The organism is Virgibacillus dakarensis, from assembly GCF_900155625.1.
GTDB classification, from domain to species: domain Bacteria; phylum Bacillota; class Bacilli; order Bacillales; family Amphibacillaceae; genus Lentibacillus_C; species Lentibacillus_C populi.
Genome location: NZ_LT732553.1, coordinates 1,497,355 through 1,612,697, shown reverse-complemented (window position 1 = coordinate 1,612,697; position 115,343 = coordinate 1,497,355). Strand labels below are relative to the sequence as shown.

Genomic DNA, 115,343 nt, shown 5'->3' with positions numbered 1-115,343 from the left:
TGTTATAGTTGATCATAACGTAATATTTAGACTGGAAGCAGGTGTTACATGTGCAGCGCTATTTTATTCCTGCAGAAAATTGGGCAGCGGATACAGTATCTATTTCTGGTGATGATGTTCATCATATGACGAGAGTGATGCGCTTCAAAGAGGGAGACAAAGTAATATGTAATCGTCCCGATGGCAAGGCCGCCATTTGTGTGATTCGTACACTTGATCCTGACCATATCACAGCAGCTATTGTGGAATGGCTTAACGAGACAGTTGAGCTTCCTGTTAACGTTACGATTGCCCAGGGGCTGCCAAAAGGTGATAAAATTGATTTCGTTTTGCAAAAAGGGACCGAGTTAGGTGCGGCAGGTTTTATTCCTTTTCAATCGGAGCGTTCCATTGTTGTCTGGGATAAAAAGAAGACGGAAAAGAAGCTGAATCGTTTTGCTAAGCTTGTTAAAGAGGCAAGCGAACAAAGTCACCGAAATAAAATTCCTGTGATCCATCCACTAGTGAATATGGATGGACTGATTCGCGAGAGCAATAATTACAATATGCTGCTCTTTGCCTATGAGGAAGAAGCGAAAGTAACAGCTTATCAGTCCTTTGCGAAGGCAGTAAAAAGTCTAGGAAGGAATCAGAATGTACTCGTCTGTATTGGTCCGGAAGGCGGTTTTTCAGCGAATGAGGCGGAAACATTAAAAGCAAATGGTTTTTCTCCGGTTCGCTTAGGTCCGCGCATCTTACGGACAGAAACAGCTTCGTTATATGTTTTAGCAAGTATTTCCTATCATTTAGAAGAATTGGGGTGTGAATAATGCCAACAGTAGCTTTTCATACTTTAGGCTGTAAAGTGAACCATTATGAAACAGAAGGCATTTGGAATATGTTTAAGGAAAATGGCTACGAACGGGTTGATTTTGACCATCAATCTGATGTGTATGTCATTAATACGTGTACAGTTACCAACACAGGGGACAAAAAAAGCAGACAAGTGATCCGGCGTGCAGTCCGAAAGAACCCTGATGCTGTCGTTTGTGTAACAGGATGCTATGCCCAAACATCTCCCGGGGAAATTATGGAAATTCCTGGTGTTGATGTCATTGTAGGCACACAAAACCGTAAAAAAATGATCGGGTACATTGAAGAACACCAGAAATCCCGGGAACCGATAAACGGTGTGACTAATATTATGAAAAATCGTGTGTTTGAAGAAATGGACGTTCCGCAATTCACTGACAGGACACGTGCATCATTAAAAATTCAGGAAGGATGCAATAATTTCTGTACATTTTGTATTATTCCCTGGTCACGTGGTTTGTTGCGCTCAAGAAAACCGGAGGATGTACTCGTGCAGGCACAGCGCTTGGTTGATGCTGGATATAAAGAAATTGTTTTAACTGGTATTCATACAGCAGGATATGGGGAAGACATGAGTGATTACAACTTTGCAAAACTTCTTCAGGAATTGGAAACAAAGGTTGCTGGGTTAAAACGAATCCGGATTTCATCCATTGAGGCTAGTCAAATTACGGATGAGGTTATTGATGTACTGGATAAATCAGCGAAAATTGTCCGTCATCTGCACATTCCATTGCAATCCGGTTCCGATACCGTTTTAAAACGGATGCGCAGGAAGTATTCCAGTTCGTATTACAAGGAAAAAGTCGATAAGATACGAAAAGCATTGCCTGGCCTGGCGATCACATCTGATGTAATTGTTGGCTTTCCAGGGGAAACAGAGGAAGAGTTTATGGAAACGTACAACTTTATAAAAGAGGTTGGGTATTCAGAGCTGCACGTTTTTCCTTTTTCAAGAAGAACTGGAACCCCAGCCGCCCGAATGCAGGATCAAGTAGATGACGATGTTAAAAACGATCGTGTCCACCGCATGATTGAGTTGTCCGACCAATTGGCAAAACAATATGCATCCGACTATGAAGATGAAGTGCTTGAAGTTATTCCGGAGGAGCGTATGCCCGATCAAGACAACCCGGATTTACTTGTCGGCTACACAGATAATTATTTAAAAGTTGTTTTTTCCGGCAGTCATGATATGATCGGCAAGATTGTCCGGGTGAAAATAACGAAATCAGGCTATCCATATAATGAAGGCACCTTTGTCAGGATTATGGACAATGCAACAAATCACCCGGTTAAAGCATCTTCCTAAAACCGGTACATACCGGGTTTTATTTATCCTATAGCTAAAACTAGTTTCAGTTAGATTTTTTTTACGGACCATGCTATGATACTAAAGAGGTACGTACAACGTAAGCAGAGAGGAAGTTTTTAAGTGGGTAAAGAACTAGCCAAATATATTGACCATACACAATTAAAACCGGAGACTACGAAGGATAAGGTTAAGCAAATAGTTCAAGAAGCACGTGAAAATCACTTTGCATCTGTCTGTGTCAACCCGTACTGGGTATCATATTGTTATGATCAGTTAAAAAACACGGATGTAAAGGTATGTACAGTTATCGGGTTCCCGTTAGGTGCAACCACAACAGAAACGAAAGTCTTTGAAACGAAACAAGCAATTCGGGATGGTGCCACAGAAGTTGATATGGTGATTAATGTTGGAGAACTAAAATCGAACGATGATACTGCTGTAAAACGCGATATAGAGGCAGTTGTTTCCGCTGCTAAGGGCCAAGCACTTGTAAAAGTAATTATTGAAACATCGTTATTAACCGATGAGGAAAAAGTTCGTGCTTGTAAACTTGCTAAAGAAGCGGGGGCTGACTTTGTGAAGACTTCGACCGGATTTTCAGGTGGAGGTGCCAGCGTCGAGGATATCAAATTAATGCGGAAAACGGTTGGTAATGATATGGGAGTAAAAGCTTCCGGCGGGGTACGTGATTTAACAGCAACAAAGGAAATGATAGCTGCCGGTGCAACACGGATTGGCGCAAGCGCAGGGGTTGATATCATCGCAGGTAATGAAGGTTCTTCTGATTACTAAATGGATCATTTTCCTTTTAGAGAATGTTCAAAAAGTCACCAAATGATAAGCGGGAATCGAGTCGCCCGCTTGTTTCTCATTCGGCGACTTTTTGAACACGCACTTTTAGTTAGTACAGAAAGGATTCTTCAGGAATTTTTAGTTCGGGTGGGAAAATGAGTTGACCTTGGTGTTTCGTTATATTATAATTACAAAAGGCATGTTAAAGGGATATATGCCTGTACAAACTGTTTTATGCTTCGGAGGGAGGGGAAATTAGCATGTCAAATACAACTCGCGTTCGTAAAAACGAGTCTCTTGAGGATGCTCTTCGTCGCTTTAAACGTAGTGTGTCAAAAAGTGGTACACTATCAGAATATCGCAAGCGTGAATTCTATGAAAAACCGAGTGTTAAGCGCAAAAAGAAATCTGAAGCCGCTAGAAAGCGTAAATTCTAAAGAGGGTGCCAAGCATGTCATTATTAGAACAGCTGAATCAAGATATGAAGCAAGCCATGAAGCAAAAGGATAAAGAGAAGCTAAGTGTTATCCGAATGGTAAAAGCTTCATTGCAAAATGAAACAATAAAACTCGGTAAAGATCAACTTTCAGAAGATGAAGAGTTAACCATTTTGTCGAGAGAGTTAAAACAAAGAAATGATTCCCTCCAAGAATTTAAATCAGCTGGACGCGATGATCTTGTTGAAAAAAATCAAACTGAAATCAATATTTTACAGGAATATATGCCAACACAGCTTTCCGATGACGAGCTTGAGGCAATCGTTCAGTCAACAATTCAAGAAGTAAATGCCACATCAAAGAGTGAGATGGGCAAGGTAATGAGCGCAATTATGCCTAAGGTAAAAGGAAAGGCAGACGGCTCTAAAGTGAATAAGCTTGTGCAAAAACATTTAAACTGATGGCCCATCAAATATGGAATGTAACAGAAGGTCTTTGTCCACTTCGGCAAGGGCCTTTTTTGCTAATTAAATCTAGTGAATGTATCAACTGTCCATTATTTTGAGTATTTTTCCTCTGCTTGCGCCAAATATGGTACAATTTAGATAATATTTTCTGTTAAATGGGATAACGTAAAACTTCATTCAGTGCGGGTTTCCGACGCACAGGACGTGACGGTTTTAGCCTGCCCTTCCGCCCCACTGCATGTTAGCCTGAGACCCCGGTGTAGGTCACAAAGATGAAGGCAAAGGATGTGACGTGTCTTAGTCTTTGTTCCGATAATCGGACCTTTACTGGCTTTTTGTCCCCCACCTTCTGAGTTTTGATTTACTCACGCACAGAGGTGGGGGACGACAGCCCGTTAATGCGTAATAAAATTATGAAACCAATTTGTAAACTATTTCGTATTACAATGTACAGAAAGTTAAGGGGGGTGATGACAGTGATACTAAGAAAATTCATGTCATACATAGCATTAGGCCTGATAGTAGTGTTATTTTCCATACCACGATTTGATATGGTTCATGCTGAAGAAGGAAATGATAATGGAAAGCTTGTCTATGTAATCCCAATTGAAAAAGAGGTAGAGAAGGGATTGGAATCATTTTTAAAACGGGCTACCAAGGAAGCGGAGGAAGCAGGTGCCGATCAAATCATTTTCGAAATTGATACGCCGGGAGGGAGGGTTGATGCTGCTGGAAAAATTGCTACAATACTGCAGGATCTGAAAACACCAACAACGGCCTTTGTTGTAAATCAGGCGTTATCTGCCGGCTCGTATATTGCCTTAAATATGGATGCCATTTATATGAAACCGCACGCAACCATGGGGGCGAGCGGCGTGATTAATCAGGATGGTACTGCAGCAGATAAAAAAGCCCAGTCTGCCTGGTTATCGGCGATGAAAAGTGCAGCTGAATCGAAAGGGCGTGATCCAATCTATGCAGCAGCAATGGCAGATCCTAGCATAGATCTACCTGATTATGGGGCGCCTAAAGGTAAATTTCTAACTTTGGATCCAACTACAGCCCTTGATGTTGGCTATGCACAGGGAGTTGTAAAAGACAGGGCTGAATTGTTGAATAAGCTTGGTTTAAATAAGGCGACAATAGTAGAAATGGAGCCAACATTTTCCGAAGAACTGGCAAGATTTTTGACGAATCCTGTCGTCGTGCCGATATTATTATCGCTTGCTAGTCTGGGACTTATTGTAGAGCTTTATTCCCCAGGATTTGGTGTTCCAGGAATAATGGGGTTGTTATCGCTTATACTGTTTTTTTACGGTCATATCGTAGCAGGTTTAGCAGGATATGAAGCGATTATTTTGCTTGTACTGGGTATTATTTTAATCATTACAGAGTTCTTTGTGCCTGGGGGAATTGTAGGGCTCTTGGGGATCGGTTCTATCCTTGGATCATTATTTTTATCAGGACAGGATATCGGACATATGGCTATGAGTGTTAGTATCGCGTTTATCATTGCCATCGTTGCTTCTGTTATTCTGTTTAAAACAATTGGGCTGGAGAAAGGGTTCTTCCGGCATATCATTTTACGGGATCAGACCTCAACTGAATTGGGGTATGTATCATCGGTAAACAGGCTTGAATTAATTGGGTTGGAAGGAAAAGCAGTGACTCCGCTAAGGCCATCGGGAACAGCCATATTTGATGATGAACGAATCGATGTCATCTCAGAAGGGAGTTATATCGAAAAGGATAAGGCCGTCAAAATTGTTAAGGTTGAAGGAGTTCGTATTGTTGTGAAAGAAATATAAAATATATTGCTAGAGAAACGAATGGAGGAATTAGGAATGGAATTTCAGCAACTAATGCCGATTATCATTATCGGAATCATTTTGATTGTTCTTGCAGTTCTTTTTACATTTATTCCGGTTATGCTCTGGATAAGTGCGCTGGCTGCAGGTGTAAAGGTAGGTATTTTTACGTTAGTTGGTATGCGCCTTAGAAGAGTTGTGCCATCGAGAGTCATCAATCCACTCATCAAGGCATATAAAGCAGGCATAAATGTGAATACCAATCAGCTTGAAAGTCACTATTTGGCTGGTGGTAATGTAGACAGGGTTGTAAATGCACTGATTGCAGCACATCGGGCAAATATTGAGTTAAGCTTTGAAAGATGTGCGGCAATTGACCTGGCAGGACGTGATGTACTTGAGGCTGTACAAATGAGCGTAAATCCAAAAGTAATTGAAACACCATTTATTGCTGGTATTGCAATGGACGGGATTGAAGTAAAAGCAAAAGCGCGAATTACCGTTCGTGCAAATATTGATCGCCTTGTCGGTGGTGCTGGCGAGGAAACGGTTATCGCCCGTGTCGGGGAAGGTGTTGTTAGTACAATTGGTAGTTCAGAGGCTCATACAAAAGTGCTGGAAAACCCAGATTCTATTTCCCATAATGTGTTAAGCAAAGGGCTTGATGCAGGTACTGCTTTTGAAATTTTGTCGATTGATATTGCTGATGTTGATGTCGGCAAAAATATCGGAGCCATTTTACAAACTGACCAGGCAGAGGCAGATAAAAATATTGCCCAGGCGAAAGCAGAAGAAAGACGTGCGATGGCTGTTGCCCAAGAACAGGAAATGGTTGCGAAAGTGGAAGAAATGCGTGCGAAAGTTGTGGAAGCAGAAGCCGATGTACCACGTGCACTTGCAGAAGCATTGCGTTCCGGTAATTTAGGGGTAATGGATTATATGAATTACAAAAATATTGATGCCGATACAGATATGCGTGATTCCATTGGCAAACTCTCCAAAGATGACAGTGAAGATAATAATGAACAATAATGGTTTCGTCATTCACAGTAGAGGAGGGAAATCATGGAAGGACTTCTCGTCATTCTAGCCATCATTGGTGGCGTTATCGGTTTGTTCAAGGATAAATCAACTGATAAAACAAACAAGAAGCCTTATCAGGTTCCAAAGCCAACCGCAACACCTTCTGGCAGAAATTATCAAGCAGAACGTTCTGAACCGGCCGTTCATGATAACGCAAGAACAAGCACTGTTATCGAAGAGCAGCGTGACAATCAAATAGAACAATTGGCAGAGCAAATAAATACGAGTACAAGAGAAATGCAAAAAAAGCTCTCCCATGATGCGATTATTGGAAATACACTAAGACAACCAAAGAATATCGATTACCAAAAAGCAGCAATGAAAAAACAGGTCAGAAAAAATTTGACCCGTAAAGGATTGGTTGACGGTATTATTATGGCGGAGGTGCTGGGGCCACCCAGATCGCGTAAACCTTATCGCAGTGTGATATCCGAACGGACAAAATAAGAACAAAGGCGGAAGCGCCCGGTTAGCGGTGTATGGACTGGACTGAGCCGTAGGAGATAAAGGAAACACGGTGAGCTGGAAGCGAACCGATGTTGACTTATCGTACGAAGGTGAAGGAAGTCCACTAGCCGCTGGGCGCTGGAGCCGGACGTGGCCTTTCTTGGAAATGAATTAATATAACTATAACTTGTATACTTTTTTACTAATCATAAACCTTTAGCCTTCATGAAAAGCAAATATGCTTATCATGAAGGCTTTTTTTGTTCTTATCTACCGCTGATTTTCATAAATATGATTGTGAGAGGAGGGGCTCTGTAAGTGAAATGGCATAAACGATTTACACCGTGGTTAACAAAGCATCTTGCACTTCCTTCAGATGTCATTCTTGAACTGCCCAGAATTACCATGATTGGTCAAATACATGTATATATCGAAAACCACCAGGGGCTTGTCGTATATTCAGAAACCGAATTAAAATTAAAAACAAATAAAGGATACATCCAAATATTGGGGTCTTCTTTTGTTTTAAAAATGATGCTTCCGGAAGAAATTTTAGTGGAAGGAACAATTGATGAAGTGAAATTTATTCCAGCATAATTTTAAGGACCATGCTGCTATAAAGGAGGAAGACATGAAACAAGTTCAAGGATCATTTCTAACCGGATACGTAACCATTTTGGTGAAAGGACAAATGCCGGAGCTTTTTTTTCAAAAATGTGTTAAACGCGGCATTCTTGTCTGGAATGTAAAGAAAGAGTCACAAACAGCTTGCCGAGGGAATGTAAAACTGCAGGATATCAAATTAATCAAAGAAATAAAGCGAGGAACGGATTATAAATTATCCTTTGTCAGCAAAAAAGGTTCTCCCTTTCTTTTAAAAAGATTTCTCCGAAAAAGAGAGCTCGTTACAGGTCTTTTATTAAGTATCCTGTTAATTTTCTGCTTATCAAACATCATCTGGGACGTGAAGATAACCGGTGTGCCAAAGGATATTGAAAAGAAAATTGTAAAACAGCTTGACGCGTATGGTATTCATCCTGGATCCTGGAGTTTAACACTGGAACCGCCAAGTGTTATCCAGCAAAAATTGGTGAATGACATTCCGGAATTGTTGTGGGTTGGTGTAAACAAAAAAGGGACAACCTTTTTTCTCGAGGGTGTAGAAAAAGCTATCGTCAAAGAAAAAGAAGTGAAAGGACCACGTAACCTCATCGCAACAAAAAAAGGTGTTATCCAAAATATGTTTGTTTCAAAGGGGCTTTCAAAGGTACAGGTGAACGACTACGTTGAGCCAGGTGATATCCTTGTTTCAGGGAAGCTGAATTTTGCCGAAAACGAAAATGAAGAAGATAGCAAAAAAGAAAAGGCAAAGTTGGTGGCAGCGGAAGGAGAAGTTATCGCGAAAACGTGGTATGAAGTTAAGGTCACTGTCCCACTTAAGGCAAATTTTGAAATGCTGACCGGAAACAAAGAGAAGAAATATTATTTGCGATTTGGCGATTTTAAGCTGCCAATATGGGGATTTGGCGAACCAGACTATAAGCGAATTCAGCAAGAAGAAAATGACAACGCGATCCATTTTTTAAAATGGAAGCTGCCAGTTCATTTTGTTGAATCAATATTAAGTGAAAAGCAGTATGAAAAGCTTGAACGTACGAAGGAGGAAGCAATCCAAATCGGTCTTAAACAGGCAGAAAAAGAATTACAGCTAAGGCTGGGTCCTGAGGCAAAAATTATCTCACAAAAAGTTTTGCATGAAACTACGGAGAGTGGTAAAGTTAAGTTAATCTTATATAATACGGTAGAAGAGAATATTGCCAAAGCAGAACCTATAAATCAAGGAGATTGAATATGTCAGAGAACCTTAGCACAATTGATCTACAAATAACAAGTCCAAATGAAGCCATGGCTTTGTTCGGTACTAATGATAAATTTTTAAAACAGATGGAAGAGCTATTGTCTGTATCGATTGTTACAAGAGGTGAGAAGATCCAGGTTTCTGGAACAAGCGAAGCTATTGGATTAGCGGAGGAAATACTGTTAACGTTTTTATCGATTATCCGAAAAGGTTTAACCATTTCTGAACGAGATGTTGTTTATGCCGTCGAGTTAGCGAAAAGTGGTAAGATAAACCAGCTTGAAACACTATTTGAAGATGAAATAACCAAAAATGTTAAAGGTAAGTCAATCCGTGTTAAAACATTAGGGCAAAAAAGTTATATTTCGGCAATTAAAGCAAATGATCTGGTTTTTGGTATTGGCCCTGCTGGGACGGGAAAAACGTATTTAGCTGTTGTTATGGCTGTTCATGCGTTAAAAAATGGAATGGTAAAACGGATTATCTTGACCAGGCCAGCAGTTGAGGCGGGAGAAAGCTTGGGATTTTTGCCTGGTGATTTAAAGGAGAAGGTGGATCCATATTTACGTCCTTTATACGATGCCTTGCACGATGTATTAGGTGCAGAACATACAGCAAGGCTAATCGAGCGGGAAACAATCGAAATTGCCCCGCTTGCTTACATGCGGGGGAGGACACTGGATGACGCATTCGTTATCCTGGATGAGGCACAGAATACGACGCCCGAACAAATGAAGATGTTTCTGACGCGTCTCGGCTTTGGTTCCAAAATGGTTATTACTGGGGATATTACACAAATCGACTTGCCTAAAGGGGTTAAATCCGGTTTGCACGTTGCGAGCCAGTTGCTTGAAAATGTGAAAGGAATAGCGTTCGTATATTTAAATCAGACCGATGTTGTTCGACACCCATTAGTACAGCGGATTATCGATGCATATGAAAAAGTAAATTAATTTCTGTTACGTAAGGCCCGATTTAGCGGGTCTTATTTTCTATAGTAGCTATGTTCAATAATGAGGTGAAACCGTGAAGAAAAAAATAGGGGAATTTTTGACTTCATTACTAAATTTTAATTCAAGATGGATTACAATCGTTATACCTGTCATTTTACTAGGTATCTTCTTCTTCCTTGTGACCGTAAACAATGTATTTACGGAAACATTTAATATCGAGCGGTTTAGCAATGCGAGAGAAACAATTCGTTCGCCAATAACGATCGAAAACGAACTGGAAACGGAGCGAAAGACACGGGAAACCGTTCAATCGGTTGAGGATCGCTATGATATATCCAAGGAAATTACCGATGAACAGCTTGGATATGTAAATGAAATATTTGATGCGATTACTAAATTGGAAGAGGAAAATGCAGACACCGAAAATTCTGCTGATACAGATAAAAACGACAAAGCTGTTCAGCTAACAACACCGGAAAAAGTGCAAAAGCTGGAAAATATTTTATCACCGGAAATAACCGAACATGTTGATGAACTTATTTTAGCTCAGCTTATTGAAACCGCACCTGAAAAACGTGAAAATGGGAAAAAGACCATGCTGGAAGCTTTAACAACAGTTTTAAATAACGGGGTACGCACCGAGAATGTGCAAAGTGCAACAGCAGAAGTAAAACAACAAATAAAATACACGAATCTTGATAATGATCTCAAACAGGCGTTAATGTCGTTAAGCAGTTTTGCTGTTGTAGAGAATTCATTTTTTGATGTTGAGAAAACGATGGATGCCAGGAAGGAAGCAGCAGCGAGTGTTGAACCGGTCATTATTCGCGCAGGTGAAATCATTGTCAGAGAAGGGCAAACCATTACAAATGAAATATATGAGGAATTAAAATTAGTTGGTTTATTAAATAAAGAACGAAATTTATTCCCGGTAATTGGTCTGGCTCTACTTATTATCCTGATTATCGGTGTCATCGGGTACGAAATGTATTTGTCAGGAAAACGAAAGCAGCTGGATAAGGGAAAAATCGCAGCAGTTTTGCTTATTAGTGTTATCGTTATTTCACTGATGAAGGGGGTCAGTTTTTTTACAACACAAGTCAACCAGTTGTATTTTCTTGTTCCTGTTGCTACTGGAGCACTGTTATTAAAACAATTGATTCATGAGCGATTTGCAATTGTTTTGGCAGGTTTATATGCCATTTTGGGATGTATTATATTTAATGGCGAAATACCGGGCTCATTGAATGTGGAAGCTGGCATCTATTTCTTCTTCTCACAGCTTGCTGGTATTATCTTTTTACGGAACATTAAAGATAGATTGGCGATTGTCAGAGCCGGAATTGGAATGACTGTCGTAAATGTCATTACTGTATTATTATTTTTATTTCTATCGTTTGAAAAATATTCCTTAAAGGATCTTTTTATTCAGTCAGGTTTCGGGTTTGGGGCTGCTTTTCTATCAGCAGTATTAACAATCGGACTGCTGCCGTTTTTTGAAACTGGATTGGGGATATTATCGGACATCAAATTACTTTCATTATCAAGTCCCAATCAGCCATTAATTAAAAAGATCCTGACAGAAGCACCAGGAACCTATCATCATTCCATTATGGTTGCCAATTTAAGCGAAACGGCTTGTGAGGCAATTGGTGCCAATGGCTTATTGGCAAGGGTTGGTGCCTATTATCATGATATTGGCAAAACGGTCAGACCTCAGTATTTTATTGAAAATCAGCTAGGTATCGAGAACCCGCATGATAAACTGGATCCGAAGCAAAGTGCTGAAATCATTATCAGTCATCCGTATGATGGAGTGGCAATGTTGAAGCAGCACAAGCTCCCAAAGGAAATTATTGATATTGCCATGCAGCATCATGGTACAACATTATTAAAATATTTTTATTACAAGGAGAAGGAAAACAACGACCAGGTCAAGGAAGAAGATTTCCGGTATCCAGGGCCAAAACCGCAAACAAGAGAGATTGGCATCGTCAATATATGCGACTCGGTGGAGGCGGCCGTTCGTTCGTTAAAAGAACCGACAGAGGAAAAAATTGAAGAGATCGTCTCATCCATTATTAAGGACCGGTTAATGGACGGACAATTAGATGAATGTCCGTTAACCATGAAAGAATTAAACACGGTTCATAAGACTGTTTGTGAGGCGTTAAAAGGGATTTTTCATTCAAGAATTCAATATCCTGCCAAGGAGGCGAAATAAATGCATATTGACTTTCATGATCAAACAAATTCGGTACCTAGTGATTTCATCGATATGCTTCATCGTTTACTGGACTTTGCGGCCGAGAAAGAAGGTATCACAAACGAAGCGGAAGTGTCGGTAAACTTTGTTGACAATAAGAAAATTCAGGAGTTAAATCGAAATTATCGTCAGCAGAATCGACCGACAGATGTTATTTCCTTTGCATTACAGGAAACGGTTGATGGGGAATTACAAGTTATCGGGGAGGATATACCACTCGTACTTGGTGATATTGTCATCTCCGTTGATCGCGCAAAAGAACAGGCAGCAGATTATAATCATTCGCTTGAACGGGAAATAGGCTTTCTATCCGTTCATGGCTTCCTTCATCTGCTTGGCTATGATCATGTGGAAAAGGAAGAGGAAGAGGAAATGTTTCAGCGACAAGAGGACATCTTAGATGCGTTCGGACTCAAACGATAAACGAAAAAAACGGGGAATTGGTCTTAAATTTGCATGGAATGGTTTTTGGGAAGTACTGAAGCATGAACGAAACTTTCAAATCCACCTTATCGTTGGTATCATCATCATCTGCGCTGGTTTTTTTCTTCAACTAACAGCCGGTGAGTGGGTAATGATTGTGCTCGTTATCGGGTTCGTACTAACGGCAGAGATGATAAATACGACGATTGAAAAATTAATCAACTACCTGAAACCGGAAATTCATCCGGAAGCAAAGACGATTAAAGATATTGCAGCTGCCACTGTTTTAATAGCCGCAGTGATTGCCGTGATTATTGGTTTCATTGTCTTTTTGCCAAAACTATATAGCCTGTTATAATTACAAAACCCCATCAGAACAATGATGGGGTTTGTTTTAATGAATCAGGCTTGTCCATTTTGTACTTGTCCAGGAAATTATAAACTTAATCCGCTGTAGATTACTGAATATCATGAGGGCCACGGTGAGCTTTAACACCCAGGATTGGTGCTTACTTATGTCATAAATTGAGAAAAAAGAAAAACTTTTTAAAGCTTTTGTCGATAACATGAAAGTGGACTGTTTTTGTAGTATTATAGTATTTACACAACGAAATAAATATAGAGGGCACCGGAGGATATACAATGGAAAATAACTTTAAATCGGGTTTTATTGCGATAATAGGCAGGCCAAATGTTGGGAAATCGACATTCTTAAATCGGGTGATTGGCCAGAAAATAGCCATTATGAGTGATAAAGCACAAACAACACGCAATAAAATTCAGGGTGTTCTGACACAAGATGATGCACAAATTGTATTTATTGACACCCCTGGAATTCACAAGCCTAAACATCGGCTTGGCGACTTTATGGTGCAAATTGCCGAAAATACCTTAAATGAAGTGGATGCAATATTGTTTATGATTAATGCCAAAGAGGGCTATGGCAAGGGTGATCAATATATTATTGACCGCTTGCAGCAAGTTAAAAAACCGGTTTTTCTCATTATCAACAAAATTGATTTAATCCATCCGGATGACTTATTTCCACTCATCGAATTATATAAAGGGAAATATGACTTTGAGGAGATCATTCCAATCTCGGCGTTACAAGGAAATAATGTGGACCATATGCTTGATGTTTTAAAGGCGCATTTGCCATCAGGACCCAAGTATTATCCCGACGATCAGGTAACGGACCATCCGGAGCGTTTTATTATTAGTGAATTAATTCGGGAAAAGGTTCTGCAGTTAACCAGGGAAGAAGTACCGCATTCTATCGCAGTTGTAATTGAGAATATTGAAAAACGGGACTCAAACGCTATATTTATTCAGGCAACGGTTATCACAGAAAGAAAATCACAAAAAGGAATTTTAATTGGGAAACATGGGAGTATGCTGAAGGAAATTGGTAAAAAGGCTCGTGCCGATATTGAAGCTTTACTTGGAACAAAGGTGTACTTAGAGCTTTGGATAAAGGTGCAAAAGGATTGGCGAAACAGACAGAGCCAACTGCGAGAGTTGGGTTTTCGCAGTGATGAATATTAAACATGGTAAATTTTAAAACTCATTCATTCCGGAAGTGTGGTCATTATAATAGGGAGAGGTTCAAAAAGTACCAATTCAAATGTTATATAGAAAGGCGGGGTTTCTTGTGATCGACTTTACGTGGAAATTATTTAGTCAAACGGGGAACATTGAAACCTATTTATTATTGAAAGAGTTGGAAACAGAACCAAAAGTAAATGGTCAAACTAAACACCGTGACGAAGAACTATCACAACTCGATACCAACCTGTAGCACATATTTAAAGTTTAGGATCTGGTAAAGAAAGGTGAAGCTATGTGCTCGAAAAAGTGGAAGGAATTATTATCAAAACGCAAGATTATGGTGAAACACATAAAATAGTTACGATATTTAGTAAAACGATCGGGAAATTTGCTGCCATTGCCAGAGGCGCAAAAAAACCAAAGAGCAGAATGGCTGCCGTTACGCAGCCATTCATTCATGGGGAATTTTTAGTTTATTTGAATTCGGGGTTAAGTACGATTCAGCAAGGTGAGATGCTAAATTCTTTACGATCGATTCGTGAAGATATTGTCAAAACGGCATATGCGGCTTATATTGTTGAATTGACAGATAAACTTGTGGATCAAAAAAAGCCTGATCATTATTTATATAATCAGCTTCTGTTAACTATTGACTGGATTGCTGGTCATGATAGTGCGGAGATTCCAATTATCATGTATGAAATGAAATTGTATCAAAAAGGCGGGTTCGCTCCAACTGTTAATCAATGTGTCCATTGTGGCAGTACAGAAGCGCCGTTTTCTTTTTCCATTCCAGAAGGTGGACTGTTATGCAGAAGGTGTTTACATCTTGATAATGAAGCAATCCCATTGTCAAATAAACTGGCAAGGCTTTTGTATCTGTTCAGTAGTGTAGGGCTTGAACGAATTGGCAATATATCAATGAAGGAAGAAAACATACGGCTTATCAGACAACTGCTCGATGCTTATTATGACCGGTTTGGCGGATATTACATAAAATCCAAAAAGTTTTTAAAACAGCTTGACAAGTTCAGGTAAAACACAAAAGCGGAAGCGCCCGGTTAGCGGCGTATGGACTGGACTGAGCCGTAGGAGATAAAGGAAACATGCCCCTGCAAAAGGGGTATGCCGACGTTGGGCGCAAAGCCCGTTCTTAGTCGGCCTTCCTTCTTACCCGAACCGATGTTGACTTATCGGACGGAGGCGAGGGAAGTCCACTAGCCGCTGGGTGCTGGAGCTGGACGTGGCCCATCTTGATAACCAGTGATTCCAACTGATAAATTTCTTAATCTCTTGATAAGTAAATATTGTTGACATAAACGACAAAATACAGTATGATTTGTACATAATTTTCAAGTGATATAAGATTGCTGTGATGGAGAAAAAGTACTTGTAACTGCTATTTATAGCGAGTCCAGAATGGTGGAAGCTGGATAATAGGATTACAGGGAAGGCGCTCCTGAGCAATTTCGGATAAAGTGGCTCTGATTAGGAGCAAATAGGGTGGAACCGCGGGCAAAAATCCGTCCCTATGTCTTGGAAACATGACATAGGGACGGATTTTTTCTTTTGGATTCGGTTTAATAATTGGGAGGAAATAATAACATGAACATTCAAGAAATGATTTTAACATTGCAAAAACATTGGGCAGAGCAAAATTGTCTTTTAATGCAAGCTTATGATGTAGAAAAAGGTGCAGGGACCATGTCGCCAATGACACTATTACGAAGTCTTGGCCCGGAACCGTGGAATGTAGCCTATGTAGAGCCTTCAAGGCGTCCAGCTGATGGCAGATATGGTCAAAATCCAAATCGTTTATATCAGCACCATCAGTTTCAAGTCATTATGAAGCCATCACCTGCAAACATCCAGGAGCTTTATCTCGACTCACTAAAGACACTTGGAATCGATCCATTAGAGCATGACATCCGATTTGTTGAAGACAATTGGGAAAATCCAACACTTGGTGCTGCCGGACTTGGATGGGAAGTATGGCTTGATGGGATGGAGATTACCCAGTTTACGTATTTTCAGCAAATTGGCGGCCTGGAAGCAAACCCGGTTGCTGTTGAATTAACATACGGACTGGAACGACTGGCTTCTTATATCCAGGATAAGGAAAATGTATTTGACCTGGAATGGACGGATGGCGTAACGGTAAAAGATATCTTTCTGCAGCCGGAATACGAACATTCCACCTATACCTTTGAGGAATCCGATACAGAAATGCTGTTTGAATTATTTGCGATGTACGAAAAAGAAGCAAAAACAACCATGGAAAAAGGGCTGGTATTCCCGGCATATGACTATGTATTAAAATGTTCGCATACGTTTAATTTGCTAGATGCCAAAGGAGTTATTTCCGTAACCGAACGAACCGGATATATCTCGCGTGTCCGTAATTTGGCAAAAGGAATTGCAAAGGCATATGTAGCCAAACGCGAAGAACTTGGATTTCCGATGCTGAAGGGAGAGCATAAATAATGGCGAAAGACGCGTTATTTGAAATTGGACTGGAAGAATTACCTGCACGCTTCATTGATGATGCAGCAAATCAGCTGACAGCTAAAACAAAAAAGTGGTTAGAAGAATTACGTATTTCCTACGACTCCATTTCTTCTTATTCTACTCCAAGGAGACTTGCTATACTGATTCACGGCATGGCCGAAGAACAGACTGCAGTGGAAGAGGAAGTAAAAGGTCCGGCTGTAAAAATAGCACGTAATGCGGATGGAGAATGGACAAAGGCGGCGATTGGGTTTACGAAAGGCCAAGGCAAAACAACCGATGATATTTATACAAAGGATATTAAAGGTACATCATACATTTTTGTCAAAAAATATATCGAGGGAAACCCGACTATTAAACTTTTGCCGGCATTTAGGGACATTGTTTTATCCTTGCAATTTCCTAAAAATATGCACTGGGGAACGGAAACACTCAGGTTTGCAAGACCAATTCGCTGGCTTGTTGCATTATATGGCAGTGAGGTTGTTCCGTTTACGATTGCCCATGTTCAATCAGATAACGAAACATACGGGCATCGTTTTTTAGGAGGCAGGATCACACTTACCCACCCCGCGGAATACATTGTCAAGCTTGCCGAAAACTTTGTAATCGCTGATCCTGCCAAGCGCGAAAAGCTGATTACCGATGGAATAAAAAAAATGGAAAACGAAAAAGGATTGCAAATTCCAATTGATCCCGACCTGCTTGAGGAAGTACGCAACCTGGTTGAATATCCAACTGTATTTATTGGTGAATTTGCTGATAGTTTTCTGGATTTGCCACCTGAAGTGTTAATCACGTCCATGAAAGAACACCAGCGTTATTTCCCTGTTAAATCCCCTGAAGGAAACCTATTGCCTTATTTCATTGGGGTCAGAAATGGCGATATCTATCAGCTAGAGACAGTTGCTAAAGGGAACGAAAAAGTATTGAAAGCACGGCTCGCTGATGCACAATTTTTCTATGAAGAGGATCAAAAGCATCCGATCGATTTTTATTTGCAAAAACTGAACAAAGTCGTCTTTCAGGATAAGTTAGGTACAATTCATGATAAAGTGGAACGGGTCATCCAAATTACAAAAGAAATCGCGGAGACATTGAAACTTGATGATACGAGCAAACAAAAAGCAGTCCGGGCTGCTGAAATTAGTAAATTTGATTTGATGACAAATATGGTTAATGAATTTACGGAACTTCAAGGGATAATGGGCGAGAAATACGCCATCAACTTTGGTGAAGATGAGACGGTTGCAAAAGCAATTGCCGAACATTATTTGCCACGACATGCAACAGACCAGCTGCCGGAAACAATTGAAGGGGCGATTGTAAGTGTTGCTGATAAACTGGATACGATTGTTGGCTGTATCTCGGTTGGATTAGTTCCGACAGGTTCTCAGGATCCTTATGGACTGCGGCGGCAGGCTGTTGGTATGTTGAAAATTCTGCAAAGTGGCAAATGGAAAATTTCAGTAGAACAATTGCTGAATATAGCGCTGAAATTGTATCAATCGCTTGATATTGAACAGGGCGATATAGAAAAAACAGCAATGGAGTTACATGAATTTTTAGCGTTACGTGCAACGTATTTATTAAAAGAGGCAAATATTGAAATAGATATCATTCAGGCGGTATTATCAAAAGCGATTGGCGTTGTGGACTATACCATTGCCAAAGCAGGCAACCTGTCGGAAAAACGTAACCAGGCTGACTTTAAACAAACCGAAGAGGCATTTACCCGTGTGTTGAATTTAGCAAAAAAAGCGGAAAGTACTGCTGTGGAGAGCCGGTTGTTTGAAACACCTTCCGAAACCTTTTTATATAAGAAGTTTAAGGAAGTGCAGGCTGGCTACCAGCAAGCTAAAGACAGCTTGGATGCAGAACAGGCTTTACTGCAATTAAGTGGTCTGACGGAGGAAATTCATAACTTTTTCGAACATAATATGGTGATGGCAGATAACGAAGCAGTACGAAACAATCGTCTGGCATTGCTTCATTCACTTGCGGCATTAATTTATGATTATGCCGATATGACGCAAATAAGCTGGAAACAGCATTTTTAGTCGTCTAGGAAATTATAAAATTTTGCGGCTGTAGATAACTTAATAACCGGATAAGCCACGTCCGGCTCCAGCGCCCAGCGGCTAGTGTGCAACACCCGCCTCCGTACGATAAGTCAACATCGGTTCGGGTAAGAAGGAAGGCCGACTAAGAACGGGCTTTGCGCCCAACGTCGGCATACCCCTTTTGCAGGGGCATGTTTCCTTTATCTCCTACGGTAGGAATGTTCGGTTAAAACCACCGCTCCCGGCGGCAACACCGAACCACCCTGCTTGGCAGGGCGCAGCACATACGCCGCTAAACGGGCGCTTGCGCCTTAGTTCTGATAACTCTACAACCTGATATTCTTTTTGTGGCAAATGGTATATAATATTGTGAAGATTAGTATGTCATATTGTCCGAGTAGGTGGTGAAAAGGTGGAACTATCAAAGCGACAGGAACAAATAATTGAAATAGTCAAGGAAAATGGCCCAATTACTGGTGAACACATTGCCGATCGGTTGTCTTTGACACGGGCAACATTACGTCCTGATTTAGCAATCTTAACAATGGCAGGTTTTCTTGATGCCAGACCGCGTGTTGGCTATTTTTTTACAGGAAAAACGGGTTCAGAGCTATTAACTGAAAAAATTAAAAAGTTCAAAGTCCACGAATATCAATCTGTGCCGATCGTTGTCAAGGAAAGTGTATCCGTTTATGATGCTATTTCAGCAATGTTTTTAGAGGATGTTGGGACATTATTTGTTGTTGATAACAACGCTTGTCTGACAGGAGTTCTTTCACGTAAGGATCTGCTTAGGGCAAGCATCGGCAAACAGGATTTAAACGATATACCAGTGCACATTATTATGACACGAATGCCCAATATTACGGTGTGCAGGAGAGAAGATCCACTGTTAGAAGCTGCCAAAAAATTAATTTATAAGCAAATAGATGGATTACCGGTAATCAAAGATACGGACGCTGGTTTGGAGATTGTTGGACGTATTACAAAAACAACGATAACCAAGGCTTTCGTTGAACTAATTACAGATGGACATGTATAGAGGATGTTCAAAAAGTCAGCAAATAATAAGTGACGAACGCTAGAGTTGGCAGCAAGGGATCTTCCGCTAAAACCGCCCGCGATAATAGCCAACGGAGAAGTCAGTACTTTCTGGGCAAGCCCGGTGCCAAGAGCTAAGCTGTCTCGACCTTCAAGATCCAATTCGGCAATTTTTTGAAACCTAGAGGGGGAGGAATAGTGATGGGAGAAAAACCATTAGTTTATGTATTATCTGACTCTGTTGGTGAAACAGCAGATTTGGTAATAAAAGCTGGTCTGAGCCAATTTAATAATGGCGAATATAAAATTCAACGTATACCTTATGTAGAAGATAAAGAGACAATTGATGAAGTGCTTATTTTGGCAAAAGAGCAACAGGGTATTATTGGCTTTACACTGGTTGATCCTGAACTGCGCAACTATTTGAATCTGGAAGCGAAAAAATTTAACGTGGAAGCAATTGATATAATGGGACCGATGATGGAATCCATGGAACGGTTGTTTGGTAAACCGCGGCTTGAGCCTGGCCTTGTTCATAAGCTGGATGAAGACTATTTTAAACGGGTGGAGGCTATCGAATTCGCTGTAAAGTATGATGATGGACGAGATCCACGTGGAATAGCCCGGGCAGATATTATTCTAATCGGTGTTTCACGGACATCGAAAACCCCTTTGTCGCAATATCTTGCCCATAAGCGAATAAAGGTTGCGAATGTACCAATTGTTCCAGAAGTAGATCCGCCTGAAGAATTGTTTGAAGTAAGTCCGGAAAAATGTATCGGCCTGAGGATCAATCCGGTGAAATTAAATGATATTCGCAGAGAAAGACTGAAAGCTTTGGGGTTGGGTGATCAGGCGACATATGCGCATATGGACAGGATCCATCAGGAATTACATTATTTTGATAAAATAGTCGAAAAAATTGGCTGTAGAGTTGTTGATGTATCAAACAAAGCAGTGGAAGAAACGGCAAACAGCATTTTACGGATTATTAAACAAAACTAAAAAGCGTTTTTCATATTATCGGAGAGCATTCTGCCTGAAGTAAGGTTAGAATGTTTTCTTATGAAACAGTATTTTTTAATAGCAATTTTAAAAGGCTTGTATTATAATTAGTTTTTGTGTGAAAAATGTATGGCTAAAGGGGCATAATCAGAAAAATAAAACATTGCTAATTAGGAAGGATTCTGTTTCGGCTATGTAGAACTTTATAAATATGGAAAACGAATATTGGTTCCATTAACAATAATCACCCAAGCTGACAATGATTTAAGAACAAAGGCGTAAGCGCCCGTTTAGCGGCGTATGTGCTGCGCCCTGCCAAGCAGGGTGGTTCGGTGTTGCCGCCGGGAGCGGTGGTTTTAACCGAACATTCCTACCGTAGGAGATAAAGGAAACATGCCCCTGCAAAAGGGGTATGCCGACGTTGGGCGCAAAGCCCGTTCTTAGTCGGCCTACCTTCCTACCCGAACCGATGTTGACTTATCGTACGGAGGCGGGTGTTGCATACTAGCCGCTGGGCGCTGGAGCCGGACGTGGCTTACTTTGACATGAGTGGAATAGAGCCTGGATTCTTATACTTTCTTAACTAATGAGAAAAACGTGCAAAAAATTCCTTCATACGGCATATACATGAAGAAGTCCTTCTTAGTTTCTCATAACAATAGAAGGAAATTTTTTTCAAGTAATAAAAAATATTTGTCGAATCGTGAAGGGTTTTCTTAAACAATCTCGAATATTAATATAGTATGGTGGTTTCATATGCCTAAACAAATTCCAGAAGATGTAATTGAAAGGATTCGAAAAGCAAATGACATTGTGGACGTCATTGGCGAATACGTACAGTTGAAAAAACAGGGGAGAAGCTATATGGGGTTGTGCCCTTTTCATGGGGAAAAGACTCCTTCCTTTTCCGTCACCCAGGACAAACAAATTTTTCGTTGCTTCGGCTGTGGAAAAGGTGGAAATGTTGTAACATTTTTAATGGAAATGGAGAGTTACTCCTTTTATGAAGCACTTAAATTCCTGGCTGACAGAAGCGGTGTAAAACTGCCCGAAATGGGTATGCGCGAAAACAGTTCACTATCGGAGGAAAATCAAAGTATTCTCTCTGCTCATGAATGGCTGCAAAAGCTTTACCATCACCTGCTGCGATTTACGAAGGATGGGAAAGAGGGATACCAATATCTGATTGATCGGGGCATTAAGCAAGAAACGATTGATCTTTTCCAATTAGGATTTGCCCCGAATGTGAAGGATTTTACAGCCGAATTTCTTGAAAAAAAAGGGTTTCATCAACAGGTATTAGTCAAGGCTGGTTTACTATCCTTACGGGATGACGATACTGTAGCCGACCGTTTTAGGGGCAGGGTCATTTTTCCGATTCGCAATCATTTAGGTAAGACGGTAGCGTTTGGCGGGCGGGCAATTGCCGGTCAGGAGCCGAAATATTTGAACAGCCCGGAAAGTGATCTATTCCAAAAAGGAAAGCTCTTGTATAATTTCGATCAGGCCAAAAAACATATCCGTTCCAGTGGTGAAGCAATACTGCTTGAAGGATATATGGACGTTATTGCAGCATTTCAGGCAGGTGTCAAAAATGTCATCGCTACGTTAGGTACTTCCCTAACCGAAAATCAGGCAAAGTTATTAAGAAGGTATGTTGATACAGTAGTTGTTTGTTATGATTCCGACAATGCTGGTACTGAGGCAGCTTATAAAGCTGCCAACCTTCTTAGGCAAGTAGGGTGTAAAGTTAAGGTTGCCCGAATGGAAGATGGAATGGATCCAGATGACTATATTAAGGCATACGGCGCTAATGCATTTACCGACAAAGTGATCAAAGCAAGCGACACCTATATGAGCTTTTACATGCGATATATGAAAAAAGATTATAATTTAAACCTTGAAGGAGATCGCATAAACTATCTGGAAATTGTTTTAAAACAACTGGCGGTGATTGATAATGCTGTGGAACGGGAATATTATGTAAAGGAATTAAGCAGGGAATATGGTTTAACAATGGATACGTTAAATCAGGAAATCCTCAAAATCCGGCAAAATATGGGGATTAATAAGGATAAGAGGGAAAAGAAAAGATATACTACTAATAATGCAAAAGATATTCATCAAAACAAAAAGCTCTTACCTGCATTTCATAATGCGGAACGACAACTTATTGCATATATGTTGAAAGATACAGCAATAGCTGATAAAGTGCAAGAGCAAGTTGGCGGTTCCTTTAATTTGGAAGAGCATAAAATTATTACAACACATTTGTATGCTTACTACGAAGAAGGGCATCCTGCAGATGTCAGTCTATTTGTTGACAGGCTTAATGATGAAAAAATCATTCAGATTGTCATTGAAATCGCAATGATGCCTGTAGTTGAAGATATTAGTGATAAAGAGATCAATGATTATATACGGATCATTCGTGCCGAAAATAGTGATATGGCAACCATTAAAGTGTTAAAAGAAAAACAACGATTAGCTGAACAGCAAAGTGATCCAATAAAAGCTGCGCAAATTGCTATGGAAATCATTGAAATACAAAAACAGTTAAAAAGCCCAATTTGATTTTTAAGAAGTATGAAAGGAGGGGGACTCATGGCTGAAGAAAAAAGTGCACAAACAAAAGACAATCAAAATGAGTTAACACTTGATCAAGCAAAGGATCAATTGCTGGAAATAGGAAAGAAACGCGGTGTCCTTGCGTATGAGGAAGTTGCCGACAGATTGTCCGGATTTGAAATAGAATCAGATCAAATGGACGAGTTTTATGAGTACCTGAATGAGCAAGGTGTTGAAGTAATCGGTGAGTCTGAAGAAGATCCCAAGATGCAGCAAATAGCAAAAGAAGAAGAATTTGATCTAAATGATTTAAGCGTTCCACTTGGTATCAAAATTAACGATCCGGTACGAATGTATCTGAAGGAAATTGGCCGGGTTGATTTATTATCAGCTTCAGAAGAAATTGAACTGGCAAACCGGATTGAACAAGGCGAAGAAGAGGCCAAAAGACGACTTGCTGAAGCAAATTTACGTCTGGTTGTTAGTATTGCGAAACGCTATGTAGGCAGAGGCATGCTGTTCCTGGATTTAATACAGGAAGGTAATATGGGACTAATGAAAGCTGTCGAAAAGTTTGACTATCGCAAAGGATTCAAATTTAGTACGTATGCTACATGGTGGATTCGCCAGGCAATCACAAGAGCGATCGCTGATCAGGCAAGAACAATTCGTATACCTGTTCATATGGTAGAAACAATTAATAAACTAATCCGTGTTCAACGCCAATTATTGCAGGATCTTGGCCGCGAACCAACTCCAGAGGAAATTGGCGAAGAAATGGAATTATCTCCTGATAAAGTTCGGGATATTTTAAAAATTGCCCAAGAACCCGTGTCACTTGAGACACCAATTGGTGAAGAGGATGATTCGCATTTGGGCGATTTTATTGAAGACCAGGAAGCAATATCTCCTTCAGATCATGCTGCATATGAGTTGCTGAAAGAACAATTGGAAGACGTATTGGATACGTTAACTGATAGGGAAGAAAATGTATTACGTTTGCGCTTTGGGCTTGATGACGGGCGTACGAGAACCTTGGAAGAGGTTGGTAAAGTATTTGGTGTAACAAGAGAAAGAATCCGCCAAATCGAAGCAAAAGCACTGCGCAAATTGCGCCATCCTAGTCGCAGTAAACGGTTAAAGGACTTTCTTGAATAAACTATCGTTCAGTCATTGGACACGGCTGTGGATCAATGACTGCGCATTATTTTTTTACGATCTGATTGCAGATACCATTTGGATAAAAAGGTGTATGGAAGGAGAATCGATTGCAACAATCATTAGGGACAGACAGACCGGAAAAGTCATAAGTTATCGCCTAACGTATGTTGTAATTATCTTCTTGTGCATCTTGCCAAATGGCTAAAATTAAACATAAGTTCATTTAACCAATTTATATTACAGTTGCTTTTTGGTACCGTTTTCATTCCTTGTTATCTATTTTACGAAATTTCATCTGATATTGCAACTCAATATCTTAATTTTATTTTGCGGTTTTTCGTTTTAGCTGGATAGACCTTTGAAAAAAGGGATACGCTTTTCAGATTATATTATCAGTCTGTGGGCAAAAGTCGATTGAGAAGGTCGACAGAACATCAATATAGCATGTCTCGTGTGTCACAGAGAGGTCAAAGCGGTGGAGTGAGGAACTGGAAAACTTCCCCGAATATGCATGGTACGTGCAAATAGCGTATGATGACAAAATTTGATTACTGGCTGATTTTGGCATAAAGCCATTGGAACTGCCCGGTATTACCGGCATTATTTTTAAAACGGTATATAATGTTTTGTAAGTTTTCACATCTTATTCCTTTAAACTACATGCAATTTCGAGTAAAATAAGGATAGTCTTTTTTTATAAACTGAATAAGGGGATACATAAGGAGGAAAATACGGATGAAGAAAAACCCAGTCATCCCTTATGCACTTATTGCCGTAATAGGGATAGCTTTAGTAATAGTTATATCTATTGTGGGTATTGACCAGCGTGAAGCTATTCAAAAGGCAGAAGAAGGCGGGGATACACAACAAAGTGCCGAAGATAAAGGTGAGGGCGCCTCAACAGACGATCCGGAAGCTATTTTTGAAAATACTTGTGCCAGCTGTCATGGTGCTGATTTATCTGGCGGAATGGGACCAAACCTGCAGAAGGTTGGCGGTAAACTGTCCAAAGATGAAATTAAAAACACAATCCTGAATGGTAAAGGACAAATGCCAGCGGGATTAGTACCGGATGATCAGGCAGAGGCACTGGCAAAATGGCTTTCAGAGAAAAAATAGCGGATAACAAACATAAACTACAGGGGAAAGCTTTCTGATACATACAGAAAGCTTTCTTTTATCCTGCATAAAGGAGAAGACAATGGCGCAACAATTAACACTTTCCGATCGATTAAAACAAGTTGCTTTCTTTTTACCTGAAGGAGCTGTTTTCGCTGATATCGGTTCAGATCATGCCTATTTGCCAGTTTTTGTATGTTTGCAGGATAACAAGGCAAAAGCAATTGCGGGTGAGGTGAATGATGGTCCGTATAACAGCGCGAAAGCAACTGTACACGCCTATCAATTAACTGACAGGATTGATGTACGTTTAGGTAATGGCTTAGAAGTGATTGATAGTGGTGAAGTGAAACAACTGGTCATTGCCGGAATGGGTGGCGCACTAATTCATTCTATTTTGGAGGATGGGAAGGAAAAGCTGGAACATATGGAGCGGATCATTGCCCAGCCTAATGTTAATGCAAAAGGTGTCAGGAAATGGCTGGTAATCAACAACTATCGAATTGTGGATGAAGAATTGATAGAGGAAAATGGCCATTTTTATGAGATAATCGTAGCAGATAATGGTGGTAAAGATAGTTCCTCGTTACCTAAATGGACGGAGCGTGAATTACTGTTTGGACCTGTATTATTAACAAAACAATCTCACGCATTTTTAAAGAAATGGCAGTATGAGCACCATAAGTTAACACGAATTATCAAACAAATGAAACATGCCACCATCCGAAATGAGGAAAAGATAGTTCAATTTGAACAAGAATTAACTTGGATAGAGGGGGTTTTGCATAATGTCTAATACCGTTCAGAATGCCGATGTGTTTTCAGCGATGGAACAATGGGCTCCAAAATGGCTGGCATACGATTGGGACAATGTTGGCTTACAGGTTGGTGCCTTTAACAGGCCGGTAAAAAAAGTGATGATAACGTTAGATGTGCTTGAGTCAGTCGTGGATGAGGCAATTGATAAACAGGTAAACTTAATTGTTGCCCACCACCCACTACTGTTTAAACCAGTAAAGCAGTTGAATTTGGATTCGGTTCAAGGCCGAATTGTCCAGAAATTAATCCAGCATCATATTTCCGTATATGCAGCACATACCAATCTTGACGCAGCAACTGGAGGCGTTAATGACATACTTTGTGATACAATAGGAATCAATCAGCAGGACGTTCTATTGGAATCACATACGGAGAAACTGGTGAAATTCAGTGTATTTGTTCCCCGTACGCATACGGAAGACATTATGGATGCACTTTCAGAGGCCGGTGCGGGTCACATCGGTAATTACAGCCATTGTACATTTCAAACAGAAGGCCGGGGTACATTTAAGCCGCTTGAAGGGACAAACCCTTATATCGGGTCAGAAAACGAATTGGCTATGGTGGAAGAAGTAAAAATAGAAACAATAGTACCGGAAGAGAGAATAACGAACGTCGTAAAAACGGTTACCGACAGGCATCCATATGAAGAGGTGGCATATGACATATATCCATTGGAAAATAAGGGGAAAATGTATGGGATTGGGCGAATAGGTACATTAAAACAAGGTATGAGTTTAAACGAGCTTTGTGAACATGTAAAGACTGCCCTGGACATCTCACATGTAAGAGTAACCGGGGATGTGACCAAACAGATTAAAAAGATTGCCATTCTCGGGGGGAGCGGGGAAAAATATATACATGTTGCCAAGGCTAAAGGTGCTGACGCATATATTACAGGCGATATGACATTTCATACGGCACAGGATGCTTGGCAAATGGGAATTGCTGTAATAGATCCTGGACACCATGTTGAAAAAGTAATGAAGAAGAAGGTCCAACAGTACCTGGAACAACGGTTTGACAAGCAAGACATCCAGATTATTATTTCAGAGGCAAATACCGAACCATTTCGCTTTATTTAAAAGGAAGTGAGATTAATTTTCCGTAGCGCTTTTACGGTAAATATATAATAAGGGAGCACGTTTAATGGAAATGAATAACTTCAGTGAATTTGCATTTCATCCGGTTTTAATGGAGGTAGTGGAGAACTTGCATTTTCGAAAGCCAACTGAAATACAGCGACAGGTTATTCCTGCTGTTCTAAAAGGGAAGAGTGTGATCGGAGAGTCTCATACCGGATCAGGCAAAACACATGCCTATCTATTACCCCTGTTTAATCAAATCAACGTGAGTAACCGAGAGGTACAATTTGTTATTACGGCACCGACCAGGGAACTTGCTATGCAAATTCATGAAGAAGTAAAGAAAATTATTCATTACGCTGGTAAAGACCATCAATGGAAAGCCAAATTACTCGTTGGTGGTACTGATAAACAAAAAATGATAGAGAAACTGAAAGAGCCTCCACATATCATTGTCGGAACGCCAGGAAGAATTTTGGATTTGGTTAAGGAAGAAGCAATTTCTCTCTATTCTGCTCGTTCCTTTGTAATTGACGAGGCAGATTTGATGCTTGATTTAGGTTTTATCAATGATGTAGATCAGCTGTTAGTCCGTTGCAGGAAAGATATCCAGTTGCTTGTTTTCTCGGCAACGATTCCCCAACGGCTTGAACATTTTTTCAAAAAATATTTGGATAACCCTTTACATGTTAAGCTGGATGATTCGCTTTCACCGGAAACGATCGAACACCGGTTAATCCCTTTAAAACATCGTGATCCGGCAGCTGTTATTCTGGATATTGCTGGAGCTATTAATCCTTATTTAGCCATTATTTTTACCAATGGCAAGGAGGCCGCAGATGAACTGGCAGCTGCGCTTCAGCAAAAGGGGCTGGAAACAGGTTTAATTCATGGTGGTTTATCCCCGAGGGAGCGAAAGCGGGTACTAAAGGACATCCAGAATCTAAGGTATCAGTATATTGTTGCAACCGATCTAGCAGCAAGGGGAATCGATATTAAAGGTGTCAGCCACGTGATTAATGCACAGTTACCGAAGGAAGAGGATTTTTATGTGCACCGTGTCGGCCGAACTGCCAGAGCTGGAATGGAAGGTACGGCTATCAGCCTGTATGACGATCAGGATATCAAGCTGATCGAAAAATTAGAGGGAAAAGGGCTTACCTTTACATTCTACAATGTTAAAAATGGCGAGTGGCAGGAGATTAAGGCGTGGAATGACCGAAATCTTCGGGTGAAGATGGAAACGAACGCTGAAAAAGAAGCTTGGAAACGGGTACGAAAAGCAAAAAAGGTAAAACCAGGCTATAAGAAAAAAATGAGAAAACAAAAAGACCAAATCAAACGGCAGTTGGTGAAAAATAATAAAAGAAAAAAATAAAATAGATATGTGAAAGGGAGAGGTGAACGTTTTGCTGAAAATCGGATCACATGTATCAATGAGCGGGAAAAAAATGCTATTAGGGTCAAGTGAAGAAGCTGTATCTTATGGTGCAAATGCCTTGATGATTTATACCGGAGCACCACAAAATACAAGACGAAAACCAATTGACGAGTTAAATATTGAAGCGGGAAAAGAGCATATGAAGGAAAACGGGGTCCTTGATGTCGTTGTGCATGCTCCATATATTATCAATATCGGAAATACAACGAAACCCGCAACGTTTGAACTTGGAGTTAACTTTTTACGTAACGAAATTGAGCGTACAGAAGCAATTGGAGCGAAACAAATTGTCCTTCACCCTGGTGCACATGTTGGAGCTGGTGCTGAAGCAGGAATTGAAAAAATTATTGAAGGTTTAAATGAAGTGCTTCATAAAGATCAGCATGTCCAAATAGCCCTTGAAACAATGGCAGGAAAAGGCTCGGAGATTGGCCGGACATTTGACGAGCTGGCGAAAATCTTCGATGGTGTTACATTGGATGAGAAGCTGTCTGTTTGTTTGGATACATGCCATATTCATGATGCAGGGTATGATGTCGTACATGATTTTGATGGTGTATTAAATGAATTTGATAAGATTATCGGATTGGATCGTCTGAAGGTCATTCATGTTAATGACAGTAAGAATGAACGTGGTGCACATAAAGACCGCCACGAAAATATCGGGTTTGGCCATATTGGGTTTGAAGCACTTAATTATGTCATTCATCATCCACAATTAACGGACTTACCAAAAATTTTGGAGACACCATACGTTGGGGAGGATAAGAAAAATAAAAAGCCTCCCTACAAATTTGAAATAAGTATGATTAAGGCTGAGCAATTCGATGAAGATTTAAAAGGAAAAATAATGGACCAATAATTAAGAAGAAAAGGGAATAACGTCTCAAGCGTTATTCCCTTTCTTTAAAGATAAAAAAGTGTAAAAATCTCTATTCTGCTCCTCCCAGAGTAGGCCACGTCCAGCTCCAGCACCCAGCGGCTAGTGTGCTTCCTTCACATTAATAAAATAATGATTCTAATCCATGAGATTTAACGATTTCATTAAACAGTTTTTGGGCTTTTTTGGCAGTATTCAGATCGGTTATTCTTGCTAATTCCTGCAGCATTTTTGCCCGGTTATCTGCACTGAACGGATCAATATGGTGGGTTTTTAAGTATGTTGTTATCGTTTTAGCTTGTGCATTCGTAATTGAAAAACCATATTGCTTACTGTACGTTAAAAGTTCTTCAGGGGATAGCTGGGAAATCTTTTTCGCTATTAATTCTTTGATAAACGTTGACATCTTTAGACTCCTTTACCTTCTAATGCTTCTTTATTGTATGATTTGCTCTTGAAAATGTTCCCTGCCATATAGGAGCGTTTTCCAAAAAGTAACACCATTAGATTAGAAAAGTATCCATAAACTATAGATGCACCTCAATTACAGGGAAAGAGAGGTATGTGTTTATGGATGATTTTGAGCGTTACCAGAACAGGTCTCAGAATAATCAAGGGGAACAACAAGACGACCAGGATATTGTTGGAACAAATTTAACTGGTCAAAATCCATCAGCATTCAACCCGACACGAAAAGCAAATGATGAGGAAACGGCAGCAGAATTAACTGCCGATGATCTTGACACACCATCACGAATAGAAGACGATGATGATACGAATGCAAGCAGCACATATGGCTGGGTTGCATTAGCATTGTCCATTGTATCCTTCTTCTGGCTGCCCATTATTCTTGGTGGTGCAGGGATTATTGTAGGATTTATCGCCAGGAGCAGAGGTGCAAATACGCTTGGAATGACGGCTATTATTGCTGGCGCCGTTTCCATCCTTATTTCGCTGTTTATACTGCCGTTTGTATAAGGAAAGAGGCTGACAACACATTGTCAGCCTCTTTTACGCAATGCGGAGTATCCAAAAGTCCAAATGTTGTAAGGCTACTGTGCTTGCCTCGCAGCCGATTCTGTATATAATGGAAAGTAATAATATTCCCCAATGTTTAGTTGATGTGAGCTGGTACGGTTAATTAACTTGAAATCAGCTAAAATCTGGTTCATGTCCAGTGCAGAAAGGGTACTGTTTACTTCCTCGGCAATAGACAAGACTGTATCACCAGCCTGTACTTTCACTTTTATGACTTTAAATCGTTTTGAATGAATTGTTTCCATACCGTTTGTTTGCCGAGGCTCTTCAGTTGGAGACAATGAGGTACCGCTGGTAATATCGTTATAAATACTTACGATGATTAATATAATGATGATATAAATTCCGCTTTTCTTAAAAAAATACATATTCATTTCTCCTTTTTGTGAAACAAATAGTGGATATAAAACGTATACAAATTAGAGGTAGAGGAGGGAAATAGATGGATATTTTTTCTTCTGGTTGGATTGGATTTGTCATAACCGGACTTGGAACATTATTTTTAATTGGCGAAATTTTGGTGAATATGCGCGGCTTTTTTGGACTCTTGGGAATCGGATTTATTGTTGTTTATTTTTCTGCATATCTTGAGACAAGTTCATTTATCATTATGCTTATTATTTATTTTATTGGAATATTACTGATTATCATTGATGGGAAGCTATTAAATGATGGGACACTTTCCACATTAGGGTTGGCGTGCATGCTTGCTTCTGTCGCTTTGGCTGCTCCAAATTTAAATGCTGGTTTGTACGGTGTCGCTGGGGTTCTTGTTGGCGGCGTTTCATCGTTCCTGTTTCTAAAAGTTTTTAAACACCGGAAAATGTGGTCGAAAATGACGTTGAAAGATCGATTAACAAATGAGGCTGGTTATAATTCGATGAATGCAGAATACGAAAAATTACTGGAACAACAAGGAATCACTTTAAATGATCTGCGGCCTGTAGGAACGATAAGGATTAACAATAAAGATTACAGTGCTATCTCCAATGGGCAATGGATTCCCAAGGGCAGAACGATTCGTGTAGTGCAGGTTGATGGTACACGGATACTTGTTGAGACGATAGATTAGCTAATAATTCTCATTGAATCTGCACGATTCATGAGAATTATTTTTTGCTGCACATGTTCACACTTCCAGTATCCGGCAGCTTGTGTGCAAAAAAGGTAAGTTTGGTCAAAACCTCGGGTAACAATCGCTATCCGAACAGATGTCATCCCGCAGGTTCCGGCTTACTGTGATGTCTTACACGTATGAATTGTAAATTTAATGTTAAGAATCTCCGACAAGTCTTTACAATATGTTAATAAATCCTTAATAATAAACATGTATACGACATAATTCCACATCGAAGGGACGGTTCAACCATTGGAAATCGATTTACAAACACTTCTTTTTGAGTTCTTTGGCGGTTTAGGTATATTCCTCCTGGGGATAAAATACATGGGAGATGGATTACAGAAAACGGCTGGGGAACGATTACGGGATATTCTTGATAAAACAACAAGCAATCCATTTTTAGGTGTATTGGCAGGGATGGTCGTCACCATATTGATTCAAAGTAGTTCCGGCACAACCGTTCTGACAGTAGGACTTGTAAATGCAGGCTTTATGACATTACGACAGGCAATCGGTGTGATCATGGGTGCAAATATTGGGACAACGATTACAGCATTTATTATCGGTATTGATTTGGGTGAGTATGCGTTGCCAATTATTGCGGTTGGCTGCTTCCTTATCTTCTTCTTTAATAATCAGAAAGTTACTGCCATCGGACAAGCGATTTTTGGTTTTGGGGCACTTTTTTTTGGACTTGAATTAATGTCAAGCGGTATGTCACCATTACGGGAGCTGGAATCTTTTCATCAGCTGACAGTTGACATGAGTGCAAATCCGGTTCTTGGTGTCGTGATTGGCACACTATTTACGGTTATTGTTCAAAGTTCCAGTGCGACGATTGGGATATTACAAGGATTATTTTCAGAGGGAGCAGTTGATCTACAAGCAGCTATTCCGGTATTATTTGGTGATAACATTGGTACAACCATAACCGCGATCTTGGCATCACTTGGAGCAAGCGTTGCGGCAAAACGGGCAGCATTTACCCATGTTATATTTAATATGGTTGGTGCAACGATATTTCTTATTTTTTTAGGATTTTTTACAAAATATGTTACGTTTCTCCAAGAGCAATTGAATTTGAATCCGGAAATGACGCTAGCCTTTGCTCACGGCAGTTTTAATATCGCCAATACAATCATTCAATTTCCATTTATAGCGGGACTTGCCTGGTTGGTGACGAAAATCATTCCTGGTGAGGATGTAACGATCGAGTATAAACCACAACATTTAGATCCTATATTTATCCAGCAATCATCCACACTTGCCTTGGAACAGGCCAAGGCAGAAATTATCCGAATGGGTGAATATGCTTGTATGGGGCTGGAAGAAACAAATCAGTATTTGTTCACACATCAGCAGAAACATTCAGAAATGGCGATCCAGGTGGAAGGGGCACTCAACAATTTGGATCGGAAAATTACCGACTATTTAGTTGAGATATCTGCAGGGTCGTTGTCGGAAATAGAGAGTGCCAAACATACAGTGTTAATGGATACTGTCCGGGATATTGAACGGATTGGTGACCATTTTGAGAACATTATTGAATTGATTGATTATAAAATTTCCAATAAGGTTTACCTGACAGATCAGGCAAAAGAAGATTTGAACAATATGTTTGATTTAACGATTTTGACCGTAAAACAAGCGATAAAGGCACTTGATCAAACGAATCGGGAAGAAGCTCTTGCTGTAACACAAAAGGAAGATGAAATTGACAAAATGGAACGAAAGTATCGCAAAAAGCATATTATCCGTATGAACGAAGGTCTATGTACCGGATCGGCGGGAATTGTGTTTGTTGATATTATCAGCAATTTGGAACGGATCGGTGACCATGCGGTAAATATCGCTGAAGAAGTTCTTGGGGATTAAGCGATTAATAGGTTTGCAATTGGAATTTTGCAGTCTTTTTCATAAAACGACGAAAAAAGACTGCAAAATTCTTTAGTTTAATATTGAAAACTGAAAATGAACATGCTATAGTATTTATTGTTGTTTGATTTACATAATGTCTTAAAAGGATGTTCGAAAAGTTACCAAATGATAAGCGGCGAATCTCTTCGTAATGGCGTAAGAGGAGCTTCTGCTAAAACCGCCCACGACAATCGCCAACAGCAGAAGTCAGCACTTCCTGAGCAAGCCCGGTGCCGGGAGTTACGCCGCCTCGACCTTCAAGACCAAATTTGGCAACTTTTTGAACACGAATTTTAAAAATAATGATTGACATATCTTGTCGGATATGGTAAATTATTAGTCGTCGCTAATAAATAATTAAACATACTTACTAGATTATTCCACAGTAGCTCAGTGGTAGAGCTATCGGCTGTTAACCGATCGGTCGTAGGTTCGAATCCTACCTGTGGAGCCATATGGCGGTGTAGCTCAGCTGGCGAGAGCGTACGGTTCATACCCGTGAGGTCGGGGGTTCGATCCCCTCCGCCGCTACCATATGAAATAATAACAAGCCCTGATGGCGGTCGTGGCGAAGTGGTTAACGCACCGGATTGTGGCTCCGGCATCCGTGGGTTCGATCCCCACCGGTCGCCCCATACAATTTAGATTACGGTGCGAAAATCAAACAGGACGCAACTAAAGTAAGGACCCTTAGCTCAGCTGGTTAGAGCTATCGGCTCATAACCGATCGGTCGCAGGTTCGAGTCCTGCAGGGTCCACCATTACATGTTCTATTCGGAGGTATACCCAAGTCTGGCTGAAGGGATCGGTCTTGAAAACCGACAGGCGGGTCAAACCGCGCGGGGGTTCGAATCCCTCTACCTCCTCCATACATAACGAACAGATCGGATATTGGAAGTCAGAGGTCAGAAGTTGAATAGGGCTCGGTAGCTCAGTCGGTAGAGCAAAGGACTGAAAATCCTTGTGTCGGCGGTTCGATTCCGTCCCGAGCCACCATTTTAAACAGGCTATTGATGCTTGTTTTTTTATTGTATAAAAACAGTTCAGTTGATTAGGGTTTAACAAAATCATTTTAATTTGCATAATATAAGTAGATCATTATATAGTAATATACAGATGAATTAGGAGGTGTACAGAAAAATGCTGCAAACCATAATGGATATCGAAAAGGTTGCATTAACATTAAAATTGTTAGGGGATAGAACCCGATTAACGATGGCAGGTCTACTAAAAGACAACGAATGCTGTGTCTGCGAATTTGTTGAAGTGTTTGAAATGAGTCAGCCGGCGATCAGTCAACACCTGCGTAAATTGAGAGATGCAGGTATTGTCAAGGAAAGGCGAAGAGGCCAGTGGATTTTTTATTCGTTAAATAAGAAGAGTGAGAGATATCCATTGGTTATGACGTTACTAAACCAGATACCAGATCAACAAGAAAAACTGGCTAACCTGGAAAGGGAAGGCAAACGGATTTGTTGCGACTAAGGGGGAGCGAAGTTGGATTTATCAGTCTTTTTAGCAGCAGGAATTTTTATCATTACGTTAGTATTTGTTATTTGGCAGCCGAAAGGATTAGGGATTGGCTGGAGTGCATGTGGTGGTGCGATTATCGCATTACTTGCAGGTGTGGTCACATGGGGTGATGTACTTACCGTTACAGGCATTGTTTGGAATGCAACGCTCACATTTGTTGCAGTAATTTTAATATCCCTCATTCTTGATGAAATTGGCTTTTTTGAATGGGCAGCATTACATATGGCGCGTGTAGCAAAAGGTAATGGCATCAGAATGTTTATTTTTATTATTTTATTAGGTGCAATTGTAGCGGCGTTGTTTGCAAATGATGGTGCAGCACTAATATTGACACCTATTGTATTGGCAATGGTACGGAATTTGAATTTTAAAGAGCGGATGGTTTTACCTTTTATCATGGCCAGCGGGTTTATTGCGGATACAACTTCATTGCCATTGGTCGTAAGCAACTTGGTTAACATCGTATCGGCGGATTTCTTTGATATTGGCTTTGTAGCGTATGCATCAAGAATGATTATCCCGAATTTCTTTTCTATCGGTGCAAGTATCCTTGTTTTGTTCTTGTATTTCCGCAAGTCTATTCCGAAACGATACGATTTAACCCAATTGAAAGACCCAAAGGAAGCAATCAAGGACCAATCCATGTTTAAGTTATCATGGGGAGTATTAGCTGTGCTACTGACTGGTTACTTTGTCAGTGAGTTTATCAGTATTCCAGTCTCAATTATCGCAGGCATTATTGCCGTCTTGTTTTTGTTGATGGCGCAAAAGAGTCCTGCAGTTCCAACGTTACAGGTGATAAAAGGAGCACCCTGGGCAATTGTTTTCTTTTCCGTTGGTATGTATGTCGTTGTATATGGCTTGCAAAATGCCGGGTTAACGAGTGTATTAGCAAGTTTAATCCAATTTACCGCTGATCAGGGGCTGTACGTGGCTACGGTCGGAATGGGCTTTATTGCAGCAATATTATCTTCCATTATGAACAATATGCCAACCGTTATGATTGATGCATTGGCAATTTCCGATGTGGAAACAACCAGTGCCATTAAAGAGGCTCTCGTATATGCTAATGTGATTGGTTCCGATTTAGGACCCAAAATTACTCCAATCGGTTCATTGGCGACTTTATTGTGGCTCCATGTTTTATCAACAAAAGGTGTTAAAATATCGTGGGGCTATTATTTCAGAATTGGAATTATCTTAACGATTCCAACGTTATTTATTACATTAACAGGTCTAGCCATATGGTTATGGATAATTTTATAACAGGAGTGTTAAGCCATGTCGAAGAAAACAATATATTTTTTGTGCACCGGTAATTCCTGCAGAAGTCAAATGGCAGAAGGATGGGCGAAAAAGTATTTAGGTGATGAATGGAATGTGAAAAGTGCCGGGATCGAGGCACATGGATTGAACCCAATTGCAGTAAAAGCGATGGATGAAGCAGGTATTGATATTTCGCAACAAAGTTCTGAAATAATCGACCCTGAATTTTTAAATAAGGCCGATTTTGTCGTGACATTGTGCGGGGATGCTGCTGATAAATGCCCAATGACACCTTCACGTGTGAAACGTGCCCATTGGGGATTTGCTGATCCGGCAAAGGTGGAAGGAACAGACGTGGAAAAATGGCACATATTTCAGCGGGTAAGAGATGAAATTGGTGAGCGGATAAAACGATTTGCGGAAACTCGTGAATAAAATTAAAAATGTCATCTTCGTTAGGTGGCATTTTTTAATTTGTCTATATGCCTTCTTAAAATTTTGGTAGGATGAACACAAGGCTTATTTACATTCCCGTTGAAAAATCGGACAAAGATATTAGCTCTAGCCTGATCTGCATTACAGTGTTGAGAATTCATTGCTAGTATGACTGGAAATATTCCTGAGTACCGGCATTTTTGATTAACATATTAAACCCTTCTTTCTGAAACGTATCCATGATCAGCTCTATTAGTTATAATCTGAAGCTATTGTTTTGTCAAAAAAGCTAATTCTTTTCTCTTTAAATTGGTTTTATTTTGTCCAAAAAGGGTATACACATAATGAAGTTAAATAGTTGGCATCTTTATCACTGTAACTATATGCATATAATTTGCATGTGCAGGAAAGCTCTGCTAATCTTGGGTTAAAAGGGTGAATATTCGCGCCCTTTTTAAACATAATTTGAAGGAGGACGTTCGTAATGGCAAAATTTGAATTACCAGAATTACCTTATGCATACGATGCTTTAGAACCGACAATTGATAAAGAAACAATGAATATCCATCATACAAAGCATCACAATACTTATGTTACAAAGCTGAACGGTGCGCTTGAGGGAAAAGCTGACCTTCAGGAAAAATCGCTTGAAGACCTGATTTCAAACCTTGATGCTGTACCAGAGGATATTCGTACAGCTGTACGGAATAACGGTGGTGGCCATGCAAACCATAGCTTATTCTGGAAAGTACTTTCTCCAAATGGCGGTGGCGAACCATCCGGTGAATTAGCTGATAAATTAACTGGTAAGTTTGGCAGCTTCGATAAGTTCAAAAAAGAATTCGAAGCAGCAGCAACAGGTCGCTTTGGTTCTGGCTGGGCATGGTTAGTACTCCATAATGGTGAGCTTGAAATTACTAGTACACCAAATCAAGACAACCCAGTAATGGAAGGTAAAACACCGCTTCTTGGTCTTGATGTTTGGGAGCATGCATATTATCTGAAATATCAAAACAAACGTCCTGAATATGTTTCAGCGTTCTGGAATGTTGTGAACTGGGATGAAGTTGCAAAAAATTACGAAGCAGCTAAATAAAATATACGCTTAGCAAAAACACGGGGAAGCACCCCGTGTTTTTGCTTGCTATAAAACGCAACCCTTTTGCATATCTAATGGTGATTTGTTCACACTATTAGATATACAAAAGGAGCTTAAAGACAATGCTAAAAAGTTTAGAACACCTAACAGGAAAAGTAGAAATCAATCGGGATTTGATCTTTTTATTAGTGATTGGCGGTCTCTATTCCTTAGGGATATTTCTCTCCAATACGTTTGTTAACATTTATCTTTGGAAACAATCGGGTGACTATATTACAATCGCCGTGTATAATCTGGGGATTTATTTGTTTCAGCCAATTATGTTTATTCTTGCAGGAAAAATTGCGAAAAAGATTGATCGCGTTATTGTATTACGATTAGGGGTAACATTTTTATCTCTATTTTTTTTGAGTGTTTTAATGATAGGTGAGAAGGCCTCCACCTATAATTTTTTGCTTGGGAGCGTGCTTGGCATTGGTTACGGGTTTTACTGGCTCGCCTACAACGTCTTAACCTTTGAAATAACCGAGCCGGAGACGCGGGATTTCTTTAATGGCTTTCTTGGGGTTCTGCAATCGTTCGGTGGGATGATTGGTCCGGTATTAGCAGGGGTTATTATCGCTAAAATGACCGATAATATTGGCTACACAACCATCTTTACTGTCTCCTTTATTTTATTCATTTGTGCCGTTGCATGCAGCTTTTTTTTAAATCGCCGGCAAGCAGAAGGGAATTTTTACTTTAAACGCATTTTGATTGAACGGCACCATAATAAAAGCTGGCGAAAAATTTTACATGCCCATGTTGTTCAAGGATTACGTGAAGGAATCTTTGCGTTTGTTATTGCGATTTGGGTTTTTCTCGTTACGAAAAGTGAATTGTCCCTGGGGATGTTTAATCTGGTTCTTTCCGGTTTATCTTTTGTTTTTTACTTTGTAGCAACAAAATTTATAAAACCGTCGCTACGTAAAAAGGCAATCCTGCTTGGTGGGCTTTTGCTTTATTTTTCCATCTTCATTATTTTGTTCCACATTAGTTACTTCAATCTGATCATTTATGCCATTGTAATCGGCATTGCTTATCCGATCATCAATGTTCCATATGCCTCCCTTACATATGATGTAATCGGGAAGGCGTGGAGGGCTAAGGACTTGCGGGTAGAATATATTGTCGTCCGGGAGCTGTTTGTTAATATCGGACGTGTCATTTCGATTCTGATTTTCCTGATTTCCGTTTCCCTTTTCCAGGCTGAAAAAATTATCCCGGTACTTCTGGTTGTACTAGGAATTGGACATCTGCTTATTTACTTTTTTGTCAAGGATATTTATTTAGGCAGTTCGAGAAAAAAACAAGTTTTACTAAAGGAACAGCTTACCGATGAAAAAAATCGCTAAAATGGCTTAGAATTTGCCCGGAAAAATGCTATAATAGGAAGAAATGCATAGAGAGGGCAGGGGGAGAAACATGGTAAAGAAGAAAAAAAAGAGACGGCAGCTTCCCTTTCGTTTAAATATATTGTTTTTTGTTGTATTTTTGTTATTCTCGGTCTTAATTTTGCAGCTTGGGGTTGTGCAAATATTGAACGGAGATAGCTTTCAGAAAGAAATTGACAGAACCGATCAGGATATATCAAAAACCCCTGTACCACGGGGAAAGATTTATGATCGTTATCATAATGTTGTGGTGGACAACGAGCCAATTTACTCCATTACCTATACCCCTGCTAAGGGTGTACAGGCTGAAGACAGATTGGATGTAGCGGAAAAGCTGGCCAACTATATTTCCATGTATAATGATAAAAATAAGGAAGATAAATTAGCTGCCATAACAATGCGGGATAAAAAGGAATACTGGTATTTAAAGCATGACGAAGAAGCAAAAAAGCTGTTAACTGAAAAAGAGGCAGCTGACATGAAGCCAGCAGAGCAATACAAGACTATTTTGGAGCGAATTAAAGAAGAAGAGGTTGACGATTTAACAGAAGAGCAGCAAAAGGTTATTCTCATAAAAAAAGAATTGGATAAAGCAATGACGCTAACACCGCATATCGTGAAAAATGAAGATGTTACACCGGAGGAATATGCCAAAGTTGCGGAACATTTAAATGAACTTCCCGGGATTAATGCAACGACAGACTGGAACAGAGCATATCCTTATGACGATACATTTAAAAGCTTGCTTGGTTCCATCACCTCGCAAACAGAGGGTATTCTGGCCGAAAAGGAAAACTATTACCTGACCCGCGGCTATAGTCCGAATGACCGGGTTGGCAGGAGCGGATTGGAAGAACAGTATGAGGAACTCTTAAGGGGCAGAAAAGAACAAATTGAGTATACGACAAACAAAAACGGTGAAATTGTCGATACGAATGTTGTCGTAGAAGGCCAGCGTGGGAAAGATTTGGTTTTAACGATCGACATGAAATTTCAGGAACGTGTTGATAAAATTCTTCGCGAAGAACTGAAAAAAGTGATCCAAAAACATCCCTATGATAACCGTTTTGTAGATGACGCGTTAGCCGTTGTTATGAACCCGAAAACTGGTGAATTATTAGCCGTTTCCGGCCAGCATTACGATCGTGAAAAAGGTAAGTTTAGCAATGTTGCCTACAAAACATTGTATGATCAGCACAGGCCTGGTTCTGCCGTGAAAGGTGCAACGGTTTTATCCGGATACCAATCTGGCGTCATAACACCAGGACAAACTTTTTACGATGCACCGATTAAAATTAAAGGGACACCGGAAAAGGGTTCGTATAATTCCCTTGGATCAGTTAATGATTTGGACGCATTAAAGAGATCATCGAACGTTTATATGTTTTATATCGCATTACGAATGGGCGGAGAATACAATTACCAGTATAACCAGCCTGTTACCTTTCATAAAGAAGCATTTCAGAAAATGCGTAACTATTTCGATCAATTTGGCCTTGGTGTGTCAACCGGCGTTGACTTCCCTTATGAAGGAACAGGATACAAAGGACCGGAACCAGTTGCTGGTAATCTGATGGACTTTGCGATTGGTCAGTATGATACATTTACTACAATGCAGCTGGCCCAATATGTTTCCACAATTGCCAATGATGGACTGCGCGTACGGCCACACTTTTTAAAAGAGGCTCGTGTTCCGAGTGCATCTGAAGAGCGGCTTGGAGCTGTGTTTAAAAGTGTTAACACAGACGTATTAAATCAAATTGAAATGAGTCAGAATTATATTGAACGCGTCCAGGAAGGGTTTCGCCGCGTATATCAGGAACCGCGTGGTACTGCCTATACTGAATTTAGTGGGAAAGACTATAATCCGGCCGGGAAAACAGGTACAGCTGAGAACGAAGTATATAAAAACGGTAATCAGTACAATACCGAAAATCTCTCGCTTGTCGGTTATGCGCCATTTGATGATCCGGAAATAGCTATGGCCATCATTGTACCGAATACGGGTGTTGATAAAGGGGATCATGTTAACAATAAAATTGGCGAACGAATTATGGATACCTATTTCGACTTGAAAGAAGAACACAATGAAGAAGCAGAATAAAGTGAGGCTTCATTCAATGGTGGTTTCCGATGTACAAGACGTGCCAGTGAAGGCGAAGGCATGTGGACGTGAGGTTTTAGCCTGCCCTTCCTCCCCCACCTTCTCCAGTTTTTGATTTACTCACGCTTAAGATGGGGGTGTTACAGCCCGTTAATGCGTGATAAATGATAAGTTACATTTAACCTATAACCTTTTTAAAGGTTATAGGTTTTTTTACGTTAAATTTACATCTAGTTTATACGCCCTTAACATTCATAAACTATCATCGAATTATAGGAGGAATGAACTAGTCCTTCTATAAAACAAACAATCGTTGGGGGTATTCAAATGAGAAAGAAAATGAAGCTTTTGCTTACGGCAGTACTAGTGGTCATGTCCTTAGGGGTGCTTGCGGCATGCAATTCGGAAAGCGAAGCAAATAATAGTGAAAAAGCGAACGAAAAAGAAACATCAGGTTCGTTAACCATTTCTGGTTCCAGTGCTATGCAGCCATTAATTGCTGCTGCTGCAGAAGAATTTATGAGTCAGCATCCAGAAGCCAATATTCAAGTGAATGCCGGAGGATCTGGTACAGGGTTAAGTGAAGTGTCAGAGGGAGCCGTTGACATTGGGAATTCGGATGTTTTCGCTGAGGAAAAAGAAGGAATACCGGCTGATGAGCTCGTAGATCATAAGGTTGCTGTTGTCGGTATGGCCCCCGTTGTTCACCCCGATACTGGGGTAACAGATATTACGAAAGAGGATTTAATTAAAGTATTCACTGGTGAAATAAAAAATTGGTCTGAATTAGGAGGAGCGGATCAGAAAATAATCTTGGTGAACCGACCTGATTCATCTGGAACACGGGCAACTTTTGTTGAATTTGGTTTGGACGGGGCTGTCCCTGCAGAAGGGGTCACCGAGGATTCATCCAATACAGTTAAAAAGATTGTTGCTGAGACTCCTGGTGCAATTGGCTATCTCGCTTTTTCCTATCTATCAGATGATACCGTTGCTGCACTGTCAGTAAATGGAGTAAAGGCAAATGACAAAAATGTTCAGTCAGGAGAATATCCAATTTGGGCATATCAGCATTCCTATACAAAAGGAGAGCCTAAGGGGCTGGCCAAGGAATTCTTAGACTTCTTAGCGAGTGATACGATCCAGGAAGGACTTTTAACCGATCAAGGTTATATTGCTGCTACAAAAATGGAAGTAGAGCGTGATGCAGAAGGAAACCAATCAAAGAAATAGTCATGAGTCGAGGGAGTTCAAAAATTATCAAATGGATAAACGTTTCTCGTTTGCCGGCTTTTTGAACATGAATGAATAGTTGGTGTTAGAGTAAACGGAAATATCGTTTACTCTAACACACGTTTAGGAGTGTACTGTTATGGAATCTGTAGCTTCAACAGCAAAAGATCGACTAATAAAATCAACGAAGCGAAAAAATCATGGAGAATCTAGTGGGAAGGTTATCGTCACACTCGCCGCCTTGATTATTATTGCTGCAACGTTATCGATGACCATCTTTTTATCGATAAAGGGAATGCAGGCATTTATCATAAATGGCGTAAATCCAATTGAATTCTTGACGTCAACTGAATGGAATCCGACTGGGGAGAACCCGGAATTCGGCGCATTTCCGTTCATCTTTGGTTCATTAGCGGTTACGTTAATGGCTGCTTTGATTGCTGGCCCACTTGGGATTGGCGGAGCCATTTTTATGACAGAAATAGCTCCATCGTGGGGAAGAAAAATATTGCAGCCAATTATTGAGCTCTTAGTCGGAATTCCCAGTGTTGTTTATGGATTTATCGCATTAACAATTATCGTTCCCTTTATTAGGGATTATTCATCTGGAACTGGTTACAGCTTACTTGCAGGAATAATTGTGTTAGCTGTCATGATTCTTCCAACGATCACGACCATATCAACGGATGCGATTGCCGCCATACCCAATCATTTACGAGATGGTTCTTATGCACTGGGGGCAACAAGGTGGCAAACAATCTGGAAGGTATTGCTTCCTTCGGTCATGCCCTCCTTATGGACAGCAATTATTTTGGGTATGGCCCGGGCTTTTGGAGAAGCATTGGCAGTCCAGATGGTAATTGGAAACGTCAGAGATTTACCTGGCAGTATCTTTGATCCATCTGCAACATTAACATCGATTATTACGCTAAACATGGGTCATACGACGTATGGCAGTATAGAAAATAACACGCTTTGGTCAATGGGGCTAATTCTGTTGCTTATTTCTTTACTGTTTATTTTAATCATTCGATTCTTGTCAGCTAGGAGGAAAATCTGATGCATGCAAAAGTAGCTGATAAAATAGCAACCGGTATACTTTATGTCGTTGCTTTCCTTTTCATAACCTTGTTAGTAAGTTTATTTTCATATATTTTGTTTCAAGGTGTTCCATATATATCACTGGATTTCCTTACCTCGCCTTCAAGTACAGTCCAGGCTGGTGGAGGGATAAGGGATCAGCTGTTTAATTCTTTTTATATTTTATTTATCACAATGATTATTACTGTTCCATTAGGGGTTTGCGGTGGGATCTACATGGCCGAATATGCAAAACCTGGTAAAGTGACGAACGCGATTCGTACGTGTATTGAAATGCTGGCATCGCTTCCTTCGATCGTTGTAGGAATGTTTGGTCTGCTCATTTTCGTCAATACAACCGGATGGGGATATACCATTATTGGGGGAGCATTAGCATTGACCATCTTTAACATCCCGGTAATGGTTCGGGTGAGCGAGGATGCAGTTCGCAGTGTGCCACAAGATCAGAAAGAAGCTAGCCTTGCCTTAGGGATTACAAAATGGCATACCATTAAAACAGTAATACTGCCGGCCGCTTTTCCTGGAATATTGACAGGCGCAATCCTTGCATCTGGCCGGATATTCGGAGAAGCGGCGGCATTATTATTTACTGCCGGATTATCAACACCAAATCTGGATTATGGCAATTGGAATCCATTTTCGGCGTCATCACCATTAAATATTTTCCGGCCTGCCGAGACGCTAGCTGTCCATATTTGGGCTGTTAATACGAATGGCATTATGCCGGATGTACAGGAAATTGCGGCAGGTTCGTCTGCTGTGCTCGTTTTATCTGTATTACTTTTCAATATTATCGCACGAGTAACAGGTAAAAGGATTCAAAAGAAATTAACGGCGAGTAAATAAGGAAGGCAGGTGTTTAGAGAATGGTCACCGTGCTAAACAGGGCAGAGCAGAAAACAGTAAAGCGAAAGCAAAAGATAACGAAACAAATCAAACCAATTCTTCAAACCCAAAATTTATCAATTTCCTATGGGGAAAATAAAGCCGTTCAAGATGTTTCATTACCATTTAGTAAAAATAGTATTACGGCATTAATAGGTCCTTCAGGCTGTGGCAAATCAACCTTTTTACGAACTATCAACCGGATGAACGACATTATTCCAAGTGCATCGTATGAGGGAGAAATCATCTATGAAGACGTAAATATTCTGGATAAGAATATCGATGTTATTGCATTACGAAAAGAGATTGGTATGGTTTTTCAAAAGCCAAACCCGTTTGCCAAGTCGATCTATAACAATATTGCCCATGCGTTACGATTTTACAACATTAAAAAGAAAACGGTTCTCGCTGAATTGGTAGAGGAGAGCCTTACAAACGCTGCACTTTGGGATGAAGTAAAAGATCGGCTGCACGAGTCTGCCTATCAATTATCAGGTGGACAGCAACAACGTCTATGTATTGCCAGGACACTTGCGATGAAACCGAATGTACTGCTGCTTGATGAGCCATCATCTGCCCTTGATCCTGTCTCAAATGCAAAAATCGAGGAACTTATTATGAAGCTGAAGGAAAAATATACGATTATTATTGTCACCCATAACATGCAGCAAGCAGCAAGGATCTCAGATCAAACAGCTTTTTTTCTGAACGGGAAGCTAATCGAATATGATAAGACAGATAAAATTTTTCTGAATCCGGCAAATAAGGAAACAGAAGCCTATATATCAGGAAGATTCGGATAGGGGGGAAGGCGTATGACGCTAGTAGTGCAGAAGAAAGCAGCATTTGCAATGGAAGAATTAAATCTCTGGTATGAACGATTTCACGCACTAAAGGATATTTCTTTCCAGATTAATAAAAATGAAGTGACAGCGATTATTGGGCCTTCCGGGTGTGGTAAATCAACGTTTATCAAGACACTGAATCTGATGGCACTGCGAATTCCGGGTGTAAAAATGACAGGTGGGATTCTTTTTGAAAACCAGAACCTCGTAACAGATAAAACAGATCTTGTTCATCTGCGGAAAAAGGTTGGCATGATTTTTCAAAAAGGGAATCCATTTCCGCAATCCATTTATGATAATGTTGCATATGGACCGCGGATTCATGGCATAAAAAAGCGATGTCAGCTGGATGAAATTGTAGAGGAGGCTTTAAAACGTGTTGCCCTTTGGCAAGAGGTAAAAGATCGCTTAAAAAGAAATGCATTCGATCTATCCGGCGGCCAGCAGCAGCGCTTATGTATTGCACGTGCAATTGCAACGAAACCAACCTGTCTTTTGCTGGATGAACCAACATCTGCATTGGACCCTGTTTCAACTAAAAGCATCGAAGAACTGGTTACGGAGTTAAAGGAAAATTACACGATTGTTATGGTTACGCACAACATGCAGCAGGCGGCAAGGATATCTGATAAAACCGCTTTTTTCTTAAATGGGGAAGTTGTGGAGGTTAATACAACAAATAAGCTATTTTCCAATCCCGAGCAAAAAGAAACCGAAGACTATATTACTGGACGTTTTGGATGAAGGAGGATGCTAATGGCTGCAAGAGAACAATTTCACAATGATTTACAGCGAATAAAGCAAGCTATTATCAAACTGGCATCTGCAACCGAGGAGGCTCTTTGTATGTCAGTGGATGCACTATTTAATCAGGATGTTATATTGGCAAATCGGATTATTAGCCAGGATAAGGATATCGATAAACAGGAATTTTCGATTAATGATAGAGTAATTCTGCTGATCGCTAAACAACAACCTGTGGCAGAAGATTTACGGAGATTAATCATTGCCCTAAGAATAACGAATGATTTGGAACGAATGGGCGATAATGCAAAGAATATCGCAAAAGCGGCTATTCACCTTGGTGAGGATCACAGATTAACCATTCATGAAAAAATAAAAAATATGCGGGATATTGCATTAGAAATGCTCCATACCGCGATGAATGCCTTTGAATTTGAGGATATTTCAATTGCTGGCAAGCTTTCAGAGATGGATGACAAGATGGATGAAACCTATGAACAGGTTATCAAAGAAATGCTTGAAGAAACCACAACAAATCCAGAAAAAACGCAGTACATTATGCAAATGGCATTCAGCGCAAGGTATATGGAGCGGTTCGCGGACCATATTACGAATATAGGTGAAAGCATCCTGTTTTTAGTTAAAGGTGAATCCTATAAGTTAAATTAAAAAGCTGTTTTGTGGCAGGATTTCATCTCCTGCCTGCAAAACAGCTTTTTCTTAAAAGTAAAGAAAGTATATAATTTTTAGCGATATTAATTCATGATCAAGAAAGGCCATGTCCAGCTCCAGCGCCCAGCGGCTAGTGTGCAACACCCGCCTCCGTACGATAAGTCAACATCGGTTCGGGTAGGAAGGAAGGCCGACTAAGAACGGCCTTTGCGGCCAACGTCGGCATACCCCTATGAAGGGGCATGTTTCCTTTATCTCCTCCGGTTCAGTCCAGCACATACGCCGCTAAACGGGCGCTTGCGCTTTTCTCATTTTGTAATTTCTTCTGCGATTTCTTTTTGGTTCATGGAACTTGATACCTTGAATTTACCTAGCTGGACCTTTGTATCGTATCCTTTATCTTTCAGGAATTTGCTGAATTTGCCGGCATCATCAATGATACCATTTTCTACTAAGGCATCACTAATCTCTGAAGATGCCATGCCTGATTTAATTGTTAAGGTATAGGTTTTTTCTTCTTTTTCTGTTTCATCGGCTTTGTTTTCTTTGTCTTCATCCGCTTTTTCTGCGCTGTTATTATCTTCAGCTTGTCCTTCCGCTGATGCTTGTTCCGTTTTTTCAGCCTCTTGTTTATCCTTATCATTGTTTACGGATAATGATATATATTCAGATTCGGATAAGACACGATAGCCATCCGCTTGCAATGCCGTAATCATTTCGTCATTTGGTATATTCTCTACATTTTTTTTCGAGTCATCAACAAACAAAAATAAGATTAACACGATTAATGACGCTGTAAATAGGCCTAGTGAAAATAAACGAACAGGTTGTTTCATGATATTCTCCTCATCTGCAAATTATTTATTTCTTAGAATCGCTTTTATGTCACTGCTGTTTAATTCCGTCTGTTTGGCAATGGTTTCTGTTGAATATCCTTGTTCATGCAACGCATGGACTTTTTGAATTAACAGTGGTTTAATTCCCATTCGCTGTTGTGGCTGAATATCATTTGCCATGTCTTCTGCAAGTAATTCTTCTTCCAAAATCTTAATCTTTTTCTTTAACTGATATGTATCCTGCATCGTTGAAATAGAAAACTGTTCAAATTGACTCTCCAGATCATCGAATTTGTCATTCATAAAAAATGTTAGAACAAACAAGACTACAGCAACAGCTATCAGTGTAATTAATACATAAATCATATGCATACCTCCATATTATTCTCCCATTATAGTTATAACATAGAATTGCCAACAGGAAAACTGGTATTTTTTTATAGTGCTTGATTGAGACCGTGAAATCTGCTATTATAATGAGGTCTGAAATAAATTATTTGCCTGTAAAAGTAAGATGTACAGTTTGGAGGGAAAGAATCATGCGTGTAAACATTACATTGGCTTGTACAGAAACCGGTGATCGTAACTATATTACTACTAAAAACAAGCGTACAAACCCTGAGCGAATCGAGCTTATGAAATATAGTCCAAGACTTAAAAAGCATACGCTGCATCGTGAAACAAAATAAATATATAAATAAAACTCTTATCATTGGGATAAGAGTTTTATTTATATATTCTATTCGTAATACGATATACTTGGAGAGCAGGGGGCGAATTACATTGAATAAACCTGAATTAAGGCAATCCATTATTACCTATTTAAAACAGCTGTCAACAGTAGAAAAACAAACCATTGAAAAGAAACTGGCAAGTTATCTAATTACGCTTGACACGTGGAAACAGGCCAAAACAGTCGGAATTACAATTTCACAACAATTGGAATGGGATACAAAGCCGATTATTGAAACAGCATGGGAAGAAGGAAAAACCGTTTGTGTTCCGAAATGCCTGCCAAAAGAGAAAAAGCTGATCTTTTACGAGTTTTACACTTATAACCAACTGGAGACGGTTTATTATCATTTATTGGAACCAAAACCTGACGAATCGATAGAGGTAGAGAAGGACAACATAGATTTGCTGCTTGTTCCAGGACTGCTTTTTGATAAAAAAGGCTATCGCATCGGATTTGGTGGCGGGTATTATGATCGTTTTTTAAGTGATTTCCCGAATCAAACGGTTTCTATAACAAGTGAACGTCAAGTCGTTGATCAGCTGCCGGCAGAATCATTTGATATACCTGTCAGCCGGATTTTAACTGAAAACGGACTGGCCAACCAGGGGGATTTATTATGAATCAAAAGCGTTACTCCCGGCAGTTATTATTTGCACCTATTCGGGAAACCGGGCAAAAGATGTTGGCGGAAAGCACTGTCCTTGTCGTGGGTGCAGGAGCATTAGGGACGGTCATTAGCAATCATCTTGTTCGGGCGGGTGTCGGAACTATTCGGATTGTGGATCGGGATTATGTTGAATTAAGCAATTTGCAGCGGCAAATGTTGTTTGACGAAGATGATGTAAAGGAAGCACTTCCGAAAGCAATTGCAGCAAAAAGAAAGCTGCAAAAGATAAATAGCGAGATTAGTATTGAAGCAATTATTGACAATGTGACAAGCGAAAATATCGACACGCATATGGAAGGCGTCGATGTTGTGATGGATGGAACTGACAATTTCACGACACGTTTCCTGTTGAATGATAGCTGCTTTAAGAAAAATATACCTTTTTCCTATGGTGGTGTTGTCAGTGCAAGAGGAATGACAGCATTGTTTGTTCCTGGTGAGACACCATGCCTGCGCTGTATCACCAAGGAAGGGGCAGAAAACGGACAAACATGTGATACGGTTGGTGTGATCGGACCTGCTGTTGATATGATCGCATCAATTGAGGTTATTGAGGTGCTTAAATATTTGACAGGCAATAAAAGCGCGCTGCGTAATACATTAAAAACAATTGATTTCTGGTTTAATACACAATTCGAGATAAAATTGACCAAAGTAAACCCGGAATGTTTAACGTGTCAAAAAAAGGAGTTCCCAGCATTACAGAAAAAAGTACAGGATCTGGAGACCGTGTTGTGTGGTCGAAACACAGTGCAAATACATCAAAGAGCGCAATGGGATCTGGAAAAGCTGGAAGATCGGCTGGCAAAGATCATGACAATAAAACGAACTCCGTTTTTACTCAAAGCACAAATTAGTGATGATGCAACTTTTGTCATCTTTCCAGATGGCCGTGTACTTGTACAAGGAACAGCGGACATCACCAAGGCAAGGACATTATACGATCGATACATTGGATCCTGATGCATAAAACGCCTGTTGCTGACAAATAATTAATAACACCACTACCAAACAGAAAAGGGTGTTTACATGCGGGCGATATTAATTTTTGCTGCGATTGCTGCAGCTGTATCCGTACTATATAAATGGCGTTACAGATTGATTAACACAATACTTGCAATAAGTTTTTTACGTCGAATGGTGATAGCTATCACTATGAATATGCCGGAAATAAAAGAGAAAGTCCTGTCTAGTTTCTTTAAAAAACCAGCAGGCAGCAATAATTGAAAGAAGTTGATTTTCAGCTTCTTTTTTTGTGGCCAGGAAATTATAAAATTTAAACGCTGTGGAAACTGGATAGTCGAGAAAGGCCACGTCCAGCTCCAGGGCCCAGCGGCTAGTGTGCAACACTCGCCTTCGTATTGTTCCTGGCTTAGTATAAATACATTTTGTTACGTAATTTTTTACAAGTTCTGTTATGATGGTTTTTAGGTGGTGACAACATGTATGTGAATGAACAGTATACGATGTATCGATTAGCATATCATTTAGTAAAAGATGACCGGTTTGAAGTACTCCATATCAATGACAATCAGGAGGAAATTTGGCTGGAGCGTTATGCGAATAAACAATCACAAATCATTCGTTTGCTGCATCATGGATTCGACTGGAAAAACCATTTAAAAAAAGACATTGCAATCGTATTCCAAAAAACGAAAGCAATGAGACGATTACTGCAGGGAAAAAACGTACAAGTACATAATGTATATGTATCCTCTCATGCTCCGGTAGATGATTGGGAGGAACTAAAGATGCCAATGCAATTGAATGAAAAAAATCCGGTAAAAATGAATGTTTATTATGTGGATGATGAAAGCGGGGAGGAAGAATTAAGCAGACTTTACCGGGATGTGGATGGGTCGGTACATAATAAAACCGCTACCCCGACAGATAGTGAGAAGGAAGAACAAATCAGTTATTATCAAAAACAGTTAACAAACAGTTTATACAATAAACAAAAAGAAGCGGAAACTGTTTTTTCTCACGGAAAACCATTTTTAACATACTTGCTGCTTCTAGTTAATATTTTGATGTTTTTTTTGCTGGAGATAAATGGTGGTAGTACTGCAACACAAAATCTGATTGACTATGGTGCTAAATATACCCCCGCCATTATGGACGGGGAATGGTGGCGGATTGTTTCCTCGATGTTTTTGCATATCGGTTTACTGCACTTATTTATGAATATGCTGGCATTGTATTATTTAGGACCGGGCGTCGAGCGGATTTATGGTTCGGGGCGATTTATAATCATTTATTTTCTTTCCGGAATAGGTGCTGGATTGGCCAGTTTTGCCATGTCGGCAAATGTCTCAGCTGGAGCATCCGGTGCATTGTTTGGCCTGTTCGGGGCGTTATTATTTTTCGGTCTTAACTACAAAAAAATCTTCTTTCAGACAATGGGAAAAGGGATTCTTGTATTGATCGCTGCTAATATTATTTTTGGTTTTTCCGTTCCGCAAATTGACAACAGTGCGCATATTGGCGGGTTAATTACCGGATTTATTGCCTCGGCACTCGTCGGTCTGCCAAAAAAACGGAAATTTTTAACACAGGTTTTCGGATTCGCGTTATATGTGTTCTTGATAGCAGGATTAACTATATTCGGAATCCACAATAACGAAAATAGTGCATCCTACCAATTGGTGAAGATCGAGGAATTGATGCATGAAGATAATTTTCCGGCAATTATTGATCATGCTACGAAAGGACTGGAAAACCCAGGTGATTTGCGGGCGTCACTCCTGTTCCAGCGTTCCTATGCCTACATTCAATTGGGTAAAACTGATTTAGCTGTTGGTGATCTGGAAAAAGTTGTTGAATTAACAAACGAGATGCCTGAAGCTTATTATAACCTGGCAATGCTGTATATGAATCAAGGCAAAAACGATGAGGCACAACAAATGGTGAAAAAAGCATATGACCTGAAACCGGATGATAAACAGTATCAGGATTTATATGAAAAGATAACAGGTCAGAAACCCTAGTAAATAAAATAATGAGCGTCTTGGCACGATTTACAGTAATGAGACGCTCATTGAATACCCACTTAAAATCGTTGGATGAGTTTCTCCATTTTGCCGTCCAGCTGGTATAAAACCATCAGGTGGGTACGGTCTTTGGCAAATAAAACAAGGGGGATATAGCTTGATTTTAAATTATTTGTTCCAGATGATGCAGGGATAATGTAATTTTTATACAGTCCTTCCCACAGCTGGCCAATAATCCGGTCTGTTTCCTCTTGGGTCAGATCCGGTAAACTTTCCCGATTATATTTGTGCAATGCTGTCAGCGGGATAATATCATAGGATTCATTTTCAATCTGAAAGTGCCGCATTAATTTGTTCCAATGATAAAGCAATTGTTGTTTCGTCGTGACATCCAGTAATTCTTTCCACTCCATTGCAAATCTGTTTTTGGGTGACTGAAATGATTGAACTGGCGTTGTTGGTGAATCAACCACATATAATTCATCGTAGGACATCGCTTGCATACTTTTTATTTTATCATCTGGATAATGAATTTCACCATGATGATAGGATATCGCCTGAAAATAGCTGCTGTCCTCACTAGTAAGATCCTTCTGCAAGCTTATCGAATCCGCATTTTCTCCCCACCTGCTAATAACACCTCTAAGTCTGCCGTTATCATACAATAGTGATGCATCCTGACGCAGATATACTTGTTTGCTGCTCTTTGATTGGCTTGTCCAGCTTATTTCATATTGCCTGTTATTTTTTTCCTGAATGAATTCTATTTCGGTAGCAGCCGATGTAAATGTTGTTTCCTGATCAATTGGGAAATAAATAATTGTTGGAACGGAATGCATCCGTTGCAAAAAGATATAGCCCGTTAAACAAACGAACAGGGTTAATATAGAAACGAACAGCCATTTATTCAATGTTCTCATCCTTTAGCAAACTTGTCTATATTAAGGTGTATGATAAAAGTTAAACGGTTATGCCGTAAAAAATCTGGAGTGTTATGATCAACTAAGCAAGTCTTTTTTGTTTTTTGCAAAAAGTAATGGTTGGCTTTACCATTTTCAAATTGAATTTGGTATAATATAGATTGGTGATCTAGGGTGAAAACAGTTTATGATGTACAACAGTTATTAAAAAGGTTTGGAACGATTATTTATATAGGTGATCGACTTGCTGAACTCGAGTTAATGGAAGCGGAAATAAAGGATCTATACCACTCACAATGCATTCATGCAGATGAGTACAAGCTGGCATTATTAATCCTTCGAAACGAAAGTGCACAACTCCGTAAAGAAAAAGGGAGCGATTTTCAAAGTGAATAAGATCATAATTGGTGTTGATATTGGTGGAACAACAAGTAAAATCGGATTACTTGATCAACAGGGAATAATACAGGACAAATGGGAGATTCCCACTATAAAGGCGAATAATGGCGAATCAATTGTAACCGACATCTGGGATTCGATCACGGATAAGTTGAAAACGGTTCAGTTTAAACAAATACTTGGAATTGGTATAGGTGCTCCGGGATTCATTGATGGAGCAACCGGACTGGTGTATGAAGCTGTAAATATTGGATGGAAGAAGAACTTTCAGCTGGCAAAGCTATTTTCAGAGATTACTAAACTTCCGGTATTTGTTGAAAATGATGCCAATATTGCCGTGTTAGGTGAAAATTGGAAAGGTGCAGGCAATCATTCGGAAAATTTAATTGCCATAACACTTGGAACCGGGGTTGGCGGCGGGATAATCGCGAATGGCGAAATATTAAATGGTGTCAATGGTACTGCTGGTGAGATTGGTCATATAACGGTTGACCCTGACGGCTTTTCTTGTAATTGTGGAAAAAAAGGCTGTTTAGAGACGATTGCATCGGCAACCGGGATTGTCAGGCAGGCAAAGGAGCTGGCTAAACAAGCACCTGACAGCAGACTGGCCTCATTATTGCAGGAATCCGGATCCATTACGGCGAAAGATGTATTTTCTTTAGCTGGACAAGGTGACTTGCTTTCGAAGACAGTAATCGAACGGACAGGTGATGTACTTGGATTTGCCATTGCTAATTTAGCCACGGTTATTAATCCATCGATTATACTTATTGGCGGTGGTGTATCAAGGGCGGGCGATCAATTAATAACAATCATAAAATCCGCCTTTCATAAATATGCTTTACCTAGAGTAAGCGACGTATGTGATATTAAAGTTGCCCAGCTGGGGAATGATGCAGGTATTATTGGAGCAGCATATTTGGTCCTGCAAAAATCGGGAATTAATTAAGGAGTCGTGTCAATCATTCTGGCAAATCATAAACATGGTAAAATGAAGCGCCATTCAATGGTTTAATTATTCGTTATTGTGGAATAAACATAGAATAAAAATACAAATTTTATGAAACCTTATTTCCTTTTAACACGTCCTATCACATAGGGGTAACTCGACTTTTAAAAGTATGACTGTAAGAATGTATTATGGAAAAAAACAATTTTAAGAGGATGTTCAAAAAGCCACCAAAAAGCAGCGAATCTCCAGAGTTGGTAGTAGAGGATTTTCTGCTAGAATCGGCCGCGTCAATCGCCAACAGCAGAAGTCAGCACGCCCTGTAAGCTTGGTGCCGGGAACTACACCGTCTCGACCTTCAAGGCTCAGGTTCGGTGACTTTTTGAACACGCTTTAAAGGTTTGTTTATTTGTAGGAGGATACAAAATGAACGTTAAACGAATCAAAATTCCATTATTTATCATTGCGACGCTGTTGTTTGGGGTAAAGACTTATATTGTTTACCGCTTTATGTTTACTATTGAAATAGATAACTCCATGCAGGAATTAATCCTGCTTATTAATCCATTTGTTTCGGGATTTTTAGTGTTTGCACTGAGTGTATGGTTTAAAAAACAGTCGCGGCAAATGAAATTTTTACGCTACACGGCTTTAATTGGCACATTAATCCTTTACTTTAATCTAGTATTCTATCGTTCTTTTACTGACTTCATTACGATACCGCAACTGTTTCAGGGCAGCAATATGGGAGATTTGGGATCAAGTATTCTGACACTGATTAAGGCTTATGATATTTTCCTGTTTTTGGATGTTGCACTGATTTGGTATTTAAGCAAGAAAAATGCAGGAAGCAGTGCGGTGAAATATCCAAGAAGCGGAAAAGTTTTTGCTTTGGCAATGTCTCTGGTATTACTGGCGGGCAACTTTTTCTTAGCCGAAATGGAGCGGCCGCAATTATTTACCCGGGCATTTGACAGGGAATATCTTGTGAAAAATATTGGGTTGTTTAATTACCATATTTATGATTTCGCTGTCCATTCTAAAGTAAAGACGCAGCGGGTTTTTGCTGACGGAACCGAACTGCCGGAAATAAAAGACTATGTGGATTCGTTAAGAAGTGATAAGCAATCTGATTTGTACGGGATTGCTGAAGGGAAAAATGTGATTTTTATTTCTGCTGAATCATTGCAGACCTTTGTCATTAATAACGAGGTGAATGGTGAAGAAATCACACCATTTTTAAATAGCTTGGTTGATGATAAAGATACGTACTACTTCGAAAACTTTTATCATCAAACGATGCAGGGGAAGACGTCGGATTCTGAATTTTTAACTGCTAATTCACTGTATCCGTTACCCCGGGGAGCAGTATTTTTTACCCATGGGCAAAATGATTACCATGCACTTCCAGAGATGTTGAATGAGGAAGGATACTATACGGCATCATTTCACGCAAATAATAAAAGTTTTTGGAACCGGGATCAAATGTATGACAGTTTAGGGTTTGATCATTTCTATGGTGATGAATCATATGAAGTAACAAAGGATAATTCAATTGGCTGGGGACTGAAGGATAAACCGTTTTTTGAACAATCTATAAAATATTTGCAAGCGCTGGATCAACCGTTTTATACAAAGTTTATTACCTTGACCAATCATTTCCCATTTGACCTTGACGAAGAGGACAGATCAATTGAGCCATATGATTCCAACTCGAATACGCTAAATAACTATTTCCCTACGGTGAGGTATATGGATGAGTCGATCGAGCAATTCTTCAATCAGTTGAAAGATGCCGGTCTTTATGAAGATTCTATTATTATCATCATGGGAGACCATTACGGAATCAGTGCAAATCATAATAATGCAATGAGTCAGTATTTGGAAAAAGAAGAAATCACACCATATGATCACATTCAATTGCAGCGAGTACCATTCTTTATTCATATACCAGGTTCTGGGAAGGGAAAGGTAATGTCAGAGGTTTCCGGACAAATTGATATTAAACCAACCATTTTACATTTACTTGGTATTGATACAGAAAATGATATTTACTTTGGTAACGATCTGTTTAGTGATGACCGGAAAGGATATATCGCACAACGAAACGGTGACTTTATCAGTGATAAATATATTTCAACAGAAGGTATCTGTTATAATCGGGAGACCGGTGAGCCGATAGAGGAGGACCAAACGATCACTGAAACGGATACAGAGAGTCCGTGTACTGCGATTGAGGAAAAAGTAACCAATGAACTGGGCTATTCAGATGATATTATTTATGGCGATTTATTTCGCTTTGTTGATTTTACAGGAAGTGACTAAATTAGTAAAAGCTGATTTGCCATCTGGTGAATCAGCTTTTTGTTTAAACTGCCTAAATTGGTGGTTTCAGACGAGTCTATGAGGACTGTCCAGTTAATGATATCGTGATAAAATGTTTGATATTCTAAACAAAGGCACTGGAGCCGGACGTGGCTTACTCTGCTGAGAACAGAATAGAGCCTAAATTTATATACTTTCTTATCTATGGACGAAAAAAAGCCGACTCCTTGAACAAGTCAGCTTTACGATTATCCCAATTCAGTATTCTTCAGCCAGTGATTTCTGCAATGATCGTTGCAATCGAGAAAAAGCCAAATGCTACTGCTGCGATTGCAGAAAAAACTAGTGCGAAAAGATTTTTGTATTTTAATTGACGGATTACGGATATTACGGCCAATATCGCAACGATTAATAATATACTTGCTAAAACAATTCTCATACCTGTCCTTCCTCCTTGAAAAATTCCATGTTGTTCAGTTGATATGGAAATTACGTTTATATTATTATGTAACTAAACAGTGCTATTTATTATTTTATAGTAAATAGTTATATTTGTCGAGGCTTATAGGCTTTTAAGTTTACCTTTTTTCGCCGCATAAAACGGAATTATTTCACCTTAAGAGTCCTTTAGAAGGTTTTTTTTCGTTTTTATTGAAGGAAGCAAATTTTTAACCAGCACAAATAGACATACTTATCAGTATGTTTTTTCTTACTATTCAATTAATAAATTCAGAGTTGTAATGTTAGCTGCCGTGAACTTACTGGTTTCTCTATGTATTTAAAATGCCGAATGCCATGTTTGTCTTTTATCAATATGGCTTCCATCCCCGCTGAAAAACGATATAGAAACATCTTAATTTTATCCTTTGCTTTAATCCCTTTTGCCCGTTCAATCACGTCATGGAAAAATCCATTCTGCTTTTCTACTTTCAGCGTCATAAACGTTATCATAATGGAAACGAGTAAAAACATTCTTTTCAGTCTTGGCAATGTACGAACCCGAACATTTTCTAAGTCAAATTCCTGCTTTTGAACGCGAAACATTTCTTCGATACGCCATCTAGTAATATAAGCTTTCAAAATAGACAGGACCTCTTCCTTTTTTTGAACCCGTTTATTTGTAAGCAGCACCATCGGCTCTTTTCCGTATCCATACACCACAACCATAGTGAATTTTTGACCCTTTAGCGAAGGAATTTCCACAGTAAGATGAGAGACTTTCAAATCATATACGGTTCCCTTTATTTCAGAACGAAAATTGATTTTCCCTTTCCTTCTGATCGCTAAGTTGTGTACAGGGAATTTTTTATTCTGGTACAATAAATTCCGATTTTTCTTCAAACGAATGATAAAGTTATTTTTCTGCTTGAGGATCTTTTTCATGACTTCTATATTGTCATACCCACGATCCATCACAAAGGTTGCCTTCTTTGCCTCTACAAGTTGATTCACGTAATCCAAGCCCTTGTATGTTTCTTCATTTTCGCTGACAAATCCCTTTTCGGCGGCGGAGTACAGATGGGAATAAATTGAAATCGGGTGCTTTGTTTTCGGAGCCACGGCAATCATGTTGGTTGTCCAATATCCATTGCCTATCTTTCCTGTTGAACCATCTCTCACTTGTCCAAGTGCTTCCATTTTACTGGCAGTAGATTTCACAATCTCGGAATTATCGACTAAAACCAGATTATCTTCCTCTTGTAGAAAAGGTTTTACCATTTCCTCATAGTTCTCCAACAGCTCGGATGTTTCGTGAAATTCGTCCATGCGATTGGACAGTCGCTTGACGGTTTGTATCGCTTCAATGGGTTCTTCCAGAGCGCGTGCAATTTTAGTAAGCAAAACAGATCTGCCTTTTGCTAGTCCAAATAACATGTCCAGGATAAAGTTTTTGTTGGGTTTTTGCAGCCCTTGGGTTAATTTGGACGCAAAATGAAAAATGGAACGTTTTGTGGTATAAATTGATTGGTTAAATGTGTTATGATTAGACATAAAGAGTCTCCTTTTTGTGTTCATATATTTTGTTTTAACCCAATAAAATTTTAACACATTTAGGGAGGCTTTTTATTTTTCTTTTTCAATAAATGACGTACATTTTAAGCAAAAAACGTTAAAATAGGCATCAAAAAGTTCATTTATCACTAGAACTTTTCGATGCCTATTTTTTGTTGGAAGTCAATCATTATTTTTAGGTAAACTTAAATTATAGGCTGTATTTTAGAACAATTTTCAAAGATGATAAGGAGGAGTCAGAATGAAAATAAAAGAAATGTCATTAGGTCCGCTTGGTACAAATTGTTATATTGTGTATGATGATCAGCATGCACTTGTAATAGATCCTGGGGGCGATGCAGATCAAATCATCTCCTTTTTAACAATGGAAAGCATCGAACCGAAAGCCATTTTATTAACGCATGCACATTTTGATCATATTGGTGGGGTTGAACCGTTACGGTCTTACTATGGTATCAATGTGTTACTGCACGATAATGAGGCAGCCTGGCTGGAGGATCCGGGGTTAAACGGTTCAGCATTATTTATTGGAGAAGAAATTAAAACAAAAAAAGCAGAGCAGCCACTTAAACCAGGCACTCGAACGATTTCGTCATTTACTTTTGACATTTTACATACTCCAGGACATTCTCCAGGAAGTGTCAGCTTGGTATTTTCTAATGAGAAAATCGTTTTCGGTGGGGATGCGCTGTTTCGGCATGGGATTGGACGAACTGATTTGCCAGGTGGAGATTTTGAGCAATTGATGCAAAGCATTCAGCAGAAACTTTATCTATTGGATGATTCGTATGTCGTTTACCCTGGCCATGGACCTGCTACAACGATTGCTGAAGAAAAACGGAATAATCCTTTTGTTCAAAGATAAGAAACCAACATGGCTCCGCATTCGCGCAGCCACCGTCTATGATGAAAAAGAATTTCTAGCCTGGATAGGAGGTATATCACATTCATTTATTGCCAATACAGTTTAATAACAATACAACAAGGCCGAAAATACTCTGGTGGATCCTGAAAGGGGATACCCTGTATAAGAAACGGGTTGTGACAGTATAGAAGTACCATCTATTGTGACTAGAACACGTATACAAAAGTTTTTCAATAATACTACTGTCATTTGTATTGTTATATTGGTAATGTGGTCATCCTCCATTAACTATAATATAAAGGAGACCCTAACCAAAATTGCTAAATTTGTTCAAAGAAAGGACATAGTATTTTATCTTTAGATCACAAATAAAGCCCGTAGATAATTTAACCCCTTCAAAAAATTGAATGATGAAGGGTCTAGCTTTGTATTGGCTTTTCTCGATAAGTGTTTTCATACAAAAGTATATAAATTTAGGCTCTATTCTGATCTCGGCAGGGTAAGCCACGTCCGGCTCCAGTGCCCAGCGACTAGTGGACTTCCCTCACCTCCGTACGATAAGTCAACATCGGTTCGCTTTCAGCTCACCGTGTTTCCTTTATCTCCTACGGCTCAGTCCAGTCCATACGTCGCTAAACGGGCGCTTGCGCCTTTGTTCAAGCTTAATGAAGTTGTAGTATTTATTCGAAAATAATGCAATAAAAAACCCTTCTTGTAAAAAGAAGGGTTTTTAGGGGGGATGTGCTCTGCTCTTTTGTTGGTTAGGGATAAAAGTTAAGCTACTGTTATTACTATAAAGGTAATTAAACAACATGTCAATAGGGTTTATTTTTAAGTTTACCTTTTTTCGCCGCATAAAACGGAATTATTTCACCTTAAGAGTCCTTTAGAAGGTTTTTTTTCGTTTTTATTGAAGGAAGCAAATTTTTAACCAGCACAAATAGACATACTTATCAGTATGTTTTTTCTTACTATTCAATTAATAAATTCAGAGTTGTAATGTTAGCTGCCGTGAACTTACTGGTTTCTCTATGTATTTAAAATGCCGAATGCCATGTTTGTCTTTTATCAATATGGCTTCCATCCCCGCTGAAAAACGATATAGAAACATCTTAATTTTATCCTTTGCTTTAATCCCTTTTGCCCGTTCAATCACGTCATGGAAAAATCCATTCTGCTTTTCTACTTTCAGCGTCATAAACGTTATCATAATGGAAACGAGTAAAAACATTCTTTTCAGTCTTGGCAATGTACGAACCCGAACATTTTCTAAGTCAAATTCCTGCTTTTGAACGCGAAACATTTCTTCGATACGCCATCTAGTAATATAAGCTTTCAAAATAGACAGGACCTCTTCCTTTTTTTGAACCCGTTTATTTGTAAGCAGCACCATCGGCTCTTTTCCGTATCCATACACCACAACCATAGTGAATTTTTGACCCTTTAGCGAAGGAATTTCCACAGTAAGATGAGAGACTTTCAAATCATATACGGTTCCCTTTATTTCAGAACGAAAATTGATTTTCCCTTTCCTTCTGATCGCTAAGTTGTGTACAGGGAATTTTTTATTCTGGTACAATAAATTCCGATTTTTCTTCAAACGAATGATAAAGTTATTTTTCTGCTTGAGGATCTTTTTCATGACTTCTATATTGTCATACCCACGATCCATCACAAAGGTTGCCTTCTTTGCCTCTACAAGTTGATTCACGTAATCCAAGCCCTTGTATGTTTCTTCATTTTCGCTGACAAATCCCTTTTCGGCGGCGGAGTACAGATGGGAATAAATTGAAATCGGGTGCTTTGTTTTCGGAGCCACGGCAATCATGTTGGTTGTCCAATATCCATTGCCTATCTTTCCTGTTGAACCATCTCTCACTTGTCCAAGTGCTTCCATTTTACTGGCAGTAGATTTCACAATCTCGGAATTATCGACTAAAACCAGATTATCTTCCTCTTGTAGAAAAGGTTTTACCATTTCCTCATAGTTCTCCAACAGCTCGGATGTTTCGTGAAATTCGTCCATGCGATTGGACAGTCGCTTGACGGTTTGTATCGCTTCAATGGGTTCTTCCAGAGCGCGTGCAATTTTAGTAAGCAAAACAGATCTGCCTTTTGCTAGTCCAAATAACATGTCCAGGATAAAGTTTTTGTTGGGTTTTTGCAGCCCTTGGGTTAATTTGGACGCAAAATGAAAAATGGAACGTTTTGTGGTATAAATTGATTGGTTAAATGTGTTATGATTAGACATAAAGAGTCTCCTTTTTGTGTTCATATATTTTGTTTTAACCCAATAAAATTTTAACACATTTAGGGAGGCTTTTTATTTTTCTTTTTCAATAAATGACGTACATTTTAAGCAAAAAACGTTAAAATAGGCATCAAAAAGTTCATTTATCACTAGAACTTTTCGATGCCTATTTTTTGTTGGAAGTCAATCATTATTTTTAGGTAAACTTAAAGGTTTATTAAAAAGTATGTGTCAAGTTTTTCTCGACGTTGCTTTCATACCAATATTTCAGGCGCTCCCATTTTGTACACCTTGTTCGGCTACCGCGCTGTCGCTTGCTGGCCTCATTTTTGACAGAACGGTCTTAAAAACCAAAGACCGTTCCATCAAAAACGAGGTTTATTGTAATATTTTAAATAAGTTACCTATGGCTGTTGAATGAGCCGCATATAAAGCGACAGAACCTTGTTTTACACCAATAGATGGTTGTGTTGGCTGACGTAATAATTGGGCCACTCTGACAGCTTTTTTTACATCCCGTTGTTTCCTGGTACTCCGTTCATTGCATTTCAGATAAGCGTTACGCAATGTATTATTCAACATGCCTTGTTTGATTTTCACCATTGCCTCCGCACCATCATTACTCCAATGCATTCCACGCTTTTTCATACGAAAAGACACATGCCGCTGGTTGGATTCCATAGCACCGAGTTTCCTGGCATCTCTAGGGCTGTCTGTTACAATATCCCGCCAGTCGTAAATGCGTTCCCAATTGTTGAGAATGTAACTGCGAAAGACGTTGATTTTCTCCATCTGCTTATCGTCTTCCAATGTGCTTTCGTATGTATCTAATTGAAGCTTGAATCCTTCTAAATCATGTTCCTTCAGTGCCTTTCTCCCTGCATCTTTATAGGCATTTCCTGCACTGCCAAATGCACGGTTAAATCCTTGTGAGATATGATAGTCATCCAGTTGGTTTAAAATCGGTTTATTCGATTGGGAAAAAGCAGCTTGAAACCTTTCAACTGTATAACCCGGGCCACCGTCACTGTTAGTAACAACCTGTGCGTCTTCCAGTGTATATCGGCTGGATGCCATCGCCTGCGTTTCATCCCAAAATGCATCTGTAGATTGCGTTGTCATAATTACTGTCGGTTCCTTAAGGGATACACGTTTCCCGTTTTTCTCCCATCCTTCATACATGATCGCATGGTGCACTTCCATACTCTGTTTTTTTTGGAGTCCGCGGACAAAAACACCATCTGCCTCCGCATAAAAGAAATCAACCTTTTTTCCTTCTGGCAGGGACGCTGCTTCATCCAACTCTTTCACCATCTCTTGATCCATCTCTGCCTGGGCTTTACCCACAGTCTTTACCATATTTCCTACCGTTTGGTGACTTAAGCTTACAGGTGTCCATTCCTTGAGAGTACGGGCCACTTGCCGGTAAGTACTTTCACTCGCCATTTCGGCTACTTTCAGTTCCACCAATGGACTGTATCGTTGCCTATCCCGCAGACCAATCCACTCATCCAATGGATAGACTGCCTTTCCTTTTTTATCCCTCATCAACGTATGATCAAAGGTAACCGTCCCAAACATAAATTGTACACTTCTTGAATCTGTGGTTTCCACTTTCCAGTCATCTGCACGTCTTTGTGCTACAATGACTTGATTTAATTCACTGAACATGCGCCCCATCAAAGAGGAAAAGAAGTTATACATTAAAATTTGAGCTCTTTCTTCAAACTCCACCAGATTCGTTGTATTCTTTATTAATTCATACAGCTTTGATATAATATGATCCATGAGAAGGCCTCTTTCTAAAATGTATTATGCCGTGCAAAGCATACATTTTAATGATAGAGCGCCTTCTCTTTTTTGGCTATCAAAAAGTACCGCAATTACTACCGAGTATAATTTTACACATACTATTAAAAAAAATAAAAAACCCTGCAAAAAAATGAAAGCAGGGTTTTTTATCTGGTTAGCCTGTAATAGCCTATTCAAAACCTGGTACAAGGATAAAGTTGGAATACCAAGTGAATCCGACCATAAATAGTGTACAATAAGCTCCGAATAAATACATATACATGCGTTCAGATAATTTTAAATAGCTAACTGTTAGGAAAAAAGCTGTTTGAACCAAGAATAATAATGCTGTTTTTTGCATGTCGCCTATGTAAAACATTACTGTAAAAATCCCTGTCCAAAAAGCAAGGACACGAAACATCCGATCCATGTTTTCCCCTCCTTTACATCCTTATCATTGATATTATAAACCAGGAACTACATAATGTAAATGAATCTTGTTAAACATTTAAAGTTTTGCTACATAACTGCAATTTTCACAGCCTTGAAACATATTTTCTATCTCAATTAAATCGACATCGGTGAAAAGTGTGTCGAACATTCCCTTTAAAAAAGCGTTGTGCATGTTGCAAATCATTGTATGGTTCTTGGTTGCTAATTCCTTGAAGGGACAGTTATGAATTCGGAAAGAAATGCTATTCGTTTTTGCATCGTATTTGAAATCGGGATACATACCCAACATTGTCCCAGCATCGTTTAAAATAGTTATTTTTTGTTCCATTGTCAGCGTATCGGTTAACCTTGCAGATGGATAATGTTCCATAACCTTTGTGCCGTATTTTCTGCCTGTTTCATGTAACGCCTGTCTGCCTTCCTCACCAAGGTTGATAAATGCTTCAATAAGAATGGTGGAGAGGAGTTTATAATCACGGTGAGGAAAGTTTAATTCGACCACCCCATCGGAGAGCAGATACTTCCTGCTCGGTCTACCGCCTTTTCCGGTTTTTTGGGAAAAGGAGTTGATTAATTTTACATCCTCAAGCTTGGACAAATGGAGCCTTGCCACATTTGGATGAATATCAAACGCTTCAGCAATTTCAGTTACGTTTACTTCATGATGCTCCTTCACAATATATTGATAAATATTAAATCTGGTTGGATCACTTAAAACATTGGTTATTTTTAATGTCTTTTCCATCGAATCCACCTCACTAACATTATTACCTTTATTATAGTCAATACGTAAAGTGAAATGGGTAAAAAGTAATATTTGTTGAAAAATGTCCACAAACGCTAGTATCATTCGGTGGCTTTTTGAACCATCTCTTATAGTTTGACACGTCCATTTATTCTTTATACACCTTTTCAATTGGTTCATTCAGTAGAAGTGTATTTATATTGGTATAAGTTTTTTCACCGGTTTCGACGGTGAAAAATAACCGGTATTCCGTTAGTGTCAGTCGATTATAAATTATTTTTACATTTCCTGGTGGAAATGAATAAGAAACAGTTCCTCTTTCATCAGTATGTGTTCCTGTTTCCACTTTAAATTTTTCGCGTCCCATCTGTACCAATGTTTCAATTTTCAACTGTTCCAAGTGATTATGAATAATCCGGATATCATTCTTATACGTGTTCGTATTTACGGTTAGTACAAATAAGACAATGGCGGTAATAAATAATACGTAGGGAAGAAAAAAGCCATGCTGCTTATTGATAAAAGATAATTGTTTTTTCATACGTTTCCCCTTGTAACGATGTTATAGTTGTGTGGATCCCATAAGGAAGCTTTTCAAAAGTAACCGCCTGAATATCTCTTAGGTAAATTTCATGACCGGTTCCCTTGACCTGACGGCGAATCAGATTGCCATATTGTTCAATTGTTATCGTTTCATCGTCATGATTTAAAAGCTTTACTACTGTTGGTGTAACAGCATAATCTGTCGCTTTCATAACATCATCACGAAGGAAATAAAAAAATTGCTGGATGGACATTTCCTGATGGTGGGATGAATAATTGGCTGATTTAATCAGAAAGGGTGCAAAGGGAAGGCTCATGAACAAAATCGTTATCGTTAAAAGTAATGTGATAAAGGTAAATCCTCGTTCACTCCGTAGAATAGCCGTACAGGCAAAACGTTTCTTTTTTATTTTTAACATTTTTCCATTTGACACATCCTTTGACTAAATCATTTTCCATTGTAAATCGGTAAAATAGCATTGTAGAATTTTCTACTTTTGCATATGTTGCTGGAGGGAGTGGCTTGTTCTCCCCCCAGAGGTAGGTCTGTAACTCATCATGTAATTGGTTTGCATGATGCCGCCTTTCCCTTAACACTTCTTCTTCCTTATTGATTAAAGAGGTTAATGGAATGACGGTGGTTGTAATCATGAAGATTATGCTAAAAGCTGCTAATACTTCGATGAGCGAAAATCCATTACTGTTTCTCAATGTAGCAACGCCCCTTGCCTAACGGAAAAACGATATGATAGGTTGAAGTGGTTGTAACGACCTTTATCCTTCCCGGCTGTTTAATTGTCCCCAGTTTATTAAAGGACACACCTTTTCCCAATAAACGCTCGTCTATTTTCCAATCGGATGGAAAAGCGCGTTCAATCAATGTTTTACCATTATCAATTTCAATCGTATAGTGGTTGTTGTTTTTATTTATTTTTAATTCAATTTTATGGTTTGCAGCATAAGACATGCTTTGCATCAGTAAAATGTCAGATTCAAATGTACGGAAAAACTGTTCTTCTGCTTGTTTATCCAGAATGGAAAATTGAATAGGAGCGCTAAGCAGGATAAGAAGTGACCAAATGCCAAGAACGAAGATAACCTCCAGCAGTGTGAAGCCGTTTTTTCGCATGTTACGTCCTACTTGGGTGCACTGACTTTTCCATCGGTTATCACCAGCGCTTTTCCGTTAGGGCATGTTTTTTGTTTGTGATCGATATATTCCGGTACTAAAACGTCTATGCTTGCAGGATAACTTTTCTTGTCCAGATAATAGGAATCAACCTGTGACTGAACAACAGATACTAACGCATCACAACCTTTTTTGTTTACATCCTTACTTTTTTCGCCCAGGTTAGGAATGATTAAGATGATTAATACTGAAATAATCATTAAAACAATCAGCATTTCGATTAATGTGAAACCATTTTGATTTTTGAGCATAATACACTTCTCCTTATATTGTTTTGATTAACTGAAACATCGGCCACATCAGTGTCATGTAGATAAAAACAATAAACCCTGCCAGAACCAGAAAGAATATTGGTTGTATATATGTGATACTCTTCATGATTTTGCGGTGTAATTCCTCGGTGAGTAATTCGCCATACATCGATAAATCCTTTTCCAGTGCAGTAACATCGGCATTTTTTTGGAAAATGACGGAAATTTGTTTATCTAGGAGTTTCAGCTGGGATAACAGACTGGATAGATGTTTTCCATGATTCAATTCCTCGATCATCAGGGTGGAATAATAAGCTATTATGGGTAATTTTGTTTGCTTGGACATCGTGGTTAATATTTCTTTTATTGAAATTCCTGTCTTTAACAGGGAACTGAAGTGGGTTGCGAATGAAAATGATACATTAATTTGCTTGTATTTGCGATAAACCGGAAGCATACTGTAAATCTTAATTTGCTTGTCAATCCGTATTTTCCGTTTGTTAAACTGCCATAATCCAGTAGCGATGAGCGCGATAATAAGTAACACAAAAACCAAATTACTTAAAAAGTCGATGATCATAATCGATACGAATACGATGGAGGAAGTTTCGGCATTATATTGAAATAAATCCAGGAAAGAAGGGAGTACGGATTGCTTAATGAAATATAGAAGGGTGGAAAAAACAACTAATAGAATAACCGGATATCTGGCAACCTGCTGGAATTTCTTTGTGTACTGCAGGCGCTGTTCATACATGGACAGACATTTCTGAATACTTGCCTGGATATCACCGTTTGCCCGCGCAAAATACAAGTACGAGGTGATAACTTGATTAAAGTTTGCATCTTCAAAGGCCTGGTCAAGCGTACTGCCGTTTTTTAATGCGGTCGTAATGGTTGTAGCCGGCTCTACCATTGTTTTGTCCCATTTAACAATTTCCAGTGATTCAATCAGGGTGTAGCCATTTTGCAGCAAACGGGACAAACGATTTAAAAACAACAGCTGCTGTTCCTTTTTTACATTTTTAAGCCTGATCTCTGTTAAAAATTTTTTCAGATACAAAGCCATATGCATATGCCTTCTTTCGTAAGTGATGAAAAGATTGAAAATCATCCATTGCGCGTATATCTCCCCCTTTTAGTACGTTTTCCAGCAGAGTACCATCCAGCAATTCCAGTACTGCAGCCCGTCGTGATCGTTTTTTATTTAATTCAAGTGGCAATAATTCAAGCGCCGCAACCGATATAAGGGAATGCTGCAAATCCGGCAATGTAAGCCCCAGCTCCAATAACCGGTGGATCGTACCAACCGCGTTTTTGGCATGTAATGTACTTAACACGAGATGGCCTGTTAAGGAGGCCTCAAACGCAAATTTAGCTGTATTCCGGTCCCGGATTTCACCAACCATAATGATGTCAGGGTCATGCCTGAGTGCCGCTTTTAACCCAGCCTGATAGGTTATCCCGGCTTTTTCATTAACCTGAACCTGTAAAATGTTGGTGATGTCCTTTTCAACTGGATCTTCCAATGTAATGGTCTGGTAAGAATCTTCCTTTAAGATGGTTTGCAGCAGGGAATATAAGGTAGTGGTCTTGCCGCTTCCGGTCGGCCCGGTGAAAAGGATGATCCCGGCACGATGTAATATCCATTTTTTTAACCTTTTCAGCTGATTTGGGAATAAGAAGAGTTGGTCAAGCGTAAGATTTTCTTCCTGTGGGAGCAGGCGGATTGCCAGGCTTTCCATATGATTGACCGGCAGTGTTGATAAACGGAGTGAATAATAGGATAATGCTGTTTCGAAGTTTATCGTCCCATTTTGCGGCTTTCTGATTTCACCAATATCCATCCCTGATGTGAATTTAAAATAAGTGAGCAGCAATTGGTAGTGGGATGCCAGTACAGATTGCTTGAAAATTCGCTTGCCATGAACACGGAAATAAATATCGGTACGGTCTGTGAAGGGGTAGAAGTGAATGTCAGATGCCTGCGTTTCAATGGCAGACTGGAGAAGTTTGGTTGAGAGAGTTTTGGCGGAGTTCAATAACTATCGCCTCCATTTTTTATATTGTTGTACATACCCTATTCGACAAACATCGGCAAATTCCTTCTTTTTTTTGAAAAAAAATAAAAAAATTTTATCACACATTAACGGGTTTGAACCTGAGCGGGTTTTTACATGTAGTACGGGAAGGTGCATGGAAAATACAGATATGGAAATACTAAAAATATGCAGTAGTAAATGAGGTGATAACAATTTCCGGTAATGACTATGTCAAATACATGACCGAAAAAGTGGTAACCTACATTGATTCATCAAAGGAGCAGCGAAAAGCAGCAAAAGAGAAGGAAAAGCATGAACAGGCTGTCTATTCTAATCGATGGTTCGGTGTTTTGCCATTTGCAGTTAAGATGTTAAGGAAGAAAGCACAGTAAACAGGCTCACATTTTATGTGGGGCCTGTTTCGTTTAAGATGATGTTCGAAAAATCACTAAATGATGGGCAGCGAGCGCTAGTGTTGACAGTAGGGGATCTTCTGCTAAAACCGCGTAATCACTAACAACAGAGCTTAGCATTTCTTATGCAATCCTGGTGCTCAATCCGGCAACTGTTGAATACGCACTTTAATTCATTTTATTGTTCCATCCACCAAATAAAAAATCCCGCCATTAATTACTTTATAGGATATCGTCGGCTGGTAACGATTTTTGATTTCCTGGAGTTCTTTTTCCATTTGTTTGACCAGTTCTTCATCATCCGTTCTATCGTTGTAAAAAGCTTTTAGCATGTTGCTTTCCTCTTGCAGTGTTTTTATGGATTCTTCCGCCCAGTCATTTGCTTGCTTCGCTACATGCTGATCAATTACGGATTCAATACGCAAAAACCCGCTTTTTACCTTGATTAGCGGTGATATCGTAAAACAATAATCAGCTGCTGCCAGTTGTAACGGTATTTCCTTCAACTGATCCATCATGGCAAATTTCATCATGCCATTAACTAACTGCAGTCCGATCGAGATGATCTCATCCTTTTTTTGTTTTCCGATATAACTAATTTTCATATTGACCACAAGCCATGGATAGAGAGCGGTTTTTACCGTCGTATCAAGTTGCTGAAATAATTTTGTATATTTTTCATTGTTTGTCAAATGGGAGAATATTTGATGCAGCCTTGGACTGCCAAAATGGATCCATTCGCCTTTTTCCTCCTGCTTATCAGGATTCGTAATCAGTGTTAATTGCATCGGATCCCCTTTATTACCCATTTTTTTGATATAGTGCCAGTAAAAAGGCCGATTCATTAACGCCCTGTCCATTTCTTCTGTCAATTGAACGGTTAATATACCATCCTCATTTTGAATCAATGAACAGTCATGAGCAGTAAAATAATGTTCAAGAAATTGATTCAGATTTTCAATTGCCATATTGCTGTTCCTCGCTAACTGCATCGTCATGTTTGTATTGAATGATAGAAGTAAGATTGTCCAATTTAATTTTTGCCTCCCCGGTTGAGGTAGATTCGGAAAAAATTGATTTTATTTCGTCCTCAAGATCGGTGATGTTCAGGTCGGCAAGGATCGTGTCCAAGTGGCCAATTACCGTCTCGAACAGATTTATTTTTTCATATAACAATGTCATGATATGTTCCTCAACCGTTCCGCGGACAGCGAAATTATAAATATGCACATCTTTTTCCTGTCCGTATCGGTGAATCCGGCCGATGCGCTGCTCCAGCCGCATTGGATTCCATGGTAAGTCATAATTGATCATGTAGTTGCAAAACTGCAGGTTAATCCCTTCACCGCCAGCTTCTGTCGCAATCAGCACCTGTGCATGATCCCTGAAAAGCTGCCGCATCCAGTCTTTTTTACCTCGCTTAAAGCCACCTCGAAATGGAACGGATGTGATATTGCTCTGCTGCAAATACCACTGCAAATAAAGCTGGGTCGCGCGGTATTCAGTAAAAATAATTACTTTTTCGCCTGGATTTTGCTGAATTAATTCCACTACTTTTTTCGCTTTTGCATGATGTGGAAGCTGTTCGATTTTCTCAGCAAGCTGCAGAAATACTTCACTGGCATTTTCACTATCAGCCATTTTTTTCAGTGACAGGTAGCAAGCCTCACGTGACGAGCAGATTTCCCGGAGCAACGTAAGTTTGGTGAATGAGGCGGCGAAAAGTACACTGTCAAGTTTTTGGTAAAAGTCCAGTTCAGCATCGGTAAAATCGATCCAAATCGTCTCAATGTGGCGTTTCGCATTGCTTAAATCAGTACTGTCCCTCGTATTGCGTATCATTACCTTTTGAACCAGTTGCTTTAAATATGCATCCTGCTTAATTTGATTCCGGTCTTTCCCATATTGTTCAAGGAACGATTCATAATTTCCTAAATGGCCAGGTTTTAGGATCGATACTAAGTTGAAAATTTCAACGAGACGATTTTGTACCGGTGTAGCTGTTAATAACAAACAATATTTTTTCGTTAAAGAACGGACAAATTCATAGTTTTTTGTTTTATGATTTTTTAATTTATGTGCCTCATCGATCAGTATAAAATCATAGTCAATCTCTAAAATTTGTTCCCGGTGTGGTGACCGTTTTGCCGTATCAATAGAAGAAATCAGGATGTCACACTGCTCCCACGCGTAATTCCGGCGATGGGCTATAGCTGGGATGTAGAACTTGCTATTCAGTTCCTTCTCCCATTGATTAACTAATGATGCAGGTACGAGGATCAACGCTTTTTTTACCAGTCCCCGAATCATATATTCTTTTAAAATTAACCCGGCCTCGATTGTTTTTCCCAGACCTACCTCATCAGCCAAAATGGCTCGTCCGTTCATTTCTTCAACAACCTGTTCGGCACATGTAACTTGATGCGGTAAAAAGTTAACATGCGGGAGATAATCCAGAGCGCGCAGCCCGTTGAATGATGGTGCCATCATTGTTGTTTCCGCTTCATAAGCCATGTTAAACAGATCCCATGGAGAATAACGATTTTCTTTATCCAGACTTTCCTGCAAATGATCGATAAATGTCGTATCTTTTTGTAGTTGAATGTCATTCATGTAATCTACTTCCTTTTAGAGAATGTTTAAAACGTACCAAATAATAAGCGATGGCATTTGGGGGTCCTTCTGCTTAAAACCACCAACAGCAGAAGTCACGCCCTTTGCAAGATTTCGGTGCTCGGGAGCTGTGCCGCCTTGACCTTTAAGAACCAATTCCGCAGCTTTTTGAACACTTATTTTTTTAATTCAATCGTATTTTAAAAAATATAAAAGTTTTATTACTTCTGCTATTTTTGTTTCGCAATTTATGATATACTTAAGCCAAATTGAGATTTGTTTCCTGTTTAAGGTGAAGAAAGTATTGCTATATTAGTATAACCAATTACATCTTTTTTCATAAAAGCGAATGAATACAAGGGGAGAGATTACGTAAAACAATTATTTTACGTAACGCCGAAGGAGCAAGCATATTGTGAATCTCTCAGGCAAAAAGACTCTTGTAGGACGCAACTCTGGAGAGTGTTTACGACATTTGTAGACCACCAACGAAGCAAGCCCCTAGAGTGGAATGAGAAACTTTCATTCCAAGGGTGCGCAACTTTCAGGTTGATGGACAGAGATTTCCTGGATAACAGTGAAATCTCTATTTTTTATGCAAAAACAAATTTAGAATGGAAATTTGCTAATTATCATTTTAAGAAGGAGTGGATATTGTGGCAGGACTGAAGCGAACCCCATTATTTCCCGAGTATGAAAAGCTTGGAGCAAAAACAGTCGATTTCGGTGGCTGGGACTTGCCTGTGCAATTTGCTGGTATCAAGCAGGAACACGAAACAACAAGAACGAAGGCTGGCCTTTTTGATGTATCGCACATGGGTGAAATTATCGTAAAAGGAGAAAAGAGTCTGGACTTCCTGCAAAAAATGATGACAAATGATATTTCGAAGCTTGCGCCAAACCGTGCCCAATATACGATGATGTGCTATGAAAATGGTGGAACCGTTGACGATCTAATTGTTTATATGCTTGCGGACAACCATTATTTGCTTGTTGTTAATGCAGCCAATACGGAAAAAGATTACAAGTGGCTTGAGCAAAATAATTCTGAGGGCGTTACGATCGTAAATGTTTCAGAAGATTATGTCCAGTTGGCATTGCAAGGACCATTTGCTCAGGAAATATTGCAGCCATTGACAGAGACCGATATAAGCGCTATCAAATTTTTCCGTTTTGCAAATCCGGTTTATTTTACTGGTGTCCCATCAGGTGCCATTGTTTCCCGAACAGGCTATACGGGTGAGGATGGTTTCGAAATCTATATTGCTAAGGAAAGCGGTCGTATGTTATGGCAGCTTTTATTAGAAGCTGGAAAAGAAAAAGGGGTGGAGCCAATTGGACTTGGCGCAAGGGACACATTGCGTTTCGAGGCGAATTTAGCGTTGTATGGGCAAGAGCTTTCCGAGGATATTTCCCCAATTGAGGCTGGTCTAACATTCGCTGTTAAAGTAAACAAAGAAGCCGATTTTATTGGAAAAGCTGCATTAAAAAAACAGAAAGAAGAGGGGCCGGCAAGAAAACTTGTTGGCATTGAAATGATAGATAAGGGGATCCCTCGGCATGGCTATGAAGTTTTAGCAGCCGATCAAAAAATTGGCTTTGTAACATCGGGAACGCAATCGCCAACACTACAAAAAAACGTTGGCTTGGCTTTAATACAAACTGAATATGCAAATATCGGAACAGAAGTTGTTGTACAGGTTCGCAAGCGGCAATTAAAAGCAGTTGTTGCAGAGACGCCATTTTATAAACGTGAAAAATAAGGAGGGTTTACCAGTGGAATTTCGCTATTTACCAATGACAGATACAGATAAAAAGGAGATGCTTGCAACAATCGGAGCAGAAAATACAGATGAGTTATTTTCCGACATACCCGTCAATGTTCGTTTCAATGGGGAGCTTCAGCTTAAAAAACCGGCAAATGAAGCCCAATTGAAAAAGGAGCTTACGGATTTGGCAAATAAAAATGCCAATTTAACAGCGTACAGTTCTTTCCTTGGTGCGGGTGTCTATGATCATTTTATTCCATCTGTTGTTGATCATGTTATTTCCCGCTCTGAGTTTTATACAGCATACACACCATATCAGCCGGAAATATCACAAGGAGAGTTGCAGGCTATCTTTGAATTTCAGACGATGATTTCCGAGCTAACCGGAATGCCTGTTGCCAATTCATCCATGTATGATGGCGGGACTGCTCTAGCCGAAGCAGTTAACCTCAGTGCTGCCCAAACAAAAAGAAAAAAAATCCTTGTGTCTAAAGCGGTACATCCAGAATCACGAGCAGTAATCACATCCTATGCGAAAGGACCTGGACTTGAGATTGTCGAAATTGAACAAGTGAATGGACGGACCGATTTAGTACAATTAGCTAATGAGCTTGATGAGAATACTGCAGGTGTGGTAATGCAATATCCGAACTTTTTTGGTCAGATCGAGCCGTTAAATGAAGTAAGGGAATTAATCGATCAGCAAAAGAAGACGATGTTCATCGTTTCGAGCAATCCATTAGCATTAGGTTATTTAACGCCACCTGGTGAATTTGGGGCAGACATCGTTGTTGGGGATACACAAGTATTCGGCATCCCGGCACAATTCGGAGGACCGCACTGCGGCTATTTTGCCACGACTTCTAAATTAATGCGGAAGGTTCCTGGCAGATTAGTCGGCCAAACAACCGATGAGGATGGCAGACGCGGGTTTGTACTGACATTGCAAGCCCGGGAACAGCACATCAGGCGTGATAAAGCAACGTCCAATATATGTTCGAACCAAGCGTTGAATGCACTAGCCAGTTCTGTTGCGATGAGTTCGCTTGGCAAGCATGGTATTAAGGAAATGGCAATGCTGAACATGCATAAAGCACGGTATATGAAAGATAAGCTGGAACAGGAAAATATTGACGTTGTCACAACTGGTGCTTTTTTCAATGAGTTTGTTATTAAACTTTCCGGGTCTGTTGCGGATATTAATGAAGCACTACTGGCAAAAGGTTTCATCGGTGGTTATGATTTAGCACAAGCTTATCCGGAACTGGAAGGACAGATGTTAATTGCTGTAACAGAACTTCGTACAAAAGAAGAAATTGATACTTTTGTAAAAGAATTGGGGGATATCCATGGCCGTTAAAGATTTTCCGTTACTATTTGAACGCAGCAAAGAGGGCAGGACAAGTTATAGTTTACCAGAATTGGATGTACCGGAAGCCGATTTGTCAGCTGATCTGGATGATTCATTCATTCGGACGAACGCGCCTGATTTACCGGAACTAAGTGAATTAGAAATCATTAGGCATTATACGGGATTATCGAGACGAAATTATGGGGTGGATTCCGGCTTTTATCCATTAGGTTCTTGTACAATGAAATATAATCCGAAGATTAACGAAGATGTTGCACGTTTGCCTGGATTTAGTCATATTCATCCATACCAGGATCCAAACAGTGTGCAAGGCGCAATGGAAATGATGTACGATTTGCAAACCGCGTTAAAGGAAATTACCGGTATGAATGAGGTGTCACTGCAGCCAGCTGCCGGTGCACAAGGTGAATGGACTGGTCTCATGATGATACGTGCCTTTCACGAAGCAAACGGTGATACGAGACGAACAAAGGTGATTGTTCCTGACTCTGCCCACGGAACAAACCCTGCATCAGCATCCGTTGCCGGTTTTGATGCAATTACGGTTAAATCGAATGAAAAAGGTCTAGTCGATTTGGAAGATCTAAAACGTGTAGTTGGAGATGATACAGCGGCATTAATGCTGACAAACCCGAATACACTTGGATTATTTGAAACAGAAATACTGGAGATGGCGGAAATTGTTCATGATGCAGGAGGGAAATTATATTATGATGGTGCCAATTTAAATGCAATTATGGGCTATGCGCGGCCTGGTGATATGGGCTTTGATGTTGTTCATTTGAACTTGCACAAAACATTCACTGGACCACATGGTGGCGGTGGACCTGGATCAGGTCCTGTCGGCGTGACAGAAGAGTTGACACCATTTTTGCCAAGGCCATTACTTGTGAAGCAGGATGACAAGTATGTATTTGACGATGATCGCCCGGACTCTATCGGTCGAGTAAAGCCATACTATGGCAACTTCGGGATTAACTTACGTGCCTATACGTATATTCGAACAATGGGCGGGGAAGGTCTTAAAAAGGTAAGTGAATATGCGGTGTTAAATGCAAACTATATGATGCACAGATTGGAAAAAGAATTTGTTTTACCATATCCGCAGCATTGTAAGCATGAATTTGTTTTGTCAGGTAGAAACCAGAAGAAATTAGGGGTACGGACACTTGATATCGCAAAACGGCTGCTTGATTTTGGCTACCATCCGCCAACTATTTATTTTCCGTTAAACGTGGAGGAAGCGTTGATGATTGAGCCAACAGAAACCGAATCAAAAGAAACACTGGACGGTTTTATTGATGCGATGCTAGAGATCGCAGAAGAGGCGAAACATGATCCGGAGACCGTACAAGAAGCACCACATACGACAATTGTAAAACGGATGGATGAGACAACTGCCGCTAGAAAGCCAATTTTGAGATATGATAAATAATAACAGAGACGTTCCGGTTACCATTTTAACCAGAACGTCTCTTCCTGAAAATACTCATTTAATTTTTCCTGTCCATTTTTTAAATCCGCCTTTTAGCTGACTTAAATCCTGATAGCCTTTTTTGCGGAGGAGCTGGGCTGCCCGTGCTGACCTGGAACCACTTTGACAATAAAGAAAGACAGGCTTGTCTTTTCTCAATTCTACAAGGCGATGTTTCATCTGTGTTAATGGTATATTTCTGGCGCCAAGGATATGTCCTTTTTTAAATTCCTGGGGCTCTCGTACATCGATTAATTGGGCTTTTCGATATCCTTCCCGAAATTGTTCTTCCGTTAATGTTTTTAAATAGGCACGTTGTCTAAAATAGCGGAATAAACCAAATCCGATAACAACAACAAGTGCAATGATAATAATTTCCATGATTTGTCCCCCGTTTTTTCTCTTATGTTCCATATCTATTATATGGTTGATTGTCTACTTTTTCAAAGGTTTTTATTCTTTGTTTCATCAAACGAAGTGAGTCTTTATACCTATTTTTAATTTTTTTAATTAAATGTATGATGTAGTTTGTGTGATTTAATCATCTTTTTACCAGAGGGTATATCATCTCTATTATCTTTACTGCAAATGCAAATGGCGAAAAATATGATTTTGGCAAAATAATGGCTTGTTTTCGTTTGATATCTCAAAAATTCGAGCGAAATTACCCTTTTTTATTTTTGACAAAATCATAGTTTTTTGCTTAAAACACAATATATAGTATTTTTTATTTAAATCAAGCACAATATATTGTTATTTTTGATTCGTTTGTGGTATGGTGAAAATAGAAGTACATATTTAAAAAAGGAGTGATGAAATGTCGACTGTTGTCGAGGAACGAAACAAAATTAATATAAAAAGCTTGAACAAAGATATTGCATTGTTTTCGCAAGTACATCCGATTACAGATGACATGAAGCTAACCCATAAAGGTGTATCAAGGTTAGTCATGCTTGACCGCTACGCATTTAAAGACACAGAAAAGAAGACGTTGAAGGTTGGAGACTTTGTTGTATTAACGGTAAAAGCCGATCCAAAGTTTCCGGCACGCGGACTAGGATTTGTGAGGGATATTGATTGGATCAATAAGCAGGCGGATATTCAAGTGGATCCAGAATTTGTTCATGTCCTGGATAATGAAGCGGAACAAGAGACCGGCGTTGTAAAACGATCCTTGGATGTCATTGACAAGCCATTGGAGATTTACTATGAACAAATTGCCAGGAGAAATGCGACAGGTCTAGCGAGTGTTGAGACGACTGAGGAGAAGCGTCGTGAATCGTTTGAAAAATTTAATCAGGAATTAGCCAGCTTAAACTTCATTCCGGCTGGACGAGTATTGTATGGTGCAGGCTCCAAGACGGATGTAACATTTTTCAATTGTTACGTAATGCCATATATTCAGGATTCTCGTGAAGGAATTTCCGATCACCGCAAGCAGGTAATGGAGATTATGAGCCGCGGTGGCGGTGTCGGTACAAACGGGTCAACATTACGACCAAGAAACACACTGGCAAAAGGTGTCAATGGTAAATCATCCGGTTCAGTATCATGGCTGGATGATATTGCGAAATTAACGCATTTAGTTGAGCAAGGAGGTTCACGTCGTTAATATCTCGGCGACGTAATCTCGTGAATTGCTGGAACACCCTTAGAGCTTTCTTCACCACAACGTGATTGGCAACAGTGAGCGTGAAGGTTTAAAAAGAAGGAAGATTGGGCAATCAGCAGCCAAGTATCTTTGGAAACGAAGATAAAGGTTCAACGACTATTGAAACTTCCTAAGGTTCCTGTTAAAAAATAAACTATTATTTATATATGAGGTGGTTACTATGGGAATTAAGGAAGAAGTAAATCGTAATAAACGGCGACGTGTTTACGAGGCGCGAGACAAGGAAGAAATCATAAATTCGATAATTAAACTCCATGCTGAAGGCTATAGTCAAGTTGATATAGCAAAATCGTTGAAAATAAGCAGAGGAACCATCAGGCGATGGAATAACGAACTTCACTTTATCAAAATTAGAACACCGGGAGTAGCTGGGAAATTGAAAAATAAAATCTATACCTATGATGAAGATTTCTTTGAACATACATTGACTCCGAATAAAGCATATATTTTAGGATATATAACAGGTGATGGAACAATTTATGATCGTAAGAAATCCAAAAGATTAGTACTTGCCCCTGGCTGAGAAAGACAAACAATTATTATTTGATATAGGCGAAGAGATGGGCGTTAAGGATTTAATTAAATTCAGAAAGAAGAACGCCTCAAATGAACAAAACAAATATTCATTAACCATTAATTCTACAAAGATGTGTAATGATTTAATAAAACTGGGAATTGGACCAAGAAAAACAGGTTTGGAGAAATGGATTGAGTTTAATAACCATGAATTTCAATGGGCCTATTTAAGGGGATTTTTTGATGCAGACGGGCACATTAGAATTTATAAAAGAAATGGTTATCAGAAGGCTAGACTTGGTTTTACCGGGAATCCCGAAATGCTTCTATCCATTTTAAACTTTTTCAAATCATTTGGTTTAGCGAAAAATGTAAATTCTATTACACACAAGCAAGGATGCTCTGATATATATGTTAGTAGCATTAGGGATATTAAATTAGTGTTCAATGAATTGTACAAGTATGGAGATATTAAATTAAAACGAAAGTATGATAAATTTTCTTCCTTGATGATATAGTCTGATCTTACATGAAAGTGTAAGAGTATGGCAGAAATGACCATACCCCTATTGTATAAAGGAGTAACAAAACGGGAGCACAAATGATCATGCTGGTCGATTCGCATCCGGATATCATTGAATTTATCATTTCAAAGATGCAGAATCCGCGAATTTTACGGTACTTGATTGAAAACACGGAAGATGAACAAATCAAACAGCTGGCACAAGAAAAATTGAAGTTTACCCCGTTAACCGAAACAGAGGTCGATCTGTATCAGGGGATTGTTAATTATAAAAATATGCCAGGTTTAGGCGGTTTTACTCAAGCAGCCATTCGGGAGGCGGAAGATAAGCTGAGAACCGGCGGAACATATTCCGTTCATAATCCTGAATTCCTGACCGGTGCAAACATTTCCGTATGTTTGACGAAGGATTTTATGGACGCGGTGGAAAATGACAGCTGGTATGAACTTCGTTTTCCGGATGTAGAAAACTATACGCAAAAGGAAATGAAAGAATACAATCAGAACTGGCATGAAGTTGGCGATGTCCGCAAATGGGAAGCAATGGGTTATGGTGTCCGGGTTTACCGGCGTATCAAGGCCAAAGAACTATGGAATCTGATTAACGTCTGTGCGACCTATTCAGCTGAGCCAGGGATCTTTTTCATTGATAATGCGAATGACATGACAAACGCCAAAGCGTACGGCGATCAAGTCGTAGCGACGAACCCGTGTGGTAGAGTAGCATAGTTTGCCTCACGTTAAACATCGGGTGAATTGCTGGAAAGCTAAGGGTATTATACCTATGCCAATCAGCAGCGAAGTATCACAGGGATGTGATAAACGTTCAGAGACTAGATGCATACCACTAGACCAGTGATGAAGCATCCACGAGCGCCCGGCACGTACATCTACGTGAAGATATAGTCCGACACTCTATTGAAAAATGGAGAAGTCCAGGATAAAGAGCCTGGAATACAACAGATGGAACAGCCGCTCGCACCATATTCAGTTTGTAATTTAGCAGCGGTAAACCTTGCTGAATTTGCCAACAAGGATACCAAAACAGTGAACTTCGATAAATTAAAACAAACCGTTCGCATCGGCGTCAGGATGCAGGATAATGTGATTGATGCAACGCCGTACTTCTTGGAAGAAAATAGGAGGCAGGCGTTAGGCGAACGCCGTGTTGGGCTTGGTGTAATGGGACTTCATGACCTGTTGATCTATTGTGATACAGAATATGGATCAGATGAAGGAAATAAATTGGTAGATAAAATATTCGAAACGATTGCAACGACTGCTTATCGTGCATCAATTGAATTAGCTAAAGAAAAGGGCAGCTTTCCATTTTTAATTGGTAAGACAGATGAAGAAACGAAATCACTCAGGGAAGCATTTATCAATACCGGATATATGAAACAAATGCCAGAAGATATCAGACAAGATATATTAAAATACGGTATTCGCAACTCGCATTTGCTAACTGTTGCTCCCACCGGGTCCACTGGTACCATGGTTGGCGTAAGTACAGGATTAGAACCATATTTTTCCTTTTCTTATTTCAGAAGTGGACGGCTCGGTAAGTTTATTGAAGTAAAAGCAGACATTGTCCAGGAATATTTGGATCGCCACCCGGAACAAGATCCGGATAATTTGCCGAAATGGTTCGTCACAGCAATGGACTTGGCACCAGAAGCACATGCCGATACACAATGTGTTATCCAGCGTTGGGTGGATAGCTCGATATCAAAAACAGTGAACGCACCAAGAGGTTATACGGTTAACCAAGTGGAAAATGTTTACCGTCGCTTATACAAAGGTGGCGCAAAGGGTGGAACCGTTTATGTGGACGGGAGCCGTGATTCACAAGTACTGACTCTGAAGGCGGAAGAAAATTCATTCACTGAGGATACGGAAGCAATCCAAACAGAGGAAAAACCGCGTGTTGTCCTCATGGATACCATTCAGGAACTGGAAAGAACAAATGTTACAATCGGTTCCGAGGTTGGCGACACATGTCCGGTTTGCCGCGAAGGCAGTGTGGAAGATATCGGTGGCTGTAATACGTGTACAAGCTGTGGTGCACAGTTGAAGTGTGGATTATAAGTACTGAAGAAAAGAGCTTACTCAAAAAGGGTTGGCTCTTTTCATTTTTCTTAAGGTATAGCTTGTTTATCAATGGATTATCCTGTATCCTTATTATAGAAACATTGTTGCCTTACCTAAAAATTTATTCTTTTGAAATGAGGAGATTTTATGCCGACTCCAAGTATGGAGGATTACATAGAACAAATCTATAATTTGATTGAGGCAAAGGGATATGCCCGCGTATCCGATATTGCTGAAGCTTTACAGGTGCACCCCTCTTCTGTTACGAAAATGGTTCAGAAGCTTGACAAAGATGAGTATTTAAATTATGAAAAATACCGGGGATTTATCTTAACCCCAAAAGGCAAAAAAATTGGCGAGCGATTGGTTTTCCGTCATGAATTACTTGAACAGTTTCTGGAAATTATCGGCGTGGAAAAGGATAATATTTACGAAGATGTCGAAGGGATCGAGCATCACTTAAGCTGGAATTCGATTGATCGGATCGGGGATTTGGTGCAATATTTTAAAGCGGATAACAAGCGGGTTGACGAACTGCGAAAAACACACAGCGAAATGGAATAAGGAAATAGAGAATCCAGCCAATTGCCGGCTGGATTTTTTGTGTAGTGGTGTTATAAAAAATTATGTTCTAATTTTCAATTAGCAGCTTAAAAATGTATAAAGACCAGATAAGGGGCGAACCGATGAAAATTGATGGCGTGTTCTCTGGTGGTGGTGTAAAGGCATATGCATTTTTGGGTGCATTGAAAAGTATAGCTGAACAGGAGCATAAATTGGAACGTGTTGCAGGTACCTCAGCTGGTGCCATCGTTGCAGCATTTGTAGCGGCAAATTATCGCCTGGATGAACTGGAGGAATTACTAACCGATCTTGATCTGAAGAAATTTCTCGATCAGCCGGCTATCAGCAACTATATTCCGTTTAGTAAGTGGTTGTTCTTATATTTTCAGATGGGGATTTATAAAGGGGACAAACTGGAAAATTGGTTATATGACCGTTTGGCAGAGAAAAATATTTATACCTTTAATGATGTCCAAGAGGGTTATTTAAAAGTTGTGACAAGCGACCTGTCACTTGGAAAACTTGTTGTTATACCTGATGATTTGGAACGGATTTATGGTATTAATCCAAAATTCTTTCCCGTAGCAAAGGCTGTAAGAATGAGTGCGGGTTTTCCATACTTTTTTATGCCAAAAAAACTGCCCGGAAAGACAAAGCATAAAAGTATTGTCGTTGATGGTGGCTTATTAAGCAATTTTCCGTTATGGATATTTGAAAATGAAGATAAAACGAAAAAACGCCCGGTGCTAGGAGTAAAATTAAGTACAGACGTGAAAGGTTATCAGCCACGCAAAATCAAAAATGCTTTCGATATGTTTCAGGCGCTTTTTTCAACGATGAAACAGGCGCATGATGCAAGGTATATTTCCACCTCACAAAAAAACAATATCATTTTTATTCCAGTCGAAAATGTGGAATCAGTCAATTTCTCTATAGATGAGGATATAAAAAACAGGTTAATAGCAACCGGAAAAAATAGTGCCGATCAGTTTTTGCAGAACTGGCCCAGATGATTTATGGTATACAAAAAACCGAGCTCATTTAAAAAGAAGCCCGGTTTTTTCGTTTATGCTTATTTCCGTCAATTACACGTAAATGGGAAGCACGTTTTGTTGCTTTTTTCTTTGTGGGCAATGGCTGCGAGTGCACCTGTTTAGTAGATTTCGCTTTCGTTTTATACTTTGCCTTTGATTGTTTAACCGCTTGTTTATATTTTTTCATATCGCTGGAAGGGGTCCTTTTTCTGAGAAAGATGAAATAGATTACCGCAAATACTGCTATACCGACACCGAGCATCGTAAAGATACTTGTGAAAAAGCTTGCCGTATTGGTAAATAGCTGGGAAACCAAGCCGATGGCAGCAAGACCAATGATTAAATAAATAAACACGGAAACTATATTACGATTCACAACCAGTGACCTCCTTTCACTTTTTGAACATCCTCTTATCGGGAATCATAATAAACCCATTACTACAGATATACCACTAAAAAGGGGTTTTATATCACTTGTTACCATAAATTCTGTCCTTTTTGCCTTGAAATATTCACTATTATTCTTTTTTCCTTCATGTTTCCCACAAGATGGCATTCTTAACTTGATTCATTTAAACAAACAATCCCATCCATTTCCACTCACCAGATACTTCTCCTTCTTCCATATTACTAAAAAAGATCGCGAATCACTAGCTACATGCTGCTAACACATCGCCTAATTAAAAACCTGCAAGACTTATTTTTAAACAACAATTGGTGATAATAAAGTTGGAGGTGGTTATCGTGTCGGAAACAAAACAAAAAGACGAAGCAAAAATGGAACAAACGAAGCGTGATAAACCAATGTCCATTTTGCCAAGATCATTATTTACTGGTTTTATCGGGGGATTGATCTGGAGTACATTTGGGGTAATCATGTATTATTTTAATTTTTCTGAGGTTGCACCGAAAACGTTTGTATTGCGGTCCTGGTTGAAGGCAGGATGGACCAATAGCTGGCTAGGTGAAATTGTATCCGTGCTGCTCTTGGGACTGCTCTCCATTTTAACTGCATTTGTCTACTACGGATTATTTAAGAAAGCTAATTCATTGTGGTTTGCTGCGGGCTTTGGGGTTGTGCTGTGGGCGATTATTTTTTATGTTTTGCAACCAATATTCGGCAATGTGCCGCCGGTCGCGGATCTAAATAGAGATACGATTGTTTCAACAATATGTTTATTTATTCTCTATGGAACCTTTATCGGGTATTCGATTTCATATGATTATCATGATACGATTGTAAAAGAACAGCGCAAGTCCAAAGAATAAAAAACGTTATTCAAAAGTTTTGGTTTATGATAAACTAAAAAAGTCTTTAGAGTTATCAAAATGACAGACTAGCGGGTGTTGAGTGGTCAAAAAGGCATTAACATGTGCCCGAAAACGGATAGAAAGGGATGGAGACATGGAGAAACTAACGAGATTGAGAGAAGAACTGGAAGCAAACAAATTGGATGCCATTATGATTGGGAGTCCGATAAATCGCCGGTATGTTACAGGTTTTACAGGTACTGCCGGTGTTGTCCTCATAACGCAGAACGATGCACTATTCATTACCGATTTTCGCTACATAGAGCAGGCGACAAAACAGGCAACACAATTTAAAATTGTCGAGCACAAACAGGTAATCGTACAAGAAATAAAAGATCAATTGGGACAACTGCATGTTAAACGGTTAGGCTTCGAAAAAGATCATGTTACATATTCGGCGTATGAACAGTATCAAGAAGCATTTGATGCAGAACTTGTCCCTGTCAGCGGAGTAGTTGAAAAACTGCGTTTAATCAAGACCGATAGCGAGCTAACCATCATGAAAAAGGCAGCCAAAATTGTCGACGATGCTTTTGTGCATATTCAAAACTTCATTAAACCAGGTGTAAAAGAAATGGATATCGCTAATGAACTGGAATTTTTTATGCGTAAGCAAGGTGCAACATCATCCAGTTTTGATACGATTGTTGCCTCTGGATATCGTGGAGCATTGCCGCATGGGGTAGCTTCTGAAAAGGAAATCGCAGAAGGGGAGCTGGTTACGCTGGATTATGGTGCACTATACCAGGGATACTGCTCCGATACGACTAGAACGGTTGCCGTTGGTGAAATTAGTGACGAGCTGATGAAAATATATGATATCGTATTAACTGCACAGCTAAAAGGAGTGGAAGGTGTTAAACCTGGAATAACTGGTAAGCAGGGAGATTCAATTGTTCGGGATTATATAACAGAACAAGGATACGGCGATTATTTCGGACATTCCACCGGTCATGGACTAGGGATGGAAGTGCATGAGCAGCCATCACTCTCCTATCGCGCTGAAACAATACTTGAACCGGGAATGGTTGTTACGGTTGAGCCAGGTATTTATGTACCGAATGTAGGCGGTTGCCGGATTGAGGATGATGTGGTTGTAACCGAGACTGGTAATGAGCGGTTAACCTTCGCTGAAAAGAAATTGATTCAATTATAAGCAGGTTTTTTAGGGAGGAATTTTTTATATGATTTCAGTTAATGATTTCAAAACAGGATTAACCATTCAAGTAGATAATGATATTTGGCAAGTTCTCGAGTTTCAGCATGTAAAGCCGGGTAAGGGTGCTGCATTTGTTCGTTCTAAATTGCGTAACCTTAGAAACGGCAATATCCAGGAAAAAACATTCCGCGGCGGTGAAAAAGTAAATAAAGCACATATTGAAAACCGGAAAATGCAATATTTATATGCATCCGGTGATACACATGCATTTATGGATACAAACACATATGAGCAAATTGAAATACAGACAAGTCAAATTGAACATGAACTAAAATTTATGAAAGAAAATATGGAGGTTTCGGTGATTACGTACGAAGGGGAGATTCTCGGTGTAGATCTGCCCAATAACGTTGAATTAACGGTAACAGAAACGGAGCCAGGGATAAAAGGGGATACAGCTAGTGGCGGTTCAAAACCCGCCACATTAGAAACTGGCCTTAGTGTACAAGTCCCCTTCTTCATTAATACCGGGGATGTTTTAGTGATTAATACAGCCGACGGCAAATATGTTTCACGAGCATAAGAGACTTTCCGCATGAGGGAGAGACCAAACAAGGGTCTCTCCCTCATTTTTTTGTCTTTCCATGTAATTGATTTCCAAGTCATAATTCAACTTCACAGACATACATTTAAAATAAAGCTATTACAAGGTGAGGACATGCTATGGAAGAAATTTTACGTCTATTTCCGGAATTTATTCGAAAAAAGGTACAAGCCAAAGTAGGGAGGAAATGGGGTGCATTGCAGGAAATTCGTTTCCGGCTGGAGCAGCCAATTGAGCTTGTTTTTGATGACCAGACAGAATGGATTGCCGGGGCTAAGCCTAGTCAAAAGGATGGCATGCATGTTCTGAATCAAATAAGCCAATTTTCCTTATACCGGCTGGAGGACGAACTGCGTGAAGGCTACGTCACCATTGAAGGCGGACATCGGGTGGGGCTTGCTGGAAAGGTAAATACGTTGAATGGTTCTGTAAAAGCAATTCAGCATATCGCCTTTATGAATATCCGGATAGCAAAAGAAAAAATTGGAGCAGCATCTGTTCTTCTGCCGTTTCTGTATGAAAATACGTATTTTAACACATTACTTGTTGGGGCACCGCAAACAGGAAAAACAACGATAATTCGTGATCTGACACGTCTGATTGCCTCAGGATGGGGGAATGTACCGGCTAGTAAAGTTGCCGTTATTGATGAACGGTCGGAAATTGGTGCTTCCCTAAAAGGTGTGCCACAGCACAATCTGGGTTTTCGGACCGATGTGATGGATGCTTGTCCGAAAGCAGAAGGCATGATGATGATGATCCGTTCCATGTCACCGGATGTGCTGGTTGTCGATGAAATTGGCAGTGTTCAGGATGTACAAGCAATGATGGAGGCAATTCATGCTGGCGTGACAATAATTTGTACCATTCACGGACAAACATTGGATGAATTAAAAAAACGACCTTCTTTACAAGCGTTATTTCAGCAACACGTTTTCGACCGGATCGTTGTTTTGGATAAATGGAAAAGACCTGGTCAGATTAACAAAATCTATAATCAGAAAGAAGAAAATATCTGCAGGAAATCCGAGGTGACTCCGCATGAAGTGGGTTGGGGCACTTCTTTTAGTAAGTATGACAACATGGATCGGATTCGAAATCAGTAAACGACTAAACGATCGTCCAAGGCATATCAGGCAGTTGAAAAATGCATTGCAGATTTTGGAAGCAGAAATCCTGTATAGTCAGCTGCCATTACAAGAAGCCTTTATGATAATCGCCAAACAAATACCTGAACCGATGAAATCCTTTTTTCATGCGTTAAGTGAGGAAATGAAAAAAGATGGTATCGAATTAAGTCTTTTATGGGAGCAGCATGTAAATACATTAATGCAGCAATCCAGTTTAGGTCCTATTGAAAAGGAAATTTTAAATCAATTTGGGCAAACATTGGGGCAGCATGATTTTACACAGCAGCAAAAACAAATCCAACTTACTGTCAGTCATCTCGACCGGGAATTGGAGGAAGCGAGAGATAATCAATATCGATACAGCAAAATGGCCAAAAGTTTAGGAGTTTTAAGCGGATTATTTATTGTCCTGTTATTTTTCTAATGAATCGGTCATCCATGGAGCACATCTACAGAATTTTCCTTAAGGTAAGAAAGGGGTACTTCCATGCTGAATGATGCAACCGTATTATTTCAAATTGCCGGGATTGGCATAATCGTGGCAATCATCCATACGATCATGAAACAAATGGGGAAAGAAGATATTGCTCATCTTGCAACAGTGGTTGGGTTTATTCTTGTTTTGATCATTGTTATTAATGGCCTGGCAGATCTGTTTCAGCAGATCAAGTCTGTATTCCTGTTCCAGGGGTAATGGTACATGGATATCATACAGATTGTTGCATTTGGTATTGTTACAAGTATTTTATATATCATTCTAAAAGATTTGAACACATCATTCGCTTTCTTTCTCATTTTAATAACGGGAATCATAATTTTTTTGGCCATTATCAAACAAATAGGCGTTATTTTTTCACTACTTGAGTCTTTGGGTGCAAAAGCAAATATCGATGGCATGTATATGGAGACGATCCTGAAAATTATCGGTATCGCCTATATCGCAGAGCTTGGTGCCAATATTACAAAAGACGCGGGGCTTGGGTCTGTTGCGGCAAAAATTGAACTCGCCGGGAAAGTCTTTATTTTACTGTTGGCAATCCCGATTATCACAGCCGTTATTGAGGCAATATTGAATTTTCTCCCGGCCTCGTAATAGTTGATAAAGGAGTATATATGGATGAATGAAACTAGCTAATCGAAGCATTGTCGTTCTGGTTATTCTGTTAATTTTAACCAGTTTCAGTGGAAGATCTGTTTTTGCTGCTGCAACTGATACAAATGGATTGGAAGCCAATATTCTCGAGGAAATCGAATTGGATGGAATCCAGCAATATTGGGACAAGCTTGTCAGTGATTATAGTGGTTATATACCGGAGCTGGAAAAAACGAGTTTGTATGAATTTATTAAAGATAACGGCTCTTTCTCCATGAAAAATATTTTGTCAGGGATTGTAAAATATTTGTTCTATGAAATCATTCTGAATGGAAAACTGCTTGGGCTGCTGCTCATGCTTACCTTATTTTCCGTGCTGCTGCAAATGGTCCAAACGGCATTCGAACGTAATACTGTCAGTAAAATAGCCTATTTTATTGTTTACTTGGTTCTGCTTTATCTGGCACTAAATAGCTTTTACTTGGCATTTTCTTATACGAAAGACGCGATTGATTCGATGAGTGATTTTCTTATTGCATTGTTGCCGCTCGTTCTTGGGTTGATGGCTACCTTTGGTAATGTCGTTTCTGTATCCTTTTTTCATCCGATTATCGTTTTTTTGATCTATGTGAGCGGGGTACTCGTCTCGAAATTTATTTTGCCGCTTATTTTTTTATCTGCTTTGTTAATGATCGTCAGCAGCTTGAATGACCGTTATAAAGTGACACATTTGGCTAATTTATTCAAGTCGGTTGCACTTGGGGTCCTTGGGGTATTTTTAACGATTTTCCTTGGCGTCATGTCGGTACAGGGTGCAGCGAGTGCAATCCAGGACGGTGTCGCAATGAAAACAGCCAAGTTTATTACAGGAAATTTTATCCCGATTGTTGGACGAACGTTTACCGATGCGGCCGATACTATTTTGAGTGCTTCATTGCTATTAAAAAATGCGGTCGGGATTGTCGGATTGGTCATTGTTGTGTTTCTGGCATTATTTCCGGCAATCAAGATATTTGCGATTGCGTTTATCTATAAAATAGCTGCAGCGGTTTTGCAGCCAATAGCTGACGGGCCTGTTATTACGAGTTTAAACGTGATCAGCAAACATATTTTTTATATTTTAGCAGCACTTTTGGCTGTCACATTAATGTTTTTTTTGGCGATTGTCATATTAGTAGTCGCCAGTAATATTACCTTATTGCTGCGCTAGGGGTGGTCTAGTGGATTTGCTCGTAGAATGGGTGACACAAATAGTAGTCTTCCTGATTGTAGCCATGATTATTGATCTGATTATCCCGGCTACTGTAATGAAAAAATATATTAAATTGGTTGTTGGGCTTATATTAATATTAATATTTTTAAAACCGGTTTTTTCTTTATTTGATATGAATGTAGAACAAGCACTGGAAGCCTCGTTTTCCAAGCTTACGAAGGAAGAATCGGCTGAAGGATCAATGGAAAATTCCATCGAAATGCAAAAAAAAGAAATACAAGCTACCCAAAGTGCATATATTTTAGAAGAAATGGCTGTCCAACTAAAAGATCTTGCAAAAGACAAGCTGGCAGAAGACTATCAAGCGAAGATTCTTGATATAAACTTTCAGCTCACAACAGAAGAAGAACCTACATACGAAGATCTGGAGGAAGTCATTGTATATCTTGGTCAGATGGAAGAAGAGGAGGGAGCAGTGAGCACAGTTGATCGTATCGAAATTAATACCGATGACCCAGTAGTAAATGAAGATGAACAAGATGTGCAGGGAATCAAAAATTTGTTACAGGATGTATGGGAGATCAATGACGACAAATTAACAATTGTATGGGAAGGAGGGTCACCTTGATCGAAAAACTAAAAAACTTCTTCAGTGACAAAAATACAACCAGCAACGTAAAAAATCCATCCAAAAAAATAAAATATTTAATCGTCATTGGTTTACTGGGACTGCTCTTAGTCATTATAAGTAACGTATTTTCTACATCACCTGAAGAAGGGCAACAGGATGCGATGAAACCGAATCAGCCTGCTACGGAAACAAAAAGCACTTTTTCCAAAAAAGAATCCACCACTTCAAATGTTGATGAATTGGAAGCAAATTACGAAAAGGATCTGAAGCTAATGCTGGATAAGATTCAGGGTGTATCCGAGACAGAAGTGATGGTAAATCTTGATTCAACAAAGGTAAAGGTTTATGAAAAAAACCTGATTACTGGTCAGCAAACAACAGACGAATCGGATAAAAATGGTGGAACAAGGGAAATTCAGGATGATACGAAGGAAACAGAGGTTGTTTTAGTCAGACAGGGAGATAAAGAGGTTCCCCTGTTAATCCAAACAAAAAAACCAGAAGTGCGAGGTGTGTTTATTGTTGCAAAAGGAGTAGACAATGCCGCAGTGAAAAAATGGGTGACGGATTCAGTTGCAAGAGTGCTTGATGTACCGATCCATAAAGTGTCTGTAATGCCAAAAAATTAAGGAGGATGTAACATGCTGAAAAAACAAACGGTATGGCTTTTAACAATGTTAAGTCTGATGATTGTACTAAGTGTCTATTACATGACTTCTCCAGATACGGATGAACTTGCATTTCTGGAAAACGGGAAGGAAGATAAAGCAGATGAAACAGCAACAGCGGACCAGCCGGGGAGTGACGACGCAAAGGTGGATGAGACGACCAATATAGGCGAAGATCAGTTGTTTGCTTCCCTTCGTCTGGAAATACAAGAACAGCGCAGCAAGGAGAAATCCCGGTTAGAAGAAATTGTCGCATCCAGTACTGCCAGTACAACGGAAAAAAATCAGGCATATGATGATATTGATGCAATCGAGCAGCGATCATCAAAAGAAACGATGGTCGAGGATACGATCCTTGCTTCTGCGGATTACCAGGATGTGCTCGTCCGCTTTGACGATAGCGATCAGAATAAAGTTCACGTAAATGTAAAAGTTAATGAGAAATTACCGAATCAGGAAGTATTGAACATTATGCAAATGGTTCGTGATGAATTTGGCGAAATACCTGTAACTGTAAATTGGCAGCCAGTAGAAGGTTGAAAATAGGAAGATTTTTAACTCTTATCTTTTATGGATAGGAGTTTTATTTTTCCCATTCGCAATATAATGCTATCATTGCTATAATTAACTGTGAAAACGCTTTACATAGGGGTAAATCATGGAAAAAAGTGTAAGGAGTCACTATATTTAGCAGTTGCTACCTGATATAATAGTTGATGTTTTTCAGGTCTTTATCGTAAAATGTTTAAGAGAAGTTATTAGTACCTGTTAATAATTTTTGTATATATGTGAAGGGGTGCCAGAAAATGTTAAAAGTACAGGAAATCCGTGACTTAATTGAACTTATTGATCAATCATCCATTGATGAATTCACTTATGAAACAGAGGGAACGACTGTTTCAATGAAAAAAGCTGTTGGAGAAATAGAGGTCGGACCGGTTAAGCAAGTGGTAAATCCGGTCGAAAAGCCTGAGATTACAACGCCTGAACCAAAACAGGTGAAAAAGGAACCGGAAAAACCTGTGGAAACGCCAAAAGGAGAAGGACGGGAACAGACCACCGTTGATTATGATTACGAAATTGAATCGCCAATGGTCGGTACACTTTATACTGCTTCTTCTCCTGAAGCTGATCCATACGTGCAAAAAGGGAGCGCCGTTCAAAAGGACACCGTTGTCTGTATTGTAGAAGCCATGAAATTATTCAATGAGATTGAGGCAGAGGTTAATGGGGAAATCGTGGAAATATTAGTGGAAGATGGTGAATTGGTTGAATATGGCCAACCACTATTTAGAGTGAAGACTAAATAAGGGGACTAAAAACATATGATTAAAAAACTGTTGATTGCTAACAGAGGGGAAATTGCGGTTCGAATTATTCGAGCATGTAAAGAAATGGATATTGAAACAGTTGCCGTCTATTCGGAAGCAGATAAAGAGGCGCTGCATGTCAAATTGGCTGATGAAGCTTACTGTATTGGCCCGAAATTAAGTAAGGACAGCTATCTTAATTTCACCAATATCATGAGTGTCGCTATCTTAACAAAAGTGGATGCGATCCATCCGGGGTACGGGTTTTTAGCAGAGAATGACGACTTTGCCGAAATTTGCAAGGCATGCAACGTAACGTTTGTTGGGCCAACGCCTGCTGCAATTCAAAAAATGGGAATAAAAGATGTTGCAAGAGAAACGATGAAACAAGCGAATGTCCCAATTGTTCCCGGATCAGAAGGCATTATTGAAAGTGAAGAGGAAGCAATTGAAGTTGCCCGGGAAATCGGGTATCCGGTAATTATTAAAGCTACTGCTGGTGGAGGCGGAAAGGGGATCCGCGCTGCCAAAAATGAGGAAGACCTGATTAAAGGGATTCGCATTACGCAAAAAGAGGCGGAAACTTCCTTTGGCAACCCCGGCGTCTATATTGAAAAATTCATCGAAGACTTCCGGCATGTAGAAATTCAAGTTTTAGCCGATCAGCATGGCAATGTTGTTCATCTCGGTGAACGGGATTGCACCATTCAGCGGAGATTACAGAAACTGGTTGAGGAATCGCCGTCACCAGCTTTGACACCAGAAATCAGGAAGAAGATGGGTGATGCTGCCGTGAAGGCTGCAAAGGCTGTTGATTATGTTGGCGCTGGAACAATTGAATTTATTTTTGATCGCACAAGTAAGGACTTTTACTTTATGGAAATGAACACCCGGATCCAAGTTGAACATCCTGTTACAGAAATGGTAACCGGAATCGATTTGATTAAAGAACAAATTAAAATAGCGAATAATGAACCTTTATCTTTCACACAAGAGGAAATTGAATTTGACGGCTGGGCAATGGAATGCCGAATCAATGCTGAGAATCCTTTTAAAAACTTTATGCCATCACCAGGTAAAATTGAGATGTATCTACCACCTGGCGGGTTTGGAGTGCGTGTCGATTCAGCCGCCTACCCCGATTATTCGATACCGCCATACTACGATTCGATGATCGCTAAATTGATTGCGTACGGACCAACGAGGGAAGCGGCAATTCAGCGTATGAAACGGGCATTGGATGAATTCGTCATTGAAGGGATCCATTCAACCATTCCATTTCACCGGATCATTATGGATCATGATGTTTTTGCAGCAGGCGATTTTAATACCAAGTTTCTGGAAGAACATCCGATTGAAGAATGAACAAAGGCGGAAGCACCCGTTTAGCGACGTATGGGTTGCGCCCTGCCAAAAGAAGAGGAGTGAATCACTTTGAGTGAACAACCATTGTTAGACGTTAGCGACGATACGGGCCTTGGTAAAGTTGAAATTGCTCCAGAAGTAATTGAAGTCATTACCGGTATTGCCGCATCCGAGGTCGAAGGTTTGTCATCGATGCGTGGTAACTTTGCATCAGGTGTTGTGGAACGTTTTGGGAAAAAATCACACGGGAAAGGTGTAAAGGTTGAATTAACCGATGCTGGGATATTAATTGATTTGTATGTTGTTTTGAATTTTGGTGTCTCTATTCCAGAGGTCGCACAGAAGCTGCAAACCAATATCAGGCAAACGGTGAAAAATATGACAGCACTGGAAATCGCCGAAATAAATATTCACGTTGTTGGTGTACAAATGGAGAGCAAGGAAACAACTGAAGAAAATGAATAAGTTATTCGAGGTCAAGGAAAAATCTTTGGCCTCGATTTGTTTTATAAAAGGATACAAAAAGAGAACAAAGGCGCAAGCGCCCGTTTAGCGACGTATGGACTGCGCCCTGCCAAGCAGGGTGGTTCGGTGTTGCCGCGCAAAGCGGCGGTTTTAACCGAACATTCCTACGTAGGAGATAAAGGAAACATGCCCCTAGCAAAAGGGGTATGCCGACGTTGGGCGCAAAGCCCGTTCTTAGTCGGCCTACCTTCCTACCCGAACCGATGTTGACTTATCGTACGGAGGTGAGGGAAGTCCACTACAGCTTTAGCGCTGGAGCCGGACGTGGCTTACCCTACCGAGAGCAGAATAGAGCCTAAATTTATATACTTTTGTATGAAAACACTTATCGAGAAAAGCCAATACAAAGCTAGACCCTTCATCATTCAATTTTTTGAAGGGGTTAAATTATCTACGGGCTTTATTTGTGATCTAAAGATAAAATACTATGTCCTTTCTTTGAACAAATTTAGCAATTTTGGTTAGGGTCTCCTTTATATTATAGTTAATGGAGGATGACCACATTACCAATATAACAATACAAATGACAGTAGTATTATTGAAAAACTTTTGTATACGTGTTCTAGTCACAATAGATGGTACTTCTATACTGTCACAACCCGTTTCTTATACAGGGTATCCCCTTTCAGGATCCACCAGAGTATTTTCGGCCTTGTTGTATTGTTATTAAACTGTATTGGCAATAAATGAATGTGATATACCTCCTATCCAGGCTAGAAATTCTTTTTCATCATAGATGGTGGCTGCGCGAATGCGGAGCCATGTTGGTTTCTTATCTTTTAAAAAATCGGCATTGAAATCGGCTGTCTCGCCGATTTCAATCCGACCTCTGGCTTCTGGCATCTAAAAAGACACGATAGCGTTTTTTTATACAGGCCTAGATGCGGTATGATCCTAGCAATGGTACGGTATTCATGTTATTATTTGTAGAGATATAGTAAAAGGAGTAGTGTTTGATGAAACGTCATGCAGCAAGAGAAAAGGCCTTTCAGATTTTATTTCAGCTGGACATGAATGAATTTGATCCCGCAAAAACAACAGAGGAATATGTAGATTCGGAAGATACTGATGAATTTTTACGTATGCTTGTACAAGGTGTCCGGGACCATAAAGCAGAAATTGACAGCACCATTTCCGGTCATATGGAGAAATGGTCGTTAGCACGGATCGCAACTGTTGAGAGGACAATATTGCGAATAGCAACCTATGAGATAACCTATTTAGATGATATTCCTGTAAATGTTTCCATCAATGAGGCGGTAGAATTAGCAAACACTTACGGGGATCATAAGTCCGGCAAATTTGTTAATGGCGTTTTGTCACGCATTACCAGAAAATAATCAGGTTTATTTGGTTTGTGCTTTCTTAATGATGCAAATTCACTTGATAAAACGAAACGGCAAAGCTTAAAGGGGATGAGGGCTTGACAGCAGAAATTATTAATGGAAAAGAACTAGCGGCTGAATTAAAAAGCGAAATGAAAGAAGAAGTTGAACGGGTAAGGAAGCAAGGGATCGTTCCACATTTAACAGTAGTATTGGTCGGCGATGATCCGGCATCGAAATCCTATGTAAATGGAAAGAAAAAGGCATCAAAAGAGGTAGGGATTTCTTCACAAATAATCGAGTTGCCGACCTTCACAACCGAAAAGGAACTGCTTAAGCTGATTAATAAACTCAATCTGGATCGGGACGTGCACGGTATATTGGTTCAGCTGCCATTACCGGAACATATTAAAGAACAATCGATCATTGAAGCGATTGATCCAGCAAAAGATGTAGATGGATTTCATCCGGTTAATATTGGCAGAATGATGACAGGGAAGGATACGTTTCTATCATGCACCCCATATGGCATAATAACAATGCTAAAATCCCGGAATATTCAAATGGAGGGCAAGCATGCGGTCATTATTGGCAGAAGCAATATTGTTGGAAAACCGGTTGGGCAACTATTGCTTAATGAAAATGCAACCGTTACATATTGCCACTCGAAAACACCCGATTTAAAAACATACACGAAAAATGCGGATATATTGATCGTTGCGGTTGGAAAGGCGAATAAAATTGACGCCGATTATTTACAGGATGGTGCAGTGGTGATTGATGTAGGAATAAACCGATTAGCGGATGGCACCCTTACCGGTGACGTTGATTTTGCAAGTGCCAAGGAAAGAGCTTCTTATATTACCCCGGTTCCAAAAGGTGTCGGACCAATGACCATTACGATGCTTTTAAAAAATACGATTAAAGCAGCGATCGGACTGGCTGATAAGTGAACGACAAATATTTAACCGTCACTGCACTGACAAAATATATAAAGCGAAAATTTGATTCTGATCCACACCTGAAAAATATTTGGCTAAAAGGGGAAATTTCCAATTTTAAGCATCATAGCCGTGGTCATATGTATTTGACAATAAAAGATGAACAGACAAGAATCCAGGCTGTCATGTTCGCCGGAAACAACAGAAGGTTAAAATTTCAGCCGGAAAATGGCATGAATGTGCTGATTAAAGGAGAAATTGGTGTTTTTGAACCACACGGGCAGTACCAGTTATACATCCAGCAAATGGAGCCAGATGGTATTGGAGCATTGTATTTAGCGTTTGAGCAATTAAAGGAAAAATTAAATAAACAGGGCTATTTCGATCAAAGTGTTAAGAAACAGCTGCCAATGTATCCGAAACATATCGGTGTCATTACATCGCCGACCGGTGCAGCAGTCCGCGATATTATTACAACCATCAAGCGGCGCTATCCAATTGTCGCTACTACGGTTATCCCCGTGCTAGTGCAAGGAAGAAACGCGGCGGCATCAATTAAACGGGCAATAGAACTTGCCAACGAAAAAGCAATGTTTGATCTCTTAATTGTCGGACGAGGCGGAGGGTCAATTGAAGAATTGTGGAGCTTCAATGAAGAGGCTGTTGCCCATGCAATTTTTCATTCAAAGATCCCGATTATTTCTGCCGTTGGTCATGAAACAGATATTACGATTAGTGATTATATTGCCGATTTACGAGCACCTACGCCAACAGGGGCTGCGGAAATGGCCGTACCGTCACAAACGGAGCTACAGGAAAAAATTATTGGGCTAAAACGCTCTTTAACCAGGGCAATGAAACAAAAAGCCCATACTTCCGAACAACAGTTAAATCAAATGCAAGAAGCTTATGCATTCCGGTATCCGAAACAGCTTGTTGTCCAGAAAGAACAAGAACTGGATAAGCAGGTTGAACGATTGTCCAAAGCGTTTAGACAAGTTTTAACAACAAAACGCGGGTCGTTACAAAACATCGAACAACGGTTAGTGACACAGCATCCAAAGAGTCAGGTTGCGCAGCTGGAAAAAGAATTAAAGCAATTGGAAAAACAACATACATTTTTAATGAAGCAGATTGTTGAAAAAAAATCGGCTCAATTTACAAACATAATTGAAAAATTGACACTGCTAAATCCGCTCGAGACAATGAAACGCGGTTATGCTATCCCATTCGCACATAATGGAGAAATTATCCACTCAGCTGGGAAGGTAGAAATAAATGATAAAATTACTGTAAAATTGGCTGATGGGTCATTAGCCTGCAATGTGTTAGAGGTGGAGGGGGGATAATAATGGAAAAGCTTGAAGAAACGTCTTTTGAAGAAGCTATGCTGGAACTGGAGAAAATTGTAGATAGACTGGAAGAGGGTGATGTCCCTCTGGAAAAAGCAATTTCGTACTATCAGGAGGGCATGAAACTCGCAAAATTATGTAATGATAAGTTGAAACAGGTACAAGACAAAATGACGCAAATTATCAACGATCAGGGAGAAACAGAACCATTTATGATCCAGGAGGAAGAGTAAACGTGCCGCAATCACTCGAGAATTACATCGAATTAAATAAAAAAGCCATCGTAAAAGAACTGCGACAGCATCTTTTACAATTGCAGATCCCTGGCCGATTAAAGGAATCCATGCTCTATTCGATAGAAGCGGGTGGAAAAAGACTGCGGCCGATTCTTTTGACAGCAAGCTTTGAAGCATATGATCAGGATAAACAAAAAATAATTTCAACAGCGGCAGCACTTGAAATGATACATACGTATTCATTAATCCATGATGATTTGCCTGCCATGGATGATGATGATTTCCGTAGAGGTAAACCAACAAATCATCGTGTTTTTGATGAAGCGACTGCTATTCTGGCTGGAGATGCTTTACTTACGTACAGTTTTCAAATTATTTCAGATGATCCCTTACTAACGGATAGACAGAAAATATTTCTCATTAAGCTGTTGTCACAGGCCAGCGGGCCAAATGGAATGGTAGCAGGGCAAATGATGGATATCGAAGCAGAGAACAATGCTGTTTCACTCGAACGCTTAGAGGAAATTCATGCATTGAAGACAGGGGAATTAATTAAATTTGCCATCATCGCCGGAGCGTTTATTGGTGGGGCAACAAACAAGCAGTTGGAATTTCTTGATCAATTTGCTTATAACCTTGGGCTTATCTTCCAGGTTCAGGATGATATACTAGATGTAATAGGCGATCAGGACAAAATTGGTAAACCAGTTGGAAGCGATGAAGGCAATAATAAAAGCACATATCCTAAATTGCTGGGAACAGAAGGTGCAATTGAGCAAAAACAGCAATATGTTAAACGGGCCAAAGCGGCGCTATGGAAAGCGGGAGCCGCTGATTCTTATTTGATGGGATTAACCGATCTTTTCAGCAGCCGGGACAGGTAAACCACACTCGAATTTTTTCGTATAATATGTTATACTATATCTAGTACGGAATGGTGCAGTATTCTAGTCAGCCCTCCGCTCCTGAAGGCAGGCCTAAAAATCTGCCAAAGGGCACATCGATGAAGTTCCTTGTGTTGGCTTGAGGCGCCCAGCCTTGGGTCAGTGCTGGGAGTTAAGGTTTTAGGGCGATCCACAAAGGCATGTGGGCGATGACCCTATTACCGCGGAGGCCCATCTCTGTCGTGATAACTAAGCCTAGGGATCATTATGGAATGGGGTATGAACCTGCTTACGTAAGGAAAGGGACACCTTACATGCAGCGTAGCCTGCCTTGAGTGGTGCTCGAGAGGATTGGATTTTAAAATAGCAAGCTGGGTGGCCACCGGATGTGCTATTATTTTCTCCATGAAATCGGGACTGCAAAAGAGGCTAGGGAACGGTTAAAGGCTGTCGAGGAAATCTCCTAGACTGTTCTGAGGGACGTATAAAAGGGATTATAGTGTGGACTAAGTGGTAATCCAGTCTAGCTTCTGGCGACAGGGCTAAGATGGTTTTAATGGGGAACCACCTTTATGGCAACATAGGGTAACCATCTGGGAAAACCTACTGGACCTAAGCCGCAGTTTTAATCTTTTATACGACCATTCCGCATCTTACATAAAAAAGAGTGTTCAAAAAGGAGGATAAAAAGGACCGAGAAGTTCGAGGCGGCGTAGTTTCGAGCAGCGGAATGTATGCAATTAAATACATGAGCAGCGGAGAAACAAGCCAACGAGCTTCCACAGGATGTGGTGACTTCGACGTTCGACACAGGACGTGTCGGTACTTAGTCGAAGATTCCCTATTCGAAGTGTCATTTTCACCGGACTTTTTGAACTACCTATAATAATCAAAATGAGGTTTAGAATGAAATCGCAAATAAAAAGATCGATTAAATTTAGTTTAACAATTGCCGTTATCACGTTTGTGTTAGCGGCTATTTTTTCAATCGTATCGCAATCCGTATTGAGTGATGTTGTATGGATGGCTGGATTGGTAATTGTCTTATTGATCGTATTAATTGGTGTTGTTTTCGATATGCTCGGGATTGCATCAACTGCAGCCGATGAGGCACCGTTTCATGCTATGGCAGCGGAGAAAGTAAATGGTGCAAAAGAGGCTGTTATGATTATCCGTAATGCTGATAAATTTGCCAGCTTCTGTAATGATGTGATTGGTGATATTTCCGGAATTGTCAGTGGTACGGCTTCGGCAATCGTCGTCTTGCAAATTGCCAATTTGCTGGGAAACGGGGATGGATCACCTGTGCATATTACCTTGAATGTCATCGTAACAAGCCTTGTGGCCGCACTTACCGTTGGTGGTAAGGCACTGGGAAAATATTTTGCCATCCATGCATCAACCAATATCATTTTTTATGTGGGAAAAGTAATTGCGATTTTGCAAAATAAGCTGAAAATTCGTGTCCTGCCGAAAGGAACGAAAACAAAAACGTCTAAGTAAAGGATACTCTTATGGCTAAAAAGAGATTGGATGTATTATTAGTGGAAAGAAACTTAATGGAAACAAGGGAAAAAGCGAAACGGGTTATTATGGCTGGTTTGGTATTTTCTGGACAAGAGCGCATGGATAAACCGGGGATAAAAGTTGACGAAACGATTCCGTTGACCGTAAAGGGGAAGCTTATTCCATATGTTGGACGAGGTGGGTTGAAGCTGGAAAAGGCACTAACGCATTTCTCTGTTTCTGTTTACAATAAAATTATGGTAGATGTTGGCTCTTCTACCGGCGGCTTTACAGATTGTGCACTGCAAAATGGTGCTGCACTAAGTTATGCGATCGATGTAGGGTATAATCAGCTTGACTGGAAATTACGTAATGATGACCGGGTAGTTGTAATGGAACGGACCAACTTCCGCTATGTAACACCGGACATGCTTGAGTGTGGTACACCAGATTTCGCAACGATTGATGTCTCGTTTATCTCGCTAAAGCTTATTTTACCAGTTCTAAAGCAGTTATTAGCACAAAACAGTGATATTATTGCACTAATTAAACCGCAATTTGAAGCAGGCCGTGAACAGGTCGGAAAAAAGGGAATTGTCCGGGAGAAAAAAGTGCACCAAAGTGTTTTACAGGCGATCATTGCATTTGCTTTGAAAGAGGGATATCAATTATACGATATCACTTATTCACCGATTACCGGCGGTGACGGTAATATTGAATTTTTAGCTCATTTTGGCTGGCAAAATAAAAAAGCAGGGAAAGCTATAACAGATATTGAATTAAACCAGTTAGTAGAAGATGCACATCGCAATTTTGCAGAACGCAGCAAATCGTAGAGATGCAAGATATGCAGGGAGCCTCCATTTGTTGTTCCTGGATTAATTTTCATTTGACGGGGGAATAAGATGAGTAAGATACAGCGTCACATAAAAATTCGTGAATTAATAACGGAAAAGGAAATAGAGACACAGGATGAATTAGTTGATCGATTGAAAAACCTGGGATTTAATGTGACTCAGGCAACCGTTTCCCGTGATATAAAGGAACTTCATCTTGTCAAAGTTCCAACTGGTACTGGCTCGTATAAATACAGTTTGCCGGCAGATCAGCGATTCAATCCGCTAGATAAATTAAAGCGTTTAATAATGGATGCGTTTGTTAAGATTGACCATGCAAGTAATTTTATTGTACTCAAGACACTACCGGGAAATGCTCATGCAGTAGGTGTTTTAATTGATAATTTGGACTGGCAGGAAATTATGGGAACGATATGCGGGGATGATACGTGTTTAATTATATGCCGGACGGAAACAGAATCTGAGACAATAAAAAACCGGTTTTTGAGCATGCTTTAGAGTTTTGGACGACCGTTTACAGAACAATTTTAAGTGGGGTGACGAATCGTGCTTACGGAATTATCGATTCAGGATTTTGCTATTATAGATAAAATATCGATTACCTTTAACGAAGGTCTAACGGTATTAACCGGGGAAACCGGGGCCGGAAAATCGATTATTATTGATGCTGTCCAATTACTTGCTGGTGGACGTGGTTCCGTTGAATTTGTCCGTCATGATGCCAAAAAGGCTGAAATTGAAGGTCTGTTCAGTATCGATGATAACTACCATCCCATTTATAATGTCGGTAAACAATATGGCATCGAAATTCAGGATGAGATGGTTGTTTTACACCGGACAATTACTGCCAATGGAAAAAGCATTTGCCGGGTAAATGGAAAATTGGTGACATTAGCCATCCTGAAAGAATTTGGCAGGAGACTGATTGATGTTCACAGTCAACATGAAACGCAAAGCTTAATGGATCCGGAGAACCATATTGACTTACTCGATTTATATGATCGAGAGGCAACGCTACGGGCGAAAGAAGAATACCTACACTTATTTGAAAAGCTTGACACGCTAAAAAAGCGCTATCAACACTTAAGTGAAAATGAAATTGAGATGGCCCACCGCCTTGATTTACTTGAATTTCAGATGAATGAGCTGGAACAGGCTGATTTATCTCCGCATGAGGATGAAGTTCTGGAAGAGGAACGGGACAAATTAGCAAATTTCGAACGCATTTATCAAGGTGTGCAAGATGCGTATAATGCCTTATATGGAGAACAAAAAGGCGTTGAATGGTTAAACAAAGCAAGTCAGGCATTACAGGAAAACCGTGCTTATGATAGCTTTATTGCGGAAAAAGCGGAGGAATTGTCCAATCATTATTATATCATTGAAGAATTGACCTTTGAATTACGCAATTATGCTGAAACATTGCAATATGACCCAAGAAGGTTAAATGAAATTGAAGCAAGGTTGAATGAAATAAACCGATTAAAGAAAAAATATGGGACAACTGTTAATGAAATAATTGAGTATATGGCAAAAATTGAAGAGGAACTGGAGCAAATCACTAATAAAGATTCCCATTTAGCAAATTTATCCGAACAAATAAACGAGACGGAGCACGATGCTTATCTGGAGGCAAAACAATTGCATGATATACGCCAAAAGGCCGCAAATATGCTCACAAAAGATATTCACCATGAATTAAAAGGGTTGTATTTAGAAAAAGCGACATTTGCAGCAGATATTGAATCCAAAACGGAAACGGCTCAAAGTACTGAAGGAACTGGTGTGAAATTACATAAAAACGGGTATGATTATGTCCGTTTTCTGATTTCGACAAATCCGGGTGAACCTTTAAAAGACCTAAATAAAGTAGCCTCTGGCGGGGAGTTATCACGAATCATGCTGGCGCTTAAGAAAATTTTTGCCAAACATCAAGGTGTTACTAGTGTTATTTTTGACGAGGTTGACACAGGGGTAAGTGGTCGTGTTGCCCAAGCAATAGCCGAGAAGATATTCCATATTTCCAATGAATCGCAGGTTTTGTGTATCACACACTTACCACAAGTTGCTGCAATGGCCGATACGCATAAATTAATTGAGAAAAAGGCGAAAAATAACCACACGTCCACTATCGTGTCAGAATTAACAATCGAGCAAAAGATCGACGAATTAGGCCGTATGATAACGGGTACAAAGCTGACAGATACCGCAAAAGAACATGCGAAAGAATTATTGGATCTCGCTGCAAGCTATAAAAGTAAAATGGAAATGAATGTTTAGCTCTGTAAAATGAAAAAAATGAGGATAATTTTACCGAAAAAGCCGGAAAATAAACTGTCCGGCTTTTTATTTTTCCCCAATTATGAACGTGTTCCTCTTTAGGACTTATTCGTTTTCAACCGATTTTTTCACCTTTATTCGTGAGTAAAGCAAAAACTGGAGATCGGGGATAAACAGCCCGTAAATGTCCGATTTTAGGAACAAAGACTAAATACGCCACGTCTGGGACAACGACGGCACTAGCACATCCTGTGCGACGGAAACCCTCACTAAATGAAGTTTCACTTTATTGAAAAGGAAATGATACACAGCTTTTCTTATCTTTCACCAGTTTAAAATCGATTGTGTTCGGTCAAATTAGAAGTACAGATATAATAATGGTATGGGCAAGGAACGAGGAGAGTGAATGGATTGAAGCACACGAATAAAATACGGATATTGACAGGAATTCTGCTCCTGTTCATCATAACAGCAGTTCCTTTTTTCACACCAGTAAAGCAATACCTTTCCATTCCCGATGAAATTGTTACCTTTATGAATCAAGCTCCGATTAAAGTCCCGGCATTAGGTGATGATGTTACAGTTAATGCAGCTGATGAAACTGTTCAAGCGATAGACCCCTCTGAATTTTATGCAAAAGAGCCTGGCAACAGCCAACTAGTGTACGAAGCAGCAGGGTTTCCCATTAAGAAGGTAAACCTGAATGTTTTAGACGATATCAAAGTCATTCCAGGTGGGCAATCCATTGGTGTTCAGCTTCATACTTTAGGTGTCCTTGTTGTTGGCCATCATCTTGTCAAGGGTGAAAATGGGTCCAAGTCACCGGGCGAGAGCGCAGATATAAAGGTTGGTGATGTCATTTTAAAAATTAATGGCAAACCAATCAAAGAAATGGCGGAGGTAAAACCATATGTTGAGAAAGCCGGTAAAAACAATCAACCATTAGAGGTCACCCTTAAAAGGGGTAAGGAAACAATAGAAACTACTCTAAACCCGGTAATGGACGAAAAGACAAATGAATATCGAATTGGACTATATATTCGGGATTCAGCGGCCGGAATCGGGACTATGACATTTTACGAGCCTAAATCAAAAAAATATGGCGCATTGGGTCATGTGATTTCGGATATGGATACACAAAAACCAATCCAAATTCACAATGGAAAAATTTTGCAATCGAACGTTACGTCCATTGAAAAAGGGAATAGTGGAACGCCAGGAGAAAAGCAAGCCAAATTCTCTGTAAAAGACGATAAACTCGGAACTATTACGAAGAACAGCCCGTTTGGCATTTTCGGTGAACTGACAAAACCGATTAAGAATGATGCCTACGATAAACCAATGCCAATTGCGTTATCCCATCAGGTAAAAGAAGGGCCAGCCAAAATTCTAACTGTTGTTGACGGGGAAAAGGTGGAAGAGTTCGATGTGGAAATCGTTAGTAGCGTTCCACAAAAGTATCCGGCTACAAAAGGGATGATTATTCAAATAACGGATCCAAAATTGTTGAAGAAAACAGGTGGTATTGTACAGGGAATGAGCGGTAGTCCGATCATTCAGGATGGAAAAGTAGTTGGAGCGGTTACCCATGTTTTTGTCAATGATCCAACATCAGGGTATGGTGTTCATATAGAATGGATGCTGCAGGAAGCGGGAATAAATATTTATGAAAAACAAGAAAAAGCAAGTTAGTTAATTTATCACGTATAAACGATGTAATCCCCCCACCTCCAAGGGTGAGTAAACCAAATACGGGAAGGTGGGGGCATTCAGCATTCAGTGAGGGAGGGACTCCTTCCCAACTGAATGAAGATTCACTTTATCCATACTTTCAAAATCCAAAAGCAAAAATAAATTGCTTTTGGGTTTTTTCTTGTAATATTTTTCGACAAAATTACTGTATATTTGTCGTAATTTATCATTTTTTATCAAATTAAATCGTAAACAAGAGTAAAATCGAGCTAATTGAAGTTTTTACAAAAAAAATTAAAGTTTTTTAAATAAAAAAAGGATATTTAGTTCTTATGTCGAATACATTACGTGAAGGATCGAAATACATAAAGGAGGAACGGATTGGTGGAAAAAATATCGGTTTGTTTAGTAGATGATAACAGAGAACTTATTCAATTGATGGAGGAATATTTTGATGGGCAGCAGGATATCGAGGTGATTGGTACAGCATATAATGGCCGTGATTGCCTGGAGTTGCTGGAGGATATTGAGCCTGATGTTCTTATATTGGATATAATCATGCCTCATGTCGATGGACTGGCAGTGCTTAATCAACTAAGAAGTATGGAGAGGAATCATGATCCAAGTGTTATTATGCTGACAGCTTTTGGGCAGGAAGAAGTTATGAAGAAAGCGGTGGATTTAGGTGCTGCTTATTTTATCCTGAAACCATTTGATTTGGATAATTTGGCTGACCAAATTCGTCAAGTTCAGGGAAGTGGAATTCCTCATTCGAAAAAGAAAAAGGTTAATAAAAAGGACCAGCTGAAAAAAGATTTGGAAGCAAGTATTACGAATATAATTCATGAGATAGGTGTTCCGGCACATATTAAAGGTTATATGTATTTAAGGGAAGCCATTACAATGGTTTATAATGATATTGAATTGCTTGGTTCCATTACAAAGGTGTTGTATCCTGATATCGCTAAAAAATTTAATACGACAGCTTCAAGGGTCGAGCGGGCGATTCGGCATGCCATTGAAGTAGCATGGAGCAGAGGCAACATTGAATCAATTTCAGCATTATTTGGGTATACAGTCAGTATTTCGAAGGCAAAACCGACGAATTCAGAGTTTATTGCCATGGTCGCTGACCGATTGCGACTGGAACATAAGGCGAGTTAACTGTGTTAGTGATGGCTGATGAATTAAAAATAGTACTGGAAACTTATTTACTAAAACATGTTTCCAGTACTATTTTTGATTTCATTATTCGAAAAAAGCTTTATATAACGATTGAACAGCACGATTTAGATCCACTTCCTGGATTCCGAACATCATTGATACTTCTGAAGACCCCTGGTTGATCATCACCATATTAACGTTTGCATCAGTAATTGCCTTTGTTGCTTTTTGGGCAACACCAATTGTGCTTATCATTCCTTCACCAACAACCATTATCATTGCCAAATCTCGATGAATTTTAATCGTGTCCACATTTAATTCATCTTGAATTCGCTGCAAAATAATTCTTTCCTTTTCTGCAGTAAACTGATTTTGCCGAATAACGACGGACATATCATCGATTCCTGATGGTGCATGTTCAAACGAAATATGTTCATCTTCAAAGATTTGCAGTAATTTCCTGCCAAAACCCAATTCTCTGTTCATTAAATATTTACTTACATAAAGGCTGCAAAAACCGCCATCCCCAGCAATTCCGACAACACATTGTTCTGTTGGCTCTTTTTCGGCAACAATCATTGTCCCGGGAGCCTCAGGATTGTTCGTATTTTTAATGCAAACTGGTATTCCTACATTAAAAGCGGGAATTAATGCTTCGTCGTGAAAAACAGAAAATCCTGCATACGATAATTCACGCATTTCCTTGTATGTGATCGTTGAAATCTGTTTTGGCCGATAAACAATTGATGGATTTACCGTAAATACGGAGTCAACATCTGTAAAATTTTCGTATAGCTCTGCCTTTACTCCTGCTGCGACAATTGAACCGGTAATATCAGAGCCACCGCGGGAAAAGGTAACTAATTTTCCTGCTTTGGTGTAACCAAAAAAACCTGGGATAATCTGGATTCCACTGTTTTTCCGCAATGCATACAGATTGGCAAAGCTCTCCTCCAAAACCCGCGCATTCCCAGGCTCGTCGCTCACAATAATGCCAGCTGTTTCTGGATTCGTATATGTGGCATTGAGTCCGATTGATGTTAAGTATGCACTCAGCACTTTCGCTGAAAAGACTTCTCCCAATGACTTTACTATATCAACCTTTGGAGAATCATATTCATTACTTCCCAACGCTTCTTCCAACGTCTGATGAAGTTCTTCGGCAATAGCTGAAGAAAGATTTAGCTGATCAAGAATTTCGGAAAAGCGCATCATGATCGTTTCGGTCAAGTGTCCATATGGTTCACCTTGACAATGGCGATTTGCTATCTCAATTAGCTTGTCAGTGATTTTAAAATCGTCTTTATTTCGTTTTCCTGGTGCAGACACGACAATAAATTTTTTCGCTGGATCATCGGTAATAATTGCTGCTACTTTTTTAATTTGTTCGGCACTTGCTACGGAACTTCCGCCAAATTTTGCCACCTTCATAAACATCGCCCCAATAATTCAAGTTTTATAATAATGTTACAAATAGTAACACATTCCAGGTGATTTGTGAACCAAAATTGGGAGTTGAGGGTGGCGACTTATGCGACTATGTCCTCGTCTAGGAAATTATAAAATTTTGCGGCTGTGGATAACTTAATAACCGGATAAGCCACGTCCGGCTCCAGCGCCCAGCGGCTAGTGTGCAACACCCGCCTCCGTACGATAAGTCAACATCGACTCGGGTAAGAAGGAAGGCCGACTAAAAGCGGACTTTGCGTCCAACGTCGGCATACCCCTTTTGCAGGGGCATGTTTCCTTTATCTCCTACGGTAGGAATGTTCGGTTAAAACCGCTGCTTTGCGCAGCAACACCGAACCACCCTGCTTGGCAGGGCGCAGCACATACGCCGCTAAACGGGCGCTTGCGCCTTTGTTCTTTAACCGACCTAAAGTCAGTGCAAGAGAGGGGTCATCAACCCGAGAGCGGGGTCATCAACACATCGATCCGAGAACGAGAATATCAACCCGAGAGTGTGAAGATCAACCCGAAAACGAGGACATCAACCGAAAAGGAGGAGAAACAAGTTGCTGGACACTGACTGGAGCTGGATGATGTAAAAAAAGACAACTAATTTGTATTAGTTATCTTCTGCTTCTATTATTTTTCCTTTCTGCCTGACGTTTGCGATCACGATGTACAATAAATCCGCCAATAAAGGCCAATCCTGCAGCAAAAAAAATAAAACCGATAAAAAATTGCAATCCAGTATGAAGGAAGATACCAGTCAGTTCATTAAACAATGAATCACGCATAAGTTTAATTCCATATGCCGTGATTATTCCTGGAATTACCAACATTAATACGGCAATAATTCGAATCATACCTTTTCCCCTTTTTAAAAACACATTATATTAACTTCATTTAGTATAGCAAAAGCAATAAAAAATAGAAATAATTATAGGATTTGCTAAATAATGCAGAATAGCTTATGATAAAAGTGTGCAAAAAATTGCAAGGTGGGGTATTATGAAACGGGTGCTGATTGTTGGGGCGGGAAAGGGTGGAACAGCTTTACTGGAGATTTTATCTGCTACCGATCGTCTGGAAGTTGTTGCGGTAATTGATAAAAATCAGGAAGCGAAAGGATTGGCACGTGCCGAAAGCTTTGGAATACCAATCGGAGCTTATTGGCGGGAATGGATCAATCAGGATATTGATATTGTAATTGAGGCCACTGGCGATGAACAGGTGCTTGAGGAATTGATTACGTCGTCCAGCGAAAAAACGATTGTTATTCCCGGTTCTATAGCATACATAATAGCTGAGTTAATGGAAGAAAAAGAAACATTATTACGTCAAATAAAATTGCAAATGAATAACCAGAAACTTATCCTGAACAATATTCGGGATGGCATGATTGTAATTGACAATCGGGAAATGATTCAATTTGTCAACAAAAGCACGGAACGTATTATGGAAGTACCAAAAATGGAGCTTATCGGTAAGCCGATTACCAAGGTCATTGCACAAAGCAGATTGCCCCACGTGCTGCAAAGTCGTCGAAGGGAAGTCAACCAAAAATTGGTGTTGGAGAACGGCAAGCGCCTGATTACAACGAGAATACCGATGATTAATGCCGAGGATCAAATAATTGGCGCTTTTGCGGTGTTTAAGGATATTACCGAAGTGATGGATTTGGCGGAGGCGAATACCGATTTAACAGAAATTAAAACAATGCTTGAAGCGATCATTTACTCTTCGGATGAGGCAATTAGTGTTGTCGATGAGAACGGAAAGGGAATTATGATCAATCCTGCGTATACGAGAATAACCGGATTAAAGGAAACCGATGTTGTCGGCAAACCAGCGACTGTGGATATATCTGAAGGGGAAAGCATGCACATGAAGGTGTTAAAAACGCGCCGTCCAGTCCGGGGTGTGCGGATGAAAGTGGGATCAGCCAAACGGGATGTATTAGTCAATGTCGCTCCTGTAATCGTTGATGGTAAAATAAAGGGGAGTGTCGGCGTATTACACGACGTATCAGAGATTAAAGCTTTAACAAGTGAACTTAAACGAGCCAGACAGATTATCCGCAATCTGGAAGCAAAATATACGTTTGATGATATTGTCGGCACCTCACCAGAAATGAAATTAGCACTTGAACAGGCTAAAGTAGGCGCACGTACTCCCGCAACCGTGCTTCTGCGAGGGGAATCTGGTACAGGTAAAGAGCTTTTTGCCCATGCCATTCACAATGAGAGTGACCGAAAGCATAATAAATTTATCCGTGTCAATTGTGCTGCAATTGCGGAATCAATCTTGGAAAGTGAACTATTTGGTTATGAAGAAGGAGCATTTTCCGGGGCGAAACGGGGCGGAAAAAAAGGAATATTTGAAGAGGCAAATATGGGAAGTATTTTTCTCGACGAAATTGGCGAGCTTTCTTTACATATGCAGGCAAAATTACTTCGTGTACTGCAGGAAAACGAAATTGTTCGGGTTGGTGGTACCGATCCGATCACGATTAATGTCCGGATTATAACAGCTACCAATATAAATCTGGAAAAGGCAATTATGAAAAAAACCTTTAGGGAGGATTTGTATTATCGGTTAAACCGATTACCAATCCATATTCCGTCATTGCGGGAGAGAATGACGGATTTACCTCCACTGGTTGCCCGTATTATTGAGAAAATAAACCAGGACTATGGCCGGAATGTCAAGTCAATTTCAAACAATGCACTAAAAATATTGGAAAAATATCACTGGCCAGGAAATGTTCGGGAATTGGAAAATGTCATTGGACGAGCCATGATCTATATGGATATGAACGAGGAACAAATTAAACAGGAGCATATTCCTGATCTAGTCGTTACGCCGGCAAAATCGGACCATCACGTTACGACTGACAATCTAATGACCAAATCACTGCAAACCGCTGTAGAAGACTATGAGAAACAATATATAGCGCATGTATATAAACAAAATAACTACAATAAAACGAAAACAGCGAAAGAACTGAATGTGTCGATTCGGAACCTTTACTATAAAATGAAGAAATATCAAATTGAAAGAAATAGCACGCAAGATTTTTCCTGATTGCAAAAAATTGCATTATGCATATTACTGCAAATGAAGCGCTTTCAATATAATAACATTTGGCATAGAACTTGCAACTTTAACAAGGGAAGCCATCAGGGAGGAAATAATGCATACGCTGGCAGAATTAAAAGAACAAGCAAAAAGAAAAAGCATGCAGACAGTTGCTGTCGCAAATGCAACGGATGTGGATGTGCTTAAGGCTATTAAGCAGGTAATTGAGGAGGATTTATGTTCTTTTTTATTGTTTGGTGACGAACTAAAAACAAGATCATTGGCAGACTCCATTGACCTCAATGTAACGTCACCACAACTATCGATCGTTGATGAGACAGAAAATCCGGGTGCTGCTGCGGTAAGAGCAGTACACCAGCAAAAAGCGTCCATTTTAATGAAAGGAAATATTTCGACGAAGGATTTATTAACGGCGGTATTAAACAAAGAGTGTGGATTGCGTTCCGGAAATGTATTGTCACATGTTGCGTTATTTGAATTTCCGGAACGTGACAAGCTGCTGTTCCTAACCGACGCAGCAATGAATATCGCCCCAGCGTTACCTGAAAAGGTTCAGATTATCCAAAATTGCGTTCATGTCGCTCATTGTATCGGAATAGCTAATCCAAAGGTTGCGCCACTTGCAGCCGTGGAAGTAGTTAATCCGGCAATGCAGGCAACGATTGATGCGGCTTCCTTAACACAGATGCAGCGACGTGGCCAAATTAAAGGGTGTATGATAGATGGTCCTTTAGCATTTGACAATGCGGTATCAAGAATAGCGGCAGACCATAAACAAATTCATTCAGAGGTTGCAGGAAATGCCGATATTTTACTTGTGCCGGGGATTGAAACAGGTAATGCTTTATATAAATCGTTCATGTATTTTGCAGGCGCAAAAGTAGCAGCAGTGATTAGCGGTGCATCGGCACCAATTGTCTTAACTTCCCGGACAGATACAGCGGAAAATAAAGTATATTCACTGACCCTTGCATTATTAGCCTCCACTACATTTTAGGAGGTTGTCCAAGCGGCGAAACTCGGACCTTACTTGTTTCTGTGCACCTGGGCGAATGCCGGATCTTTTCCGGCGTACGATATGAAATCGGGGAAGCTTTCCCCCGATTTCTCATAGGTAAAGAAAGTATAAAAATTTAGGCTCTATTCTGATTGCGTCAGAGTTGGCCATGTCCAGCTCCAGCGCCCAGCAACTAGCAAACTTCACACTCCTTCACTACGATAAGTCAACATCGGTTCGGGTAAGGAGGAAGGCCGACTAAAAGCGGACTTTGCGTCCAACGTCGGCATACCCCTTTTGCAGGGGCATGTTTCCTTTATCTCATTGCGGAGTGCTCCAGTTTGTACGTTGCTAAACGGGCGCTTGCGCTTTTCTTACTGCGTCGTCTCGCCTTTCTTGCGACGCACAGAACGTGCTGGCGGGGAACGTTGGCTATTGACGTGTCGTTTATAGGCGACCTTCCAATTTGGCTGCCTTTTGTATGGATTTTAAAGGAGGAAACAGACATGGAAATATTTACTTATATGGAAGAATATGATTACGAACAATTGGTTTTTTGCCAAGATAAAAATTCAGGACTGAAGGCGATTATCGCAATTCATGATACAACATTAGGGCCTGCACTTGGCGGCACGAGGATGTGGACATACAATTCTGAAGAAGAGGCAATTGAAGATGCATTACGTTTAGCCAGAGGAATGACTTATAAAAACGCTGCAGCAGGTTTAAATCTTGGGGGCGGAAAAACAGTTATTATCGGTGACCCAAAAAAGGACAAAAGTCCGGAAATGTTCCGTGCGTTTGGCCGTTATATTCAAAGTCTGAATGGCCGGTATATTACTGCTGAAGATGTTGGAACAACGGTTCAGGATATGGATTTAATTCACATGGAAACAGACTTTGTAACCGGGATTTCTCCCGAGTTTGGCTCATCCGGAAACCCGTCACCTGTTACGGCGTATGGGGTTTATAAAGGCATGAAGGCAGCGGCAAAGGCCGCATATGGAACAGACGCTTTGGCAGGAAAAACAGTCGCTATTCAAGGTGTAGGAAATGTTGCGTATGCAGTCTGCGAACACCTGCATAAAGAAGGTGCAAATTTAATCGTTACAGACATTAATAAAGAAGCTGTAAACCGTGCTGTTGAGACGTTTGGTGCTAAAGCAGTCGATCCGGATGATATCTATGGTGTAGATTGTGACATTTATGCTCCATGTGCACTTGGGGCAACAATTAACGATGATACGATTCCACAGTTGAAAGCGAAAGTTATTGCAGGTTCTGCGAATAACCAATTAAAAACAACGGAACATGGCGATATTATTCATGAAAAAGGAATCGTTTATGCGCCGGATTACGTCATTAATTCAGGTGGGGTTATTAATGTCGCGGACGAATTGAACGGTTACAACCAAAGCCGGGCAATGAAGAAGGTCGAAACTATTTACGATAGTTTGCTGAAGGTATTCGAAATTTCCAAACGTGATAATATCCCAACCTATGTTGCCGCGGATCGGATGGCTGAAGAAAGAATTGCCTCCGTCAGCAAGTCACGCAATCAATTTTTATTAAATGGACATCATACGTTGAGCCGTAGATAACGGAGGTCAATAGCCTTGCAGCAGTTATTTCGCATATTAGTGTTAAATCCAGGATCAACATCAACTAAAATCGGTGTATTTGATAATGAAACATGTATTTTTGAAAAAACAATTCGTCACCGAACCGAAGAACTGGCATCATACAAGCGAATCATTGATCAATATGCGTATCGAAAAAAAATTATTCTGGAGCAATTGGATTATGAAGGCATTAACATATCAAAGTTAAGTGCGGTCTGTGGCAGGGGCGGTTTGCTCCGGCCAATTGAAGGTGGTACTTACAGGGTGAATGAGACGATGCTCGACGACCTGGAAAAAGGCTATTATGGCGAACATGCCTCAAACCTTGGTGGTATCATCGCTCATGAAATAGCTAAATCTCTAAACATTCCAGCGTATATTGTTGATCCCGTTGTCGTAGATGAGCTAGCTGAAATTGCCAGAATTTCCGGAATCCCGGAAATACCGAGAAAGAGTATTTTTCATGCTTTGAATCAAAAGGCTGTAGCAAGACGCTGCGCCTCTGATTTGGGGAAGAGCTATGAACAAATGAATCTGATCATTACCCATATGGGCGGCGGGATTACCGTTGGTGCACATCACCATGGAAAGGTGATTGATGTAAATAATGGACTGCACGGGGATGGCCCTTTTTCACCCGAGCGTGCCGGAGGAGTTCCAGCAGGTGATTTGGTTTCATTATGTTTCTCCGGACAGTATTATCTTGATGAGATCATGAAAAAGCTTGTTGGCCATGGCGGTCTAATGGCTTATTTACAGACAAATGATGCCGTTGAAGTAGAAATGCGAATCCAAAACGGAGATGCAGAAGCAAGGGAAATATATGACGCAATGGCATATCAGATCGCGAAGGAAATCGGATCGATGAGTACAGTCTTAGCGGGTTCAGTCGATGCGATTGTCCTGACAGGTGGTCTTGCATATGGTAAAACATTTGTTGAAATGATTTCGTCTCGGGTAAATTGGATTGCTGATACCCTTGTATATCCCGGGGAGAATGAATTGCAGGCGCTAATGGAGGGAACATTACGCGTTTTACGCAATAACGAGACTGCAAAGCAATACCCGGAAAATTTCGAGATAAAAGGAGAATAGAATCGATGGCAGAAGAATATGATCTTGCCGTTCTCGGTGGAGGAACAGGCGGCTATGTTGCGGCCATCCGTGCATCACAGCTTGGGATGAAGGTTGCAGTAGTAGAAAAGGATTTACTTGGGGGGACGTGTTTGCATCGGGGATGTATCCCCTCTAAAGCTTTACTCCGTAGTGCAGAAGTTTTCAAACAGACAAAAGAAGCAGACTTGTATGGGGTCGAAACAAAAAACACAACACTAAATTTTACCAAAGTTCAGGACAGAAAAACAAACATTGTCCATTCGCTGCACCAGGGAGTAAAAGGCTTGATGAAAAAGGGGAAAATTGATGTTTATCGAGGGTTTGGCCGGATTTTAGGACCAAGTATTTTCTCGCCAATGCCTGGAACCATTTCTGTTGAATACGAAAACGGCGATGAAAACACGATGATCGTCCCCAAGAATGTTTTGATTGCAACTGGCT

115 protein-coding genes, 6 tRNA genes, 3 pseudogenes, 1 riboswitch and 1 other annotated feature (1 of these 126 running past the window's edge) are annotated in these 115,343 nt (G+C 39.9%); of the genes and pseudogenes, 99 read left to right on the top strand and 25 right to left on the bottom strand.

What is annotated here, in order from left to right:
* Positions 1–50: 50 nt before the first annotated feature.
* From CZ382_RS08180 to CZ382_RS08045, 28 genes are all read left to right on the top strand, one after another.
* Positions 51–809, top strand: coding sequence for a 16S rRNA (uracil(1498)-N(3))-methyltransferase (locus tag CZ382_RS08180; RefSeq protein ID WP_088050687.1), 759 nt, complete (start codon positions 51–53; stop codon positions 807–809).
* A complete protein-coding gene (gene mtaB / locus CZ382_RS08175) occupies positions 809–2,164 on the top strand; it encodes a tRNA (N(6)-L-threonylcarbamoyladenosine(37)-C(2))-methylthiotransferase MtaB (protein WP_088050686.1) in 1,356 nt (451 codons plus the stop codon). The genes CZ382_RS08180 and mtaB overlap by 1 nt, the downstream gene beginning before the upstream one ends.
* Positions 2,165–2,287: 123 nt before the next feature.
* Complete coding sequence (gene deoC, locus CZ382_RS08170) at positions 2,288–2,959, top strand: deoxyribose-phosphate aldolase (RefSeq protein ID WP_088050685.1); 672 nt, start codon at positions 2,288–2,290, stop codon at positions 2,957–2,959.
* A 260-nt stretch (positions 2,960–3,219) separates the two neighbouring features.
* Positions 3,220–3,396, top strand: coding sequence for a 30S ribosomal protein S21 (gene rpsU, locus CZ382_RS08165; RefSeq protein WP_088050684.1), 177 nt, complete (start codon positions 3,220–3,222; stop codon positions 3,394–3,396).
* Between the two features lie 14 nt (positions 3,397–3,410).
* Positions 3,411–3,857 carry a GatB/YqeY domain-containing protein gene (locus tag CZ382_RS08160; protein WP_088050683.1) on the top strand — a complete coding sequence of 149 codons (447 nt, stop codon included), beginning with the start codon at positions 3,411–3,413 and terminating at the stop codon, positions 3,855–3,857.
* Between the two features lie 476 nt (positions 3,858–4,333).
* Complete coding sequence (locus CZ382_RS08155) at positions 4,334–5,671, top strand: NfeD family protein (RefSeq protein ID WP_088050682.1); 1,338 nt, start codon at positions 4,334–4,336, stop codon at positions 5,669–5,671.
* Positions 5,672–5,707: 36 nt separating this feature from the next.
* The gene (gene floA, locus CZ382_RS08150) at positions 5,708–6,703 is read left to right on the top strand and encodes a flotillin-like protein FloA (protein ID WP_088050681.1); all 996 of its coding nucleotides are present in this window, start codon (positions 5,708–5,710) and stop codon (positions 6,701–6,703) included.
* 33 nt (positions 6,704–6,736) lie between these two features.
* Positions 6,737–7,201, top strand: coding sequence for a hypothetical protein (locus CZ382_RS08145; RefSeq protein WP_088050680.1), 465 nt, complete (start codon positions 6,737–6,739; stop codon positions 7,199–7,201).
* Between the two features lie 318 nt (positions 7,202–7,519).
* Positions 7,520–7,798 carry a sporulation protein YqfC gene (gene yqfC / locus CZ382_RS08140; protein ID WP_088050679.1) on the top strand — a complete coding sequence of 93 codons (279 nt, stop codon included), beginning with the start codon at positions 7,520–7,522 and terminating at the stop codon, positions 7,796–7,798.
* Positions 7,799–7,832: 34 nt separating this feature from the next.
* Positions 7,833–9,050, top strand: a complete 1,218-nt coding sequence (gene yqfD, locus CZ382_RS08135) for a sporulation protein YqfD (protein WP_088050678.1) — start codon at positions 7,833–7,835, stop codon at positions 9,048–9,050.
* 2 nt (positions 9,051–9,052) lie between these two features.
* Entirely contained in the window at positions 9,053–10,012 is a 960-nt protein-coding gene (locus tag CZ382_RS08130) for a PhoH family protein (RefSeq protein WP_088050677.1), read from the top strand.
* A gap of 73 nt (positions 10,013–10,085) precedes the next feature.
* Entirely contained in the window at positions 10,086–12,236 is a 2,151-nt protein-coding gene (locus tag CZ382_RS08125; RefSeq protein WP_230855981.1) for an HD family phosphohydrolase, read from the top strand.
* Positions 12,237–12,701, top strand: a complete 465-nt coding sequence (ybeY, locus tag CZ382_RS08120; RefSeq protein WP_088050676.1) for an rRNA maturation RNase YbeY — start codon at positions 12,237–12,239, stop codon at positions 12,699–12,701. It abuts the gene before it with no gap.
* A complete protein-coding gene (locus CZ382_RS08115) occupies positions 12,679–13,059 on the top strand; it encodes a diacylglycerol kinase family protein (protein ID WP_088050675.1) in 381 nt (126 codons plus the stop codon). The genes ybeY and CZ382_RS08115 overlap by 23 nt, the downstream gene beginning before the upstream one ends.
* 284 nt (positions 13,060–13,343) lie before the next feature.
* Positions 13,344–14,246, top strand: a complete 903-nt coding sequence (gene era / locus CZ382_RS08110; RefSeq protein ID WP_088050674.1) for a GTPase Era — start codon at positions 13,344–13,346, stop codon at positions 14,244–14,246.
* A 106-nt stretch (positions 14,247–14,352) separates the two neighbouring features.
* Complete coding sequence (locus CZ382_RS08105) at positions 14,353–14,499, top strand: YqzL family protein (RefSeq protein ID WP_088050673.1); 147 nt, start codon at positions 14,353–14,355, stop codon at positions 14,497–14,499.
* Between the two features lie 44 nt (positions 14,500–14,543).
* Positions 14,544–15,287, top strand: a complete 744-nt coding sequence (gene recO / locus CZ382_RS08100) for a DNA repair protein RecO (RefSeq protein WP_088050672.1) — start codon at positions 14,544–14,546, stop codon at positions 15,285–15,287.
* A gap of 325 nt (positions 15,288–15,612) precedes the next feature.
* Positions 15,613–15,783: a binding site (T-box leader), on the top strand.
* 71 nt (positions 15,784–15,854) lie between these two features.
* Positions 15,855–16,733, top strand: a complete 879-nt coding sequence (glyQ, locus tag CZ382_RS08095; protein ID WP_088050671.1) for a glycine--tRNA ligase subunit alpha — start codon at positions 15,855–15,857, stop codon at positions 16,731–16,733.
* Positions 16,733–18,817 carry a glycine--tRNA ligase subunit beta gene (gene glyS, locus CZ382_RS08090; RefSeq protein WP_088050670.1) on the top strand — a complete coding sequence of 695 codons (2,085 nt, stop codon included), beginning with the start codon at positions 16,733–16,735 and terminating at the stop codon, positions 18,815–18,817. Before glyQ ends, glyS begins: the two co-directional genes overlap by 1 nt.
* Positions 18,818–19,232: 415 nt before the next feature.
* Positions 19,233–19,862 (top strand): helix-turn-helix transcriptional regulator, encoded by a 630-nt coding sequence (locus CZ382_RS08085; RefSeq protein ID WP_088050669.1) that lies wholly within the window; start codon positions 19,233–19,235, stop codon positions 19,860–19,862.
* 200 nt (positions 19,863–20,062) lie between these two features.
* Positions 20,063–20,866 (top strand): pyruvate, water dikinase regulatory protein, encoded by an 804-nt coding sequence (locus CZ382_RS08080; RefSeq protein WP_088050668.1) that lies wholly within the window; start codon positions 20,063–20,065, stop codon positions 20,864–20,866.
* Between the two features lie 756 nt (positions 20,867–21,622).
* Positions 21,623–23,440 carry a DNA primase gene (gene dnaG / locus CZ382_RS08075; RefSeq protein WP_088050667.1) on the top strand — a complete coding sequence of 606 codons (1,818 nt, stop codon included), beginning with the start codon at positions 21,623–21,625 and terminating at the stop codon, positions 23,438–23,440.
* A 30-nt stretch (positions 23,441–23,470) separates the two neighbouring features.
* The gene (gene rpoD, locus CZ382_RS08070; protein WP_088050666.1) at positions 23,471–24,592 is read left to right on the top strand and encodes an RNA polymerase sigma factor RpoD; all 1,122 of its coding nucleotides are present in this window, start codon (positions 23,471–23,473) and stop codon (positions 24,590–24,592) included.
* A 738-nt stretch (positions 24,593–25,330) separates the two neighbouring features.
* Positions 25,331–25,714 carry a cytochrome c550 gene (cccA, locus tag CZ382_RS08065; RefSeq protein WP_088050665.1) on the top strand — a complete coding sequence of 128 codons (384 nt, stop codon included), beginning with the start codon at positions 25,331–25,333 and terminating at the stop codon, positions 25,712–25,714.
* Positions 25,715–25,796: 82 nt separating this feature from the next.
* Positions 25,797–26,510 carry a tRNA (adenine(22)-N(1))-methyltransferase gene (locus tag CZ382_RS08060; protein ID WP_088050664.1) on the top strand — a complete coding sequence of 238 codons (714 nt, stop codon included), beginning with the start codon at positions 25,797–25,799 and terminating at the stop codon, positions 26,508–26,510.
* Positions 26,503–27,618, top strand: a complete 1,116-nt coding sequence (locus CZ382_RS08055) for a Nif3-like dinuclear metal center hexameric protein (RefSeq protein ID WP_088050663.1) — start codon at positions 26,503–26,505, stop codon at positions 27,616–27,618. Before CZ382_RS08060 ends, CZ382_RS08055 begins: the two co-directional genes overlap by 8 nt.
* Positions 27,619–27,682: 64 nt before the next feature.
* Positions 27,683–28,996, top strand: coding sequence for a DEAD/DEAH box helicase (locus tag CZ382_RS08050; protein WP_088050662.1), 1,314 nt, complete (start codon positions 27,683–27,685; stop codon positions 28,994–28,996).
* A gap of 31 nt (positions 28,997–29,027) precedes the next feature.
* On the top strand, positions 29,028–29,921 hold the full coding sequence (locus CZ382_RS08045) for a deoxyribonuclease IV (protein WP_088050661.1): 894 nt from the start codon (positions 29,028–29,030) through the stop codon (positions 29,919–29,921).
* A 139-nt stretch (positions 29,922–30,060) separates the two neighbouring features.
* Here CZ382_RS08045 and CZ382_RS08040 read toward each other — a convergent pair whose 3' ends face one another.
* Positions 30,061–30,345: a DUF2624 domain-containing protein gene (locus CZ382_RS08040; protein WP_088050660.1), complete on the bottom strand. Its 285-nt coding sequence runs from the start codon at positions 30,343–30,345 to the stop codon at positions 30,061–30,063.
* Between the two features lie 164 nt (positions 30,346–30,509).
* Between CZ382_RS08040 and CZ382_RS08035 the strand changes: the two genes are divergently transcribed.
* Positions 30,510–30,917 (top strand): DUF4190 domain-containing protein, encoded by a 408-nt coding sequence (locus CZ382_RS08035; RefSeq protein WP_088050659.1) that lies wholly within the window; start codon positions 30,510–30,512, stop codon positions 30,915–30,917.
* A gap of 74 nt (positions 30,918–30,991) precedes the next feature.
* On the opposite strand, the gene CZ382_RS08030 is transcribed toward CZ382_RS08035, so the two are convergent.
* Complete coding sequence (locus tag CZ382_RS08030; protein ID WP_088050658.1) at positions 30,992–31,345, bottom strand: hypothetical protein; 354 nt, start codon at positions 31,343–31,345, stop codon at positions 30,992–30,994.
* A gap of 74 nt (positions 31,346–31,419) precedes the next feature.
* Between CZ382_RS08030 and CZ382_RS08025 the strand changes: the two genes are divergently transcribed.
* The 20 genes from CZ382_RS08025 (at position 31,420) to phoU (ending at position 47,361) form a co-directional block, all read left to right on the top strand.
* On the top strand, positions 31,420–32,049 hold the full coding sequence (locus CZ382_RS08025; RefSeq protein WP_088050657.1) for an NfeD family protein: 630 nt from the start codon (positions 31,420–31,422) through the stop codon (positions 32,047–32,049).
* Positions 32,050–32,346: 297 nt separating this feature from the next.
* Positions 32,347–33,972: a Na/Pi cotransporter family protein gene (locus CZ382_RS08020; RefSeq protein ID WP_088050656.1), complete on the top strand. Its 1,626-nt coding sequence runs from the start codon at positions 32,347–32,349 to the stop codon at positions 33,970–33,972.
* Positions 33,973–34,393: 421 nt separating this feature from the next.
* A tRNA-Asn gene (locus tag CZ382_RS08015) sits at positions 34,394–34,468 on the top strand.
* A gap of 3 nt (positions 34,469–34,471) precedes the next feature.
* A tRNA-Met gene (locus tag CZ382_RS08010) sits at positions 34,472–34,548 on the top strand.
* Between the two features lie 25 nt (positions 34,549–34,573).
* A tRNA-His gene (locus tag CZ382_RS08005) sits at positions 34,574–34,649 on the top strand.
* Between the two features lie 49 nt (positions 34,650–34,698).
* Positions 34,699–34,775 (top strand) — tRNA-Ile (locus tag CZ382_RS08000).
* A gap of 15 nt (positions 34,776–34,790) precedes the next feature.
* A tRNA-Ser gene (locus tag CZ382_RS07995) sits at positions 34,791–34,883 on the top strand.
* 51 nt (positions 34,884–34,934) lie between these two features.
* Positions 34,935–35,010 (top strand) — tRNA-Phe (locus tag CZ382_RS07990).
* Between the two features lie 144 nt (positions 35,011–35,154).
* The gene (locus CZ382_RS07985) at positions 35,155–35,499 is read left to right on the top strand and encodes an ArsR/SmtB family transcription factor (protein WP_088050655.1); all 345 of its coding nucleotides are present in this window, start codon (positions 35,155–35,157) and stop codon (positions 35,497–35,499) included.
* 12 nt (positions 35,500–35,511) lie between these two features.
* Positions 35,512–36,813, top strand: a complete 1,302-nt coding sequence (locus CZ382_RS07980; RefSeq protein WP_088050654.1) for an arsenic transporter — start codon at positions 35,512–35,514, stop codon at positions 36,811–36,813.
* A 15-nt stretch (positions 36,814–36,828) separates the two neighbouring features.
* Positions 36,829–37,248 (top strand): arsenate reductase (thioredoxin), encoded by a 420-nt coding sequence (gene arsC / locus CZ382_RS07975; RefSeq protein WP_088050653.1) that lies wholly within the window; start codon positions 36,829–36,831, stop codon positions 37,246–37,248.
* A gap of 484 nt (positions 37,249–37,732) precedes the next feature.
* On the top strand, positions 37,733–38,344 hold the full coding sequence (locus CZ382_RS07970; RefSeq protein ID WP_088050652.1) for a superoxide dismutase: 612 nt from the start codon (positions 37,733–37,735) through the stop codon (positions 38,342–38,344).
* 125 nt (positions 38,345–38,469) lie between these two features.
* Positions 38,470–39,741 carry an MFS transporter gene (locus tag CZ382_RS07965; protein WP_088050651.1) on the top strand — a complete coding sequence of 424 codons (1,272 nt, stop codon included), beginning with the start codon at positions 38,470–38,472 and terminating at the stop codon, positions 39,739–39,741.
* 70 nt (positions 39,742–39,811) lie between these two features.
* Positions 39,812–41,884 (top strand): peptidoglycan D,D-transpeptidase FtsI family protein, encoded by a 2,073-nt coding sequence (locus CZ382_RS07960; RefSeq protein WP_088050650.1) that lies wholly within the window; start codon positions 39,812–39,814, stop codon positions 41,882–41,884.
* Between the two features lie 327 nt (positions 41,885–42,211).
* Positions 42,212–43,117, top strand: coding sequence for a phosphate ABC transporter substrate-binding protein (locus CZ382_RS07955; protein WP_088050649.1), 906 nt, complete (start codon positions 42,212–42,214; stop codon positions 43,115–43,117).
* 139 nt (positions 43,118–43,256) lie between these two features.
* Positions 43,257–44,177: a phosphate ABC transporter permease subunit PstC gene (gene pstC, locus CZ382_RS07950; RefSeq protein ID WP_088050648.1), complete on the top strand. Its 921-nt coding sequence runs from the start codon at positions 43,257–43,259 to the stop codon at positions 44,175–44,177.
* A complete protein-coding gene (gene pstA, locus CZ382_RS07945) occupies positions 44,177–45,064 on the top strand; it encodes a phosphate ABC transporter permease PstA (protein ID WP_088050647.1) in 888 nt (295 codons plus the stop codon). The genes pstC and pstA overlap by 1 nt, the downstream gene beginning before the upstream one ends.
* 20 nt (positions 45,065–45,084) lie before the next feature.
* Positions 45,085–45,906, top strand: a complete 822-nt coding sequence (gene pstB / locus CZ382_RS07940; RefSeq protein ID WP_088050646.1) for a phosphate ABC transporter ATP-binding protein PstB — start codon at positions 45,085–45,087, stop codon at positions 45,904–45,906.
* Between the two features lie 12 nt (positions 45,907–45,918).
* Positions 45,919–46,692 (top strand): phosphate ABC transporter ATP-binding protein PstB, encoded by a 774-nt coding sequence (gene pstB, locus CZ382_RS07935; protein WP_088050645.1) that lies wholly within the window; start codon positions 45,919–45,921, stop codon positions 46,690–46,692.
* A gap of 12 nt (positions 46,693–46,704) precedes the next feature.
* Complete coding sequence (gene phoU, locus CZ382_RS07930) at positions 46,705–47,361, top strand: phosphate signaling complex protein PhoU (protein ID WP_088050644.1); 657 nt, start codon at positions 46,705–46,707, stop codon at positions 47,359–47,361.
* 311 nt (positions 47,362–47,672) lie between these two features.
* On the opposite strand, the gene CZ382_RS07925 is transcribed toward phoU, so the two are convergent.
* Both CZ382_RS07925 and CZ382_RS07920 read right to left on the bottom strand, forming a co-directional pair.
* The gene (locus tag CZ382_RS07925) at positions 47,673–48,200 is read right to left on the bottom strand and encodes a hypothetical protein (RefSeq protein WP_088050643.1); all 528 of its coding nucleotides are present in this window, start codon (positions 48,198–48,200) and stop codon (positions 47,673–47,675) included.
* A gap of 21 nt (positions 48,201–48,221) precedes the next feature.
* Positions 48,222–48,566 carry a hypothetical protein gene (locus CZ382_RS07920; protein ID WP_088050642.1) on the bottom strand — a complete coding sequence of 115 codons (345 nt, stop codon included), beginning with the start codon at positions 48,564–48,566 and terminating at the stop codon, positions 48,222–48,224.
* A 173-nt stretch (positions 48,567–48,739) separates the two neighbouring features.
* On the opposite strand from CZ382_RS07920, the gene rpmG reads away from it, so the two are divergent.
* The 5 genes from rpmG (at position 48,740) to CZ382_RS07895 (ending at position 52,590) form a co-directional block, all read left to right on the top strand.
* Positions 48,740–48,889, top strand: a complete 150-nt coding sequence (gene rpmG / locus CZ382_RS07915; RefSeq protein ID WP_021291115.1) for a 50S ribosomal protein L33 — start codon at positions 48,740–48,742, stop codon at positions 48,887–48,889.
* 94 nt (positions 48,890–48,983) lie between these two features.
* Positions 48,984–49,556: a 5-formyltetrahydrofolate cyclo-ligase gene (locus tag CZ382_RS07910; RefSeq protein WP_088050641.1), complete on the top strand. Its 573-nt coding sequence runs from the start codon at positions 48,984–48,986 to the stop codon at positions 49,554–49,556.
* Positions 49,553–50,566 carry a ThiF family adenylyltransferase gene (locus CZ382_RS07905; RefSeq protein WP_088050640.1) on the top strand — a complete coding sequence of 338 codons (1,014 nt, stop codon included), beginning with the start codon at positions 49,553–49,555 and terminating at the stop codon, positions 50,564–50,566. The genes CZ382_RS07910 and CZ382_RS07905 overlap by 4 nt, the downstream gene beginning before the upstream one ends.
* 66 nt (positions 50,567–50,632) lie before the next feature.
* Entirely contained in the window at positions 50,633–50,830 is a 198-nt protein-coding gene (locus CZ382_RS07900; protein ID WP_088050639.1) for a hypothetical protein, read from the top strand.
* Positions 50,831–51,045: 215 nt separating this feature from the next.
* Positions 51,046–52,590, top strand: a complete 1,545-nt coding sequence (locus CZ382_RS07895) for a rhomboid family intramembrane serine protease (RefSeq protein ID WP_088050638.1) — start codon at positions 51,046–51,048, stop codon at positions 52,588–52,590.
* Positions 52,591–52,652: 62 nt separating this feature from the next.
* Here CZ382_RS07895 and CZ382_RS07890 read toward each other — a convergent pair whose 3' ends face one another.
* A complete protein-coding gene (locus CZ382_RS07890; protein ID WP_088050637.1) occupies positions 52,653–53,504 on the bottom strand; it encodes a hypothetical protein in 852 nt (283 codons plus the stop codon).
* A gap of 183 nt (positions 53,505–53,687) precedes the next feature.
* On the opposite strand from CZ382_RS07890, the gene CZ382_RS07885 reads away from it, so the two are divergent.
* The 3 genes from CZ382_RS07885 to CZ382_RS07875 all read left to right on the top strand — a co-directional run bounded on the left by CZ382_RS07885 (position 53,688) and on the right by CZ382_RS07875 (position 57,189).
* Complete coding sequence (locus CZ382_RS07885) at positions 53,688–53,909, top strand: YqgQ family protein (RefSeq protein WP_088050636.1); 222 nt, start codon at positions 53,688–53,690, stop codon at positions 53,907–53,909.
* On the top strand, positions 53,902–54,864 hold the full coding sequence (locus CZ382_RS07880; RefSeq protein ID WP_088050635.1) for an ROK family glucokinase: 963 nt from the start codon (positions 53,902–53,904) through the stop codon (positions 54,862–54,864). Before CZ382_RS07885 ends, CZ382_RS07880 begins: the two co-directional genes overlap by 8 nt.
* Before the next feature lie 426 nt (positions 54,865–55,290).
* Positions 55,291–57,189 carry an LTA synthase family protein gene (locus tag CZ382_RS07875; RefSeq protein WP_088050634.1) on the top strand — a complete coding sequence of 633 codons (1,899 nt, stop codon included), beginning with the start codon at positions 55,291–55,293 and terminating at the stop codon, positions 57,187–57,189.
* A 268-nt stretch (positions 57,190–57,457) separates the two neighbouring features.
* On the opposite strand, the gene CZ382_RS07870 is transcribed toward CZ382_RS07875, so the two are convergent.
* Positions 57,458–57,628, bottom strand: coding sequence for a DUF2759 family protein (locus CZ382_RS07870; protein WP_088050633.1), 171 nt, complete (start codon positions 57,626–57,628; stop codon positions 57,458–57,460).
* A 290-nt stretch (positions 57,629–57,918) separates the two neighbouring features.
* On the bottom strand, positions 57,919–59,181 hold the full coding sequence (locus CZ382_RS07865; RefSeq protein WP_159457745.1) for a transposase: 1,263 nt from the start codon (positions 59,179–59,181) through the stop codon (positions 57,919–57,921).
* A gap of 262 nt (positions 59,182–59,443) precedes the next feature.
* Here CZ382_RS07865 and CZ382_RS07860 point away from each other — a divergent pair, with 262 nt between their 5' ends.
* Positions 59,444–60,067 carry an MBL fold metallo-hydrolase gene (locus CZ382_RS07860; protein ID WP_088050632.1) on the top strand — a complete coding sequence of 208 codons (624 nt, stop codon included), beginning with the start codon at positions 59,444–59,446 and terminating at the stop codon, positions 60,065–60,067.
* 988 nt (positions 60,068–61,055) lie between these two features.
* Here CZ382_RS07860 and CZ382_RS07850 read toward each other — a convergent pair.
* The 11 genes from CZ382_RS07850 to comGA form a co-directional block, all read right to left on the bottom strand.
* Complete coding sequence (locus tag CZ382_RS07850; RefSeq protein ID WP_159457745.1) at positions 61,056–62,318, bottom strand: transposase; 1,263 nt, start codon at positions 62,316–62,318, stop codon at positions 61,056–61,058.
* Between the two features lie 378 nt (positions 62,319–62,696).
* Positions 62,697–64,106 carry an ISLre2 family transposase gene (locus CZ382_RS07845; RefSeq protein WP_088049371.1) on the bottom strand — a complete coding sequence of 470 codons (1,410 nt, stop codon included), beginning with the start codon at positions 64,104–64,106 and terminating at the stop codon, positions 62,697–62,699.
* A 193-nt stretch (positions 64,107–64,299) separates the two neighbouring features.
* The gene (locus CZ382_RS07840) at positions 64,300–64,539 is read right to left on the bottom strand and encodes a DUF2626 domain-containing protein (protein WP_088050631.1); all 240 of its coding nucleotides are present in this window, start codon (positions 64,537–64,539) and stop codon (positions 64,300–64,302) included.
* Positions 64,540–64,617: 78 nt separating this feature from the next.
* A complete protein-coding gene (locus CZ382_RS07835; RefSeq protein ID WP_088050630.1) occupies positions 64,618–65,307 on the bottom strand; it encodes a helix-turn-helix transcriptional regulator in 690 nt (229 codons plus the stop codon).
* A gap of 148 nt (positions 65,308–65,455) precedes the next feature.
* On the bottom strand, positions 65,456–65,848 hold the full coding sequence (locus tag CZ382_RS07830; RefSeq protein ID WP_088050629.1) for a hypothetical protein: 393 nt from the start codon (positions 65,846–65,848) through the stop codon (positions 65,456–65,458).
* Entirely contained in the window at positions 65,820–66,269 is a 450-nt protein-coding gene (locus CZ382_RS07825) for a competence type IV pilus minor pilin ComGF (RefSeq protein WP_088050628.1), read from the bottom strand. The genes CZ382_RS07830 and CZ382_RS07825 overlap by 29 nt, the downstream gene beginning before the upstream one ends.
* Entirely contained in the window at positions 66,217–66,561 is a 345-nt protein-coding gene (locus CZ382_RS07820; protein WP_088050627.1) for a type II secretion system protein, read from the bottom strand. Before CZ382_RS07820 ends, CZ382_RS07825 begins: the two co-directional genes overlap by 53 nt.
* Positions 66,548–66,979 carry a competence type IV pilus minor pilin ComGD gene (gene comGD, locus CZ382_RS07815; protein ID WP_088050626.1) on the bottom strand — a complete coding sequence of 144 codons (432 nt, stop codon included), beginning with the start codon at positions 66,977–66,979 and terminating at the stop codon, positions 66,548–66,550. Before comGD ends, CZ382_RS07820 begins: the two co-directional genes overlap by 14 nt.
* 8 nt (positions 66,980–66,987) lie before the next feature.
* On the bottom strand, positions 66,988–67,290 hold the full coding sequence (gene comGC, locus CZ382_RS07810) for a competence type IV pilus major pilin ComGC (protein ID WP_088050625.1): 303 nt from the start codon (positions 67,288–67,290) through the stop codon (positions 66,988–66,990).
* A 13-nt stretch (positions 67,291–67,303) separates the two neighbouring features.
* Positions 67,304–68,359, bottom strand: coding sequence for a competence type IV pilus assembly protein ComGB (gene comGB, locus CZ382_RS07805; protein ID WP_088050624.1), 1,056 nt, complete (start codon positions 68,357–68,359; stop codon positions 67,304–67,306).
* Positions 68,316–69,332, bottom strand: a complete 1,017-nt coding sequence (gene comGA / locus CZ382_RS07800) for a competence type IV pilus ATPase ComGA (protein WP_088050623.1) — start codon at positions 69,330–69,332, stop codon at positions 68,316–68,318. The genes comGB and comGA overlap by 44 nt, the downstream gene beginning before the upstream one ends.
* Before the next feature lie 203 nt (positions 69,333–69,535).
* Between comGA and CZ382_RS07795 the strand changes: the two genes are divergently transcribed.
* On the top strand, positions 69,536–69,724 hold the full coding sequence (locus tag CZ382_RS07795) for a YqzE family protein (protein WP_327365068.1): 189 nt from the start codon (positions 69,536–69,538) through the stop codon (positions 69,722–69,724).
* 194 nt (positions 69,725–69,918) lie between these two features.
* Here the strand turns inward: CZ382_RS07795 and CZ382_RS07790 are convergent, their stop codons facing one another.
* Both CZ382_RS07790 and CZ382_RS07785 read right to left on the bottom strand, forming a co-directional pair.
* Positions 69,919–70,713 (bottom strand): YqhG family protein, encoded by a 795-nt coding sequence (locus tag CZ382_RS07790; RefSeq protein ID WP_088050622.1) that lies wholly within the window; start codon positions 70,711–70,713, stop codon positions 69,919–69,921.
* Positions 70,703–72,358: a DEAD/DEAH box helicase gene (locus CZ382_RS07785; protein ID WP_088050621.1), complete on the bottom strand. Its 1,656-nt coding sequence runs from the start codon at positions 72,356–72,358 to the stop codon at positions 70,703–70,705. The genes CZ382_RS07790 and CZ382_RS07785 overlap by 11 nt, the downstream gene beginning before the upstream one ends.
* A gap of 349 nt (positions 72,359–72,707) precedes the next feature.
* Positions 72,708–72,808: riboswitch (glycine riboswitch) on the top strand.
* A gap of 206 nt (positions 72,809–73,014) precedes the next feature.
* On the opposite strand from CZ382_RS07785, the gene gcvT reads away from it, so the two are divergent.
* From gcvT to gcvPB, 3 genes are read left to right on the top strand one after another with little or no spacing between them, the layout of a single operon-like run.
* Positions 73,015–74,121, top strand: a complete 1,107-nt coding sequence (gene gcvT / locus CZ382_RS07780; RefSeq protein ID WP_088050620.1) for a glycine cleavage system aminomethyltransferase GcvT — start codon at positions 73,015–73,017, stop codon at positions 74,119–74,121.
* A gap of 13 nt (positions 74,122–74,134) precedes the next feature.
* Entirely contained in the window at positions 74,135–75,487 is a 1,353-nt protein-coding gene (gene gcvPA, locus CZ382_RS07775; protein WP_088050619.1) for an aminomethyl-transferring glycine dehydrogenase subunit GcvPA, read from the top strand.
* The gene (gcvPB, locus tag CZ382_RS07770) at positions 75,477–76,934 is read left to right on the top strand and encodes an aminomethyl-transferring glycine dehydrogenase subunit GcvPB (protein WP_088050618.1); all 1,458 of its coding nucleotides are present in this window, start codon (positions 75,477–75,479) and stop codon (positions 76,932–76,934) included. Before gcvPA ends, gcvPB begins: the two co-directional genes overlap by 11 nt.
* 54 nt (positions 76,935–76,988) lie before the next feature.
* On the opposite strand, the gene CZ382_RS07765 is transcribed toward gcvPB, so the two are convergent.
* On the bottom strand, positions 76,989–77,354 hold the full coding sequence (locus tag CZ382_RS07765) for a rhodanese-like domain-containing protein (protein WP_088050617.1): 366 nt from the start codon (positions 77,352–77,354) through the stop codon (positions 76,989–76,991).
* A gap of 436 nt (positions 77,355–77,790) precedes the next feature.
* Between CZ382_RS07765 and CZ382_RS07760 the strand changes: the two are divergent.
* From CZ382_RS07760 to CZ382_RS07730, 7 genes and pseudogenes are all read left to right on the top strand, one after another.
* A pseudogene (locus CZ382_RS07760) lies at positions 77,791–78,582 on the top strand (ribonucleotide reductase N-terminal alpha domain-containing protein); the annotation flags it as partial.
* 223 nt (positions 78,583–78,805) lie between these two features.
* Entirely contained in the window at positions 78,806–79,168 is a 363-nt protein-coding gene (locus CZ382_RS07755; RefSeq protein ID WP_088050615.1) for a helix-turn-helix domain-containing protein, read from the top strand.
* A 37-nt stretch (positions 79,169–79,205) separates the two neighbouring features.
* On the top strand, positions 79,206–79,679 hold the full coding sequence (locus tag CZ382_RS07750) for an LAGLIDADG family homing endonuclease (RefSeq protein ID WP_140392721.1): 474 nt from the start codon (positions 79,206–79,208) through the stop codon (positions 79,677–79,679).
* 65 nt (positions 79,680–79,744) lie between these two features.
* Positions 79,745–80,401, top strand: a pseudogene (locus CZ382_RS07745) (vitamin B12-dependent ribonucleotide reductase); the annotation flags it as partial.
* 249 nt (positions 80,402–80,650) lie between these two features.
* A pseudogene (locus CZ382_RS07740) lies at positions 80,651–81,772 on the top strand (vitamin B12-dependent ribonucleotide reductase); the annotation flags it as partial.
* A 150-nt stretch (positions 81,773–81,922) separates the two neighbouring features.
* Positions 81,923–82,339, top strand: coding sequence for a transcriptional regulator MntR (mntR, locus tag CZ382_RS07735; RefSeq protein ID WP_088050611.1), 417 nt, complete (start codon positions 81,923–81,925; stop codon positions 82,337–82,339).
* A gap of 122 nt (positions 82,340–82,461) precedes the next feature.
* Entirely contained in the window at positions 82,462–83,352 is an 891-nt protein-coding gene (locus CZ382_RS07730; RefSeq protein ID WP_088050610.1) for a patatin-like phospholipase family protein, read from the top strand.
* Between the two features lie 28 nt (positions 83,353–83,380).
* On the opposite strand, the gene CZ382_RS07725 is transcribed toward CZ382_RS07730, so the two are convergent.
* Positions 83,381–83,749, bottom strand: a complete 369-nt coding sequence (locus CZ382_RS07725; RefSeq protein ID WP_088050609.1) for an SA1362 family protein — start codon at positions 83,747–83,749, stop codon at positions 83,381–83,383.
* 368 nt (positions 83,750–84,117) lie between these two features.
* On the opposite strand from CZ382_RS07725, the gene CZ382_RS07720 reads away from it, so the two are divergent.
* The 14 genes from CZ382_RS07720 (at position 84,118) to CZ382_RS07655 (ending at position 94,322) form a co-directional block, all read left to right on the top strand.
* Positions 84,118–84,642, top strand: coding sequence for a YqhR family membrane protein (locus tag CZ382_RS07720; protein WP_230856035.1), 525 nt, complete (start codon positions 84,118–84,120; stop codon positions 84,640–84,642).
* A 136-nt stretch (positions 84,643–84,778) separates the two neighbouring features.
* Complete coding sequence (locus tag CZ382_RS07715; RefSeq protein WP_088051009.1) at positions 84,779–85,840, top strand: M24 family metallopeptidase; 1,062 nt, start codon at positions 84,779–84,781, stop codon at positions 85,838–85,840.
* Positions 85,841–85,868: 28 nt separating this feature from the next.
* Positions 85,869–86,426: an elongation factor P gene (gene efp / locus CZ382_RS07710; protein WP_088050608.1), complete on the top strand. Its 558-nt coding sequence runs from the start codon at positions 85,869–85,871 to the stop codon at positions 86,424–86,426.
* Positions 86,427–86,566: 140 nt separating this feature from the next.
* Positions 86,567–87,553: a stage III sporulation protein AA gene (gene spoIIIAA / locus CZ382_RS07705; RefSeq protein ID WP_088050607.1), complete on the top strand. Its 987-nt coding sequence runs from the start codon at positions 86,567–86,569 to the stop codon at positions 87,551–87,553.
* Complete coding sequence (gene spoIIIAB, locus CZ382_RS07700) at positions 87,489–88,001, top strand: stage III sporulation protein SpoIIIAB (protein ID WP_088050606.1); 513 nt, start codon at positions 87,489–87,491, stop codon at positions 87,999–88,001. The genes spoIIIAA and spoIIIAB overlap by 65 nt, the downstream gene beginning before the upstream one ends.
* 63 nt (positions 88,002–88,064) lie before the next feature.
* Positions 88,065–88,271, top strand: coding sequence for a stage III sporulation protein AC (gene spoIIIAC / locus CZ382_RS07695; protein WP_088050605.1), 207 nt, complete (start codon positions 88,065–88,067; stop codon positions 88,269–88,271).
* A 6-nt stretch (positions 88,272–88,277) separates the two neighbouring features.
* Entirely contained in the window at positions 88,278–88,670 is a 393-nt protein-coding gene (gene spoIIIAD, locus CZ382_RS07690; RefSeq protein WP_088050604.1) for a stage III sporulation protein AD, read from the top strand.
* A 28-nt stretch (positions 88,671–88,698) separates the two neighbouring features.
* The gene (gene spoIIIAE / locus CZ382_RS07685; protein ID WP_088050603.1) at positions 88,699–89,880 is read left to right on the top strand and encodes a stage III sporulation protein AE; all 1,182 of its coding nucleotides are present in this window, start codon (positions 88,699–88,701) and stop codon (positions 89,878–89,880) included.
* 10 nt (positions 89,881–89,890) lie between these two features.
* Positions 89,891–90,511, top strand: a complete 621-nt coding sequence (spoIIIAF, locus tag CZ382_RS07680; RefSeq protein WP_088050602.1) for a stage III sporulation protein AF — start codon at positions 89,891–89,893, stop codon at positions 90,509–90,511.
* The gene (gene spoIIIAG / locus CZ382_RS07675; protein ID WP_235000399.1) at positions 90,508–91,143 is read left to right on the top strand and encodes a stage III sporulation protein AG; all 636 of its coding nucleotides are present in this window, start codon (positions 90,508–90,510) and stop codon (positions 91,141–91,143) included. The genes spoIIIAF and spoIIIAG overlap by 4 nt, the downstream gene beginning before the upstream one ends.
* A 12-nt stretch (positions 91,144–91,155) precedes the next feature.
* The gene (locus tag CZ382_RS07670) at positions 91,156–91,722 is read left to right on the top strand and encodes a SpoIIIAH-like family protein (RefSeq protein WP_088050600.1); all 567 of its coding nucleotides are present in this window, start codon (positions 91,156–91,158) and stop codon (positions 91,720–91,722) included.
* Positions 91,723–91,988: 266 nt separating this feature from the next.
* Positions 91,989–92,492 carry an acetyl-CoA carboxylase biotin carboxyl carrier protein gene (gene accB, locus CZ382_RS07665; protein ID WP_088050599.1) on the top strand — a complete coding sequence of 168 codons (504 nt, stop codon included), beginning with the start codon at positions 91,989–91,991 and terminating at the stop codon, positions 92,490–92,492.
* 15 nt (positions 92,493–92,507) lie between these two features.
* On the top strand, positions 92,508–93,857 hold the full coding sequence (gene accC / locus CZ382_RS07660; protein ID WP_088050598.1) for an acetyl-CoA carboxylase biotin carboxylase subunit: 1,350 nt from the start codon (positions 92,508–92,510) through the stop codon (positions 93,855–93,857).
* 69 nt (positions 93,858–93,926) lie between these two features.
* On the top strand, positions 93,927–94,322 hold the full coding sequence (locus CZ382_RS07655; protein ID WP_088050597.1) for an Asp23/Gls24 family envelope stress response protein: 396 nt from the start codon (positions 93,927–93,929) through the stop codon (positions 94,320–94,322).
* Between the two features lie 726 nt (positions 94,323–95,048).
* Here the strand turns inward: CZ382_RS07655 and CZ382_RS23695 are convergent.
* Positions 95,049–95,225 carry a hypothetical protein gene (locus CZ382_RS23695; RefSeq protein ID WP_159457774.1) on the bottom strand — a complete coding sequence of 59 codons (177 nt, stop codon included), beginning with the start codon at positions 95,223–95,225 and terminating at the stop codon, positions 95,049–95,051.
* A 113-nt stretch (positions 95,226–95,338) separates the two neighbouring features.
* On the opposite strand from CZ382_RS23695, the gene nusB reads away from it, so the two are divergent.
* The 11 genes from nusB to spo0A all read left to right on the top strand — a co-directional run bounded on the left by nusB (position 95,339) and on the right by spo0A (position 106,619).
* Positions 95,339–95,722, top strand: a complete 384-nt coding sequence (gene nusB, locus CZ382_RS07645; RefSeq protein ID WP_088050595.1) for a transcription antitermination factor NusB — start codon at positions 95,339–95,341, stop codon at positions 95,720–95,722.
* A gap of 83 nt (positions 95,723–95,805) precedes the next feature.
* Positions 95,806–96,660 (top strand): bifunctional methylenetetrahydrofolate dehydrogenase/methenyltetrahydrofolate cyclohydrolase FolD, encoded by an 855-nt coding sequence (gene folD / locus CZ382_RS07640; RefSeq protein WP_088050594.1) that lies wholly within the window; start codon positions 95,806–95,808, stop codon positions 96,658–96,660.
* Positions 96,657–97,997, top strand: coding sequence for an exodeoxyribonuclease VII large subunit (gene xseA, locus CZ382_RS07635; protein ID WP_088050593.1), 1,341 nt, complete (start codon positions 96,657–96,659; stop codon positions 97,995–97,997). Before folD ends, xseA begins: the two co-directional genes overlap by 4 nt.
* A gap of 2 nt (positions 97,998–97,999) precedes the next feature.
* Positions 98,000–98,233: an exodeoxyribonuclease VII small subunit gene (gene xseB, locus CZ382_RS07630; protein ID WP_088050592.1), complete on the top strand. Its 234-nt coding sequence runs from the start codon at positions 98,000–98,002 to the stop codon at positions 98,231–98,233.
* Positions 98,234–98,235: 2 nt separating this feature from the next.
* Positions 98,236–99,120: a polyprenyl synthetase family protein gene (locus tag CZ382_RS07625; RefSeq protein ID WP_230856033.1), complete on the top strand. Its 885-nt coding sequence runs from the start codon at positions 98,236–98,238 to the stop codon at positions 99,118–99,120.
* A gap of 906 nt (positions 99,121–100,026) precedes the next feature.
* On the top strand, positions 100,027–100,623 hold the full coding sequence (locus CZ382_RS07620) for a hypothetical protein (RefSeq protein WP_088050591.1): 597 nt from the start codon (positions 100,027–100,029) through the stop codon (positions 100,621–100,623).
* Between the two features lie 11 nt (positions 100,624–100,634).
* Positions 100,635–101,462 (top strand): TlyA family RNA methyltransferase, encoded by an 828-nt coding sequence (locus tag CZ382_RS07615; protein WP_088050590.1) that lies wholly within the window; start codon positions 100,635–100,637, stop codon positions 101,460–101,462.
* Positions 101,463–101,531: 69 nt separating this feature from the next.
* Positions 101,532–101,981: a transcriptional regulator AhrC/ArgR gene (ahrC, locus tag CZ382_RS07610; protein ID WP_088050589.1), complete on the top strand. Its 450-nt coding sequence runs from the start codon at positions 101,532–101,534 to the stop codon at positions 101,979–101,981.
* 48 nt (positions 101,982–102,029) lie between these two features.
* The gene (gene recN, locus CZ382_RS07605) at positions 102,030–103,763 is read left to right on the top strand and encodes a DNA repair protein RecN (RefSeq protein ID WP_088050588.1); all 1,734 of its coding nucleotides are present in this window, start codon (positions 102,030–102,032) and stop codon (positions 103,761–103,763) included.
* A 411-nt stretch (positions 103,764–104,174) separates the two neighbouring features.
* Positions 104,175–105,455 carry a SpoIVB peptidase gene (gene spoIVB / locus CZ382_RS07600; protein ID WP_088050587.1) on the top strand — a complete coding sequence of 427 codons (1,281 nt, stop codon included), beginning with the start codon at positions 104,175–104,177 and terminating at the stop codon, positions 105,453–105,455.
* Positions 105,456–105,839: 384 nt separating this feature from the next.
* Entirely contained in the window at positions 105,840–106,619 is a 780-nt protein-coding gene (spo0A, locus tag CZ382_RS07595) for a sporulation transcription factor Spo0A (protein WP_088050586.1), read from the top strand.
* Between the two features lie 84 nt (positions 106,620–106,703).
* Here the strand turns inward: spo0A and CZ382_RS07590 are convergent, their stop codons facing one another.
* Positions 106,704–108,050: an aspartate kinase gene (locus CZ382_RS07590; RefSeq protein ID WP_088050585.1), complete on the bottom strand. Its 1,347-nt coding sequence runs from the start codon at positions 108,048–108,050 to the stop codon at positions 106,704–106,706.
* 641 nt (positions 108,051–108,691) lie between these two features.
* Positions 108,692–108,931, bottom strand: coding sequence for a DUF2627 domain-containing protein (locus CZ382_RS07585; protein ID WP_088050584.1), 240 nt, complete (start codon positions 108,929–108,931; stop codon positions 108,692–108,694).
* 145 nt (positions 108,932–109,076) lie between these two features.
* Between CZ382_RS07585 and CZ382_RS07580 the strand changes: the two genes are divergently transcribed.
* The 5 genes from CZ382_RS07580 to lpdA form a co-directional block, all read left to right on the top strand.
* Positions 109,077–111,152 (top strand): sigma-54 interaction domain-containing protein, encoded by a 2,076-nt coding sequence (locus CZ382_RS07580; protein WP_088050583.1) that lies wholly within the window; start codon positions 109,077–109,079, stop codon positions 111,150–111,152.
* Positions 111,153–111,261: 109 nt separating this feature from the next.
* The gene (gene yqiS / locus CZ382_RS07575; RefSeq protein ID WP_088050582.1) at positions 111,262–112,164 is read left to right on the top strand and encodes a phosphate butyryltransferase; all 903 of its coding nucleotides are present in this window, start codon (positions 111,262–111,264) and stop codon (positions 112,162–112,164) included.
* Between the two features lie 506 nt (positions 112,165–112,670).
* Positions 112,671–113,765, top strand: coding sequence for a branched-chain amino acid dehydrogenase (gene bcd, locus CZ382_RS07570; RefSeq protein WP_088050581.1), 1,095 nt, complete (start codon positions 112,671–112,673; stop codon positions 113,763–113,765).
* Between the two features lie 15 nt (positions 113,766–113,780).
* Positions 113,781–114,881, top strand: coding sequence for a butyrate kinase (gene buk / locus CZ382_RS07565; RefSeq protein WP_088050580.1), 1,101 nt, complete (start codon positions 113,781–113,783; stop codon positions 114,879–114,881).
* Between the two features lie 5 nt (positions 114,882–114,886).
* Positions 114,887–115,343: the 5' end (the start) of a dihydrolipoyl dehydrogenase gene (gene lpdA, locus CZ382_RS07560; protein WP_088050579.1), read on the top strand. The gene runs 965 nt beyond the window's last position; only the first 457 of its 1,422 coding nucleotides appear in the window; its start codon is at positions 114,887–114,889; the stop codon falls past the right edge of the window.

Excerpts from the sequence above, each read along its gene's own strand:
- mtaB (WP_088050686.1), top strand. The coding sequence starts at position 809 with ATGCCAACAGTAGCTTTTCATACTTTAGGCTGTAAAGTGAACCATTAT.
- rpsU (WP_088050684.1), top strand. The coding sequence starts at position 3,220 with ATGTCAAATACAACTCGCGTTCGTAAAAACGAGTCTCTTGAGGATGCT.
- CZ382_RS08160 (WP_088050683.1), top strand. The coding sequence starts at position 3,411 with ATGTCATTATTAGAACAGCTGAATCAAGATATGAAGCAAGCCATGAAG.
- CZ382_RS08155 (WP_088050682.1), top strand. The coding sequence starts at position 4,334 with ATGACAGTGATACTAAGAAAATTCATGTCATACATAGCATTAGGCCTG.
- floA (WP_088050681.1), top strand. The coding sequence starts at position 5,708 with ATGGAATTTCAGCAACTAATGCCGATTATCATTATCGGAATCATTTTG.
- CZ382_RS08145 (WP_088050680.1), top strand. The coding sequence starts at position 6,737 with ATGGAAGGACTTCTCGTCATTCTAGCCATCATTGGTGGCGTTATCGGT.
- yqfD (WP_088050678.1), top strand. The coding sequence starts at position 7,833 with ATGAAACAAGTTCAAGGATCATTTCTAACCGGATACGTAACCATTTTG.
- CZ382_RS08130 (WP_088050677.1), top strand. The coding sequence starts at position 9,053 with ATGTCAGAGAACCTTAGCACAATTGATCTACAAATAACAAGTCCAAAT.
- ybeY (WP_088050676.1), top strand. The coding sequence starts at position 12,237 with ATGCATATTGACTTTCATGATCAAACAAATTCGGTACCTAGTGATTTC.
- CZ382_RS08115 (WP_088050675.1), top strand. The coding sequence starts at position 12,679 with ATGCGTTCGGACTCAAACGATAAACGAAAAAAACGGGGAATTGGTCTT.
- era (WP_088050674.1), top strand. The coding sequence starts at position 13,344 with ATGGAAAATAACTTTAAATCGGGTTTTATTGCGATAATAGGCAGGCCA.
- glyQ (WP_088050671.1), top strand. The coding sequence starts at position 15,855 with ATGAACATTCAAGAAATGATTTTAACATTGCAAAAACATTGGGCAGAG.
- glyS (WP_088050670.1), top strand. The coding sequence starts at position 16,733 with ATGGCGAAAGACGCGTTATTTGAAATTGGACTGGAAGAATTACCTGCA.
- CZ382_RS08080 (WP_088050668.1), top strand. The coding sequence starts at position 20,063 with ATGGGAGAAAAACCATTAGTTTATGTATTATCTGACTCTGTTGGTGAA.
- dnaG (WP_088050667.1), top strand. The coding sequence starts at position 21,623 with ATGCCTAAACAAATTCCAGAAGATGTAATTGAAAGGATTCGAAAAGCA.
- rpoD (WP_088050666.1), top strand. The coding sequence starts at position 23,471 with ATGGCTGAAGAAAAAAGTGCACAAACAAAAGACAATCAAAATGAGTTA.
- cccA (WP_088050665.1), top strand. The coding sequence starts at position 25,331 with ATGAAGAAAAACCCAGTCATCCCTTATGCACTTATTGCCGTAATAGGG.
- CZ382_RS08060 (WP_088050664.1), top strand. The coding sequence starts at position 25,797 with ATGGCGCAACAATTAACACTTTCCGATCGATTAAAACAAGTTGCTTTC.
- CZ382_RS08055 (WP_088050663.1), top strand. The coding sequence starts at position 26,503 with ATGTCTAATACCGTTCAGAATGCCGATGTGTTTTCAGCGATGGAACAA.
- CZ382_RS08050 (WP_088050662.1), top strand. The coding sequence starts at position 27,683 with ATGGAAATGAATAACTTCAGTGAATTTGCATTTCATCCGGTTTTAATG.
- CZ382_RS08040 (WP_088050660.1), bottom strand. The coding sequence starts at position 30,345 with ATGTCAACGTTTATCAAAGAATTAATAGCGAAAAAGATTTCCCAGCTA.
- CZ382_RS08035 (WP_088050659.1), top strand. The coding sequence starts at position 30,510 with ATGGATGATTTTGAGCGTTACCAGAACAGGTCTCAGAATAATCAAGGG.
- CZ382_RS08030 (WP_088050658.1), bottom strand. The coding sequence starts at position 31,345 with ATGTATTTTTTTAAGAAAAGCGGAATTTATATCATCATTATATTAATC.
- CZ382_RS08025 (WP_088050657.1), top strand. The coding sequence starts at position 31,420 with ATGGATATTTTTTCTTCTGGTTGGATTGGATTTGTCATAACCGGACTT.
- CZ382_RS07985 (WP_088050655.1), top strand. The coding sequence starts at position 35,155 with ATGCTGCAAACCATAATGGATATCGAAAAGGTTGCATTAACATTAAAA.
- arsC (WP_088050653.1), top strand. The coding sequence starts at position 36,829 with ATGTCGAAGAAAACAATATATTTTTTGTGCACCGGTAATTCCTGCAGA.
- CZ382_RS07970 (WP_088050652.1), top strand. The coding sequence starts at position 37,733 with ATGGCAAAATTTGAATTACCAGAATTACCTTATGCATACGATGCTTTA.
- CZ382_RS07965 (WP_088050651.1), top strand. The coding sequence starts at position 38,470 with ATGCTAAAAAGTTTAGAACACCTAACAGGAAAAGTAGAAATCAATCGG.
- CZ382_RS07960 (WP_088050650.1), top strand. The coding sequence starts at position 39,812 with ATGGTAAAGAAGAAAAAAAAGAGACGGCAGCTTCCCTTTCGTTTAAAT.
- CZ382_RS07955 (WP_088050649.1), top strand. The coding sequence starts at position 42,212 with ATGAGAAAGAAAATGAAGCTTTTGCTTACGGCAGTACTAGTGGTCATG.
- pstC (WP_088050648.1), top strand. The coding sequence starts at position 43,257 with ATGGAATCTGTAGCTTCAACAGCAAAAGATCGACTAATAAAATCAACG.
- pstA (WP_088050647.1), top strand. The coding sequence starts at position 44,177 with ATGCATGCAAAAGTAGCTGATAAAATAGCAACCGGTATACTTTATGTC.
- pstB (WP_088050646.1), top strand. The coding sequence starts at position 45,085 with ATGGTCACCGTGCTAAACAGGGCAGAGCAGAAAACAGTAAAGCGAAAG.
- pstB (WP_088050645.1), top strand. The coding sequence starts at position 45,919 with ATGACGCTAGTAGTGCAGAAGAAAGCAGCATTTGCAATGGAAGAATTA.
- phoU (WP_088050644.1), top strand. The coding sequence starts at position 46,705 with ATGGCTGCAAGAGAACAATTTCACAATGATTTACAGCGAATAAAGCAA.
- CZ382_RS07925 (WP_088050643.1), bottom strand. The coding sequence starts at position 48,200 with ATGAAACAACCTGTTCGTTTATTTTCACTAGGCCTATTTACAGCGTCA.
- CZ382_RS07920 (WP_088050642.1), bottom strand. The coding sequence starts at position 48,566 with ATGATTTATGTATTAATTACACTGATAGCTGTTGCTGTAGTCTTGTTT.
- rpmG (WP_021291115.1), top strand. The coding sequence starts at position 48,740 with ATGCGTGTAAACATTACATTGGCTTGTACAGAAACCGGTGATCGTAAC.
- CZ382_RS07905 (WP_088050640.1), top strand. The coding sequence starts at position 49,553 with ATGAATCAAAAGCGTTACTCCCGGCAGTTATTATTTGCACCTATTCGG.
- CZ382_RS07900 (WP_088050639.1), top strand. The coding sequence starts at position 50,633 with ATGCGGGCGATATTAATTTTTGCTGCGATTGCTGCAGCTGTATCCGTA.
- CZ382_RS07895 (WP_088050638.1), top strand. The coding sequence starts at position 51,046 with ATGTATGTGAATGAACAGTATACGATGTATCGATTAGCATATCATTTA.
- CZ382_RS07875 (WP_088050634.1), top strand. The coding sequence starts at position 55,291 with ATGAACGTTAAACGAATCAAAATTCCATTATTTATCATTGCGACGCTG.
- CZ382_RS07870 (WP_088050633.1), bottom strand. The coding sequence starts at position 57,628 with ATGAGAATTGTTTTAGCAAGTATATTATTAATCGTTGCGATATTGGCC.
- CZ382_RS07865 (WP_159457745.1), bottom strand. The coding sequence starts at position 59,181 with ATGTCTAATCATAACACATTTAACCAATCAATTTATACCACAAAACGT.
- CZ382_RS07860 (WP_088050632.1), top strand. The coding sequence starts at position 59,444 with ATGAAAATAAAAGAAATGTCATTAGGTCCGCTTGGTACAAATTGTTAT.
- CZ382_RS07850 (WP_159457745.1), bottom strand. The coding sequence starts at position 62,318 with ATGTCTAATCATAACACATTTAACCAATCAATTTATACCACAAAACGT.
- CZ382_RS07845 (WP_088049371.1), bottom strand. The coding sequence starts at position 64,106 with ATGGATCATATTATATCAAAGCTGTATGAATTAATAAAGAATACAACG.
- CZ382_RS07840 (WP_088050631.1), bottom strand. The coding sequence starts at position 64,539 with ATGGATCGGATGTTTCGTGTCCTTGCTTTTTGGACAGGGATTTTTACA.
- CZ382_RS07835 (WP_088050630.1), bottom strand. The coding sequence starts at position 65,307 with ATGGAAAAGACATTAAAAATAACCAATGTTTTAAGTGATCCAACCAGA.
- CZ382_RS07830 (WP_088050629.1), bottom strand. The coding sequence starts at position 65,848 with ATGAAAAAACAATTATCTTTTATCAATAAGCAGCATGGCTTTTTTCTT.
- CZ382_RS07825 (WP_088050628.1), bottom strand. The coding sequence starts at position 66,269 with ATGTTAAAAATAAAAAAGAAACGTTTTGCCTGTACGGCTATTCTACGG.
- comGD (WP_088050626.1), bottom strand. The coding sequence starts at position 66,979 with ATGCGAAAAAACGGCTTCACACTGCTGGAGGTTATCTTCGTTCTTGGC.
- comGC (WP_088050625.1), bottom strand. The coding sequence starts at position 67,290 with ATGCTCAAAAATCAAAATGGTTTCACATTAATCGAAATGCTGATTGTT.
- comGB (WP_088050624.1), bottom strand. The coding sequence starts at position 68,359 with ATGGCTTTGTATCTGAAAAAATTTTTAACAGAGATCAGGCTTAAAAAT.
- CZ382_RS07790 (WP_088050622.1), bottom strand. The coding sequence starts at position 70,713 with ATGGCAATTGAAAATCTGAATCAATTTCTTGAACATTATTTTACTGCT.
- CZ382_RS07785 (WP_088050621.1), bottom strand. The coding sequence starts at position 72,358 with ATGAATGACATTCAACTACAAAAAGATACGACATTTATCGATCATTTG.
- gcvPB (WP_088050618.1), top strand. The coding sequence starts at position 75,477 with ATGGCCGTTAAAGATTTTCCGTTACTATTTGAACGCAGCAAAGAGGGC.
- CZ382_RS07765 (WP_088050617.1), bottom strand. The coding sequence starts at position 77,354 with ATGGAAATTATTATCATTGCACTTGTTGTTGTTATCGGATTTGGTTTA.
- CZ382_RS07755 (WP_088050615.1), top strand. The coding sequence starts at position 78,806 with ATGGGAATTAAGGAAGAAGTAAATCGTAATAAACGGCGACGTGTTTAC.
- CZ382_RS07750 (WP_140392721.1), top strand. The coding sequence starts at position 79,206 with ATGGGCGTTAAGGATTTAATTAAATTCAGAAAGAAGAACGCCTCAAAT.
- mntR (WP_088050611.1), top strand. The coding sequence starts at position 81,923 with ATGCCGACTCCAAGTATGGAGGATTACATAGAACAAATCTATAATTTG.
- CZ382_RS07730 (WP_088050610.1), top strand. The coding sequence starts at position 82,462 with ATGAAAATTGATGGCGTGTTCTCTGGTGGTGGTGTAAAGGCATATGCA.
- CZ382_RS07715 (WP_088051009.1), top strand. The coding sequence starts at position 84,779 with ATGGAGAAACTAACGAGATTGAGAGAAGAACTGGAAGCAAACAAATTG.
- efp (WP_088050608.1), top strand. The coding sequence starts at position 85,869 with ATGATTTCAGTTAATGATTTCAAAACAGGATTAACCATTCAAGTAGAT.
- spoIIIAA (WP_088050607.1), top strand. The coding sequence starts at position 86,567 with ATGGAAGAAATTTTACGTCTATTTCCGGAATTTATTCGAAAAAAGGTA.
- spoIIIAB (WP_088050606.1), top strand. The coding sequence starts at position 87,489 with ATGAAGTGGGTTGGGGCACTTCTTTTAGTAAGTATGACAACATGGATC.
- spoIIIAC (WP_088050605.1), top strand. The coding sequence starts at position 88,065 with ATGCTGAATGATGCAACCGTATTATTTCAAATTGCCGGGATTGGCATA.
- spoIIIAD (WP_088050604.1), top strand. The coding sequence starts at position 88,278 with ATGGATATCATACAGATTGTTGCATTTGGTATTGTTACAAGTATTTTA.
- spoIIIAE (WP_088050603.1), top strand. The coding sequence starts at position 88,699 with ATGAAACTAGCTAATCGAAGCATTGTCGTTCTGGTTATTCTGTTAATT.
- CZ382_RS07670 (WP_088050600.1), top strand. The coding sequence starts at position 91,156 with ATGCTGAAAAAACAAACGGTATGGCTTTTAACAATGTTAAGTCTGATG.
- accB (WP_088050599.1), top strand. The coding sequence starts at position 91,989 with ATGTTAAAAGTACAGGAAATCCGTGACTTAATTGAACTTATTGATCAA.
- accC (WP_088050598.1), top strand. The coding sequence starts at position 92,508 with ATGATTAAAAAACTGTTGATTGCTAACAGAGGGGAAATTGCGGTTCGA.
- CZ382_RS23695 (WP_159457774.1), bottom strand. The coding sequence starts at position 95,225 with ATGCCAGAAGCCAGAGGTCGGATTGAAATCGGCGAGACAGCCGATTTC.
- nusB (WP_088050595.1), top strand. The coding sequence starts at position 95,339 with ATGAAACGTCATGCAGCAAGAGAAAAGGCCTTTCAGATTTTATTTCAG.
- xseB (WP_088050592.1), top strand. The coding sequence starts at position 98,000 with ATGGAAAAGCTTGAAGAAACGTCTTTTGAAGAAGCTATGCTGGAACTG.
- CZ382_RS07620 (WP_088050591.1), top strand. The coding sequence starts at position 100,027 with ATGAAATCGCAAATAAAAAGATCGATTAAATTTAGTTTAACAATTGCC.
- CZ382_RS07615 (WP_088050590.1), top strand. The coding sequence starts at position 100,635 with ATGGCTAAAAAGAGATTGGATGTATTATTAGTGGAAAGAAACTTAATG.
- ahrC (WP_088050589.1), top strand. The coding sequence starts at position 101,532 with ATGAGTAAGATACAGCGTCACATAAAAATTCGTGAATTAATAACGGAA.
- CZ382_RS07590 (WP_088050585.1), bottom strand. The coding sequence starts at position 108,050 with ATGAAGGTGGCAAAATTTGGCGGAAGTTCCGTAGCAAGTGCCGAACAA.
- CZ382_RS07585 (WP_088050584.1), bottom strand. The coding sequence starts at position 108,931 with ATGATTCGAATTATTGCCGTATTAATGTTGGTAATTCCAGGAATAATC.
- CZ382_RS07580 (WP_088050583.1), top strand. The coding sequence starts at position 109,077 with ATGAAACGGGTGCTGATTGTTGGGGCGGGAAAGGGTGGAACAGCTTTA.
- yqiS (WP_088050582.1), top strand. The coding sequence starts at position 111,262 with ATGCATACGCTGGCAGAATTAAAAGAACAAGCAAAAAGAAAAAGCATG.
- bcd (WP_088050581.1), top strand. The coding sequence starts at position 112,671 with ATGGAAATATTTACTTATATGGAAGAATATGATTACGAACAATTGGTT.